At 41.1% G+C, this 115,343-nt stretch carries 124 protein-coding genes and 1 tRNA gene (2 of these 125 cut by a window edge); 69 read left to right on the top strand and 56 right to left on the bottom strand.

Annotation, left to right across the window (positions count from 1 at the left end):
- From ACOQON_RS06005 to ACOQON_RS05965, 9 genes are all read right to left on the bottom strand, one after another.
- Positions 1-181 carry the start of a MotA/TolQ/ExbB proton channel family protein gene (locus tag ACOQON_RS06005; RefSeq protein ID WP_420578020.1) on the bottom strand. The gene continues 647 nt to the left of window position 1, outside the view, so the window shows 181 of its 828 coding nt (coding positions 1-181); it begins with the start codon at positions 179-181; its stop codon lies off the left edge, out of view.
- Between the two features lie 140 nt (positions 182-321).
- Positions 322-409, bottom strand: a tRNA-Ser gene (locus ACOQON_RS06000).
- 91 nt (positions 410-500) lie between these two features.
- On the bottom strand, positions 501-1,565 hold the full coding sequence (locus ACOQON_RS05995; RefSeq protein ID WP_420578019.1) for an asparaginase: 1,065 nt from the start codon (positions 1,563-1,565) through the stop codon (positions 501-503).
- The gene (locus ACOQON_RS05990; protein ID WP_420578018.1) at positions 1,562-2,356 is read right to left on the bottom strand and encodes a TatD family hydrolase; all 795 of its coding nucleotides are present in this window, start codon (positions 2,354-2,356) and stop codon (positions 1,562-1,564) included. The genes ACOQON_RS05995 and ACOQON_RS05990 overlap by 4 nt, the downstream gene beginning before the upstream one ends.
- Before the next feature lie 59 nt (positions 2,357-2,415).
- On the bottom strand, positions 2,416-3,033 hold the full coding sequence (locus ACOQON_RS05985) for a polysaccharide deacetylase family protein (protein WP_420578017.1): 618 nt from the start codon (positions 3,031-3,033) through the stop codon (positions 2,416-2,418).
- Positions 3,030-4,217, bottom strand: coding sequence for a PP2C family protein-serine/threonine phosphatase (locus ACOQON_RS05980; protein ID WP_420578016.1), 1,188 nt, complete (start codon positions 4,215-4,217; stop codon positions 3,030-3,032). Before ACOQON_RS05980 ends, ACOQON_RS05985 begins: the two co-directional genes overlap by 4 nt.
- On the bottom strand, positions 4,214-4,468 hold the full coding sequence (locus ACOQON_RS05975; RefSeq protein ID WP_420578015.1) for a transporter: 255 nt from the start codon (positions 4,466-4,468) through the stop codon (positions 4,214-4,216). Before ACOQON_RS05975 ends, ACOQON_RS05980 begins: the two co-directional genes overlap by 4 nt.
- Positions 4,465-5,574: a glycosyltransferase gene (locus tag ACOQON_RS05970; protein ID WP_420578014.1), complete on the bottom strand. Its 1,110-nt coding sequence runs from the start codon at positions 5,572-5,574 to the stop codon at positions 4,465-4,467. The genes ACOQON_RS05975 and ACOQON_RS05970 overlap by 4 nt, the downstream gene beginning before the upstream one ends.
- Positions 5,571-6,476 (bottom strand): hypothetical protein, encoded by a 906-nt coding sequence (locus tag ACOQON_RS05965; RefSeq protein WP_420578013.1) that lies wholly within the window; start codon positions 6,474-6,476, stop codon positions 5,571-5,573. The genes ACOQON_RS05970 and ACOQON_RS05965 overlap by 4 nt, the downstream gene beginning before the upstream one ends.
- Before the next feature lie 53 nt (positions 6,477-6,529).
- On the opposite strand from ACOQON_RS05965, the gene ruvC reads away from it, so the two are divergent.
- From ruvC to ACOQON_RS05940, 5 genes are all read left to right on the top strand, one after another.
- Positions 6,530-7,033 (top strand): crossover junction endodeoxyribonuclease RuvC, encoded by a 504-nt coding sequence (gene ruvC / locus ACOQON_RS05960; RefSeq protein WP_420578681.1) that lies wholly within the window; start codon positions 6,530-6,532, stop codon positions 7,031-7,033.
- Positions 7,034-7,193: 160 nt separating this feature from the next.
- Complete coding sequence (locus ACOQON_RS05955) at positions 7,194-7,832, top strand: hypothetical protein (protein ID WP_420578012.1); 639 nt, start codon at positions 7,194-7,196, stop codon at positions 7,830-7,832.
- A complete protein-coding gene (locus ACOQON_RS05950) occupies positions 7,832-8,422 on the top strand; it encodes a hypothetical protein (protein ID WP_420578011.1) in 591 nt (196 codons plus the stop codon). Before ACOQON_RS05955 ends, ACOQON_RS05950 begins: the two co-directional genes overlap by 1 nt.
- Positions 8,419-9,252 carry a putative zinc-binding metallopeptidase gene (locus tag ACOQON_RS05945; protein WP_420578010.1) on the top strand — a complete coding sequence of 278 codons (834 nt, stop codon included), beginning with the start codon at positions 8,419-8,421 and terminating at the stop codon, positions 9,250-9,252. The genes ACOQON_RS05950 and ACOQON_RS05945 overlap by 4 nt, the downstream gene beginning before the upstream one ends.
- A gap of 68 nt (positions 9,253-9,320) precedes the next feature.
- Positions 9,321-9,521 carry a hypothetical protein gene (locus tag ACOQON_RS05940; RefSeq protein ID WP_420578009.1) on the top strand — a complete coding sequence of 67 codons (201 nt, stop codon included), beginning with the start codon at positions 9,321-9,323 and terminating at the stop codon, positions 9,519-9,521.
- A gap of 108 nt (positions 9,522-9,629) precedes the next feature.
- Here ACOQON_RS05940 and ACOQON_RS05935 read toward each other — a convergent pair whose 3' ends face one another.
- The 10 genes from ACOQON_RS05935 to rsmA all read right to left on the bottom strand — a co-directional run bounded on the left by ACOQON_RS05935 (position 9,630) and on the right by rsmA (position 17,447).
- Positions 9,630-10,160 (bottom strand): hypothetical protein, encoded by a 531-nt coding sequence (locus ACOQON_RS05935; RefSeq protein WP_420578008.1) that lies wholly within the window; start codon positions 10,158-10,160, stop codon positions 9,630-9,632.
- A 10-nt stretch (positions 10,161-10,170) separates the two neighbouring features.
- A complete protein-coding gene (locus ACOQON_RS05930) occupies positions 10,171-10,884 on the bottom strand; it encodes a hypothetical protein (protein ID WP_420578007.1) in 714 nt (237 codons plus the stop codon).
- A gap of 46 nt (positions 10,885-10,930) precedes the next feature.
- The gene (locus ACOQON_RS05925; RefSeq protein ID WP_420578006.1) at positions 10,931-12,247 is read right to left on the bottom strand and encodes a hypothetical protein; all 1,317 of its coding nucleotides are present in this window, start codon (positions 12,245-12,247) and stop codon (positions 10,931-10,933) included.
- A 201-nt stretch (positions 12,248-12,448) separates the two neighbouring features.
- Positions 12,449-12,847, bottom strand: a complete 399-nt coding sequence (locus tag ACOQON_RS05920; protein WP_420578005.1) for a hypothetical protein — start codon at positions 12,845-12,847, stop codon at positions 12,449-12,451.
- A 75-nt stretch (positions 12,848-12,922) separates the two neighbouring features.
- Positions 12,923-13,105: a hypothetical protein gene (locus ACOQON_RS05915; protein WP_420578004.1), complete on the bottom strand. Its 183-nt coding sequence runs from the start codon at positions 13,103-13,105 to the stop codon at positions 12,923-12,925.
- Positions 13,106-13,194: 89 nt separating this feature from the next.
- Complete coding sequence (locus ACOQON_RS05910; protein ID WP_420578003.1) at positions 13,195-13,596, bottom strand: HIT family protein; 402 nt, start codon at positions 13,594-13,596, stop codon at positions 13,195-13,197.
- Entirely contained in the window at positions 13,596-14,066 is a 471-nt protein-coding gene (greA, locus tag ACOQON_RS05905; protein WP_420578002.1) for a transcription elongation factor GreA, read from the bottom strand. The genes ACOQON_RS05910 and greA overlap by 1 nt, the downstream gene beginning before the upstream one ends.
- A gap of 318 nt (positions 14,067-14,384) precedes the next feature.
- On the bottom strand, positions 14,385-15,326 hold the full coding sequence (locus ACOQON_RS05900; RefSeq protein ID WP_420578001.1) for an NAD(P)-dependent oxidoreductase: 942 nt from the start codon (positions 15,324-15,326) through the stop codon (positions 14,385-14,387).
- A complete protein-coding gene (gene mgtE / locus ACOQON_RS05895; RefSeq protein WP_420578000.1) occupies positions 15,323-16,687 on the bottom strand; it encodes a magnesium transporter in 1,365 nt (454 codons plus the stop codon). Before mgtE ends, ACOQON_RS05900 begins: the two co-directional genes overlap by 4 nt.
- A gap of 1 nt (position 16,688) precedes the next feature.
- Positions 16,689-17,447 (bottom strand): 16S rRNA (adenine(1518)-N(6)/adenine(1519)-N(6))-dimethyltransferase RsmA, encoded by a 759-nt coding sequence (rsmA, locus tag ACOQON_RS05890; RefSeq protein WP_420577999.1) that lies wholly within the window; start codon positions 17,445-17,447, stop codon positions 16,689-16,691.
- 71 nt (positions 17,448-17,518) lie between these two features.
- Here rsmA and pdxA point away from each other — a divergent pair, with 71 nt between their 5' ends.
- The 7 genes from pdxA (at position 17,519) to accC (ending at position 22,862) form a co-directional block, all read left to right on the top strand.
- On the top strand, positions 17,519-18,562 hold the full coding sequence (gene pdxA / locus ACOQON_RS05885) for a 4-hydroxythreonine-4-phosphate dehydrogenase PdxA (protein WP_420577998.1): 1,044 nt from the start codon (positions 17,519-17,521) through the stop codon (positions 18,560-18,562).
- 67 nt (positions 18,563-18,629) lie between these two features.
- Positions 18,630-19,142, top strand: coding sequence for a YceD family protein (locus tag ACOQON_RS05880; protein ID WP_420577997.1), 513 nt, complete (start codon positions 18,630-18,632; stop codon positions 19,140-19,142).
- 24 nt (positions 19,143-19,166) lie between these two features.
- Positions 19,167-19,358, top strand: a complete 192-nt coding sequence (rpmF, locus tag ACOQON_RS05875; RefSeq protein ID WP_089356102.1) for a 50S ribosomal protein L32 — start codon at positions 19,167-19,169, stop codon at positions 19,356-19,358.
- A 10-nt stretch (positions 19,359-19,368) separates the two neighbouring features.
- A complete protein-coding gene (locus ACOQON_RS05870) occupies positions 19,369-20,367 on the top strand; it encodes a beta-ketoacyl-ACP synthase III (RefSeq protein ID WP_420577996.1) in 999 nt (332 codons plus the stop codon).
- A 23-nt stretch (positions 20,368-20,390) separates the two neighbouring features.
- Positions 20,391-20,954 (top strand): elongation factor P, encoded by a 564-nt coding sequence (gene efp / locus ACOQON_RS05865; protein WP_420577995.1) that lies wholly within the window; start codon positions 20,391-20,393, stop codon positions 20,952-20,954.
- Between the two features lie 64 nt (positions 20,955-21,018).
- A complete protein-coding gene (gene accB / locus ACOQON_RS05860) occupies positions 21,019-21,501 on the top strand; it encodes an acetyl-CoA carboxylase biotin carboxyl carrier protein (protein ID WP_420577994.1) in 483 nt (160 codons plus the stop codon).
- An 11-nt stretch (positions 21,502-21,512) separates the two neighbouring features.
- On the top strand, positions 21,513-22,862 hold the full coding sequence (accC, locus tag ACOQON_RS05855) for an acetyl-CoA carboxylase biotin carboxylase subunit (RefSeq protein WP_420577993.1): 1,350 nt from the start codon (positions 21,513-21,515) through the stop codon (positions 22,860-22,862).
- A gap of 114 nt (positions 22,863-22,976) precedes the next feature.
- On the opposite strand, the gene ACOQON_RS05850 is transcribed toward accC, so the two are convergent.
- Complete coding sequence (locus ACOQON_RS05850; protein ID WP_420577992.1) at positions 22,977-23,387, bottom strand: hypothetical protein; 411 nt, start codon at positions 23,385-23,387, stop codon at positions 22,977-22,979.
- A gap of 75 nt (positions 23,388-23,462) precedes the next feature.
- Here ACOQON_RS05850 and xerA point away from each other — a divergent pair, with 75 nt between their 5' ends.
- From xerA to ACOQON_RS05725, 25 genes are all read left to right on the top strand, one after another.
- Positions 23,463-24,353, top strand: coding sequence for a site-specific tyrosine recombinase/integron integrase (xerA, locus tag ACOQON_RS05845; protein ID WP_420577991.1), 891 nt, complete (start codon positions 23,463-23,465; stop codon positions 24,351-24,353).
- Between the two features lie 43 nt (positions 24,354-24,396).
- Positions 24,397-24,819: a hypothetical protein gene (locus tag ACOQON_RS05840; RefSeq protein ID WP_420577990.1), complete on the top strand. Its 423-nt coding sequence runs from the start codon at positions 24,397-24,399 to the stop codon at positions 24,817-24,819.
- A 33-nt stretch (positions 24,820-24,852) separates the two neighbouring features.
- A complete protein-coding gene (locus tag ACOQON_RS05835; RefSeq protein WP_420577989.1) occupies positions 24,853-25,602 on the top strand; it encodes a hypothetical protein in 750 nt (249 codons plus the stop codon).
- On the top strand, positions 25,589-26,086 hold the full coding sequence (locus ACOQON_RS05830) for a hypothetical protein (protein ID WP_420577988.1): 498 nt from the start codon (positions 25,589-25,591) through the stop codon (positions 26,084-26,086). The genes ACOQON_RS05835 and ACOQON_RS05830 overlap by 14 nt, the downstream gene beginning before the upstream one ends.
- A 237-nt stretch (positions 26,087-26,323) precedes the next feature.
- Positions 26,324-26,836, top strand: a complete 513-nt coding sequence (locus tag ACOQON_RS05825; protein ID WP_420577987.1) for a hypothetical protein — start codon at positions 26,324-26,326, stop codon at positions 26,834-26,836.
- Between the two features lie 804 nt (positions 26,837-27,640).
- Positions 27,641-28,045 carry a hypothetical protein gene (locus ACOQON_RS05820; RefSeq protein ID WP_420577986.1) on the top strand — a complete coding sequence of 135 codons (405 nt, stop codon included), beginning with the start codon at positions 27,641-27,643 and terminating at the stop codon, positions 28,043-28,045.
- 251 nt (positions 28,046-28,296) lie between these two features.
- Entirely contained in the window at positions 28,297-28,488 is a 192-nt protein-coding gene (locus tag ACOQON_RS05815; protein WP_420577985.1) for a hypothetical protein, read from the top strand.
- Positions 28,489-28,511: 23 nt separating this feature from the next.
- Positions 28,512-28,985, top strand: a complete 474-nt coding sequence (locus ACOQON_RS05810; protein ID WP_420577984.1) for a hypothetical protein — start codon at positions 28,512-28,514, stop codon at positions 28,983-28,985.
- 279 nt (positions 28,986-29,264) lie between these two features.
- A complete protein-coding gene (gene vap15 / locus ACOQON_RS05805) occupies positions 29,265-29,492 on the top strand; it encodes a type II toxin-antitoxin system VapB15 family antitoxin (protein WP_420577978.1) in 228 nt (75 codons plus the stop codon).
- Positions 29,470-29,895 (top strand): putative toxin-antitoxin system toxin component, PIN family, encoded by a 426-nt coding sequence (locus tag ACOQON_RS05800; RefSeq protein WP_420577977.1) that lies wholly within the window; start codon positions 29,470-29,472, stop codon positions 29,893-29,895. Before vap15 (ACOQON_RS05805) ends, ACOQON_RS05800 begins: the two co-directional genes overlap by 23 nt.
- A 243-nt stretch (positions 29,896-30,138) precedes the next feature.
- A complete protein-coding gene (locus tag ACOQON_RS05795) occupies positions 30,139-31,242 on the top strand; it encodes a hypothetical protein (protein ID WP_420577983.1) in 1,104 nt (367 codons plus the stop codon).
- Positions 31,243-31,508: 266 nt separating this feature from the next.
- On the top strand, positions 31,509-31,784 hold the full coding sequence (locus ACOQON_RS05790) for a hypothetical protein (RefSeq protein ID WP_420577982.1): 276 nt from the start codon (positions 31,509-31,511) through the stop codon (positions 31,782-31,784).
- Positions 31,785-31,796: 12 nt separating this feature from the next.
- On the top strand, positions 31,797-32,186 hold the full coding sequence (locus ACOQON_RS05785) for a hypothetical protein (RefSeq protein ID WP_420577981.1): 390 nt from the start codon (positions 31,797-31,799) through the stop codon (positions 32,184-32,186).
- Between the two features lie 152 nt (positions 32,187-32,338).
- The gene (locus tag ACOQON_RS05780) at positions 32,339-32,947 is read left to right on the top strand and encodes a carboxypeptidase-like regulatory domain-containing protein (RefSeq protein WP_420577980.1); all 609 of its coding nucleotides are present in this window, start codon (positions 32,339-32,341) and stop codon (positions 32,945-32,947) included.
- A gap of 417 nt (positions 32,948-33,364) precedes the next feature.
- Positions 33,365-33,730, top strand: coding sequence for a hypothetical protein (locus ACOQON_RS05775; RefSeq protein WP_420577979.1), 366 nt, complete (start codon positions 33,365-33,367; stop codon positions 33,728-33,730).
- Between the two features lie 279 nt (positions 33,731-34,009).
- Entirely contained in the window at positions 34,010-34,237 is a 228-nt protein-coding gene (vap15, locus tag ACOQON_RS05770; RefSeq protein ID WP_420577978.1) for a type II toxin-antitoxin system VapB15 family antitoxin, read from the top strand.
- The gene (locus tag ACOQON_RS05765; RefSeq protein WP_420577977.1) at positions 34,215-34,640 is read left to right on the top strand and encodes a putative toxin-antitoxin system toxin component, PIN family; all 426 of its coding nucleotides are present in this window, start codon (positions 34,215-34,217) and stop codon (positions 34,638-34,640) included. The genes vap15 (ACOQON_RS05770) and ACOQON_RS05765 overlap by 23 nt, the downstream gene beginning before the upstream one ends.
- Before the next feature lie 242 nt (positions 34,641-34,882).
- Positions 34,883-35,473: an ABC transporter permease gene (locus ACOQON_RS05760; protein ID WP_420577976.1), complete on the top strand. Its 591-nt coding sequence runs from the start codon at positions 34,883-34,885 to the stop codon at positions 35,471-35,473.
- Between the two features lie 257 nt (positions 35,474-35,730).
- Entirely contained in the window at positions 35,731-36,273 is a 543-nt protein-coding gene (locus tag ACOQON_RS05755; protein WP_420577975.1) for a hypothetical protein, read from the top strand.
- A gap of 270 nt (positions 36,274-36,543) precedes the next feature.
- Positions 36,544-38,409, top strand: a complete 1,866-nt coding sequence (locus tag ACOQON_RS05750; RefSeq protein WP_420577974.1) for a DUF4209 domain-containing protein — start codon at positions 36,544-36,546, stop codon at positions 38,407-38,409.
- Between the two features lie 133 nt (positions 38,410-38,542).
- Positions 38,543-40,423, top strand: coding sequence for a hypothetical protein (locus tag ACOQON_RS05745; protein ID WP_420577973.1), 1,881 nt, complete (start codon positions 38,543-38,545; stop codon positions 40,421-40,423).
- A 141-nt stretch (positions 40,424-40,564) separates the two neighbouring features.
- Positions 40,565-41,275 carry a hypothetical protein gene (locus ACOQON_RS05740; protein WP_420577972.1) on the top strand — a complete coding sequence of 237 codons (711 nt, stop codon included), beginning with the start codon at positions 40,565-40,567 and terminating at the stop codon, positions 41,273-41,275.
- Between the two features lie 305 nt (positions 41,276-41,580).
- The gene (locus tag ACOQON_RS05735; RefSeq protein WP_420577971.1) at positions 41,581-42,312 is read left to right on the top strand and encodes a hypothetical protein; all 732 of its coding nucleotides are present in this window, start codon (positions 41,581-41,583) and stop codon (positions 42,310-42,312) included.
- Positions 42,313-42,601: 289 nt separating this feature from the next.
- Positions 42,602-42,835 carry a hypothetical protein gene (locus ACOQON_RS05730; protein WP_420577970.1) on the top strand — a complete coding sequence of 78 codons (234 nt, stop codon included), beginning with the start codon at positions 42,602-42,604 and terminating at the stop codon, positions 42,833-42,835.
- Positions 42,832-43,053, top strand: a complete 222-nt coding sequence (locus ACOQON_RS05725) for a type II toxin-antitoxin system RelE/ParE family toxin (protein ID WP_420577969.1) — start codon at positions 42,832-42,834, stop codon at positions 43,051-43,053. Before ACOQON_RS05730 ends, ACOQON_RS05725 begins: the two co-directional genes overlap by 4 nt.
- Before the next feature lie 205 nt (positions 43,054-43,258).
- Here ACOQON_RS05725 and ACOQON_RS05720 read toward each other — a convergent pair whose 3' ends face one another.
- The 4 genes from ACOQON_RS05720 to ACOQON_RS05705 form a co-directional block, all read right to left on the bottom strand.
- Entirely contained in the window at positions 43,259-44,728 is a 1,470-nt protein-coding gene (locus ACOQON_RS05720) for an efflux transporter outer membrane subunit (protein ID WP_420577968.1), read from the bottom strand.
- Positions 44,715-47,945 (bottom strand): efflux RND transporter permease subunit, encoded by a 3,231-nt coding sequence (locus ACOQON_RS05715; RefSeq protein WP_420577967.1) that lies wholly within the window; start codon positions 47,943-47,945, stop codon positions 44,715-44,717. The genes ACOQON_RS05720 and ACOQON_RS05715 overlap by 14 nt, the downstream gene beginning before the upstream one ends.
- A gap of 23 nt (positions 47,946-47,968) precedes the next feature.
- Positions 47,969-49,114 carry an efflux RND transporter periplasmic adaptor subunit gene (locus ACOQON_RS05710; RefSeq protein ID WP_420577966.1) on the bottom strand — a complete coding sequence of 382 codons (1,146 nt, stop codon included), beginning with the start codon at positions 49,112-49,114 and terminating at the stop codon, positions 47,969-47,971.
- Between the two features lie 149 nt (positions 49,115-49,263).
- On the bottom strand, positions 49,264-49,824 hold the full coding sequence (locus ACOQON_RS05705; protein ID WP_420577965.1) for a DUF3109 family protein: 561 nt from the start codon (positions 49,822-49,824) through the stop codon (positions 49,264-49,266).
- A 116-nt stretch (positions 49,825-49,940) separates the two neighbouring features.
- On the opposite strand from ACOQON_RS05705, the gene ACOQON_RS05700 reads away from it, so the two are divergent.
- A complete protein-coding gene (locus tag ACOQON_RS05700) occupies positions 49,941-50,510 on the top strand; it encodes a YceI family protein (protein ID WP_420577964.1) in 570 nt (189 codons plus the stop codon).
- 100 nt (positions 50,511-50,610) lie between these two features.
- Here the strand turns inward: ACOQON_RS05700 and thiL are convergent, their stop codons facing one another.
- Positions 50,611-51,642 carry a thiamine-phosphate kinase gene (gene thiL / locus ACOQON_RS05695; protein WP_420577963.1) on the bottom strand — a complete coding sequence of 344 codons (1,032 nt, stop codon included), beginning with the start codon at positions 51,640-51,642 and terminating at the stop codon, positions 50,611-50,613.
- A 90-nt stretch (positions 51,643-51,732) separates the two neighbouring features.
- On the bottom strand, positions 51,733-52,134 hold the full coding sequence (mce, locus tag ACOQON_RS05690; RefSeq protein ID WP_420577962.1) for a methylmalonyl-CoA epimerase: 402 nt from the start codon (positions 52,132-52,134) through the stop codon (positions 51,733-51,735).
- Positions 52,135-52,346: 212 nt separating this feature from the next.
- On the opposite strand from mce, the gene ACOQON_RS05685 reads away from it, so the two are divergent.
- The 3 genes from ACOQON_RS05685 to ACOQON_RS05675 are packed head-to-tail and all read left to right on the top strand — an operon-like array spanning position 52,347 to position 53,645.
- Positions 52,347-52,754, top strand: coding sequence for a hypothetical protein (locus ACOQON_RS05685; RefSeq protein ID WP_420577961.1), 408 nt, complete (start codon positions 52,347-52,349; stop codon positions 52,752-52,754).
- Positions 52,754-53,080 carry a HesB/IscA family protein gene (locus tag ACOQON_RS05680; protein ID WP_420577960.1) on the top strand — a complete coding sequence of 109 codons (327 nt, stop codon included), beginning with the start codon at positions 52,754-52,756 and terminating at the stop codon, positions 53,078-53,080. The genes ACOQON_RS05685 and ACOQON_RS05680 overlap by 1 nt, the downstream gene beginning before the upstream one ends.
- Before the next feature lie 31 nt (positions 53,081-53,111).
- The gene (locus ACOQON_RS05675; protein WP_420577959.1) at positions 53,112-53,645 is read left to right on the top strand and encodes a hypothetical protein; all 534 of its coding nucleotides are present in this window, start codon (positions 53,112-53,114) and stop codon (positions 53,643-53,645) included.
- On the opposite strand, the gene ACOQON_RS05670 is transcribed toward ACOQON_RS05675, so the two are convergent.
- From ACOQON_RS05670 to ACOQON_RS05615, 12 genes are all read right to left on the bottom strand, one after another.
- Positions 53,646-54,062, bottom strand: coding sequence for a hypothetical protein (locus ACOQON_RS05670; protein WP_420577958.1), 417 nt, complete (start codon positions 54,060-54,062; stop codon positions 53,646-53,648).
- Positions 54,063-54,096: 34 nt separating this feature from the next.
- Positions 54,097-55,983 carry an amidophosphoribosyltransferase gene (locus ACOQON_RS05665; RefSeq protein WP_420577957.1) on the bottom strand — a complete coding sequence of 629 codons (1,887 nt, stop codon included), beginning with the start codon at positions 55,981-55,983 and terminating at the stop codon, positions 54,097-54,099.
- A complete protein-coding gene (locus tag ACOQON_RS05660) occupies positions 55,976-57,403 on the bottom strand; it encodes an NADH-quinone oxidoreductase subunit N (protein ID WP_420577956.1) in 1,428 nt (475 codons plus the stop codon). Before ACOQON_RS05660 ends, ACOQON_RS05665 begins: the two co-directional genes overlap by 8 nt.
- Positions 57,400-58,983 carry a complex I subunit 4 family protein gene (locus ACOQON_RS05655; protein WP_420577955.1) on the bottom strand — a complete coding sequence of 528 codons (1,584 nt, stop codon included), beginning with the start codon at positions 58,981-58,983 and terminating at the stop codon, positions 57,400-57,402. The genes ACOQON_RS05660 and ACOQON_RS05655 overlap by 4 nt, the downstream gene beginning before the upstream one ends.
- A gap of 6 nt (positions 58,984-58,989) precedes the next feature.
- The gene (locus tag ACOQON_RS05650; RefSeq protein ID WP_420577954.1) at positions 58,990-60,867 is read right to left on the bottom strand and encodes an NADH-quinone oxidoreductase subunit L; all 1,878 of its coding nucleotides are present in this window, start codon (positions 60,865-60,867) and stop codon (positions 58,990-58,992) included.
- Positions 60,864-61,175 (bottom strand): NADH-quinone oxidoreductase subunit NuoK, encoded by a 312-nt coding sequence (gene nuoK / locus ACOQON_RS05645; protein ID WP_420577953.1) that lies wholly within the window; start codon positions 61,173-61,175, stop codon positions 60,864-60,866. Before nuoK ends, ACOQON_RS05650 begins: the two co-directional genes overlap by 4 nt.
- Positions 61,168-61,659, bottom strand: a complete 492-nt coding sequence (locus tag ACOQON_RS05640) for an NADH-quinone oxidoreductase subunit J (RefSeq protein WP_420577952.1) — start codon at positions 61,657-61,659, stop codon at positions 61,168-61,170. Before ACOQON_RS05640 ends, nuoK begins: the two co-directional genes overlap by 8 nt.
- Positions 61,660-62,310, bottom strand: coding sequence for a 4Fe-4S dicluster domain-containing protein (locus ACOQON_RS05635; RefSeq protein ID WP_420577951.1), 651 nt, complete (start codon positions 62,308-62,310; stop codon positions 61,660-61,662).
- Positions 62,311-62,314: 4 nt separating this feature from the next.
- Positions 62,315-63,289: an NADH-quinone oxidoreductase subunit NuoH gene (gene nuoH, locus ACOQON_RS05630; RefSeq protein ID WP_420577950.1), complete on the bottom strand. Its 975-nt coding sequence runs from the start codon at positions 63,287-63,289 to the stop codon at positions 62,315-62,317.
- A gap of 47 nt (positions 63,290-63,336) precedes the next feature.
- Entirely contained in the window at positions 63,337-63,825 is a 489-nt protein-coding gene (locus tag ACOQON_RS05625) for a hypothetical protein (protein ID WP_420577949.1), read from the bottom strand.
- Between the two features lie 9 nt (positions 63,826-63,834).
- Positions 63,835-64,659 (bottom strand): glutamate racemase, encoded by an 825-nt coding sequence (gene murI / locus ACOQON_RS05620; protein WP_420577948.1) that lies wholly within the window; start codon positions 64,657-64,659, stop codon positions 63,835-63,837.
- 83 nt (positions 64,660-64,742) lie between these two features.
- Positions 64,743-66,116, bottom strand: coding sequence for a cystathionine beta-synthase (locus tag ACOQON_RS05615; protein WP_420577947.1), 1,374 nt, complete (start codon positions 66,114-66,116; stop codon positions 64,743-64,745).
- A gap of 152 nt (positions 66,117-66,268) precedes the next feature.
- Here ACOQON_RS05615 and ACOQON_RS05610 point away from each other — a divergent pair, with 152 nt between their 5' ends.
- Positions 66,269-67,432 (top strand): T9SS type A sorting domain-containing protein, encoded by a 1,164-nt coding sequence (locus ACOQON_RS05610; protein WP_420577946.1) that lies wholly within the window; start codon positions 66,269-66,271, stop codon positions 67,430-67,432.
- A 163-nt stretch (positions 67,433-67,595) separates the two neighbouring features.
- Here the strand turns inward: ACOQON_RS05610 and ACOQON_RS05605 are convergent, their stop codons facing one another.
- Both ACOQON_RS05605 and ACOQON_RS05600 read right to left on the bottom strand, forming a co-directional pair.
- Positions 67,596-69,359: a tetratricopeptide repeat protein gene (locus ACOQON_RS05605; RefSeq protein WP_420577945.1), complete on the bottom strand. Its 1,764-nt coding sequence runs from the start codon at positions 69,357-69,359 to the stop codon at positions 67,596-67,598.
- Positions 69,360-69,463: 104 nt separating this feature from the next.
- The gene (locus tag ACOQON_RS05600) at positions 69,464-71,140 is read right to left on the bottom strand and encodes a tetratricopeptide repeat protein (protein WP_420577944.1); all 1,677 of its coding nucleotides are present in this window, start codon (positions 71,138-71,140) and stop codon (positions 69,464-69,466) included.
- Positions 71,141-71,200: 60 nt separating this feature from the next.
- Here ACOQON_RS05600 and ACOQON_RS05595 point away from each other — a divergent pair, with 60 nt between their 5' ends.
- A complete protein-coding gene (locus ACOQON_RS05595; RefSeq protein ID WP_420577943.1) occupies positions 71,201-72,559 on the top strand; it encodes a M24 family metallopeptidase in 1,359 nt (452 codons plus the stop codon).
- A 53-nt stretch (positions 72,560-72,612) separates the two neighbouring features.
- Here the strand turns inward: ACOQON_RS05595 and ACOQON_RS05590 are convergent, their stop codons facing one another.
- Both ACOQON_RS05590 and ACOQON_RS05585 read right to left on the bottom strand, forming a co-directional pair.
- Complete coding sequence (locus ACOQON_RS05590; RefSeq protein ID WP_420577942.1) at positions 72,613-73,020, bottom strand: DUF1761 domain-containing protein; 408 nt, start codon at positions 73,018-73,020, stop codon at positions 72,613-72,615.
- 306 nt (positions 73,021-73,326) lie between these two features.
- On the bottom strand, positions 73,327-74,010 hold the full coding sequence (locus ACOQON_RS05585; protein WP_420577941.1) for a CPBP family intramembrane glutamic endopeptidase: 684 nt from the start codon (positions 74,008-74,010) through the stop codon (positions 73,327-73,329).
- An 80-nt stretch (positions 74,011-74,090) separates the two neighbouring features.
- On the opposite strand from ACOQON_RS05585, the gene ACOQON_RS05580 reads away from it, so the two are divergent.
- Together ACOQON_RS05580 and ACOQON_RS05575 are read left to right on the top strand one after the other, a co-directional pair.
- The gene (locus tag ACOQON_RS05580) at positions 74,091-76,361 is read left to right on the top strand and encodes an ATP-dependent helicase (protein ID WP_420577940.1); all 2,271 of its coding nucleotides are present in this window, start codon (positions 74,091-74,093) and stop codon (positions 76,359-76,361) included.
- Between the two features lie 239 nt (positions 76,362-76,600).
- Positions 76,601-79,192 (top strand): SIR2 family protein, encoded by a 2,592-nt coding sequence (locus ACOQON_RS05575; protein ID WP_420577939.1) that lies wholly within the window; start codon positions 76,601-76,603, stop codon positions 79,190-79,192.
- A gap of 57 nt (positions 79,193-79,249) precedes the next feature.
- Here the strand turns inward: ACOQON_RS05575 and ACOQON_RS05570 are convergent, their stop codons facing one another.
- Positions 79,250-79,969, bottom strand: coding sequence for a hypothetical protein (locus tag ACOQON_RS05570; protein WP_420577938.1), 720 nt, complete (start codon positions 79,967-79,969; stop codon positions 79,250-79,252).
- A 78-nt stretch (positions 79,970-80,047) separates the two neighbouring features.
- On the opposite strand from ACOQON_RS05570, the gene ACOQON_RS05565 reads away from it, so the two are divergent.
- Genes ACOQON_RS05565 through ACOQON_RS05555 form a run of 3 tightly spaced genes read left to right on the top strand, consistent with a single transcriptional unit; the run spans position 80,048 to position 84,397 of the window.
- A complete protein-coding gene (locus ACOQON_RS05565) occupies positions 80,048-81,661 on the top strand; it encodes a VRR-NUC domain-containing protein (protein ID WP_420577937.1) in 1,614 nt (537 codons plus the stop codon).
- A 30-nt stretch (positions 81,662-81,691) separates the two neighbouring features.
- Positions 81,692-82,816 carry an NAD(P)/FAD-dependent oxidoreductase gene (locus tag ACOQON_RS05560; RefSeq protein WP_420577936.1) on the top strand — a complete coding sequence of 375 codons (1,125 nt, stop codon included), beginning with the start codon at positions 81,692-81,694 and terminating at the stop codon, positions 82,814-82,816.
- Positions 82,817-84,397: a MutS-related protein gene (locus ACOQON_RS05555; protein ID WP_420577935.1), complete on the top strand. Its 1,581-nt coding sequence runs from the start codon at positions 82,817-82,819 to the stop codon at positions 84,395-84,397.
- On the opposite strand, the gene ACOQON_RS05550 is transcribed toward ACOQON_RS05555, so the two are convergent.
- The gene (locus ACOQON_RS05550; protein WP_420577934.1) at positions 84,398-86,191 is read right to left on the bottom strand and encodes an ATP-binding protein; all 1,794 of its coding nucleotides are present in this window, start codon (positions 86,189-86,191) and stop codon (positions 84,398-84,400) included.
- 132 nt (positions 86,192-86,323) lie between these two features.
- Between ACOQON_RS05550 and ACOQON_RS05545 the strand changes: the two genes are divergently transcribed.
- From ACOQON_RS05545 to ACOQON_RS05515, 7 genes are all read left to right on the top strand, one after another.
- Positions 86,324-86,980, top strand: coding sequence for a hypothetical protein (locus ACOQON_RS05545; RefSeq protein ID WP_420577933.1), 657 nt, complete (start codon positions 86,324-86,326; stop codon positions 86,978-86,980).
- The gene (locus ACOQON_RS05540) at positions 86,981-88,297 is read left to right on the top strand and encodes an ABC1 kinase family protein (RefSeq protein ID WP_420577932.1); all 1,317 of its coding nucleotides are present in this window, start codon (positions 86,981-86,983) and stop codon (positions 88,295-88,297) included.
- 39 nt (positions 88,298-88,336) lie between these two features.
- Positions 88,337-88,930, top strand: a complete 594-nt coding sequence (locus ACOQON_RS05535) for a YkgJ family cysteine cluster protein (protein WP_420577931.1) — start codon at positions 88,337-88,339, stop codon at positions 88,928-88,930.
- Between the two features lie 93 nt (positions 88,931-89,023).
- The gene (nhaC, locus tag ACOQON_RS05530; RefSeq protein WP_420577930.1) at positions 89,024-90,514 is read left to right on the top strand and encodes a Na+/H+ antiporter NhaC; all 1,491 of its coding nucleotides are present in this window, start codon (positions 89,024-89,026) and stop codon (positions 90,512-90,514) included.
- Complete coding sequence (locus ACOQON_RS05525) at positions 90,504-91,097, top strand: 3'-5' exonuclease (protein ID WP_420577929.1); 594 nt, start codon at positions 90,504-90,506, stop codon at positions 91,095-91,097. Before nhaC ends, ACOQON_RS05525 begins: the two co-directional genes overlap by 11 nt.
- Before the next feature lie 40 nt (positions 91,098-91,137).
- On the top strand, positions 91,138-91,602 hold the full coding sequence (locus ACOQON_RS05520; protein ID WP_420577928.1) for a YybH family protein: 465 nt from the start codon (positions 91,138-91,140) through the stop codon (positions 91,600-91,602).
- Positions 91,584-91,919 carry a cupin domain-containing protein gene (locus ACOQON_RS05515; RefSeq protein ID WP_420577927.1) on the top strand — a complete coding sequence of 112 codons (336 nt, stop codon included), beginning with the start codon at positions 91,584-91,586 and terminating at the stop codon, positions 91,917-91,919. Before ACOQON_RS05520 ends, ACOQON_RS05515 begins: the two co-directional genes overlap by 19 nt.
- Positions 91,920-91,972: 53 nt before the next feature.
- Here the strand turns inward: ACOQON_RS05515 and ACOQON_RS05510 are convergent, their stop codons facing one another.
- Positions 91,973-92,716: a hypothetical protein gene (locus ACOQON_RS05510; RefSeq protein ID WP_420577926.1), complete on the bottom strand. Its 744-nt coding sequence runs from the start codon at positions 92,714-92,716 to the stop codon at positions 91,973-91,975.
- A 91-nt stretch (positions 92,717-92,807) separates the two neighbouring features.
- Here ACOQON_RS05510 and ACOQON_RS05505 point away from each other — a divergent pair, with 91 nt between their 5' ends.
- The 6 genes from ACOQON_RS05505 (at position 92,808) to ACOQON_RS05480 (ending at position 97,161) form a co-directional block, all read left to right on the top strand.
- The gene (locus ACOQON_RS05505; RefSeq protein ID WP_420577925.1) at positions 92,808-92,972 is read left to right on the top strand and encodes a hypothetical protein; all 165 of its coding nucleotides are present in this window, start codon (positions 92,808-92,810) and stop codon (positions 92,970-92,972) included.
- Positions 92,962-93,684: an ATP-binding protein gene (locus tag ACOQON_RS05500; protein WP_420577924.1), complete on the top strand. Its 723-nt coding sequence runs from the start codon at positions 92,962-92,964 to the stop codon at positions 93,682-93,684. Before ACOQON_RS05505 ends, ACOQON_RS05500 begins: the two co-directional genes overlap by 11 nt.
- Before the next feature lie 118 nt (positions 93,685-93,802).
- Entirely contained in the window at positions 93,803-94,096 is a 294-nt protein-coding gene (locus ACOQON_RS05495; protein ID WP_420577923.1) for a GIY-YIG nuclease family protein, read from the top strand.
- 204 nt (positions 94,097-94,300) lie between these two features.
- The gene (locus tag ACOQON_RS05490; protein WP_420577922.1) at positions 94,301-96,040 is read left to right on the top strand and encodes an ABC transporter ATP-binding protein; all 1,740 of its coding nucleotides are present in this window, start codon (positions 94,301-94,303) and stop codon (positions 96,038-96,040) included.
- Between the two features lie 503 nt (positions 96,041-96,543).
- A complete protein-coding gene (locus ACOQON_RS05485) occupies positions 96,544-96,699 on the top strand; it encodes a hypothetical protein (RefSeq protein ID WP_420577921.1) in 156 nt (51 codons plus the stop codon).
- Positions 96,700-96,954: 255 nt separating this feature from the next.
- Complete coding sequence (locus ACOQON_RS05480; protein WP_420577920.1) at positions 96,955-97,161, top strand: YgaP family membrane protein; 207 nt, start codon at positions 96,955-96,957, stop codon at positions 97,159-97,161.
- A 66-nt stretch (positions 97,162-97,227) separates the two neighbouring features.
- Here ACOQON_RS05480 and ACOQON_RS05475 read toward each other — a convergent pair whose 3' ends face one another.
- Together ACOQON_RS05475 and ACOQON_RS05470 are read right to left on the bottom strand one after the other, a co-directional pair.
- Complete coding sequence (locus tag ACOQON_RS05475) at positions 97,228-99,822, bottom strand: ABC transporter permease (RefSeq protein WP_420577919.1); 2,595 nt, start codon at positions 99,820-99,822, stop codon at positions 97,228-97,230.
- Positions 99,815-100,153: a PadR family transcriptional regulator gene (locus ACOQON_RS05470; protein WP_420577918.1), complete on the bottom strand. Its 339-nt coding sequence runs from the start codon at positions 100,151-100,153 to the stop codon at positions 99,815-99,817. Before ACOQON_RS05470 ends, ACOQON_RS05475 begins: the two co-directional genes overlap by 8 nt.
- Positions 100,154-100,274: 121 nt before the next feature.
- Here ACOQON_RS05470 and ACOQON_RS05465 point away from each other — a divergent pair, with 121 nt between their 5' ends.
- The 3 genes from ACOQON_RS05465 to ACOQON_RS05455 all read left to right on the top strand — a co-directional run bounded on the left by ACOQON_RS05465 (position 100,275) and on the right by ACOQON_RS05455 (position 102,393).
- Positions 100,275-100,856 (top strand): redoxin domain-containing protein, encoded by a 582-nt coding sequence (locus ACOQON_RS05465; protein WP_420577917.1) that lies wholly within the window; start codon positions 100,275-100,277, stop codon positions 100,854-100,856.
- 8 nt (positions 100,857-100,864) lie between these two features.
- Positions 100,865-101,275, top strand: a complete 411-nt coding sequence (gene arfB / locus ACOQON_RS05460) for an alternative ribosome rescue aminoacyl-tRNA hydrolase ArfB (RefSeq protein ID WP_420577916.1) — start codon at positions 100,865-100,867, stop codon at positions 101,273-101,275.
- 257 nt (positions 101,276-101,532) lie between these two features.
- A complete protein-coding gene (locus tag ACOQON_RS05455; protein WP_420577915.1) occupies positions 101,533-102,393 on the top strand; it encodes a DUF6089 family protein in 861 nt (286 codons plus the stop codon).
- Here ACOQON_RS05455 and ACOQON_RS05450 read toward each other — a convergent pair.
- The gene (locus ACOQON_RS05450) at positions 102,384-103,457 is read right to left on the bottom strand and encodes an aminotransferase class I/II-fold pyridoxal phosphate-dependent enzyme (RefSeq protein ID WP_420577914.1); all 1,074 of its coding nucleotides are present in this window, start codon (positions 103,455-103,457) and stop codon (positions 102,384-102,386) included. The two genes, ACOQON_RS05455 and ACOQON_RS05450, sit on opposite strands and share 10 nt — an antisense overlap.
- A 32-nt stretch (positions 103,458-103,489) precedes the next feature.
- Positions 103,490-104,110 (bottom strand): sugar transferase, encoded by a 621-nt coding sequence (locus tag ACOQON_RS05445; RefSeq protein WP_420577913.1) that lies wholly within the window; start codon positions 104,108-104,110, stop codon positions 103,490-103,492.
- Between the two features lie 86 nt (positions 104,111-104,196).
- Between ACOQON_RS05445 and ACOQON_RS05440 the strand changes: the two genes are divergently transcribed.
- Both ACOQON_RS05440 and ACOQON_RS05435 read left to right on the top strand, forming a co-directional pair.
- On the top strand, positions 104,197-106,635 hold the full coding sequence (locus ACOQON_RS05440; protein ID WP_420577912.1) for a penicillin acylase family protein: 2,439 nt from the start codon (positions 104,197-104,199) through the stop codon (positions 106,633-106,635).
- Positions 106,635-107,006 carry a hypothetical protein gene (locus tag ACOQON_RS05435; protein ID WP_420577911.1) on the top strand — a complete coding sequence of 124 codons (372 nt, stop codon included), beginning with the start codon at positions 106,635-106,637 and terminating at the stop codon, positions 107,004-107,006. The genes ACOQON_RS05440 and ACOQON_RS05435 overlap by 1 nt, the downstream gene beginning before the upstream one ends.
- 12 nt (positions 107,007-107,018) lie before the next feature.
- Here the strand turns inward: ACOQON_RS05435 and ACOQON_RS05430 are convergent, their stop codons facing one another.
- Entirely contained in the window at positions 107,019-107,450 is a 432-nt protein-coding gene (locus ACOQON_RS05430; RefSeq protein WP_420577910.1) for a DUF4920 domain-containing protein, read from the bottom strand.
- A gap of 215 nt (positions 107,451-107,665) precedes the next feature.
- Here ACOQON_RS05430 and ACOQON_RS05425 point away from each other — a divergent pair, with 215 nt between their 5' ends.
- Positions 107,666-107,839 carry a hypothetical protein gene (locus ACOQON_RS05425; RefSeq protein WP_420577909.1) on the top strand — a complete coding sequence of 58 codons (174 nt, stop codon included), beginning with the start codon at positions 107,666-107,668 and terminating at the stop codon, positions 107,837-107,839.
- A 263-nt stretch (positions 107,840-108,102) separates the two neighbouring features.
- On the top strand, positions 108,103-109,227 hold the full coding sequence (locus ACOQON_RS05420) for a hypothetical protein (protein ID WP_420577908.1): 1,125 nt from the start codon (positions 108,103-108,105) through the stop codon (positions 109,225-109,227).
- Here ACOQON_RS05420 and ACOQON_RS05415 read toward each other — a convergent pair.
- The 4 genes from ACOQON_RS05415 to ACOQON_RS05400 all read right to left on the bottom strand — a co-directional run bounded on the left by ACOQON_RS05415 (position 109,224) and on the right by ACOQON_RS05400 (position 112,995).
- Positions 109,224-109,679, bottom strand: coding sequence for a hypothetical protein (locus tag ACOQON_RS05415; RefSeq protein ID WP_420577907.1), 456 nt, complete (start codon positions 109,677-109,679; stop codon positions 109,224-109,226). The two genes, ACOQON_RS05420 and ACOQON_RS05415, sit on opposite strands and share 4 nt — an antisense overlap.
- A gap of 216 nt (positions 109,680-109,895) precedes the next feature.
- Positions 109,896-110,903 (bottom strand): quinone oxidoreductase family protein, encoded by a 1,008-nt coding sequence (locus ACOQON_RS05410; RefSeq protein WP_420577906.1) that lies wholly within the window; start codon positions 110,901-110,903, stop codon positions 109,896-109,898.
- A gap of 174 nt (positions 110,904-111,077) precedes the next feature.
- Positions 111,078-111,773 carry a pentapeptide repeat-containing protein gene (locus tag ACOQON_RS05405; protein WP_420577905.1) on the bottom strand — a complete coding sequence of 232 codons (696 nt, stop codon included), beginning with the start codon at positions 111,771-111,773 and terminating at the stop codon, positions 111,078-111,080.
- A gap of 349 nt (positions 111,774-112,122) precedes the next feature.
- Positions 112,123-112,995: a DUF2070 family protein gene (locus ACOQON_RS05400; RefSeq protein ID WP_420577904.1), complete on the bottom strand. Its 873-nt coding sequence runs from the start codon at positions 112,993-112,995 to the stop codon at positions 112,123-112,125.
- Between the two features lie 580 nt (positions 112,996-113,575).
- Here ACOQON_RS05400 and ACOQON_RS05395 point away from each other — a divergent pair.
- The gene (locus ACOQON_RS05395; protein WP_420577903.1) at positions 113,576-113,896 is read left to right on the top strand and encodes an HPF/RaiA family ribosome-associated protein; all 321 of its coding nucleotides are present in this window, start codon (positions 113,576-113,578) and stop codon (positions 113,894-113,896) included.
- A 54-nt stretch (positions 113,897-113,950) separates the two neighbouring features.
- On the opposite strand, the gene ACOQON_RS05390 is transcribed toward ACOQON_RS05395, so the two are convergent.
- Both ACOQON_RS05390 and ACOQON_RS05385 read right to left on the bottom strand, forming a co-directional pair.
- Entirely contained in the window at positions 113,951-114,508 is a 558-nt protein-coding gene (locus tag ACOQON_RS05390; RefSeq protein WP_420577902.1) for a DUF4251 domain-containing protein, read from the bottom strand.
- 93 nt (positions 114,509-114,601) lie between these two features.
- Positions 114,602-115,343, bottom strand: the end of a protein-coding gene (locus ACOQON_RS05385) for a PD-(D/E)XK nuclease family protein (RefSeq protein WP_420577901.1). 2,123 nt of this gene lie beyond the right edge of the window; 742 of the gene's 2,865 nt are visible here — the last part of the coding sequence; the start codon falls outside the window, past its right edge; its stop codon occupies positions 114,602-114,604.

The raw sequence follows: 115,343 nt of genomic DNA, 5'->3' as shown, positions 1-115,343 counted from the left end.
CTTCTTCAGGAGCTACAATCTCAGCGATTTCTTCTACAGGCTCTTCGTATACTTCTTCTGCCTGTGCTGTGTCAACAGCTGCAGAATCTACTTCAGTAGAGTCAGAGTCAGAAAAACCCTGTGCAGTAGCACTGAAGGTGAATACACCTGCCAACATTAAGAGAGTCAATAACTTTTTCATAATTCAGTCTTGTAAGTTAAGTCTTCGGTTTAGTTAAATATTTAAGTTTTAGTAAATCCAAATTTGCATGTTCATTCCCACAAAATTCGCACCACTCATAAAAAATTGTCGAATTCCACAGAAATGTCTCTGCAAAATCGCAGAGAGGAAGGGATTCGAACCCTCGATACCCTTTTGGGGTATACACACTTTCCAGGCGTGCGCCTTCGACCACTCGGCCACCTCTCTGTAGACCGCCACTTTTTGACGGGCTACAAATAAATCATGAAAAATACCTTTATGCAAGTTTTATCCTAACATCAAGATCATTCCTACGATTTCATTCCCACACTGAATCCATTTCACCTGCCAGAGAATGAGTTAAAAGGTGCTTTAACCGATCTTTATCAGTCTCATGACCTAATAAAAACATCAATTTTGTAATTGCAGCCTCTGTAGTAATGTCTCCACCACTCAAAACCCCTATTCCATTAAGGTTTTTACTGGTCTCATACCTACCCTGTTCGACCTCACCACCGATGCATTGACTTACGTTCAAGATAATCTTCCCTTCTTCAATAGCCTTCTTTAAACAATTAGCAAACCAATCAAACTTCATTATGTTGCCAGATCCAAAAGACTCCAGCACCACCCCTTTCACTTTCGGATCACCAAGTATTGTTTGTACCACATGCTCGGTGATGCCGGGAAATATCTTTAAAATGATTACGTGTGGATCCAGTTGATTTCTAATCTTCAGCGATGACTTGGGGTCGTATGGCTTTAATGCGGCGTAATTAAATTCAATCTCTATTCCTGCCTCTGCCAGTATGGGATAATTCTCTGACTCAAACGCGGCAAAGGTGCTGCTTCTCAGTTTTTGTGAACGCGAGCCTCTAAGCAAGAGATGGTTGAAATAGACACAAACCTCACTTACAATAGGTCTTTCTTCATTGTGGGCTGAGGCTATTTCCAGTGCAGTAATCAGGTTTTCCCTTGCATCAGAACGAATAGAACCGATCGGCATTTGTGCTCCGGTGAAAATCACCGGCTTGTTTAGCCCTTCTAACATATAGCTCAGCATTGATGCCGAATACGCCATTGTGTCTGTTCCGTGTAAAACCACGAAAGCATCATACTGCTCATAGTTTTCCTCAATGATATAGGCCATGTCCTTCCAATCCTGAATCAGGATATTTGAAGAATCAATGGGTTCTGGGAAGGAGATCACAGTCAACCGAATGTCGAGCTGCCGAAGCTCGGGCACACGATCCACCACCTTACCAAAATTGAATGGCGTCAGAGACCCACTGGCATCCTGAACCATCCCGAAGGTTCCTCCGGTGTAGATAATCAGAACAGATCGATCTCCTGTTTCATTGATATTTACAATTTTATACTTCAATGCTGTGATTTTTGAGCTGGGAAAAATAAATCATTTGCATTAGCTGTAGTCAATTCACCCAGCTCTTCTTTTGTCATTTTCAGGTATTCCGCCACTTTGTCTGCAACCAATGAAACATAAGCTGGCTCATTCCGCTTTCCCCGGTATGGTGTAGGTGTAAGGTAAGGGCTGTCGGTTTCGAGAATGATTTTAGATCGATCCAGGTGAGGGATAACCTGATCCATGCCTCCGTTTTTAAAAGTACTGACGCCTCCAAGTCCAAGATAAAAGCCTTGATCAGTTATTTGCTTACCCTGGTTCACAGTACCTGTAAAGCAATGGAAAACACCTTTCAATCCTTTTCCCTGGTATTGACTCACAAGATCAATGGTCTCATCAATGGTCTCCCGACAATGAATAGCAATTGGAAGGTCATACTTCAAAGCGAGCTTACACTGGAAATGAAAAGCTTCTTTTTGTTGCTCCCAGTAAGACTTATCCCAATACAAATCTGTTCCCATCTCCCCTACAGCCAAAAAAGATCGTTTAGAAAACCAGTCCTCAACAAGCTGGAGTTCCTTTTCAAAATCTTCTTTAACCGAGCACGGATGAAGGCCCATCATTGGGTAGCAAACGTCAGGGTAGTTTTCCTCTAACTTCAGCATTGACTCAATCGATGAGCTATCGATATTGGGAAGTAAAATTTTCTCTATCCCGGCACCAAGTGCACGGTTTATCACTTCATTGATATCTTCTTCAAAATGCTCCAAGTAAATGTGCGCATGTGTATCAATCATCATCATAGAGGCCATGGGCCTTTTATTGAGAATTATTTGTATTTCATCTAAAAAGAAGACGCCAATAACCCATTCTAAGATATAGCCTCGAATTTGAAGCCTTTTGATTGAAAATGCGCAAGAATTTCAGGAAGAATCAATTTCAGGTTTTCAAAGGCCCTTTCACTATCATGAAAGACAAGTATACTCCCTGGCTTAGCGCACTTCAATTTTGAAATAGATTTCTCAACATTAAGGTTGGAATCAAAATCCCATGAAAGATGACTCCACATGATGAGCTTTTTACTGAACCTTTTGATTTGCCCCCTTTTAATTCGACCGTATGGCGGCCTGAATAACGTACTGTCCACTCCCTGTTCACGTATTACTTCCTCTCCTAGTCTTACATCTTCAAGGTAATTTGATGTGGTTGTTTTCCAGCCATTCAAATGGCTATACGTGTGATTCCCAATCTGATGACCTTCCTCAATGATTCGTTTACCTATCACCGTGTTTGCCTCCAGATTCTTCCCGATACAAAAGAAAGTAGCTCTGGCATTCACTTTTTTTAGCTCATCTAAAATCCATTCTGTGACTTTAGGTATTGGTCCGTCATCAAATGTGAGATAAATGGAATTTTGAGATTGAATGCTCCAAACAAGGTCCGGATACCACAGTCGGGTAAACCAAGGTGTTTTATAGAACCGAATCATTTGTTTTGAATGCGACAGGAAAGCATGGTGATATCGTCATGAAAAGGCTTCTCTCCTTTAAACTCTTTCAGTGCATTGAGTATTTGATTATGTAACTCTGAAAGATCAGCCGGACAGTCTTCTCTAATGATTTCAAGCAAACGATCGAACTCAAAAGCTTCATCATTTTCATTGAAAGTTTCCGTCAATCCATCGGTATACGTAAACAAGAAAAACTCATCCAATTTAGAAATCTTCTTTGTCTCGATGAACGGAAGTGGATCGAACATGCCAAGCACCGTCGTACCATCATTCAACAATTCAATATGGTCACTATTTTTTAGGATGATCTCATTGTGCCCACAGTTGATATACTCCAGCTCCTTCGTTTTGAAGTCATAAATTCCTGCAAAAAAGGTGATGAAGTTTTCTGCATTTCCACTCACAAACGTCGTATGGTTCAACTCTTCAATGATTTCCTTCAGATCTTTCGTCTGACGCACCAGGGCACGAAGAGAGGCTTGAAAGTTTGACATAAGCAAGGCGGCAGGCACCCCTTTGCCCGAAACATCTGCAATGCAGGCCAAAAACTTATTTTCGTTGATCTGGATATAATCGTAATAATCACCCCCAACATCATGATGCGGCAGGTAAAACGCCTCAATTTGTAACCGCTCGATCTTGGGAAGCTCTTTTGGAAAAAGGAAGTTCTGTACCTTTTTTGCGATCTCCAATTCTCTCCGGTACGCTTCCTGCTCCATTTGCTGACGAGCCAGCCGCTTGTTTTCGATGGCAACCAGAATGATGTTAGTCAGTGCATTCAAGAAGCGATTTTGAACACCCAACTCAGAATCTGACTCAATGAAAACAACCGCTAACAGTTTGCTTTTATGATAAACGGGGAATACAGCATCAAATTCATCAAATGAAGTCTCGGTCAATCCCATTTGATTTTTCAACGAGGTGTATTCTTTGGGCAGCTGGCTCTCAATCAGGTTATTCCGGGTTCCAAAATTTACCCGGCAAACCCACTGATCCTCTCGCTGGGTATAGAGTGCCAGCTTATTGATTTTTAAGTCTGCCAGCAAAGTAAACTTGTAGATCTTTAGCAGATCATCTTCCGGCAGATTGTTATTTACAGCCTGAGTAACCTCCAAAAGAGCATTTAGTTGTAAATCCTTTATGTCCAGTGAAGTTTCCTTCATTGAGTGTTGTGTTCAAATAGTCCTTTTTTGGATGCGAGATAAAAGAATGACTGAAAGTCTTTATCCATATCCAATTTATCTAATTCTGATTCCTCATCCACTGACTTGTATACTCTTACCCATCCCTTTTTCGCCATATGAACAAGGTTTTTCTTCAGTTGGGAATCAGAGAAATCGGTAGCCTCTTTCAGTTTTTCGTAAGCGGTAACGAAGTACAGCTCATCAATAATATCAAATTCCTCGTCGGTCATCCGTATTTTCTTCCTTTCCAGGTATAAGAACCAAAGATAGAATTCATACCCATGAATAGAACATGCAAAGGATAAATAATTTGAAAGACCAAAAGAGGAACCAAAGCGCCTTTCCCTGTCAAAAAACGATTAATAGGAGCTACAAATGCGAACTGGGAAATGAATCTGACAAACACAATTCCACCAATTAAAAGCGGATCAAACCAGCCTGAAACAGCACCTAATATAGCTACATAAAACAGCAAATAATCAAGAAAGAAGAGCACGGCACTTACTCGCACTTTCCCGTTTTTGTTGTGTTTCCACTTGCTTGTCCATCTTGTACGCTGATTAATGAATGCGCGCAGGCTAGTATGAGCAAGTGTACTTACGATGGCATCTCGCGTCTTCATGAATTTAGTGGAATGAGGAAATCGTCTCATAATATTGAAGAGCAGAAACTCATCATCCCCGGAAGGGGTAAATAGGTTATCCGTATAGCCCCCTACCTCTTCAAATGCCCGCTTACGAAAACCTAAATTGGCTCCACTACACATGCTGGGGTTCTCTTCAGTGATTGTTACTGCTCCGAAACCCATGAGCCCGGAAAACTCGACTTGCTGTAAACGGGCAAACAAACCCTTTCCCTGAATAGTAACTGGCCCTGCTACCATATTGGTTGTCTCATCAAACGTATCGTTATATGATCGAATCCATTGCTCTCCAAACCAGCAATCAGCATCTGTGGTGAGTATGGTCTCATGATCGGCCTCCTTTACCCCGGCCGTAAGTGCATGCTTCTTTCCCTGCTTACTTTTATCGTTCAATTGTACCAATCGAATATGTATGCTTAAAGCATCAATGGACTGAACAACCTGATCGACTGTCCCATCATCAGAGAAGTCATCTACCACAATTACTTCGAAAAGTTCTTTGGGGTAATCCTGTTTATCAAGGTGCCTAAGAATCTGACCGATTTTGTCCTCTTCATTGCGTGCAGGAATTATTACAGAAACAGGAATGAGGCCATCGTTTTTGTAAACATCAGGAATCCTTCTCCACCCGAATGCCAACCTCAGGTAGAATAGCACATGTAGAACAGCGAATGCGCCAATCAAATAGATCATTGCGCAATGTTAAACTTAAATTTGAAGACGAAAATTAATCCGACTAAAGAAGGCATTACGGTATTTATCACCCAGATAAAAAAAATAGGCACAATGATCAATTGAAGGTCTGACACATGAGGTTCAAAGAATAAAATTCCGGAGGCTTCACGCACTCCTACCCCTCCAAAAAACAAGGGTAGCACCGAACGAATCAGAAAAATCCAACCGATACCAGCCAATAGTAGCTCAGCTGATAAATCCGGCAAAAAGGCCGACAACAGCAAATAAAACTGGAAGACAAAAACGACATAGCGAAAGAGCGAAAGCAAGATGATTTTCAGTAATATCATTCGGCTCATATTCCTGAAGTAGGACAAAAACTGATCAAGCGATTTCTTAAATAGCCAGCGAATGATGGGATAGCTAAATATCAACAAAAAAGTGAACCATCCATTCACATTATATTCTATCGCCAGTTTACTCATTCCATAAAGGCCAAGAAGCAGCGTAAAGCACAGCATAACCCCCCTGTTGAGCATAGCCGCTGATGTAGCTTTATATTTATCCTGCTGCTGAGAGATGCGTACCAGCAAATCTCCTGAGGTAAATGGCAGTACCCAGTTTAGTGCCAGTCCGCCCAAAATAACCTGCCATGCATTTTTTATGCTAATTGCCTCGAAAGGTTGCAGAGATACTTTCCATCGCAATGCTTCCAGATACCAATTAAAAACCATCAACAACAGGACCAGACCAATGATAAACCCGAATGAAGCAGGCCATATAAGTTCGTTGAGGTTGATGGATTGATCCTGAAGTTTAGTGATGATGATATAGAGGCAGCCACCCAATACTAACAGCTTAATCATTCCAATGATCCAGGGGTTTTGAAGGTAGTTTGAATGGTTGTTCTTAATTTGCATCTGTGGCGATTAAAGAGCGAATCATTTTAGGTATCGACCCGGGTACGAATGTAATGGGATATGGACTGATCCACTGCAAAGGTGAGAAAATGAGTGTAATCCAGTTTGGAGTCATCCATCTAAGTAAGTACAAAAACCACGAAATCAAGCTAAAAAAAATCTTTGAACGAGTCACTGAGCTGTTAAAAGAATACCTTCCTGATGAGGTGGCACTGGAGGCTCCTTTCTTTGGAAAGAACGTGCAATCGATGCTGAAGCTGGGACGCGCACAGGGAGTAGCGATGGCAGCTGCGCTCAATCGGAACATGCCCATTCATGAATATGCACCTAAAAGAGTGAAGCAGTCCGTAACGGGAAACGGTAATGCCAGCAAAGAGCAAGTAGCCAACATGATTCAGACCCTATTAAAATTTGAGGATGCTCCTAAGTTGCTGGATGCCACTGATGCGCTTGCCGTGGCGATTTGTCATCATTACTCCTCTAAGTCAGGAATTCCAAACGCTGGCAAGAAAAGCTGGAAGTCGTTTATTGCAGATAATCCGGGGAGAGTGAAGTGAGGTTTAAGGATTGGTGAATTGGTAGTTAGTGATTGGTAATTCTGCTTTCATAGAAAAGGCGTGTCACCCTGAGGGACTCGAAGGGTGCGGGTATTAGAGTTATTAACTAATTTAGATAACACAAACTACCGACTAACCGAAATAAATCACGCCGAGATCAATGAAATACTTACTCATCTTATTTCTACCGCTAACGTTTTCTTTTACCCTCTCCGCTCAGAGTTTAGAAAAAGCCAATGCCAAAATCAAGGAAATGGGGTTGTCTGAGAGAGATATCGCTGACCTCTGTACTGCTGCTAAAGGAAAGGGTGTTTCCTTCTTTCCTGAATGGGGAGTCCACCCACTAATAGAGCTAGTATTTGACATAGAGCTAGATAATGACGGCAAAGCCTGGGACGAATATTCATCCCAAGAAGTAGCCAAAGCAGCTTTCGTGAAGCTTTGGGAAGAGAAGTACTCACACTGCTATTGTGATTTTGGGCCGGGCACTCGCGCAACGCTGGATGCAGTCTCGCTCTACCATGAGGGCGCAGATTGGGTGTTTAATATTTATCATCCCGAGCGCGATTGGGGAGCCAATATCAATAAAATCCGGTGGATCAGCTTTCAGCAAGAAATCGAAGGCACCATTCTCGATTATGTGGAATGGCTCCAAAATGAAAGTAATTCATATAAGGTTGAGGAAGACTCAGATTTCAAAACAAATGTACTCTCTGCATACATTTCTAAGCTTATTGGTTATGGCGCCAAACGCATGTCCGAGATGACCCCAGAAGAAATCGAACGAAACAGTCAGTGATGCGCGAATACCTGACAGGTCATCTCTATTCAAACCTGCTCATCTTATCCGTGGCTTATCTCTTGCCGTGTTTTTTACTTGCACAAAAAGCGATCAAAAACGTCAAACGAAAATCGCCGGAAGCGCAAAATTTACATTTCGCTTATGGCTGGTCCCGGGATGCTTATTGGATGCATTTTGGTTTTTCTACACTTTTCTTCGGATTTGCTATCCTGATGTATGGGTTTGACCTGGGGTGGTTAGTTGACATCATTTGTGTGATTGCTGCACTGATAGGGCTTGTCCTTTTTTTAGGTTTCTTGCAGGTAGAAAAGGTGTTTATAACAGGCACTGCCATTCATTTTATTCCGGCATTTGGGAAGTCGGAGGCTATGCCATTTTCCCAGGTTAGACGGGTGATTGTATCAAAAAGCCAGCGTGAATACCGCGATATGGTGCAGTATACGTATGAGGTCAATTTGCTAACTGACCAACTTCAACGTAGCATTTCCGAAGACACCCAGGATATCAAAGAAATGATCGTACATCTTGAAGAAAAGATCGGAAAGGAGAAGTTTGAAGTGGTAGACAAAACCCCAGAAGAGAATTGAGATTTGTATTCACGCTATTTGCTTTTTTTCTGGTCTCATACCTGGCTAGTAGCCAGTATCTGGAAAAGACCATTGAATCCTTCGAACAGCATTTTCAAATCGCTCTCTTCATTGATTCCATGGAAGTCATCAATCATGGGATCACCCCGGTTGAGAAAAGAAGCAAAATGGGCAATGTGACAGTAATCGTGGATGGAGATAGCTTTATTCCTCAGCGCAAAGACACGGTGCTGTATCAATACATCGACTTTCTCTCCGCTGAACTTTCGAAATATCCTGAGAAGTACCTGCAAAATATCGGACTGGAAGCCATTGCCCTCGGTGCTGAGTTGTTTGTGGGAAAAACGAAGCGTGGAGGTATCCCCAACCATCAGACAAACACCATCCTATATGAGGCTTCTTATGCCATGCTCTACGATGAAGCCTACATGGCCAATGTGATCCACCATGAGTTGCATCACTTTGCCGAGCAGACCCTGGAAAAACGAGAGCGCTATTTCAAGAAATGGGAAAAGATCAATCCACCAAAATTTAAGTATGGTTATGGTGGCATCATGCAATATGACCCCCGGTATCAAAATGTAGATTTCGCATCCTACAATCACCCAAAAGAGGGGTTTGTAAGCAACTATGCCATGACCGGTGCGGAAGAAGACCGTGCCATGATCGTATCGCTGATTATGAACGAACGTGAAAGAGCAGAACTTCTCAAGTGGCTGCCTTCAGATCAGCTACTTCAGAAAAAAGTAAAACTGGCTATCGAAATGTTGAATACGTTGAGTGGGACAAGTGAGAATTATTGGACGGAGGTGATGACCGGATATCAATGAGGAAGTGAGGCCTGTGGCTTGTTCAAAGTATTAAAATTCAAACGAAATTAGCGCGAAACTGCCAAAAAATGGGAAATAAACGTAAAGGTCAATTAACAACGGATTCAGAATGGCACAAGCATCTGAGGAAAATTGGGAAGAGGTTTTTCTGGAAAGGCGAACGTCTGGCAGAAAAGAAAATGATTGATGAAAATTTGACTGAAACAGAAACTGAAATAAAAAGCAGGCGAAACGCGTGCGACAGCAAAGGGCTTTCATCAGATCAATGACGTCAGAAAAAAGGTAAAACTGGCTAAAAAATCCTGAATGAAAAAGGTGGAACATCTAATAATTATTAGGCAGACGTTATGAGAGATTAACTCATAGTTGTGTGTCTGTCATCGAATCGTTTTAATTGATTCTATTATTACTTTTAGATAGTCATAACCAAGCCCTATTTTATCAGTTTCTAAATTCGCTATGTAAATAAACTCAGAACCTTGAAAGTAAATTGCGGCACATGTGTGATACACGTCTCTATATTTGTTAGTGCCAGCATATGTAGGGTCACCATCTGTAGTGAAATTCACTAACGATAAAATTTTTCCTCCTTGTGTATAAGATTTTGAATCAGGGTTATTGACATCATAGGGTAGCTCATCTAAATACATAGAAACAACATCGTCGAGATCTGATTCATTTGGGGATTCAAGCCCCATTTCTTCGTAAGAAAAATATATGATAGACACAGAGAGATTTCCATCTGAGGAATTATTTTCTAAATACCATTCGGATTCACCCGGTTCTGATGAAAGATCATGCTGGCTCTGAAGTGTCAAATTACCTGCTGACCATTTGTATGAGCTTTGTGCATTTACATTGCAAAAAAGAAAAGTTAACAGAACTGCTGTGAATAATTTGGAAGCCATAATTGTATATCTATTCGTAAGTAAATGATTGAATATAATCAGAAGAGCGCGTTGAATATATTGCTTCTATTATTTGAAACTTGTCATTCAAGATAAGCTCAATTCTTTCTAAACCCGAACCATATACCGCTTTATTGGAGCCTATTTCATGTTTAAAAAAGTCATTATCTCCCTTCATTATTGTATACAGAACACCTGCGGGAGAAGGATCTGGACTACTTGCTATTCCATGATTATATGACTTCCAATACCAATCCCCAAGTTTTTGATACTCACAACTCGTCCGTGTTTCATGTGTATAACCCTCAACATCCCTTTGCTTTAATCTGTAACTCACGGAAGAATTACTAAACTCAAACTTCGTTGGCATCTTATAAGTCCTATCGCATTTTGGATCAAAGGTTGAATTGCTTGTTCCTATCACAGTCTGACCTCTAAGGGAAGAGATGCACTTTCTAATAAACTCATCCTTTGCCATGTAGTCAGCTCCCCCTGTTTCTTTCCATAACCCCTCTTTTAAAATTTGATAACTATTATTGGATTCGTCTTTAACCGTAATCGGAAATCCCTTTACTTCACTATCAAATAATTCAACCCATTTTCCATCTTCCAAAAGATAGAAAGTGTAACCATTTCCTTTTGCTGAAATAGGATATTGAGCATAGCAATGGTTGGCTACCGTCAACCCAACTATTAGAAGCAGTGGCAATATTAAAGACTTCATAGGCTGGTGATTTGAGTGTATTAATTTACTTGATGGCTTCATTTATTTAAAAGTATTCATATTCATAGGTGGTAACCATATAAAATTTGGTCTTAAATGCCCTTCTGGCCTCAAATACTTTAATCTCAACAGGATTTCCATATGAATCATGTTTATATTCATACTCATAGTCCACCAATTGTGAAGAAACATTATATTGATTGGTTGCCTTTAAAAGGCGATCATTTTCATCATAATGGTATTCCCGAATCCTGACTTCATCATTTTTAATAAACTCTGAACTAACAATGATTCCTTTATCATTCCTGGTTTTGACTAAAGGCGGATCATCTACCCATGTTCTGATAGTATTCGTATCGTCAGACACTACAACAAAATCTCTTGATTCTGGATTAAATTTTGCAGTTTCTTGTGAAGCTGCCTCTACTAGAGCGGTTCTTTCATCATTGACGTATAATACATGCAGTAATGGATTCCCTATGAATGGTTCGAACGGAATTAATTCTTTCTTTGATTGAACAAAAAATGAGAATTTTTCAGCCACAAAATCCTCACCTTGTTTAAATGGGAATGATTTATAAAATCCGTTATTGGGATTTTCCAGAAAAAGATACCTGAAATCATCTTCAAGCAGGCTCAGAGTAATTGTATGTTGTTTTTCATAATCTTCAGAATATGCATAAAAGGTGTGATCACGTAAATGACCCGAATTATAAGGGTAAACGGAACCATTCCAGCTAAACCTTCTTTCCGAAATCAAATAACCATTTATATCGTATTGAAATAAATATAGGCTTTCAAGTATTTCAGAACCATCACAGCCTACCTCCATCTCATAAATTAAATTGCCATTTTCATAACCATATTCTTTTGGTTTAAACGAACAGGTTGAAGAAGACTTGCTAATTAAATTTGATTCTGAATCATATTTATAATATCGTATTTCAATCTTTTCATCCTCTTTGGTTGGAACCATATTCAACTCCCTATCTAGTTTGAAATACGTCTCAATTCTTTCCTCGATCAAGTTTCCTTGAAAATCATATTTCTTGAAAATCTTCTCAACCCTTTTCCCACTTTGATAGCTTGACTCTGATAAAATCTTATCATCAGAGTCATACTCGTAAATATTAGTAACATAGGGACCAAAGGTTGGTTGGTACCCCCGTTCTAAAACTCTTCCATTTGAATCGAAAACTTTATGACTCTTTTTTCCTCCTTTGGATTCTGGGGCAAATGAAGAATACTCCGTGTATGACTTTACATTTTTTAGTTCATAATCATAAATACTTGGATACTTGCTTCCTTGGTCTCCAAATTTATGTGAGATGAGTTGAGCCTCACAAAATGATATGTTTAACACAATCAGAATAGGAACCAATAGACAATACTTAATCATAACTACTATTTTATAATTATTAGTAGCCCCTATCAAATAAAAAGCTTCTAATTTGGTTTCTCAATAGTTATTAAAAATAGCTAAAAAAAATTAAGGTCATTTTGTATCCAATTATGTCTAGGAATTCAAAATCCTGAAAAGCATAAGGACAGGAAGGAGTAGTAACTAAAGGTTATCCTCAATTATTTGTTCTAAATCTTGCATTATTCCAAGCGTATTAAGTGTGCTGATAATACTCCCATTCTTAAAAACATGAAGACCCGGGACATAATCTATACGAAGGTCCTTATTGTATTCATAGTAGAGTTCATTGAGTTCATTATCAGACAGATCCATTGAATAGAAGTCAGCACCTTCGTACTTTTCAGTGATTTTTCTTGCTTTGGCTTCCGTACCAAGATGCATTACTCCTGATTCACTTCTATAAATCACAAGAACAGATACTACTGGATTATCCTCATCCAGGATTTTATCCAAATCTTGCTTAGAAAAACTACTTTGGGAATAAGTAAAGAAAGGTAGAATTAGAAGCACCAAACATGAACCAACGAAATTAATCTTCATATGAACTGATTTATAAGATGTAACAGAAACGCAATAAAAATAAACAAAAAAACCACCTTCCGGTGGTGTAATGAGCTACTCGTTCTTCATCCCTTTCACACGACCCTTGGCAATCTCAATGGTCATCTGATCAATCACTGGACGAAGGGTTTCCTCACAAGGATCAGCTTCGTACTTAGCAACTACTTTATCAAAGTCTTCCGGGTCGGTTAGAAGTGAACGAACCTCATCTATTTTCTTGATCATATCTGCATTCATAAAAGCAATTTAGTGTTTATACATAAACAAAAAACCCACCTTCCGGTGGGTCTAAAGTCTAGCTTCTAAAATCTAATATCTGAAAACCTTTACTTTTTCTCGTAAGCTTTTCTAATCTTCTTAGCCGTAGCTTCCATCTCTTCTTTGCTTGGAGAGAGCTTCATATTCGCAAAGTTCATATCGTCCATCGTTTGCATCGGGATGAGGTGCACGTGTGCGTGTGGCACTTCCAATCCCATCACGGTCAACCCAATTCGCTCACATGGGATCACAGACTCAATGGCTTTAGCTACTCCTTTTGAAAAGGAAAACAAGCCAGCTAATGTCTGATGATCCAGATCAAAAATGTAATCAACTTCCTTCTTCGGTATCACCAATGTATGTCCCTCTACCAATGGGTTGATGTCCAGAAATGCCAGGTAGTTGTCGTCCTCTGCTACAATGTGTGCAGGGATTTCCCTTTCGATGATCTTCGTGAAAATACTTGCCATTACACTGTAATGTCTAGTATTTCAAATTCCATATCACCTGCCGGTACTTTTATAACCGCCTTTTCACCTTTTTTCTTTCCTAAAAGTCCTTTGCCTATCGGCGACTGTACAGAGATTTTACCACTCTTCAGATCTGCTTCCTCCTCAGCTACCAACTGGTACGTCACCTCCATCTTATTCTTATTGTTTTTGATCTTCACCGTAGAAAGGATAGAAACCTTGGAGGTATCAATCGATGACTCATCAATTATACGTGCATCTCCAACCACCTTTTCCAGCTTGGAAATCTTCAGCTCCAAAAGTCCCTGAGCTTCTTTTGCTGCATCATATTCAGCATTTTCACTCAAGTCTCCTTTGTCTCGAGCCTCGGCTATTTGCTTTGCCATATCTGCTCTTCCCTTGGTCTTTAGTTCGTTTAACTCAGCTTTGAGCTTGTCAAGACCTTCTTTCGTGTAGTAATTAACTGCCATAATTGTCTTACCCCTTTAAACAAAAAATAACGGCCTCACAATGAAGCCGTTTTCCCGTGTTTTCTTATTTTGATATTGCAAATATATATAGAATTTGCCCCTCAAACACAAAATTCGAGTTAAACAAGAATTATTCAACAAGAAATCGAACTGGAGAAAATGGTCCAAAATGTTACCTTGATAATCTCCTCCCTGGAGGAGTAAGAGGTGGGTTCCCAAAAAGCAATCATTTTGGATCATTTTCCGATTCAAGAAAAAAGGTTTCAAGGTTTTTATAACCCACCCCTACCCTCCAAGGGAGGGGAGTAGTGGCTATTTTTATTGAAGCTCGTCTTTGATTTTCTGAGCAATCACTTCACTGATCCGCTGATACGACTCATACGTCCAACCTCCTACATGTGGAGTGATGACCACATTCGGAAAAGAATTTAATTTGTCGAGCTGTGCTTTTTCCATGGTAGAATAGTCGAAAAGCCTCTCATTTTCCAATACATCCAGTCCGGCAGCATAAAGGGTACCATCTTCCAGTAGCTTGATTAAGCCCGCCGTATTGAGAATCTCACCTCTGGCTGTGTTCAATAGAACCTTCATCTTCTTGAATTTGCGTAAATAGGTTTCATTAAATAGCTGTCGGGTCTCCGGGTAAAGTGGGATGTGCAAGCTCAGGATTTCTGATCGCTCCATCAATTCATCCAGTTCTACATTCTTAATAAATCCACCCTCAAACGCTCCCTTGTATTTATCAAACCCGATAACCTCACAATCAAGTCCCCGAAGTTTTCTTGCAAAAGACATTCCCATGTTACCCACTCCGTAAATACCGACAACCTTTCCTTTCAACTCAATTCCCCGGTTTCCTTCACGATCCCACTTATGAGTTTTAATCTCCTGGTGAGATGAGGATATTCGGTGCAAGAGTGACAAGAGCATTCCCAACGCATGCTCCCCTAGTGCATCCCGATTTCCTTCGGGCGCGTTGATTGCCTTAATTCCTTTCTCATTCAGGTAATCCTCATCCACCTTATCCATCCCTGCTCCTGCTCGGGCTACAAGCTTTAAGTTGATACCAGCGTCAATGAGTTCTTTATCTACTGCTGTCTTGCTTCGAATAATCAGTCCCTCAAAATCACTGATGATTTCCAAAATTCCCGCTCGATCTATAATAGGTAGATAAACCGGATCGTACCCATACTCTTTCAGCAAAGAGAGGATGCATTCATGCATATCGTCCGCAATGAGAATACGTTTTTTGGCACTCATAGATTATATAACAGGTGTGCTATCGAAAAATAGACAGCCAAACCCAATAAATCGTTCGTTGTGGTAATAAACGGACCGGAAGCCAAAGCCGGATTTACACCAAACCGATTGAGCAAAAGTGGCGTGATGGTTCCCATGAATGAGGCCAACAGAACCACAGAAAAGAGTGCAATAGCCACAGTAGCCGCCAGTGGTTGTTCACGCATGAATAAAATCACCGCTCCAAAAACCATCAGGGAAAGAATGGCTCCATTGACAATTGCAACTAAGAATACTTTTAACAAACGTTTCCACATACTATCGGCAAATACGTTGGGATTCGCCAAACTCTGCACGACAATGGATGAAGATTGAATACCCACATTACCTCCGGATGCGGTAATCAATGGAATAAAAAAAGCCAGAGCGGGCACGATGATGATTTCCTCTTTGAACAGCCCTAAAAACTGCGCACCTACCAGCCCACCGGCCATTCCGATGATCAGCCAGGGCAATCGTGCACGCGAAATCTTCCAGACGGTATCATCCTCCTCTACATCTGAGCTCATACCAGTCATCAACTGTCGTTCTTCATAAGCCATCTCCCTAATCACATCAATCACATCATCAATGGTGATCCTTCCTACCAGCCTACCACGGGCATTGACGACCGGTACCACCTCAAGGTCATATTTCTGCATGATGCTGGCGACTTCTTCCTCGGAGGTTGAAGTTTCCACGGAGACAATTTGATTGTCATAAATATCCGCCACCTTGGCTCCTCCTTTGGCCAAAATCAGGTTTTTAACGCCTACTTTACCCAGCAGATTTTCCTTGTTATCGACCACATACACCGAATAGATCTTCTGGACATTTTCTGCCTGAAGTCGAATTTCATCGATACACTGAGAGATGCTCCAGTTCAGGTTGGCTTTGATCAGCTCTTTTGCCATCAATCCTCCGGCTACATCTTCATCGTACTCCAGAAGCTCCATCAGGTTGGAGGCTTTCTCTTCATCTTCAATCTGCCGAATCACCTCATTTCGGTCGGCCACTCCCATCTCATACAGAATGTCCGTTCCGTCATCGGAATCCATCAAAGCAAGGAAAGAAGCCAGGTCCCTGGCTGAGAATTCCTTTATGAATTCTTCACGTACATCTTCTTCAAGATCTTCAAGGATTTTAGCTCCAACGTCCACCGGGAGCAGGTCAAACACATACTTACACTCCTGAGAATCAAATTCATCCAGTAGAGCAGAGATATCAGCAGGGTTGACACCTTCCAGGGTAGATTTAATGAAGCCGGTATCCTGCTCATCGAGGGCTTGCTGGAAACGGTCCTTAAATTCGACCGAAAGCTCAAACGTCATCACTGCTTCCATGTCAGGCGATTTTTTCTGTCAGCGAGATAAATTCTTGAACGGACAACTGCTCCGCCCTTTGATCCATGACCGGAAGAGCTTTTACAGCATCCGACAAATTTAGGTCTTTTAAGGCGTTGCGCAAGGTCTTCCTGCGCTTGCCGAACCCCGCTTTAACGACACGTTTAAATAACTGTTCATCACAGGGCAATTGTTTGATCTCATTACGCTTCAGACGGATGACGGCTGATTGTACTTTCGGTGGTGGGTTAAATACACCAGGCGGTACTTTGAAGAGGTATTCAATATCAAAAAAGGCCTGGAGCAGTACACTCAGAATGCCGTAGGTCTTATTTCCATGTTTCTCACAAATGCGGTCGGCCACCTCTTTCTGGATCATGCATACCACTTCATCCACCTGATTCCGATCATCCCATATCTTGAAAAAGAGCTGTGAGGAAATGTTGTAAGGAAAATTGCCTATGACATTGAAACGATCAAAAGAAACATTGTACTTCAGGTAATCCTGGTATAGAAAACGATCCGCATGTGAAGGGTACGCTGACTTTAAATATTCAATGGATTCGGTATCTACATCCAGCGCATAGAAATCAAGTCCATCTTTCTCTATGAGGTATTTCGTGAGCACACCTGTCCCCGGCCCAATCTCCAGGACAGGCAGGTTGTTTTCATTCTTCAAGGCTTCAACGATTTTCAAAGCAATGTTTTCATCCTTCAGGAAATGCTGTCCTAAATGTTTTTTTGGTTTTACGCTTGCCAACTTATTCGCTGTTTATATTATTGACCTGATTTTTTCGGGTTAACTTCAATTTTGATAAAAGTACACTGCAAATGGGTGAATCATCACGCAAAAAAAATAAACCTGTCATTGGAATCACCATCGGAGACATCAATGGGATTGGTCCGGAGGTGATCATAAAATCCCTGGAGGACAACCGCATCCTGAAGCAATTCACACCGGTCATCTACGGATCAGCTAAAGTGATCTCTTACTATCGTAAAGCGCTGGACAAGGAAAATTTCAACTATCAGCAAATCTCCAGCATTGACAAGATCGCTCACAAGAAAGTGAATGTGCTGAATGTCTGGGATGAAACCATCGAAATCAATCCCGGTCAGGCCAATGAAACCGGGGGGAAATATGCTGTACTCTCCCTTCAGCATGCAGTCAAAGACCTGAAAGATGAAAAGATCGACGCAATCACAACGGCTCCTTTAGCCAAAGATCTGGTGCAGTCAGATGAATTTAAATTTCCGGGTCATACCGAGTATTTAACCCAGGAAGCCGGAGAGTCAGACAGCCTGATGTTTTTAGTGCATGAATCACTGCGTGTAGGCGTGGTGACCGGACACATTCCACTGAATGAAGTGAGTGCGAAAGTGACCAAAGAAAAGATTGTCTTCAAGCTACAAAAAATGATTAAATCCCTGCAAAAGGATTTTGGAATCAAAAAGCCACGTGTGGCCGTACTGGGACTTAATCCTCATGCCGGGGAAAACGGGCTCTTGGGAGATGAAGAGCAAAAAGTGATCATACCGGCAATAGACGAGGTGAAAAAAGGTCATCATATTGTGATGGGTCCTTTCCCTGCCGACGGCTTTTTCGGAATGCGTACCTACAAGCAATATGATGGTATATTGGCCATGTACCACGACCAGGGACTGATTCCTTTTAAAAACATGGCTTTTGAAGAAGGGGTGAATTACACTGCTGGATTACCTTTTGTGCGTACCTCACCGGACCATGGAACCGCCTTCTCCATTGCCGGAAATGGACAGGCAGATGAGACCTCTTTTCGCAATGCCCTCTACCTCGCCAATGATATCATCCGTCAGCGAAAAGAAAACCACTTTGAAAGCGATGATGAAAAGTAGTTGATAACCTTTTCTAGTACTTGGATTCTATCTAAATTTGCGGGTCTTTACCGGGAAGTGGACGGAAATGAAGGATTTGAAAGCGTATAAGATTGAGATTTTTGGCCTGAGTAACAGCACTCACGACTTCAATTTCACGTTTGATGACGAATTCTTTTCCCATTTCGAAAACAGCCTGGTGAGCAAGGGCAAAGGCACTTGTGATGTGGTTTTGGCAAAAACAGATTCAATGATCACCGTTGATTTGACCATCAAAGGGATCATTGAGCTGGAATGTGACAGAAGTCTGGAACCCTTCGATTATCCGATCGCTGTAGAAAAAGAAATCATCTACAAATACGGAGACGAAGAGAAAGAGCTGAGTGAAGATGTTTTTGTGATCCTTAAAGGAGAGCAGGAAATCAACATTTCCACGTTTTTGTACGAATCCATTAGCCTGGAAGTACCGATGAAAAAATTGCATCCCAAATTCCAGGACGAATCAGATGATGATGAGATGATTTACATCTCTGACACTGACGAGCAATCACAGGAAGAAAGCACGGACCCAAGATGGGAAGCCCTGAAAAAACTGAAATAAGAAAACATTAGATAGAGAAAGAAGATGGCGCATCCAAAAAGAAAAATTTCTAAAACAAGAAGAGACAAAAGAAGAACGCATTACAAAGCGACTCCTAAGAGCTTTGTAATTTGTCCGACTACAGGCGAGGCACACCTTCCACACAGAGCCTTCTGGCATGAAGGTAAACTTTACTATAAAGGTAAAGTAGTGATGGAAAAAGAAGTACTAGCCTAAGTAAGTCCAGATGCCTAACATTCGAGCAGCGATTACCGGCGTTCAAGGTTATGTGCCGGAAGACGTCCTTACCAATAAGGATCTTGAAAAGATCGTGGACACCAATGATGAGTGGATCACTTCACGAACAGGCATCAAAAGACGACACATTTTAAAAGGTGAAAATCAGGGCACCTCAGTGATGGCCGTAAAGGCGCTTGAGGGACTGCTGAAAAAAACCAATACCAATCCGGAGGAGATCGATCTCATCATATGTGCGACGACTACTCCGGATTTAGTTTTTCCGGCCACTGCTAACATCATTGCCAATAAAGTAGGAGCTGTAAACTCCTTTGGATATGATGTACAGGCAGCTTGCTCCGGATTTCTTTATGCCTTATCCACCGGTTCTCAGTTCATAGAGACAGGCAAGTACAAAAAAGTGGTTGTCATAGGAGCGGATAAGATGTCTTCCATTATTGATTACCAGGACCGAGCTACATGCATCATCTTTGGAGATGGCGCGGGTGCTGTGATGCTGGAGCCAACAGAGGAAGATTGTGGCATCAAGGATTTTATCCTGAAGTCCGATGGTTCCGGGGAGCCATACCTTCATATGAAGGCCGGAGGTAGCCGTAGACCGGCAACAGAGGAAACGGTAAAAAATCGCGAGCACTTCGCTTACCAGGAAGGCTCAACAGTATTTAAGTTCGCTGTTAAAAACATGGCAGATGTAGCCGCACAGGTGATGGAGCGAAACAACCTCACTCCTGACGATGTGGCTTACCTGGTGCCTCACCAGGCCAACAAACGAATCATCGATGCAACCGCCAACCGCATGGGCGTGGGGGAAGAAAAGGTGATGCTCAACATCGAGGAGTATGGAAATACTACCAGCGGTACCATCCCACTTTGCTTATGGGATTACGAAAAGAAACTGAAAAAAGGTGACAACCTGATCCTGGCCGCTTTTGGTGGAGGATTTACCTGGGGCGCCATTTGGGTAAAATGGGCCTACGATCCAAAGTAATTAACTAACTAAGCTTAATATTCATGGCAACTACATCAGACATCAAAAACGGATTGGTGATAGAGTTTAACCACGATCTGTACAGTGTAGTGGAGTTTCAACACGTGAAGCCGGGCAAAGGTCCTGCTTTTGTGAGAACCAAGCTAAAAAGTATACGCACCGGCAAAGTGGTGGACAACACCTTTTCTGCCGGACATAAAATCACGACCGCTCGTGTAGAACGAAGACCTTATCAGTTCCTTTATAAGGATGACATGGGCTACCACTTCATGGATACCAGCACCTACGAGCAAATTGCCATCGAAGAAAAGCTGATCAATGCACCCAAATTCCTGAAAGACGGACAAGAGGTGGAGATCCTATTCCATGCGGAGGAAGAAAAAGTCCTTGGCTGTGAGCTCCCTCAGCATGTGATCATGACCGTAACACAGGCGGATCCCGGTGTGAAAGGAAACACGGCTACCAACGCAACCAAAAATGCGGTGGTAGAGACAGGTGCTACCATCCAGGTACCGATGTTCATCGAACAGGATGAAGTAATAAAAGTTAATACTGTGGATGGTACATATGTGGAGCGGGTAAAATAATTACCTGCCTCCCAAAGAAATTAACTACCTTAGTTTTTAAGATTTTTTAATCAACAATTAACCTATGAAGGCCAAAGAAATTCAAGAATTGATCAATTTCCTTTCTGAATCAGGATTGGAAGAAGTAAATATTGAAACCGATGATTTTAAGGTAAGCATCAAGCGTAGTGCTGAGCAACATGTGATTGCTTCTGCACCTCAAGCAGCCCCTGCTCCGGCACCAGCTGCTGCGCCTGCTCCGGCTCCTCAGGCGGCCCCTGCCCCTGCTGCTGACGGGGGAAGCGATGCACCTGCATCCGGTGGGAACCTGGTGGAGATCAAGTCACCGATGATTGGAACCTTCTACCGATCTGCAAATCCTGAATCACCTGCTTTTGTTGAGGTGGGGAGCTCCGTAAATGCCGGAGATACCGTTTGTATCATCGAAGCGATGAAGCTATTCAATGAGATAGAATCTGAAGTGTCTGGAAAAATCGTAAAAGTACTGGTTGACAATGCGCAACCTGTAGAGTATGACCAGCCACTTTTCCTTGTTGAACCTGCTTAAACATGTCCAAGATGTTTAATAAAATATTGATTGCCAACAGAGGCGAGATCGCCTTGCGTATTATTCGAACGTGTAAAGAAATGGGCATCAAGACGGTGGCAGTTTACTCCAAAGCTGATGCCGACAGTTTGCATGTTCGGTTTGCGGATGAGGCAGTATGTATTGGTCCTGCTTCCAGTAAGGATTCATACCTCAAGATCCCAAACATCATAGCTGCTGCGGAAGTAACAAACGCTGACGCTATCCATCCCGGATACGGCTTCCTTTCGGAAAACGCCGAGTTTTCTCGTGTGTGTGCCGAAAACAAAATCAAATTCATCGGGGCGAGCGAGGAGATGATCTCCAAAATGGGAGACAAAGCCACAGCGAAAGCAACGATGATTGCTGCTGGTGTTCCGGTGGTACCAGGGTCGGATGGACTACTGGAGTCGGCCGAGCAAGGTATGAGCCTGGCCAAAGAAATTGGCTACCCGGTGATGATCAAAGCCACTGCCGGCGGTGGTGGTAAGGGAATGCGACTCATCAAAGAGGAAAGTGAGTTCAAGAAGGCATGGGACAGTGCCAGACAAGAAGCCGCTGCATCGTTTGGCAATGACGGGATGTACATGGAGAAATTCGTGGAAGAGCCCCGTCACGTGGAAATCCAGATTGTAGGAGACAGCACTGGTAAAGCCTGCCATCTATCTGAAAGAGATTGCTCCATCCAGCGAAGGCACCAGAAGCTGATCGAGGAGACTCCTTCCCCTATTGTATCTCAGGAACTCAGAGAGAAGATGGGAGCTGCCGCGATCAAAGGTGCGGAAGCGATCAAATACGAAGGTGCCGGTACGGTGGAGTTCCTTGTAGACAAGCACGGCGAGTTCTACTTCATGGAGATGAACACACGTATCCAGGTGGAGCACCCGATCACTGAAGAAGTGACTGACTATGACCTGATCAAAGAGCAGATCAAAGTGGCAGCCGGTGAAAAGATTTCCGGACGAAACTACTACCCTCAGCTGCACTCCATCGAAGTGCGAATCAATGCGGAAGATCCGGCAAACGGTTTCCGACCAAGTCCGGGTAAGATCACGAACCTTCACTTCCCGGGTGGACATGGTGTGCGTATTGACAGCCACGTATATGCAGGCTATGTGATCCCTCCGTTCTACGACTCGATGATTGGTAAGCTGATCGTGAGTGCGCAGACCCGGGAGGAAGCGATCATTAAGATGAAGCGCGCACTGGAGGAGACGGTGATTGAAGGAATCAAGACAACCATTCCGTTCCACCTGGCCATGATGGACGACAAAGCGTTTAAGTCAGGTAACTTCACCACGAAGTATCTGGACACGTGGGACTTCAGTGTGTTGAAGAAGTAAAATGATTTTATAGATATTGAAAACCCCTCGCTGGAAACGGTGAGGGTTTTTTGTTTTATTTGGGACGCTCAACCCACGGTCCTTGCGCCCAGACCGGCACTGGCGGGTCGGGCGCTATAGCTTCTTCCAAATAGTCAATGTCAATCGATCCATGTAGTCCTGCCGTTGGATGATAAGGGCTTTTTCAATCCCCCGATCATCAATGACTGGTGAGAACCCATAATCATAGGCCAGGTAATATATTCCACTCTTTGATTTAAATATGCTGCTGAAGTAACGATAATCATAGCCCAGTTGATTCAACACTTCCTTTCTCACAGTGGCTTTTCCCTGCGGACACAAATCCCTCAAAATTCTTCGATTCTTTCTGATCCGTGAATTGACCTTCTGAATGTACTGCTCCTCCACGGCTTTATGCTGGTTGTTGTAGGAGTTCCTGCAGTAGGCATCACAAAACTTCTTATCTGTACGCCCTACCAAGGTTTTTCCGCATTTCAGACATTTATTTGGGGCTAAATTTTCCATTTATATAAGTACTTATAGTCGAATATAAATACTTATCTAATCAGTTACTGTTTTGATCCCGATGATTTTTACTTCATGAATCATGCGATAAGCGTATCCTGTCAACAGCAATACCGGTGGGCATTAGAGCAACTACGCATCAAACTGGCTGCCAGGAGGTATAGTAAATCCACTCAGCAAGTGTATTATCACTGTTTTCGTTCGTTTCTAGCTCATGTATATCCATTGCCACTTCACCAGGTAGGTCGGGAGCAGGTTTATGACTACCACCGGAAATTGATTGAGAAGCAAAACATTTCACGCTCTACTCAGAATCAAAGCATCAATGCGATCAAATTCTATTTGGAGCATGTGCTTGGCCAGGACCGTCAAAGCTTCAACCTGGAGCGGCCGAAAAAAGTCCAGAAGCTACCGGAGGTGCTTAGCGTAGAGGAAGTGGCCCGCATTTTAAAAGCTTCAGGCAACTTAAAACACAAGGCCATTCTGACGACTCTTTATTCTGCCGGATTGCGAATTGGAGAGCTACTTAGTCTGAAAACAGCAGATATCGATTCGGATCATATGCGTATATGGGTACGCGAAGGAAAGGGATGTAAGGATCGGCTGACTACCCTATCTCCTCATTTACTGAAGTTATTGAGAGCTTATTTTCGAAAGTACCGACCTTATGAATACCTTTTTGAAGGTCAGAATGGAGGGCCATATTCGTCCACCAGTATACGAAAGATTCTGGCCAAAGCTTGTCATCGAGCCGGTATTCACAAAAAAGTACGACCACACACCTTGAGGCATAGTTTTGCCACACATCTGCTGGAGCAAGGCACCAATCTTCGTTACATACAGTCTCTGCTTGGACACACCAGCGCCAAAACGACGGAGATCTATACGCATGTGAGCAGCAAAAACCTGGAGGAGATTAAAAGTCCGTTGGATGGTATGGTAGGCTCGGGTATATTTGAAAGGTAAATAAACGCCATACGGCGTTTACATTATAGTTAGGCATTATTGCATGGAGGCGAACTTCAAAATTTCAGAGAACATAGCGGTTGAACTAGATGGAAGGCACATTGACCTGCACAACAACTTCGACTTTGAACTGATTACGAAGACTTCAACTGGGTATCTTTTACAATTTGTTAGAAACTCTGGCAACTGGGTTAGAACGGATGAGTACCGCCGGTTAACTTTTGAACTGACTAACGTAAACTTTGAGCATTTTGAAGAGGGAGATCCTAAGGCAACAAAAGAAGATGCTAATTGCCTAGGTGAACTCACGTTTTTCCCATCTGAACTTCGCAAAATGAACGATAGCATCGCTCCGCAAACTGAACCCAAAAAAGATGATGACATTATTTTCATTTTTGAGGACGGCAAACTCTTCCGGTTCGGTTGTGAACGGATTGAACTTAATGCAACCGAAAACAATGCCTAACAATCACTATCGGTTATGTGCCAAACTGCCTCTTTGCCAGCTTCATCGGGACTTGCCCGCTCCAGCGCACCTTCTGAAACTTCATCGCTTTTGGAAAGGTCTGTGGTTCTGGATTTTTACTTCAGAACGCAGTGCCATTCGGAAACAGTTGTGCGTGTGGTGCACTTCCGCTACTTTTATGGCTACTTACCAACTGTGGGCACACAAACCGATAGTTTGGCGTTATCTCTCACTTACTGCATGACTAAATCAGAACTTCTCAATATTGTAATCAAGGTTTTTGGACTCTATTACTTTGTACTGTTTGCCCAACATTTAATGGAATTCATTTATATGATGGTAGCAAGTGGCCTCTATGATAATAGTCAATCTGATAGATGGATTATTCTTGGTGGAATTTTTATGACTTTTTTCGTTGACTTGGTCTTCGCCTATTTCGCACTATTTAAGACTGAACTCATCACTAATAGGATCTCACGGAATAACGAAGGAACGGTTGAACTGGGAACAACCAAAACTGACCTACTTGAAATTTCATTTGCAGTAGTAGCAATTGTAGCAATCCTAAACTCAATTCCGAATTTGCTAACTCAACAAGTGAACAGCATCTACTATCATGACCATAGGGAGCTTGAGTTCTGGACAACTAACTCGAAGAATGAACTCTTCCAAAATCTATTTATTCTCATTGCTGGAATTTTCTTACTGCTTAACTCTCGGAATTTTGCAAAGTGGATAACTAAACGAGGTGAACAAGACGATTCAAGAGATGAACAAAAATGAAGCTATCTTAAAAGATAAGGTCCTTGAATACCTCGCAACAACTAAAAAGAGTGCTGCCGATGGGGTCATTGCAAAAGCTATAGGATATAAAGATTTTGAAGTCGGTTACGCAGCAGAGCAATTAAAAAATGATGAGCTTGTTGAACTCATGAATATTACTTCTTTTGACTCCAATAGATCAAATGAGTACAACGTAACAATTCTAACTAAAGGACTATACTTCTTTGAGAACGACTCTTTCCAATCTCAATATAACAAGCTTAAAAAAACAAAGAGATTTAAAAACATCAGAACTATCGTTTTAGCCATCAATGCAATCTTAATTCTTTACTTTTCTTGGCTAAGCATTGAGAATAAAAGAGAAAACAAGGTACTCCAGAATCGGGTGAACGAACTGGAAACAGAACTCAAGGTTGCAACTGACTCTCTCAACTCCTTTAGTAAGGACTCGATCAACCAAAATGCGAGAGATAACAAGCACTAGCGCGAATATGCCTGAGTGCTTTCTGCAACTTTCATTGCAATTCGACCGCTTCACCGCCCATTCTGCTACTTTCATTTCCCTCCCTCCTTTTCGTCTTTCTGGATTTAGACTTGCAGAACGCAGCTCTTCGTAGATACCGTTGCAGGGGTTGGGCAGTTTCGCTAGTTTAGTGTTCTTTACAACTAGTGGGCATACTCTCGCTAGTTAGACGTTACATGTCAGTCGCACTTCGAACATATGAAACCAATACTTTCGAAAGAACTCTTTAAAAAGGAACCCAAGAAAATCATTCGAACGGTCGGACTATTCTACGCCGGAATTGGAGCCTGGTGCTTCTTCGGGTTAACTCTGATGAACTCAACTATGAGCAACTTTCCAAAGGACGAGGAGTTTGAAGGGTTCAACCGAACTTTTGAGATTCTCCAGAACATCTGGATGACCTACATGCCTTTGCTGATAATTATTGGGTTCGGTATGGTTGCATTTTCATACGCCCTTGAACGTCTTAACGAACAACGAATAGCCATCCAAACAGGAATTCTAATAGTGTGTACAATTTGGGTAATTGCTTATTCAATTGCTAGCATCCCCTATCTTGAGGCTTTCCTGTCAATCTCCCCTGAACAAGAGGCATTCAACGGACTAACTTACATTTTTGCATTATTCGGATTTGGTGCTGTGTTCGCACTTATGACGATCCCGAACTATAAAGTACTGAAGAAACTGAAGGCCGAAAATACCGACATGTAACATTGTGTATGGCCGCATGTGCGAACTGAGCATTTAGCCAGTTTCGGTAGAACTCGACCGTGAATCTGCCGCTGAGGGAACTTCTCTGCTTTCTGCCAAGCTCAGTTCGCAGGAGTTTTTAATCTTCTGAACGCACTGCCTCTTGGATACTTTGGAAGCACCGGCAGATTCACTATTTTAGTGCCACTAGCCAGTGGGGCGCACACAGCGCCATACACGGGCGTTAGGATTCACTTCTTTTCTTTTTCTCCTCTCCGCTTCTACTCTTAACCAAATAGCTACTGAAAGGTGGCGCTTAATTGTCCTATTCCGCTCGTCACACAAGGCCAGCGCACGGCTGATCCGATCCCCCCTCTCTGTCTTTTGGGACGGCGATATGGAGTCACGCCCCGACGGCCACCCTATCCTCCTTTCATCCCGCGCCATTCATCGCGCTCTTACCACCTTTTTGGTTTGCTTCGAGCCACGTTCATCTCGTTTTCGAGATAGCTGCTTTCACCTGGAAGTCGACTGACGTATTCCATCGAGAACAAACGAATCCTAACAAGCGATATAGACGCATGGCTTACGTAGTTCTTCGCCTCTGGCCTGCTATCCGCCCGCTCCATCTGCGCCGGAGCTCACGGGCTAGGAATTTGCCACGGCAAATCCCGGAGGGATTGACTTGTATTGCGTGTCTGAATAGACCCGTTGTGTGCTTCCGCAGATTTTCGCTAATTTCATCGCTTTGAAATGGATATAGCCACGCGCTATATCTTGATGTTATGTACCAGATACTGCAAGACGTATAACTTCTGAACGCTTATGAACGGAACATTAAAATCAATCGCAACCGGAGCATTGTTTTGCGTATCACAACGCATTGGCGAGTCAGTTTTAGGATTTATAATTACGGACATTAGGAAGGCAAGTGATGTGAATTTCGAAGGAGCAATTCAATTTGCGTTTATGGGGCTCTTTCTATCAATTGTACCCTATCTCATTATTTTCCCATTGGTGAAAACGCTAACTAAGAGTGGGCTCAACAACTCATATATTTCCGCAGGAATCAACTTGTTTGTCTTAACCTACTTCTATACATCTGGACTAATTCAGAAAGATCCAATTTCTTTCATAGTTGGCTCACTTATTATCAGCATTCTACTAATTGTTGTTGAACGAAGAATCAAACCAGCAGAACGAACGGCTAACGGAAAGACCGGTACATAACAGGCGATATGGCGAATGGCCAAACTGCCTATTTGAAACTTCTGTGCAAACCGCCCGTGAAGCTGCCCATTCTGCCAGCTTTTGTACTTCGTATAGCCTTTTGTGGTTCTAGCTATTATTTTCAGAACGCACTTCTTCGTTGATACTGTTGCGGTGGTTGGGCAGTTTCACTACATTAGTGCTTTTTACAAAGGGTATGGCCACTCGCCATATCTGATCGTTAGCGAGAATTCGAGCCACGGATCAACTCTATGGATTTAGAACACCTTCTGTACGGACTAATTGCATTTTTAATCGGATTGATTGCCAAGATTTCCGATAAGCCAAGATCGTGGAAAGAGAAAAAAACCAGACCTCTAGGTTTATCAGAAGCACGTTTTAAGGGAGGTTATTGGGCACTGATGTTAGCTGGAATTGTCATGATCTTAATTTCCGTATTTTGATAAGATATATAACTGCTTTTCTCTTGATAACGACACTATCATGCCAACCAGTAACTGATCGTGGCAATGAACAAACTCAAATTGACACCTTGACAATCAAAATCGGAGATCAACACCTAAAACCAACTCCAACTTCTGAAAAGCTAATCTCTCTCAAGAACTTAGATGGTGAACGAATTACAAGATTCTATTCTGACAGCACCTACCAACTAACTGTTGAACACAGTTTCGGAGTTAAGCTGACACTATACGAACGAACTGAAAATTTCACCTTACGAGCAACTGACTCGACTTACTTTTTAACAACTAACGAACTAGATTCTACTCTGACTGACAAACTGCAAGTCGGATTTCTGACAGATACAACATCGAACATTTTAGTTTATCACTACCGACTTCTGAACGAGAACGACTCAACTGAAGTGCTTGACTTCAAAAAGCAGATTGACACGGTTGGATATACTGAATTCAAACTCTACGGAAGAAAATCTCGCTAACAGTTGCTAGCACGAATGCGCCAACTGCCACTTTACAAGCTCCAGTGCGAACATCACCATGAATCAGCCGCTGGGAAAGGTTTGTGCTTTCTACATGGCGCATCTCGCAGGAGTTTTCATCTTTCTCAACGCAGCGGTTATATGATACTTTGGAAGCACCGGCAGATTCATTAGTTTTATTGGAACTTGCCAAGTTCGGGGCGCACTCCTGCTAGCTAGGCGTTACCTGTCAACTGCGCCATTATAACAGATGGTGCTATTTTTTCGTAACTTTATCTTATGGAAGCGAACATGAACCTTTCTTTCTCACAGATACTCGAACTGGTTAGGAACTTGCCAGGGGAACAGAAGATCAAGATTTCCCAAGAACTTGAGAAGGAAACTATTGGCTCCAAACTGACTGAACTTTTGACTGCTTTCCGAACTGACAAACTTTCTATGAACGAGATAACGTCAGAAGTTGAACAAGTCAGACAAGACCTTTATGACAAGCGAAAAGCGAACTAAGGTCATATTCGACACTAATATTTGGATCAGTTACCTCATTGGTCATCAACTTGGTGAGTTGACAGAACTTCTAACTTCTCAGAGAATTGAAATCATACTATCCGAACAACTTCGAACGGAGTTGACTGAAGTAACACGAAGGAAGAAATTTCAAAAATATTTCAGCAAAGAGAAGGTAGCCGAACTTCTGAAACTGATGAACTTCATCGGAACTGACTATGAGATCATAGAGTATCCGAACATTTGTAGAGATCCGAAAGACAACTTTTTGCTGGGATTGATCAGAGCTTCAAAGCCTAACTTTTTAGTAACGGGAGATCAGGACTTATTGGAACTGAATCCCTTTGAGGGAACGGAGATCATTGAACCTAATCAACTATTAGCTAAAATAGCCGACAGGTAACAGACGGTAAAAATGCATGTGGCTACTGCTTATCTACCACTTTTAGTGCTACTGAACCGCGATTTCTGGCTTTTGGAAAGAGCTGAGCTTTCTACTTCCCTTGGTGCCACTCGGAAAAATGCTTGTGGAACGTGCTGTATCTGAACCGTTGTGAGTTGGAGCCAGAATCGCTACTTTAGTGCCATTAACAAAGCTCGGGCCACACAGCATTTTACCTGAGCGTTAGACTCTATTTACCTCACCATGAACATTCATCGCTCATTATTGACATTAGTTTCACTTTTTTGCTTCTGGCATGCCAACTGTCAAACTCAGGAGGAATTTGATGCATTTGCACAGGAAGTGCTTGATGAAGCTGAACTTCTATTCAGATTGGCGAGAGCGACAGAACTGAATGCGATTTCGAACGAATCTGAACGATTAGCTTACAAACTTTCAAATGATGATATCAAGTCAATAAGTTGGCAATCTGACTCACCAAATCAAATATTAGCTTCTATTGTTTATAATCCAGAGTTGGAACCAGTAAGTCAAGAATCCAACCCCAGAGAACCGAACGCTGGTGAGAAAATATTGATCTCCGCCTATAACAAAACGCAAGAAATAATTGATTCCGGCGATTTGGACTTTGAAGGACGTATCACAATTTTGAAACCAATTTTCATTTTCCAAAATCAATTCGAGAATCCCGATATTGAGCATTCGAACACAGAACTAATTGTCTATTTGATTAGAGATGATGCAGACGACCAAGTCGTTCCAATGGGAGGAGATTTTTATCTAGAATTTGACGGAAATGGATTCCTAAATGACATCTACTCAATTGATGAAGATTATTTCCACCCCGAAGGGAGTAAAATTATTGAAGGTGAAGAAGTGATGGGAGTAATTCATGGACACAGTCGAACAGAAGATCCAATTATTTCCGCTACCGAAATATGTTCGATCTTACTTCATGAGGATATTATCACATGGGAAGATCTAACAGTTACAAGATCGTATACTGATAGCACGTTTACCAAGACCATCTATAATATCCCATCCAATACCTTAACCATTGAAGAACAACCTAATAAAGAATTCAATTACAACCCAACTTGGGCTGTCTTAATAAGATTTGGTGAACAGAAATATCTGGAATACTTTGATTCATCGGATGAGATATCAAGTGAAATTTTTGGTAGAATAGACGAATCCTGGCACAAAGGAATAGTCGTTTATGAACCTGAACAGGCACGAGCACAATACCCCGAATTAACAGTTGGTCGATTGGGCCTTATTGAAGTTCTGATGAAAAAGAGTAAAGTCAAATTACTTCCGGACGAAATAACTACCAAAATCAAATAAGAACAGAGTCTAACAGACACTATCGGTTATGTGCCAAACTGCCTCTTTACCGGCTTTATCGGAACTCGACCGCTCCAGTGCACCTTCTGAAACTTCATCGCTTTTAGAGACTTCTGTGGTTCTGGATTTTTACTTGCAGAACGCAGTGCCTCGTGGATATCGTTGTGCTTCTGGTGCACTTCCGCTATTTTAGTGCTATCTGCCAACTGTGGGCACACAAACCGATAGTTGAGCGTTGTGTGTCATATCTTCAGAACGTAGAGATCATGCCAATTAACATTTATGACGAAACCTTGAATGATAAGATTGATTGGCTTTGCGATGATTCTTGGAGTTTGCCTGAACAAATTGATGCTCTCGAATCCTGGTTAGTCGAAAAAGGTCGAAACTTGGAACCCGGAAAATATGTAGCAGATATTGGTTTCGATATTCGCAAGGATGCAACTGGTGGAGGTGGGGTTCTTGGATCGAATTCCATGAAAATAATGGGTGAACTTGGAATGGACATCTATCTTTCAGAATACCCTGGTCAATATGAATAGAGAAGCCAGTCTATGAGGGACACTAACGAACATATGATTGAACTTTTGGACACTTCTCGTACGAACAACGCATATTCAGCAACTGTTCAACTGGAAGTCGATGGAACACCTTACAAGGTGAAATTTGGTATTCAAATTCCTGACTACTCTAACTTGAAGAGAATACTAGAATATCGGCCCTTTGAGAACACTGGCGTTGCACCATATCGCTACTTTTTTGCTCTGTCCTATTCGAACGACTCCACGAACGAAGAACTAGCCAATATTGCAGTCAGGGTCGAGCAACTGGGACAGCATAAGCAATACGAATTTACAGTAACCAAGAAATTCATAGCCAATCTCCTTTGGTTTAACGAACTGGAGAACATCGAGCCAATTCACGAACTAATCATAACGGAATAACGACACACAACATTGTGTATGGACGCATGTGCGAACTGAGCATTTAGCTAGTTTCGGTGCAACTCGACCGTGAATCTGCCGCTGAAGATACTTTTCTTCTTCCTACAAATCTCAGTTCGCAGGAGTTTTTGATCTTCTGAACGCACTGCTACATGGATACTTTGGAAGCACCGGCAGATTTCACTATTTTGCTGCTATTAGCCAGTGGGGCGCACACAGCGCCATACACGGGCGTTATGGGTCATCGCTCTTCGAATCACATGAAGCACTTTCTTCTACTTTTTTCACTGACTATTCTGACTTTTAACTCTATCGCACAGAAGGTAACTGTTATTGGAACTGTTAGAGACTTTGAAACAAACGAACCATTAACTGGTGCCGTAGTTCTTGAGGATAAACTTGTGAACGGTGATGTAATAGATTCGCTTGGCAACTTTCAACTAACACTAGAGGGAACAAGCAACACAATTAAATGTAGCTGGATAGGGTATTATCAACTCATTATCAAGAACATCCCAACAAACATCGACACACTCGAACTACCTAACTTGAAAATGGTAACAAATTACTCTGCGCACCTGATTGTTGAATTTGGACCTGACGTTGAACCTGACAAGAAAAAATTCAGAGCTATCAAGAAACAAATTGAAGACCAATATCGCCTCAGCATTGACGGTCTAACTTACGAACCTGAAATTTTGAAATACGACATTGTGTTTGACTTGAGTAATCCAACTCAACTGGGTGAACAAGACCCATAACAAGCACTAGCAGGCATATGCCGGAGTGCTTTCTACCAGTTTCACTGCAACTTGACCGCTACACTGCCCATTCTGCTAGGCTGGTTTCCCCACCCTCCTTTTCGTCTTTCTGGATTTAGTCTTTCAGAACGCAGTGCTTCGTAGATACTGTTGTGGGGGTTGGTCAGTTTCGCTAGCTTAGTGCTCTTTACAACTTGTGGGCATACGCCCGCTAGTTGGACGTTAGGATTTATCTCTGCAGATCGAAAATTGGAATTCAAAACTTCATCATTTACACCAGCTCCTGAACAACAAGCATCCAACAGCTGGCTAATTTACTTGCTGCTGACCGTAATCTTTTTTTTAGTTTACTACCTCTTAACTGAATTCGGAATAACTGGATGGCCTGTCTTTTTATCAGCATTTTGCTTTTTCGGAATGGCTATATTGATGAGGTATCACAACTTCCTAAAAAAGGAGAATATCAAAGGACAGTTGGATAAGGAAATCGAACTAACTCCTGATCATTTCAGAGTTGACGACCTAACGATTAAGATCGACCGAATCAAGAAAATCGTTTTCAACATTGATAAGTATGAAGGTCAACTAAAAGCTGATAGCATTACCTATCCTGAACTAATGAAAAGTGATGGAGTATCTAACAGAATTACTGTTGTAACACATGAAGGATCTTACTCAGAGCTATTTAGACTCGGTAACCAACGACACTACCACGACCTAATACTAACAACTAGAGAACTCAAGAAGAACGGAATTGATATTGAAATAAATGACAAATCCTAACAGGCACTAACGCGAATATGCCTGTGTGCTTTCTACCTCCTTACGTGCAACTAGACCGCTTCACCGCCCATTCTGCTACTTTTATTTCCCTTCCATCCTTTTCGTCTTTCTGGATTAAGACTTGCGAAACGCAGTGCTTCGTAGATACTGTTGCGGAGGTTGGACAGTTTCGCTAGTTTAGTGCTTTTTACTACTAGTGGGCATACTCTCGCTAGTTAGACGTTACCTGTCAACTGCGCCATTATAACAGATGGTGCTATTTTTTCGTAACTTTATCTTATGGAAGCGAACATGAACCTTTCTTTCTCACAGATACTCGAACTGGTTAGGAACTTGCCAGGGGAACAGAAGATCAAGATTTCCCAAGAACTTGAGAAGGAAACTATTGGCTCCAAACTGACTGAACTTTTGACTGCTTTCCGAACTGACAAACTTTCTATGAACGAGATAACGTCAGAAGTTGAACAAGTCAGACAAGACCTTTATGACAAGCGAAAAGCGAACTAAGGTCATATTCGACACTAATATTTGGATCAGTTACCTCATTGGTCATCAACTTGGTGAGTTGACAGAACTTCTAACTTCTCAGAGAATTGAAATCATACTATCCGAACAACTTCGAACGGAGTTGACTGAAGTAACACGAAGGAAGAAATTTCAAAAATATTTCAGCAAAGAGAAGGTAGCCGAACTTCTGAAACTGATGAACTTCATCGGAACTGACTATGAGATCATAGAGTATCCGAACATTTGTAGAGATCCGAAAGACAACTTTTTGCTGGGATTGATCAGAGCTTCAAAGCCTAACTTTTTAGTAACGGGAGATCAGGACTTATTGGAACTGAATCCCTTTGAGGGAACGGAGATCATTGAACCTAATCAACTATTAGCTAAAATAGCCGACAGGTAACAGACGGTAAAAATGCATGTGGCTACTGCTTATCTACCACTTTTAGTGCTACTGAACCGCGATTTCTGGCTTTTGGAAAGAGCTGAGCTTTCTACTTCCCTTGGTGCCACTCGGAAAAATGCTTGTGGAACGTGCTGTATCTGAACCGTTGTGAGTTGGAGCCAGAATCGCTACTTTAGTGCCATTAACAAAGCTCGGGCCACACAGCATTTTACCTGAGCGTTACCCTCAATACCACACCGATGAAAAGACTTTTTCTAATAACATTAGTTATTTGGGGCTGCACAGAGAACAGACCAACATACAACTTAGAAACGCTTAACTCAGATCTTGTATCCTTTGGACAGGAGGAACAAATAGTACTTGTCAACTTTTCATCCGAATATGAAAAATCAAAGTCATTGAAAGACTCTATTTCAGGAGTTCCAGTAGTCCTTGTACCCAGTCTAACATATTCAGAAATTCTTGAATTCATAGAAGCGGAACAAACAAGACAATTTACACTTGACAGCTTGAACTATCTTAGAATCGTAGAGAATGCTCAAATTAACGGCAAAACTGAAATTAATGGCATTTCATTTCAACGATGGTTGATTGATGAAAACTTCTTAGAGCGAGCTGGATTAATGCTTACAGAAGGAAGAAACTTCTCAACTGCATTTGACGATGAGATGAAGATAATTATCAGTGAACCTCTTGCTAACAAACTGAACTTGGGAATTGGCGAGACAATTGAACTAGATAACACAAAGACAATTATTGGAATATTTGAAAATCTTGCTACTAACTACCCAACTCCTGAACATCTAATTGTAGCTGAACTGAAAAAATAAAGAGGGTAACAATATGTATAAGGCATGTGCTTGCGTGCTTTCTAAAAACTGCATCTGAACTTGACCGTTTCGCCTGCCTCCGATTTAAGATTTGCGCTGTTTGGATATTTCAGTTTGCGGGAGTTTTTCACTTCAGTCCGCAGTGCTTCCTACAAACTTTGGAAGCACCGGCAGACTTCACTATTTTAGTGCTGTCCACTAAGTGAGAGCACACGCCTCATACATGGGCGTTACCGGCAATTATCGCAACGAGCAAGATGCACTTCGAAAAACAAACTGAATCGATACTTAGAATTAAAAGTGCTGGTGGTTATCTACTGACTCGAACTTTCAACTTTTCAACTGAACAAACTAGCAACACTGACCAACAGGTAATTGATCAATTTATTAACTCTGAATTCCACCTTTGGCGAGGTGAGGAAGAGCCGAACGGACTTGAAATTTCATTTACTGAAGAAGGCAGAACATGGAAAGAATCGAGTGTCAAGGTTTTCGGGCCATTCAACAACGAACTGATTAACTCAAGTCATTACGCTCCAGTAACATTTAATGAGATAAGAGCCATACTTTTTAACTCTTTCAGCGAAGAAGCAGATTACGACCCAACATTTATTGACAAGGCAAAAACGGAGATTGAACAACTATTTAACACAAGGAACCAAGGTTTTTTCTTGACGGCAACTCGGGACAAGAACCCCGAACTCATTTCTCGATTTGACGTTTTTGATTTCTTTTTCTCTTTCATTCTCCTCAATTCCGGAACTAACACCTTAACACACATCGAGTTTGGGCTAGATTAAAAGCCGGTAACAATCGCTAGCACGAATGCGCCAACTGCCACTTTATAAGTTTCAGTGCGAACCTCACCATGAATCTGCCACTGGGAAAGGTCGGTGCTTTCTACTGAGAGCAGCTCGCAGGATTTTTCATCTTTCTGGACGCAGTGCCACTCTGATACTTTGTGAGAACCGGCAGATTCATTAGTTTTATCGGAACTTGCCAAGCTCGGGGCGCACTCCTGCTAGCTTGGCGTTAGCCGCAATCGCCAGAACCTAAAATATTCCCAAAATTTGAGAGCGAAAGAGATAGACATTGACGAATTTAATTCAATCGAAGACCTCTACGTCTTTATTGATAATAACGCCTTTGAACTAGAGAAGAATTGGGATTTGACCGACCTATGGGTAAAGTTCAGAAATAGCACATCTTCCGATACGGAAAAGGAAATGGCTCAATGGGAAATTGATTGTCATTTATTTGAGGTTAAGGGAGGACAAATATTCTCCCAAATCTATGGGAGCTCTGATGATGAATCAAGGATTACCACATTTCCTAATTTATCTGACCTTCAAGAACGTGTAATTAATTACGTAACGAATAGAGCCAAAAATTCAAACAACCCTTTATTGAAAGCCAAATACTTTCATTTGCTTTGGTGCGCACCTAAAGGGGTAAAAAACAATAGGTTCGCTAGCTCCGCCATCGAAAATTATATTTCTTCCATTGATCGCTACTGTCAAATTTTAAAATCCAAAAATGATGATGAAATACCAATCCAAATAGGAAAGTTGTATGAAAACACTTTGGCTATTTCAAACCAAATTAAAGTTGATAAACAAATTCTACAGACACTTACCAAGACACTGTTATTTGATATAGAGGGTATCAAATTTTACACGAAAGATGGAATATTGAATGACATGCTTGAATACCCGAAATTATTTAAAGCTTTGGATTTCGACAGAACTCTTGAATTGTATGAGGCAGAGTTAAAGGAATCTAAAGAAAAGAAGGACGACTTTCTGCTAGTTAACTATCACCTTCCTACCGCCATCAAAATTGCCACTAAAACAAAAAATGATGTAAAGAGATGGCATAATGAAATTGGATTGACCTATTTGAGAATGGCCGCCAATGAGACCCAGGAAGATAGATTCTGGATAAAGCAGGATTATCACTCGAAAGCCATTTCCGCCTTTAGACTAGCAGGTAACAAAACCATGAAACTGGAAGCAGAAAAGCTATATGCGGATTTGAAGCCTAAGGTCAGACTGTCAAATGTTAAAATAGATTTTGATGAAGAAACTCGAAATACGCTAAAGCTTTTTAACGATGGAATTAAGGAGTTAACAGAATCCATTTTAAAAAGTTCTTCTGAAAATATATACCGAACTATTTCGAGTGGATATTTCTTTCCAAAATATGGAGACGTGCTGGCTGCCTCTGAGGATAAGGAAAATGCGTTTTTGAATTTTGTAACTACCATACGATTTGACAAGAACCAAAATATCACTAAGAGCAAGGGTATTGAAGCGGAACAGGAACAGAAGCTATTAGAAACCTACTCTTATCAAGTAAGAATGGCTCTGCTGCCTTACCTACATTATATTATTGTCCCAGGAATTAAGTCTGGTCATTTGACCTTTGAAAACCTTATTTATCATTTAGCTAAGAACTCGTGGATAGGAAAAGACTATGCTCAATTTGATCTTGGCGGTGAAGAAAAGAACGTTAATTGGATTGCGCTTCTAACACCTTCAATTGTAGAGTTTTTCCTGCAAATACAAGGATGGGTTAGCAGCAAGTATTACCGGCCTAATTTTATTTTATGTGTTGATAGTACGACCTTAAAAATTGAAGGCCTTCTAAGAGAGTTTTGCAGAAGGTTAAATATTCCAACTAGTTCAATGGGGCCAAAGGGAATGCAGGAGATTTACCTTCATAACGTATTGGATAATGAAGAATTCAGAAAGTACTTCAACGAAGATGATATTCTATTCTTCAAGTATTTGTTCTCGAACGAAGGGGGACTAAATCTTAGAAATAATGTAGCTCACAGTTTTTATGACCATAACGAATATCATCCTGATCAAATGTTTTTACTCCTAGCTGCTCTTTTACGATTGGCTAAATACGACCTAAAACAGACGAATTAAAGCGGCTAACAAATACTATCATCCATAAGCTTACGGAGCTATTTGCAAAGGCTGGTGCGATAAGATACTTTTATAGAAATTTGAAAAGTCCAGCTTACGGATGATAGTTGGACGTTAGCAATAATTTATCTGCATGAATGATAATCTGAAAGTAGTTATCGAACAATACCTCAAGATTGAGTCAAATTATGCAGTCATAATAAACGGTCAGTATGGAATTGGCAAAACTCATTTTTTTAAGGAGCATCTAGCTCCGATGATTTCTAAAATGAGTTCACTGCAGGATGCTAGCAAGAAGCTTATTCCAGTCCATATTTCTCTTTTTGGTATTAGAAGTTTAGAGGATATTCAAACAGAGATATTTCTTTCAATTCATCCTTTTCTGAAAAATGGTGCGGTAAAATTGGCTGCTGGGGTTGGTAAATCAATTATTAGAGGTATCGCCCAGATAAATCAATTAGGGGACATTGATAAATACATTGCAGATGTTAATGTCACAAAGAATGATTGGATCAATTATGATCAACTGGTCCTTTGCTTTGATGACATTGACAGAAAAAGCGATAGCCTTAATATCAAAGAGGTTTTTGGTTTTATAAACACTCTTGTTGAAAATCAAGGAGCTAAAATCATTTTAATCGCCAATGTTCAGAAGCTTCTAGAAGATGAAGACTATCAAAGCGAACTTCAGGAAAAAGTAATTGGAGTTTCTGTAGAATTCAAACCAAATAGCGAGAAGGCATTTGAAGAAATCATTGACCAACGTTATAAGAGTCCTTTCAAACTATATCATAAGTTCCTCACTGAAAACAAATCTTCGATTGTCGAAGTAATCAAGAAGAATGAGGACAACCTCAGAAACCTTATTTTTTTTCTAGAGCATTTTAAGATCATATTTTACGGGCTGACCAACCTTTTTGAATCTGAAAAAGATTTTAAGATCAATGAGAAAGAGAAATTGGAAGCTGTTCTGAATTTCTCATTGGCTACATCATTTGAATACAAGTTGGGCAAGCTTAATTCGACCAATTTCAATGAAATAATGGAATACAAAGGGAATCTATCAGATATTAATTTTGATGAATTTTTAAGAAGTGGGTCAGATAAGGAAGAAGGTGAGAAGAAAAAAAGCTATTCACAAATCTTCAAAGAAGTATACTTCGAAAGTAAGAGGTATTATTATTTTCACTCAATACTTACATACATAACAGGTCAAAATGCCTTCATAGAGAAAAATCTAAAGGAAGAGTTAAATGGTTATTTCATTGTTGAGGATGGTAGTATACCGGACTATCAGAAAGTTTATAATCAACTCGGGTATTTCGATTGCCTTGATCTTTCTGATGAGTCGTACAAAAAATTAACCAATCAGATGATAGACTTTGCAGAACAAGGCAAATATCCTTTGAAGGATTACGCTACAGTTTTTCATTTTGCTTCAAGATTCAACAACGTCCTTAGATATAACTTAAATCGCTTAAAAAATAGAATAAAAAAGGGTGTCACTAGAGGAAAAGAAAATTTTAAACATGACTCTCACTTGAGGTTTCATCTATCAATAAGTGACGATACAGAATTTAAAGATGATGTAGTCGAAATAATGAAATACTGCCTTGAAATAAATAATCAAATTGCAGAAAATCACGAAATTGATAAAACGGAGGAACTTTTTCAAATGATGCAAACAGATTTTGAGAAGTTTGTTGAAGAGGCAAAAAGTCGAGAAAACATTTTCAGATTTCAACCCTTCTGGACAAAACTCTCATTTAATAAAGTTTATTCTACCATCTTAAATTTATCAAACAAGGAAATCATAGAAATAGCTTTCCTTTTTCAGGACAGATACAGGCAACATATTTATGAGAAGCTGTTTCCTGAAAAGGAGTTTTTGGAGAAATTGAAAAAGCGACTGAAGTCAAGAAAAAGCATGAGAACCAAGAATTTACGAAATTCCACCTGGCAATTTCTTCTCAAACATATTGATGAATCGCTGGCTAATTTTCCAACAAAATAGAATACTAAAAATATTGCTAACAAACACTAAAATGAATATGCGAACTGAGCTCTTTGAGATGACAATGCGAACCAGAAACCTCAGTGCTTCTAGCAACTGGGGCGCATACTCATTTTAGTTGAGCGTAGCAAAAACCCCGCAATGAAAAAAGTATTTCTGTTACTGATTCTCTCAATATTCATCATCCAAGATGGCAACTCTCAAACTAACATTGAAATAACCTTTGACTCGAGTAAATCACAGGGAGCTGAACTCCTCCAATCATTTAATTTAAGAGATTCTGGAGAGTTTGTTAACCTGTATTATAGACATTACGAGGTTTGTCAATTTTCGGATGTAATGGAATATATTGAACAACAAGCACTTAGAAAAGGCGGTAACTTGATTGTTCTCGAGGAGGTAATGTACCCCGGAAATGGAGCTAAAAGAATGTGCTATGGATTAAAAGGTGCAATTTTTAAATCTTCAGGATTAGGAAGTATTAGAGAAAGAAATAATTCCAGTCAGCTAGATTCAAATGAAAAAACACAAGTAGTTTTCTATAGACCTTCTAACAAGTTCCTGAGAATACATAAAGTCAAGATATATAACGAGCAGGATGAATTAATTCTTGAGGTCAAAGATGGCGAGGAAAAGGTACTCGATTTGGATAGGAATAGAATGTATGTCTTTCGAACCAAAAGAAATAAGAAGAACAAATTTCGTCTCGATTTGCGCAATACGGAGCTGAATAAAATCTATATAAGAGTGGGGATTATTGCCGGTGCAATTGGACCAGATGGAGATCTCTATCTTTCATCAGAACATTTGCGCAACTATGAAATGGAGCGGGTGCAAACCGCTGAACGATGATTTTTAAGCTTTTGCTAACAAGCACTAGCAGGCATATGCCGGAGTGCTTTCTATTTGGCTCAGTGTAATTTGTCCGCTACACTGCCCATTCTGATACTTTCATTTCCCTCCACCTTTTCGTCTTTCTGGCTTGAGACTTTCAAAACGCAGCTCTTCGTAGTTGACGTTTGTAGGGGTTGGCCAGTTTACTCATACCCACAGCCATGCACACCACCCCTCGTGAATCTAAAGATTTCGCTAGCTTAGTGCTCTTTACAACTTGTGGGCATACGCCCGCTAGTTAGACGTTACCTACCATCTCTCCCATGCGCATATTTCTATTACTGACACTAATTTATCTACTGACTTCCTGCCAAAAAGAAAAGGATGAACTAATTGGTCATTGGCATTCTATTCCACAAGAGGATGGATCATATCTAACTCTTGACATTACTGATACCACTACCGAAATAAATAAATATGGAGGAGAATGGTTTGGTGGTGAGTTCCTGCGATATCATGAAGATACCGGTGAAGAAACATTGGTTTTTGACTTTGAACAGTACACAGACTTTGAATTAACTAACGAAACACTTGTCCTTAACAATCAACTCAAGTTTTTTAAGGTTGAAGAGAAGCATCATTTAAATGATCGCTTCCCAAATTCATTAGTAAGACTCAACCTTCCCAAACCAACAAACAACCCACCAATTGAGCTCCCTCAATGGAAAAGCCTGATATCGCATATTTATATTGGTCCCCCAACCAAAGCGAATGTTTCTAGTGAACTAATAAACTCAGATTCTACCTGTTTCCAAACTTGGGATTTTATCGCAGGATACACCGACATAAAACAATTTGTTCAAGCTGAAAAAGATAAGGTTCATGACAAAGAAAAGATTTGGTTACTTATCCATGCAGATAGTACCACGTCAAGAACAACAATTGATAGTGTTCGCGCACTGGTCGAACCTCTTGGTATAACTAATGGATTCATAGTTTCTAGATACAATTATGATCAAGATCAAATGGTATACGAAGAATTAGACAGTAGGTAACACGCGCTAGTGATGCATATGTTTACTGAGATCTAGCTACTATCGCAGGACGGCCCGCTCTCCTTCCCTCCTGCCGGCAGGCAGGTCTGTCCTTTTCATCACTTTGCTGAACGCCTCGGCTTCTTGCGAATGTCCGGGGAACGCAGCACTCCGCAGATAGCGTTGTGCGTGTGGTTCAGGTTCGCTAGTTTTATCAGAAATTTCTCAGTTCGGGACATCCGCCCGCTGGCTGAGCGTTAGAGAGTATTTGACAGCTAACTTTCGCTAGAATTCTTCGTATCTTTGAATTATGAGTACGGTTGAACTTAAATCAAATCTTCATCAACTAATAGATGGCATTCAGAACACTAAACTTCTGGAATCGCTGCATGACCTCTTATCAGAAAGAAAGAATGCAAAAGCAAGAACACTTTGGAGCAGTCTATCAGAGAGTCAAAGAAAAGAAGTGATGGATGCCTATGAGGAATCTAATAATCCAGAAAATCTAACAGCTCACTCTGAAATTCTTAGAAAGTATAAATGAGAATATACTGGACGAAGAAGTCAGAAAATCGATTTCAAGAAATCTACACCTACATTCTAACTGAATTCGGAGATAAATCATCTAAAAAATTCAAAGACAAGGTATTCGACTTCTTAGAACTCTTAGAAAGATTTCCTGAACTCGGTACATGGAAGTCCGAGACAAAAACATTCACGGATTTCAAATATCAAAGCAGACAAGAATATTCTACCGGATAAACAAAGATCATATCAGTCTGTTAACTTTCTTCGACACTAGGCAAGACCCTAAGAAGAAGCCGAAATAACACTCTCTAACATACGCTAGTGATGCCTATGTCAGCCTGCTTCTAGCCACTATCGCAGGACGGCCCGCTCTCCTCCCTTCTGTACGTACGTATCAGTTTTACTGAGAACTTACCAGTTCAATAAGCGTAAGAAGTCACTAATCAGGCTCCTCCCAGCCTCCGCCAAGGCTTCTATATAATTCCACGTCTGCTGTGAATATCTGCATTTTGAGGTTCTCCAGATTTAGCTCACTATTCAGCGCTTCCGTCTGTGCAGTGATGACCTCCAGATAGTTGGCTAATCCACTTTTAAACAAGAAAGAGGCATCTTCCACGGCATTCTTGGCAGCAGCTACCCTCTCCTGGGCAATCACATATTCTTCCTTCAGCTTTTTGATGGATACCAGCGCGTTAGAAACTTCATTCATGGCCTGAAGAAACGTGTCTTTGAATTTCAGCTCAGCGATCTCCTTCTCTTTCATCGCCACTTCATAGTTGGTTCTTAGTTTCCGGTTCTGGAAAATTGGCTGAAAGACGGAGGCTCCCACCAGAAAGAAACCGGAACCGGTCGGATCTAGCAGTTTGCCCAGATCCATGGAGTTCAAACCAACCGTAGATCCCAGACTGACGGAAGGATAGCGCATGGCATTGGCAATACCCACTCGCTCGTAGGCCTCCTTGAGTTCGTATTCTGCAGCCGCCATATCCGGCCGGTTGCTCAGCAGCTCGATGGGTAGTCCTGCCACATACTCATCATCAATGATCGGCGACTCCAGGTCTTTCAGCTCTATGCTCCTCCCCGATCGTCCCAGCATGCGATTGAGCCTGTTTTCCTGACGAATGTACTCACGCTCCAGCTGAGGGATGAGAGATTGAGCCCTCAGCTTTTGAGACAGGGTTTGCTTCACTGCAAGGGAAGTCACCTCACCTGCCTCAAACTGCAGGTTCACGATTTTGAGGGTATTGGTGTTGAGTGCCAGGTTGTCTTTGTATACCGCAATCTGAGATTTAAGCAGTCCCAAAACGAAATAGGTTGAGGATATATCAGCAATTAAAGAGGTTTGCACGGCTTTACGAAACTCCATCGTCTGCATGTAGGCATTCTGTCTTGCACGCTTTAGGGAGCTGAGCTTGCCCCACACATCGAGCTCCCAGTTCAAGGCAACAGAAGCTTCATATTCCAATCGCTCGGTATAAAAGCTCGTCGGAACATCCGGCCCATGATTCCTCCTCGCCCGGTTCGAACCGTAGTTGTTGTAGTTCTCAGAGAATAGATCCTGCCGATACCTAAATGGCGAAGCATCTACCGATGGCAAGAAGTTGGCCTTTGCCTGCTTGAGTCTGGCTAGTCCAATTTCCACATAAGCATCTGCAATTTTCAGGTCGATATTGTTGGCAAGTGCCGTGTCGATCAACGAAACCAGCAGCGAGTCATTGAAAAACTCAGCCCAATAGGTGTTAACCGGATTAATGGCGCTTTCGGCTGTGCTGGCCCCATCTCCATAAAATGTATCAGGCTCATCTAAATCTGGTCTCTGATACGGCTTGTTCAGCCTACAGCCAGAGACTGTCAGTAGAATCGTTATCAATATGATGCCTTTGTGCTTCATGGACCTAATCTTCATCATTAAAGTTCATGTTAAATCTATCGTGAAGGCTTTGGAACAGATAGGCTAGCACCGGAATGATCAGGATACCAAGTATGATTCCGGACATCATTCCTCCGGCCGTTCCTATACTTACTGATTTGTTTCCCATTGCGGATGCTCCATGCGCAAACATCAATGGAATCAAACCAACCGTAAATGCGAGGGAAGTCATCACGATGGATCGAAGACGCAATGCACTGGCCTGAAGTACTGCATCCATGGCCGGCAGACCTGATTTTCGTTTCTGAGACGCAAACTCCACAATCAAAATAGCATTCTTGGCCAGAAGTCCAATCAGCATAATGATCCCAACCTGAACGTATACGTTATTATCAATCCCCGCGAGTTGGATCGAGACGAAAACACCAATGATGCCTGTTGGGATGGAAAGAATCACTGCAAATGGTAACCAGAAACTCTCATACTGAGCGGCCAGAATAAAATAGACGAGTACAATACTCATGATGAAGATAATGACTGTATCGCCTCCAGAGTTTTTCTCCTCCAAACTCATACTGGTCCATTCAAAACTCAAACTCGCTGGCAAGGCCCTGGCGGCCTCCACCTCGATGGCATTCATCACATCTCCCGTACTAAATCCTTTTGCCGGGGTGATGTTGATCTTGGCAGCATTATACAGGTTATATCGGTTCACTGTCTCTGGCCCAAAATCCTGTTCCAGCTTTACGATGGTATTGATGGGCACCATCTCGCCTGCTTTGTTCTTCACAAAGATGTTGTTAAAGTCCGATGGATTTTCCCGGAACTGGATATCCGCCTGCATGTATACACCATACTGTCGGCTGAATCGGTTGAAGTCTCCAGCCTGAGTACGCCCGAAATACGATTTGATTGTAAACATCAAATCCTTGACACTTACGCCCAGGCTCTTTGCTTTCTTATAATCAATACTAAGCTTCGTCTGCGGAAAGTTGGGATTGAAAGAGGTAAATGCATTTTGAATTTCCGGCAGACTGTTCAGATGCGCAATGAATTCATTGGCCAACTGTCCAAAACGACCCAAATCTCCGTCGGAACGATCCTGAAGCATGATCTGCACTCCATCGAAACTACCAAATCCCTGCACAGTAGGTCGTGGATAGATATTGATACTCGCACCGTCGATTAAGGCCATTTTTGAAGACAGATGCTTCATCACATCCTCCATCTTTCGAATTTTCCCTCGTTCCTTTCCATCTTTCAATTTAATGTAAGCCAGACCGGATGATGGACTATTTGCATTTACCACCACATTGAAACCGGATACGGTGTTCACCTTAGCTACTGATTCTTCCAACCTTAGGATCGAGTCTGCTTTTCTTAAAGCTTCATTGGTACGGAACAAAGAGGAGCCTTCCGGCATCCGAAGTGACAGGATCAGGAAGTTGTCATCCTCAGTTGGAATGAAACCACTCGGGGTACTTTTCATTAAAAGACCTGTGGTCACAAAGATGAGTATCAATCCAAAAATGGATAAAGCTGAGTGGTGAATCAACCACCGTATGATATGCACATATCTGTTAATGAATCGCTCAAACATATGATCGAATATCTTCAACCCCCTAGTCTTATGAGATTGGGCCTTTTTCACCAAAGAATGGCTGCCAATACTGCTAATGCGAGCCGTTCTGAAGAGACGCTTTACCTGCCCCCACATGAGGTAGCCAAAGGACTGATGCATTCCTTCGTTGCTATCCTCCTCTTTCTTTTTCTTGAACAAGAGTCTGGTCAGCACCGGACCAAGTGTCAGGGCATTAACTGCCGAAATCACCACAGCAAAAATGATTGTATAGGCAAACTCACGATAGAAAATTCCCACAGGGCCTTCTAAGAATCCGATCGGAAGGAATACCGCAGCGATCACCACCGTAATGGATATGATCGCACTGGTAATTTCGCTCATCGCTTCATTCACCGCATCTTTTGGAGATAGACCGTGACTCATCTTTTCATAAATAGCCTCCATTACCACGATGGCATTGTCCACCACGATACCAATCGAAAGGACAAGAGAGAACATACTTAGCACGTTCATTGAAACACCTACCAGGCCTAAAAAGAAGAAGGTACCTACCAATGAGATCGGAATGGAAATCGCAGTGATGAGGGTGACCCGAAAATTTTGCAGGAAGATGAATACGACCAGAAATACAAGAGCAAAGGCTTCCATCAATGTGCTGACTACCTGACTCATAGACTGATCAATCTGATCTCTTACACTGTAAGTGATTTCATAGTCAATTCCTTCGGGAAACAGTTTGGCTTGCTCTTCCAGAATTTTGCGCACCTGTTTATCGATCTCCACCGCATTCGCCCCACTCAACTGGACAATATCAATCGTTACTGCCGGCTTTCCATTCAGTCGGTTTTCACTGGTATAGTTGGAAGCTCCAAACTCTACCCTTGCTACGTCCCTAAGGTGCAAAAGAGAGCCTGTCTCATCTGACTTTACCACCAGATTCTCGTACTCTTCTTCCTCATCAAAGCGTCCTTCATGCTTGATCACAATTTCAAAGAGCTCGTCAGAGTTCTCTCCAAACTTCCCCGGAGCAGCTTCAAAGTTTTGATCTACAATCTGATCATAAATATCTCGTGGGCTTAGACCGTACTGAGCAAGCTTATTCGGATCTAACCATATCCGCATGGCATAATCCCTGGACCGAAGAATGCTGGCCTCTGCAAGCCCTTCGATCCTTTTTAGCTCCCTCCTGATGTTGATTCTGGTATAGGCATTAAGAAAGGTCTCATCATACATCCCCGTTTCGCTGAAGATGTTAATGGTCATGATACTACCCTTCATCCGTTTCATCACCTGAATGCCGGCTGCAGTTACTTCAGGAGGAATTCGCTCCGTCACGCTGGAAATTCGGTTTTGAATCTCCACTGCTGCTTTATCCGGATCGGTACCGGGTTTAAAATATACGGTAACTCTACCCCGTCCTGAGTTCGTGGCTGTAGAGTTAGCGTAAGTCATATTGGCGGTACCGTTAATAGACTCCTCAATTGGTAAGAGTACCGACTTAGCCACTGTCTCTGCATTACCGCCGGGATAATAGACCTGCACACTCACACTTGGAGGAGCGATTTCAGGAAAACGTTCCACCGGAAGGGTGGTGATACTGGTAGCTCCGGCCAAAACCAATAAGATGGAAATGACGAGCGTCAGTACAGGTTTTTTGATGATATTCTTCAGCATAGTAGATTCCTGATAGCAAAGCGTTAGTTATTGATCAGCAGCGTATTTCCTTCAATCGGTTTGATCTTCACACTATCAGATAGCTTATTCAGACCTGCGATGACAATTCGATCATTTTCAGACAAGCTATTGTTGCTAATGATGTAATTCTGCCCGGACCTTCCTTCGATCTCAATCTCTTTTCGAAAGGTGAGATCGTTTTCATCGAGCACAAAAACAAACTTCTTGTCCTGAATGGAGATAGCTGCACTCTGAGGAATCAGAAGGGCATTGGGATAGATTTGCTCCATCAGAACCTTCCCTGTGTTACCCGACCGTAAGAGGGTGTCAGGGTTCGTAAATACAGCACGAAGAGTAATAGAGCCGGTACTTCGATTGATCTGACCTGAGTTGGCATCTATATGCCCCACATGGTTGTACTCAAATCCATCTGCCAAGATCAGCTTTACATCCGGACTTATCCGTTTAGATGTAGAATCATCTTTCATCCGTTCGAAGTACAAATAATCAGATTCACTCATTGAGAAGTACACGTAGATATTGCTGACGTTCGACAGCACAGTTAGGGGTTCTGTGTCGGTTTTCTTCACCACATTCCCTACCGATTTGGTAAAGCGACCAATAAATCCACTAACCGGGGCGTGAATGGTGGTGAAACCAAGCTTAATCTGCATGTTGGCTTCTATAGATTGCGCCTTAGCCAGGGAAGCCAATGCTATTTCATAATCCGCCTCAGCTGTTTTCATCTGCACCTCAGAAATCACCTCGTTATCAATAAGCGGCTGCAAACGCTCAAGTTCCGTCTTTGCCTTTTTCACCATGGCCCGCTCGAGGGCAACTTCAGCCTGGGCGTTTTTCAAATCCTCAATGTATGGCTGTGCGTTGATTTTGAAAAGGGGCTGTCCTTTCTTTACAAAGTCCCCCTCATCCACAAAAATCTGCTCCAGAATACCATCCACCTGCGGACGAATTTCTACATTCTCAATCCCTTCCACAGAACCCAAATATTGAAAGGTGTTAGTTGCGCGTTGCGCTTTAAGTGTTTGCACGGGTAAAGGAAGGCCCGGATCCTCTTCTACTTTGGGTTGGCATCCACTCGCAATCAGGAATAGAAAAAACAAGAAATAAGGCACACTGAATGTGTGGCTGTAGTGTTGGCTGGTTTTCATTTTTGGCTCCAAAAAGTTTACAAAACGAAGTGTCTACCCTCCTTTTAAGATATAGACACCCGAATCAGGGGCAAAAGTTAATCAATGTATCTCGCTGATATTCATATTATCCAAAAAAACTGTCTTTTATTACAATTTAAGTGGAGATACTATTTATTCACCTTCTCCTCCAACTCTTCATACCACTCCACTCCATACTTCCGGATCAGTGCGTCTTTGAGAAATTTGTAGACAGGGACTTTCAGTTCTTTACCCAGGTCACAGGCCGGGGAGCATATCTGCCAGCGATCATAGTTTAGTGCTTCAAACTCAGGAAGCCTTGCCACACGTATGGGATAAAGGTGGCATGAGATGGGCTTTTTCCAGTCAGTTTTTCCCTCTTTATGAGCCTGCTCTATGCTGCACTTTAAAATACCTGCATCATCATAAAACGCAAAAGCACACTCCTTGCCGTTAATGGTAGTCGTAGAATAGTCCCCGTCCTCGTCCAGGATATACCCTCCCTCCTTTTCCAGGACATCAATTGCTTCTGGTGTGAGATAGGGTTTCACCAATTCAATGACTTTTTCTATTTCAGGCAATTCCTCTTTCAACAGAGGCGCACCCAAATCTCCTTCCACACAGCATGCACCTTTACACTTCGTCAGGTCACACACAAACTGCTCCTCTATCACATCATCAGACACCAATGTCTTACCTACCTCAATCATTTTTTAAATTTTTTTACAAAAGTAGGGAACAATTTTCGTCTTAATGCGTTACTTGACTATACATTATATGTACATACATTTAATTTACACAAAAAGAAAACTTAACACAAAAAACCATGATTAAAGCATTTATCATTTTAGCTGCATTACTAAGCGGAGAGGCTAAAGAAAAGTACAACGTAAAGACAGACGAAAGCACAGTAGAGTGGATCGGAAGAAAAGTAACTGGTCAACACAATGGCGTAATAGGTCTGAAGGGCGGAAGGTTGGAAATGGAAGACGGACAACTAGTGGGAGGTATTTTCACTATCGACATGACTACCATTGAAAACAGAGATCTGAGCGGTGACATGAAAGGCAAACTGGAAGGTCATTTGAAATCAGGTGATTTCTTTGGAGTAGAAAAATACCCAACAGCCACTTTTGTCATCACAAAAGCGGTACCTCAGGGGCCTGGAAAGTATAAAATCATCGGAAACATCACGATCAAAGAAAATACTGAAGAAATCCAATTTACAGCAGATGTAAAGGAAGAAGACGGTAAGATCATGGCAAACGCTGACATTACGATTGACCGATCTAAGTTTGACGTTCGATATGGATCAGGTAGCTTCTTCGACAACCTCGGAGACAAAACGATCTATGACAATTTTGATCTAAGTGTAAGCTTAGTTGCGAGTAAGTAATAGTAGTAGTGATTAGGTGATTAAGGCCGCTTGGAGTATTCCAGCGGCCTTTTTTTAGTCGAATACGGTCGGCTATCATCCAGCTGCTCGGATTGCTGCTTTAGAAATGCCTCCATCCCTGAGCCTGAAGCTCTACGACATTCTGACTCCTGGTTACAAAAGTTCTTCCTTTCTTCTTAGCCTGCATGTAGCCCACCGTATGGATATCTGCGTGATTTTTAATCTTTTCAAAATCATCCTGACCAATCGTAAAAAGTAGCTCATAGTCTTCCCCTCCGTTTAGAGCACAGGAGTTCGGGTCAATGCTAAATTCGGCTGCCGTTTCAAACGCTTCCTTTTCGATCGGAATTTTGTCTTCATAGATCGCAACTCCCAACCCTGATTGCTTACACAGATGGAAAGCCTCGGAAGCAAGTCCATCAGAAACATCAATCATCGATGTTGGCTGAATACCTAAATCTTTAAATTCATGAATGATATCCATTCGTGCTTTCGGTCGAAGCTGACGACCAACCACATACTCGTATTTGGATAGTTTTGGCTGCATATCAGGGTTGGCAAGGAATTCCTGCTTTTCTCGCTCTAAAACTTGTAAGCCAACGAAAGCACCTCCCAGATCACCGGTTACACAGAGAATATCATTTTCCATTGCACCATTTCGATATACGATCTTGTCCCGATCCACCTCTCCTAACGCCGTGACCGAAATGACCAATCCTGAAGCTGAAGACGTGGTATCTCCACCAACCAGGTCTACATTGTATTCGTCACATGCCGCTTTTATCCCTTCATAAATAGCTTCAACAGCCTCCACTGAAAATCGGTTACTTAGTCCAAGATTGACAGTAATTTGTGTGGGCGTGCCGTTCATTGCAGCTATATCGGAAATATTTACTGCAACAGCCTTGTAACCCAAATGTGGCAAAGGCATGTAGGAAAGGTCAAAATGAACTCCTTCCAACAGCATGTCTGTGGTAGTTAGGAGGTATTTATCACCCAAATCGAAAACAGCCGTGTCGTCACCAATCCCTTTGACGGTCTTTTCATTTTTAGGGTGAAATTTTTCGGCTATTCGGTCGATCAAACCAAATTCACCGATCTCTCCTATTTCTGTTCTTTTTTCGTCACTCATTATCTTTCATTGATGTCATCCTGAGTGCAGCTAAGGATCTCATCATTCCTATGAGATGCTTCCTTCGTCAGCATGACAGTTCTTAAATTGTCATTTAATTTCCTGACAAAGCTCCACCAATACGCCATTGGCAGTTTTCGGATGCACAAAGCACACCAGCTTATTATCAGCACCCTTTTTGGGTTCTTCATTCAAGATCTGAAATCCTTCCATTCTTAACCGTTCCATTTCAGAGTAGATATCTTCTACTTCAAAAGCGATGTGATGGATGCCTTCTCCCTTCTTTTCAATGAATTTTGCAATTGCGCTATCACTTCCACCTTCGAGAAGTTCGATTTTGGTTTCTCCCAATTGAAAAAATGAAGTGATCACTTTTTCTGACTCCACTTCTTCCTCTTTGTATGCCGGCTTGTTAAAAAGGGTCTCAAATAGTTTGTTCGAGTTATTCAGATCCTTGACAGCTATGCCAATATGCTCAACGTTTTTCCACATTTTACTTAATTCATTAAAAGCTAACCAGCTACCAAATGGTAGATTGTCAGCTATACACGTACAATTTAACCCAATAATTGGGTTGAGCCTGTCTGCCCTGCCTACCGGACAGGCAAGCGAAAAAGGAAGGCATCATGCTCTTTATTATTAAGTTTGCAAAAATGCAGGAACTTTCAGTCGATCTGAAAAGTTTACCGATTAATTGAAAGAAAATGGAGATACGTTCCGACATACACGTAGAATCTGCAAAGATTCAAAATGAGATCAAAAACTTCCTTGGATTGCGAAGTGATGAAGTCATATTTGAATTTTCAAATAATGAAGGTAAAGTCAAACTGGATTTGATCACCATCAACCCTCGTCATAATCAATCATTCCTATTTAAGTCAATCACCGGTTTTGATAAAACGGACGCACTCCACAAGATGCTGGATTACGTTCGTACACATAAAGACAAAGAGAGTTCTTTTACTATCCAATGGATGACTAAAGGGATGAATGAACTGCAGACCTCCTATTTTCGAGCAAAAAACATGTATGACGCCATGGATAAATTATACTATGGCCGAGACATGAATAACCTGACTGTATTTAGTATTGTATTAAACCCTGTGGCCTGATGATAAATGTGACTGATAGTGCGAAAGATGAGATTTTAACGCTTCTTAATAAAGAAGGAAAATCATTAGATCATAACATCCGTGTTTCTGTAAAAGGAGGCGGTTGTTCCGGACTCATGTATGATCTCTCATTTGATCCTGAAATCCAGGATGCTGACGAAGTGTTTGAGGACAAAGGCGTGAAAATATTAGTAGACAAAAAGAGCCTGCTTTATCTGCTTGGAACGACACTTGACTTCTCCGATGGATTAAACGGAAAGGGCTTTCAGTTCGTCAACCCGAATGCATCTCGAACCTGCGGATGCGGGGAAAGCTTTTCAGTTTAGCATATTATTCAGATGTGGCTATTTTAGCTGCATGAAAAAATGGAGCTCAGATCGATGGATTAGCATTGTTGCAATAGTTGCTTCTTTGGGGACTCTATTCACTATCATCTATCAAACCAATATTTTTAGAACACAACAGTATGCTTCCGTACTTCCTTATCTGGAACTATGGAATTCTCGAAACAACGACTCTTACCGACTGATTCTTATCAATAATGGTATAGGACCGGCATTCATAGAAGAGGTTAACATCATCTATAAAGACAGTATCTACAAGATGGACCCTGCGGTCTTTGTCCAGCGGGTAATTGACCCCATTGACACAATCACCAGAATGGGACACTCCAACATTGGGAAGGGCAGGTTAGTCCCTGCTGGCACACGTATTGATTTGGTTCAGGTTGAGAACGACAGTATCAATTCTTTGAAGTTGTGGTCCTGGTTTTCAGGTGGAGACCCCAATCGAATTGATTTACCAGAAATAGAAATCACCTATAAGTCAGTATATGGAGAGAAATGGATGATTCAAAAATACGGCACAGACCAGCCGGTTCAATTAGAGTGATTATTCCTCCTTCCGTTGCTTCATCGTCCTGGAGGTTTGTACATTAGACACACTATTAATGCCATCTTCCTTCATCAGTTCGTATTGGGAACCAATGAACTTCGCGTGATCATAATAAACAACAATGGGCGTTTTTAGCATTTTTAGATTAGATGTCAGATAATCCAGCATATCATGTCCGTCCAGATCCATCACTTCGCTAAAATGAGATTCATTGTCCACACGAATCAGTTCTTTAGCGGTTACTCCCAGCTTCTCTGATAGATTACTCAATTGAAGTTGTGTGATCGAATCATTTTGAACATCAAGTTCTTTTACCTCATAATGCCTTAGAGATTTAGCATAAGCTAGTCCTTCTCTCTGTTGCATATCAGAGGAATCATAAATAAAAAGGATCTCGTTTTTGCTAACCTTCATATCACAATAAGTGATTTAAAGGCAAAATTGTTTCCTAATAAGCCCGAACTTCTACACCTTTCATGAAATTAATAAAGGCTTTGTTTACAACTCGGTTACCTCCCGGGGTAGGATAGTTGCCGGTGAAGTACCAATCTCCCAAATGTTTCGGGCATGCCTTGTGTAGATTTTCAACCGTCTGATACACTACTTCGACCTCTGCTTTCATTCCCTCGGGCTTGACAATCTCAGTGATTTTTCTGGATATCTCTTCATCCGTGAATTGATGGTACAGCTCATTTACATGATTGACCGGGTCAGGATCAGATTGACTTGCCAGGCACTTATCAAAAACAATATCAAGCAATTCTTCCTTGTCATGGTCTTTTAATAGTCCCAAAACTGCCCTGAAAGCAAGGAACTCTTTCATCTTACTCATATCGATCCCGTAGCAATCAGGAAAACGAATCTGTGGAGCAGACGAGACAATAACTATTTTCTTAGGCTCAAGTCTGTCAAGGAGGGTTAAGATGCTCTTTTCCAGGGTGGTTCCCCTTACAATACTATCATCAATCACCACCAGCGTATCAGAGTGTTTATTGATGACTTCATACGTGGTGTCATACACGTGCGACACCAACTCATCTCTCCCCTTGTCGTCTGTAATGAAAGTTCTTAGCTTGGCATCTTTCAGTACCAGTTTCTCAACGCGAGGCTGAAAGTTCAGCATGTCCTCGATGGAATCAGCTGATGGTTTACCTTCAAGGATCACCTCTTTCCTCTTGGCGATCAGGTATTGCTCCACCCCTCTCATCAGCCCCAGAAAAGATGTTTCCGCTGTATTTGGAATGTAGGAAAATACCGTATTACGAAGGTCGAAGTTGATTGACTTTAGCACCTGGGGCACTAACAACTCTCCAAGTTTTCTTCGCTCGTTGTAAATATCCGGATCCGTTCCCCTGGAGAAATAAATTCGCTCAAAGGAGCATGACTTTCTTTCAAGTGGCTCAATAAACTGTTTTTGCTCATAGTCCCCTTCCTTTGATATGATGAGTGCATGACCGGGTTTGATCTCCTGAATCTCGGAGTATTCACATCCAAAGGCTGTCTTGATCGCTTGCTTCTCAGAAGTAACCACTACCACCTCATCGTCTGCATAATAGTATGCCGGTCTGATGCCTGCCGGATCTCTCGCAACAAAGGAAGCTCCAAAACCAATAATTCCAGCCATCGCATAGCCACCATCAAAATCCCGACATGACCGCTGCAGTACCCGTTGAAGGTCAATTTCCTCTTCTATCTTGTAAGTGATCTCCTCGTTGGTAAGCTCATCTTTGTATTTATCAAATATCCGCTGATTTTCTTCATCCAGAAAGTGACCGATTTTCTCCATCACTGTCACGGTATCAACTTTGTCTTTTGGAAACTGTCCCAATCCAACCAAGATATTGAAAAGCTCCTCCACGTTGGTCATATTGAAGTTTCCGGCCATGACCAGATTCCTGCTCCTCCAGTTATTTTGTCTCAGGAAGGGGTGGCAATTCTCAATGCTGTTTTTCCCATGTGTACCATACCGTAGATGCCCTAACCATGACTCTCCGGTGAATGCATAATTTTCCTTTAGCCACTGTGCATCTCTCTCATCTCCACTCGGATCCTTTTTAGCCTTCAGATATTTCTTACTTACCTTCCCGAATATCTCTTCGATGGGATTTGAGTTGATCGTTCGATAACGTGAGATGTACCTCAGACCTGGCGGAATATCGATTTTTATACTTGCAATACCAACGCCATCCTGCCCTCGATTGCTCTGCTTTTTCATTAGCAGATACATCTTCTTAGCCGCATAAGCGGGCGTGCCGTACTTGTCAATGTAATATTGTAGGGGTTTCCTGAGGCGGAGGTGGGCTATGCCACATTCGTGTTTTATCGGGTCACTCATGGACGTTGTTAAGCAATTGTTTCGCTTCCATTACCAACTGAGGTGCAAAGAACAACAATAACAACGCAATACAGAAAAGAGTTGCTAAAATTTTCGTCGAGAATTTAAAATTGATGGACTGGTCATCCGTTGACTCTCCCAAAAACAGCTGCTTGGGGATTTGCAGATAAAAAAACAACGAACCCACTGTAGCCAAAACTGCCACAATCAAATACCACATAATCAGGTTGTTTGACAAATCAAGGAAGGACTCCCAAAGATTGGCAAACAAGAAAAACTTAGCAGTAAAACCGGCCAAGGGCGGAATCCCCACCAGTGAAATGAGAATCAAGGTAAGCGTTACCCCTACCCAAACTGAAGCCTTTGCATTCACATAGTCTGCAGTGGTATTGACGCCTTGTTTTTCATATTCGTCCAAAAGATAAAAAACGGCAACATTCATCAATGCGTAAGTGACTGCATAATACCAAAAAGCATCTGAAGAAATATCCAGTATGGCGAAAGGCAATAAGAAACCTGAATGAGCTATCGCTCCAAAACTGATCATTCTTCGAGCGTTATGCTGTCGCAATGCACCCAGAGTACCGACGATGATCGTAGCAATACCCAACACAAGAATGAGCGAATAAACCCAATGACCGGGCGTAAATGCCTTCAAGGCAAAGATGTTTTTCAACAATACCAATCCAGCAAGCTTGGGAACAATGGACATAAATGCCGTCGCATCGGCCGGGGCAGTTTCGTACGTGGCAGGCACCCAGATGTGGGAAGGAACAATGGAAATCTTGAAGAAAATCCCAATCAGCATAAGCACAAACCCAACCTGAGGAAGCAAGTCACCATAAGTTGTAACATTCCATTCTGACAGAAAGAATGCACCGGTGGAGCCGTAGATCAGCCCTATCCCAAACAACATAATGGCTGAGCTTATCGCTCCAAATAACAGGTACTTGATTCCGGCCTCAAAGCCTTTCTTCCTGAAAGAAAAGTTGGTAAGAATGTAAGAGGAGAATGAAGCCAGTTCTATTGAGAGGTAAACAATCAACAAGCTGTTGGCTTTCATCATAAACAAGCTTCCTGCAAGCAGTGCCAGAATGAAGAAGTAAAATTCAACCAAATGCTCGGACTGACGCTGAAAGATAAGTAGCAGTATACCAACAAAAACAAAAAGAGTCCCAAAAATGAACGCATCAGATGTCAATCGAAGACCATCCTCAAGCAGCAACCCAGACACATCGTTTGACTGGTTAAGAAACAATGCGAATAGCAAAACGATAAGGAAACAGCCTTTAATTAACCATCTGTTTGAATTGATTAAGCCAGTGATTAGCAATAAAATAGCCCCGACGATCAGGGAAGTTTCTGTCCAGACTCCCTGAAGGTCATTCAGTATTCCATTTAGCTGGTCATTCAAACTCATGGATTGAAACGGCTAATCTGCTGAATGAAAAATTCGATGGTTTCGTTTGAGTAGTCGAGCATCAACCTTGGGTAAATACCTAAAACGATAACAACAGCTGCGAGCGGAATAAGCATCAGTTTTTCTCTGGCTGTCAAATCCAGCATACTACCCTCCCATGCTGATTCTCTTACGAAATATTTTCCATAAAACATGCGCTGAATGGTCCATAGAAAATAGGCTGCTGAAATCGCAATTCCCAGTGTTGATAGTATTCCTATCCAAAATGAGAAATGTGAACTACCGAAAGCTCCCATCAATACCATAAGCTCTCCAACGAACCCCGACAGTCCCGGTAGTCCAAGACCAGCAAAAAAGAAAACAGCCATAAAGAAGGTGTAAACGGGCATTTTGCTCGCCAGCCCGCTAAAATTCTCCATTTGTCGGTTGCCGGTCCGGTCATAGATCACTCCGGCTATCAGGAAGAGTGCGGGTGAAATAAGGCCATGTGAAACCATGTGAAAGAGCGACCCTGAAAATCCAATGGCAGTCAGAGACGCCAACCCAACCAATACAAAGCCCATATGCGAAACCGATGAATAGGCCACCATTCGTTTTAGATCTCTTTGAGCAAGGGCATTCATGCCTCCATAGAGAATGGAAAGAACTCCAATTACAGCTACAAACCCGGCATAATCAATAGATACATCCGGGAAAATACCATAGGCGATGCGTAGCAATCCATATGCTCCTACTTTCAACAACAACCCGGCAAGCACAACAGATATGGGCGTGGGTGCCTCCACGTGTGCATCCGGTAGCCAGGTATGCACCGGTACAGCTGGCAGCTTAATCCCAAACCCAATAATCAGAAAGATGAATGCAAGCACACGAGCCGAATATCCAAAAATCAATTGTGGGGATGCCGGATCAAGTATCGATCCTTCAGCATAATTCCCATCAAGCATTTTAATCAGGCTGAAAGTGTTGACCTCTCCATCTACCACACTTAGGTACAAGCCAATCATTACCACGAGAATAAACAGCGAGCCTAAAAGGGTATACAAGAAAAACTTGATAGAAGCATATGATCGCCGCTTGCCTCCCCAGATTCCAATGAGAAAGAACATCGGGAGCAGCATAAACTCGAAGCAGAGGTAGAAAAGGAAGAAATCAAGTGAAATAAAACACCCGATAATGCTTGAGCTCAGAATCAGGTACAGGATGAAATATCCTTTCGCCTTCTCCTGAATGTTCCATGAAGAGATTATCCCTATAAGTAAAACAAAAGATGAAAGCACGACCAGAGGCATACTGATCCCATCAACCCCGAGGAAATATTGTATTTGGATGGCTCCTACCGAACCCAGATCCATGCTTATCCAACTCACCTGCTCAACAAACTGGAACATTCCCTCCCAGCTATCGGCATTCATATTCTTGCTGAAATCCAACGCCATGGCAATGGAAAGAATCAATTGGATGGCAACTGCTGCAAAAGAGAGCCTACGGAATATCTTCCATCTCCCAGCGGGAATGAATAGCATTACAAACGCTATGAGGAGTGGAAACAGAAAAATGTAGGTTAGGATATTTTCCATGCGATGTTAAAAGAACAGAATCCAACTTAAAATTAAAAGTACCCCAACTAGCAGCCACGCCAGTTGCGTTTGCGTATCTTGCGAGCTCATCGCCGCAAACCTTCTTCCCACATAAGCTGATATACCAGCTACACCATTCACTGGTCCATCCACCACAAAGCGGTCAATCAAGGCCACCGCCTTCGACAACACCACTGTCCCGATTCCAAACAGATGGATCACCCCATCAATCACTTTTCGATCAATAGTGTCTATCCATTTAGCCAGCCCAGACAGAACCATTCCAAATTGCTCGTACACCTTTACCAGGTAAAAGCCATTCAAAGCTGCTGGAAATTTGTCAGATTGATTCGCATAGTTGTTTGAATATGCTGATTTTGGTTTGAAGAGCCCGAATGATAAAACCAATCCAGATCCTACCAAAAGGATCGATAAGAATGTTACAATCATGCTTCCGGCATGTGTTTCACCTTGAGTCCAAAAGGCATTCAACCAGCTCTCGTGAGCCAACGGATTCCAATTAAAGAGTACCCAAAGTGAACCCAAAGCAAGTACAATCAGCGGTAAACTCAGTTTATAACTTTCAGCAAATGAATTTTCGAATTTGGCGCGTTGCTCTCCATAGAAAACCAATAACACCATTCGCCCAACATAAAGCGCGGTTAAAAAGGCGGTGATCAATGCCAGATCCGGAATTAAATAGGCCCATGTCCCCAGTTGATCGGCCCAGTCCCAGGCAGAGAGAATAATCGCCTCTTTTGACATGAACCCGCTAAAGAACGGCAATCCGGCTAATGCCAATGCGCAAACCAAAAACGTTCTGAACGTCCATGGCAGCTTTTCCCTTAGTCCACCCATGTTTCTCATATCTTGAGCATCTTCTTTGGTGACCTGATGCATGAAATGAATGATTGCACCGGCACCAATGAAAAGGCCTGCCTTAAAAAAGGCATGAGTGAAAAGGTGAAAGATCGAGGCACTTGAACCTCCGACTCCTATGCCTAACACCATATATCCCAGCTGGGAAATGGTGGAATAGGCTAGCACTTTCTTAATGTCATGTTGAAACAATGCGGATACCGCTCCATAAAAGGCCGTAATCACACCTACAAATGCAATCACCATCAGAGTATCTGCATGTAGAAATGGAGCTACTCTGAAAAGCAAATAGACACCAGCAGCAACCATGGTTGCTGCATGAATCAATGCAGAAACCGGAGTAGGTCCCACCATTGCTTTGGTGAGCCAGCCCGAGAACGGAAGCTGAGCTGATTTCCCGAAGGCACCAACCGCAACCAAAACTGACGGCAAAAACAACCAGGTAGATTCCATCTCAGATATGGAAAGTGATCCGGTTGTATTGAGAAGTAAGATCCCCGCCAATAAAGCAACATCCGCGATTCGGTTGACCATAAATGCCAACCGTGCAGAAGCAGGCACACCTTCCTTTCGATACCAGAAACCAATCAGGAGATAAGAAGCCAATCCAACCAACTCCCAAAACACAAAAAGCAGGATAAGGTGATCAGCCATCAATAATCCAATCATGGAAAAGGTAAAGAATCCTAGCTTGGCGAAATACCTGTACTTTCCATCCTCCTCTCGCATGTATTCCAAAGAGAAAATATGAACAAGCAAGGAGATCATTAACACAAGACTGATGAGAATAGATGACGCTCTGTCAACGAATACAGCTAATTCGTATCCCGGAAGCCATTCTACAAACCAAACGAAAGGGATTTTTGAAAAACTCAAGAATATTGAGGACACTAATCCGGCTGAAACACCGACAATTGAGTAAACTTCCCGTTTGGTCCAAAAAGCTATCAACCCACCTATAAGTGGTAAAAACAAGGTTAATATGATAGCGAATGGCAAACTCACAGATTTCCAAGTTTGGTGAGTTCATCCAGGTTGGATGCTTTGGATTTTCTATAAATATTCAGGAGGATCGCCAACGCAATAGACACTTCACACACGGTAAGTACCACCGCAAAAATGGCCACTATTTGTCCCCTCAAATCAGTATCAAACTGAGAGAATGCAGCGAGTACCACGTTCGCCCCATTGAGCATGAGCTCCACGCCTATCAATACAAAAATGGCGCTTCGCTTAGTCAACACAACATAGGTACCTGCAGAAAACAGGAATGCCGCCAGATAAAGGTAATATGTTAATACCTGCTCACTCATTCGCTGCATTTTTTGCCAGGTAAGCTGCTCCCACCAGAGCGACCAATAAAATGAAAGCAATAAGTTCGAATGCGACAATGTGATCAGTCAAAAAGGAGATCCCTATCGATTCGATTTGATCAAGTTCTTTTACAGGCGGTGTATTAAAAGTAGCCGTGGAAATGAGATATGAAAGTCCCCCGAACAATCCGATCGCAAGTATTGCCCCTACAATTTGATTTCGAGATCCGGATAACACTTTCTCTCCCCGCAACCGGTTCGTCATCATCACACCAAACGCCAACAAAATCACTACCCCACCTGCATAGAGCATAACCTGAACGACCGCCAGCAATTCAGACATTAAGAGCACATATACCCCTGCTATTCCAATGAGTGCAAGACACAGTGAATATGCAGCATGAATGATGTTTCGTGTAAACAAGATAATGGATACGCCTGCCAACACAAGTAGTCCCATAAATATCTGGATGGCTACAATCATCTATTTTTTCTTAGGTATGCGAGGTTTGAAAACTGGTTTAGTGGTCGGTTTCTTCATCACATCCGCTTCTTTGTTCTCTACCGGAAGTTCAGGCTTGGCCTTCACCTTCTCCGCCTGATAATCTTCGAATTCCTTTTTCTTCTCTGCGATCTCCTGATCCGTCATTTTACTAAATGAGAAATTGTGATCAAGAATATCATTCGTGCTGAAGTCAAACTCCTTTGTCATGGTCAGGCACTCCGTTGGACATACTACCGTACATAGTCCGCAGAAACAGCATTTGGACATATCTATGTCAAACTTGGCCGCATGGATTCTGAGTGGGGTTCCATCAGAGGTATGACCAAACACTTCCGGTGATCTGACAGGTTCAATATCGATGCAGTCTACCGGACAAATTTTAGCACACTTATCACAGACAATACAATCGTCAATTTCATTGTGTAGCTGATAGCGCCCATTGTCCGGAATAGGTATCTCTTCATGAGGGTACTGCACGGTGAAAGTTCCATTCGCTTTTTCGAAGTAGTTGTCCTCTCCCACCCATTCCTTCTTTCGTCCAAACCTTGCCTGAAAGAAGTAGCGGATGGACAACATCATGCCTTTCCATGTCGTCTTCGCACCAATCGCTATGTTTCCGAAATAACTCACTTCATCAACTTATTATCCATAGTTTCCACAATGCACATGCAAACAACATCAAAATGGCCAGTGGGGTTAAATATTTCCATGACAAACTCATCAGCTGGTCCACTCTGAGGCGAGGCAATGTCCATCGCACCCACATTTGCACAAAGATCAAAAGCAATGCTTTGAACAACAACCAAAACGTCCCCCAAATAGGTCCATCCAGTAAGTTTGAAAATGGAGAGTTCCATCCACCAAAAAACAGGATTGCCCCAAGGATAGATAATAGCAGCATCATGCCATACTCGGACAGCATAAACATACCCCAGCGAAAGCCAGAATATTCCGTATGATACCCTCCTATCAACTCAGATTCTGACTCAGGTAGGTCGAATGGTGTTCGATTGGATTCTGCCAGCCCGGCAACAAAAAATATGATAAAGGGAACGATCAAAATGGGATATTTCAAAATATTCCAGGCCAGTATTCCTCCTTCCTGAAGCACGCTCATGGTTTGAAGACTCAGTGTTCCGGTGAGGATGATGACGCACAGAACACTCAGGCCTAAAGGCACCTCATAGGATACAATTTGCGCTACTGACCTCATCGCACCATATAAGCTGTATTTGTTATTGGATGCCCAGCCGGCCATTAGAATACCCAGGACATCCAGAGATACAATGGCTAATAAGAAAAACACTCCACTTGAGATAGAAGAGCCGGAAAGTTCGGCATTGATAGGAAGTACTGAGTAGCCAACAAAAACAGCAGCAAAAACAATAAATGGTGCTAAAAGAAAAGGAACGATATCAATTGCTTTCGCACGAATGTCTTCTTTCTGCAACATCTTCAGGAGATCGGCAACTGTCTGTAGTACTCCTTTCGGGCCTACCTCCATAGGACCTAATCGATTTTGGATGAATGCGGCAGTCTTCCGCTCTGCATACACTGCAAAGACCACAAAGATTAAAAGGAAACCCAGATAGAAGACGAATGAAATCACACTCGAATTTACCGCTCAGGTCATTCTAAGAAAATATTTTGATGAAATTATCCGGGTAACCATCCTACATTGACATCATCCAGTCGTAAATAGTCAATGGTTGACGTTTCGAACGTTACTTTCTGTAGAACTAAAGTGACTGTATATGGCTCCCCTTTTTCTTTTTTCTCTTGCTGCAACTCACCTACAATTACCTCCACAACTCCACCATCAGCAGATTCAGTCAGCACTTCTTCCGGCCTCTCACTCATCACATCATTACAAAGTGCAGTATGAATCGGTCCATTAAACTTCTTGCGGGTGACATTCACTACATCGGCTTTACCAATAGCATAGGCCTGTCGCTCCTCCAACTCAATGGAAGACATATCCACAACTATAGATATGTACTCTTTATTATCGTTAGTTAATTTATAAACAACGAAATCACCACAACCAATTGTATCACCATTATATGGGTGCATAGAATTCGTGCTTTTGTTTACTGTGCAGGCAGAGACTAAAACCACTACCAAGAGAATGAATTGTTTTTTCATATTGTAAAACTAACCTAATTCGTCCCAAATCGGGATTTGTTCCAGATGCACCTCTTCCCCAAAAAATGTCTTGGTTGTATGCTCGAATGATTCAGTGAAGTCAGAAACCAAAAATTGATCCGGGACCGTCTTTTCTTTATTTACAAGCTGATGATACTCCAAAAAGGACTTGAGTGCCAGCGCAACTGTCTCTGCGGAATCGATGATCTCAACCTCCTCATCCAATTCACGGTAATGATTTCGAATCTCCTCTTTTATAATCGGGTAATGCGTACAACCAAGTATGAGTGACTTAATTCCCTGAAGAGAAGAATCACTTAAATATTTTTCTATGATGTTCCGGCTGATCTCATCATGATAAATACCTTCTTCAATCATGGGAACCAGCAATGGTGTAGCCAGCGAGGTAAAGTCAATTTCCTGATCGAGCTCCTCAATTTTCCTTCTGTAAACCCCGGCTGAAACTGTTTGTTTTGTGCCAATCAACCCAACCTTCGAACTTTGATAGTTTTCGCGGATGAAGTCTACTGTGGGATTGATTACATCAAAGACCTTGGCTTTTTTTCCAACGTACTCGGTAACCAGATCATATGCAGCTGAAGATGCTGAGTTACAGGCAATCAGAATTACCTTACACTTCTTCCGGAGCAGCATTTCTGCTATTCGAACGGAATATGCCTGAATAGCTGCAGTTGATTTATCACCATAAGGAAGGTGAGCAGTATCTCCAAAATAAATGATGGATTCATTTGGCAGGGCTTTCTTTACTGCCCTTGCCACTGTGAGACCACCTATCCCACTATCAAAAATCCCAATTGGTTGGTTAGACTTCATGTATGAATCAAAAAATCCCGACGTGTTAGCGCCGGGACTGCAAGTAAAGAGTTAAAATTTAATTTGTGCTATTCCAAATTTAATTAATTCGTCATTGCTACCAAAAGATCACTTTGAGTAATGATATGCACCTTGTTATTATCATCTCTGATCATTAGTGCTTTCTTTTCCTTCCCGAGCATCGAGGACATCACATCAATAGGCTCTAGTGAGGAAATGAACTGAAAAGGAGCATCCATGATTTCCGAAACAGGTTTCTCTTTCAATTCAGGATTCTCTACCAGACTTTTAAGCAGCAAGCTATCAGAAACACTTCCTACAAATTCGTTACCGCTAACCACAGGAGCCTGATCAATACCTTTTTCATTCATTAGTTTAATTGCCTCACCGACTTTCATAGATTGATCTATTGTGACTAGGTCTGATGAACCATTTTTACTCATGATGATATCTTTTGCAGTAGCAAACTTTCTGTCTTCAAGAAAGCCATGATCCTTCATCCAATCGTCGTTGTAAACCTTGCCAAGGTATCGTGTTCCATGATCAGGCAAAATAATGACCATCACATCATCCTCTTTCAGATTTTCTTTTGCGTATTCCAATGCTCCATGCACTGCAGAACCACACGACCAACCCACAAAAAGTCCCTCCTCACGAGCCAGCCTCCTGGTCATTATCGCGGCATCTTTATCGGTTACTTTCACAATGTGATCCACCATATCAAAGTCCACATTTTTAGGCAGGATGTCCTCGCCAATTCCTTCTGTTAGGTATGGATAGATTTCCTTTTCATCAAATTCGCCAGTCTCCTTGTATTTCTTAAAGACGGATCCATAGGAATCCAAACCTATTGTGATGACATTCGGATTTTGCTCCTTCAAATATTTAGAGGTCCCGCTTATGGTACCACCTGTGCCCATTCCAGCTGCATAATGAGTGATTTTTCCATCAGTATCTCTCCATATTTCAGGACCCGTAGTTTCATAATGCGATAATGCATTGGCCGGATGATCATATTGATTCGGATAAAAAGAGTTCGGGATTTCCTTTTCCAGTTGCTTGGCAACAGAGTAGTATGACTTGGGATCGTAAGGTGCCACATTGGTCGGACAAACCACCACTTCAGCACCCATTGCTCGAAGTACATCCATCTTTTCTTTACTCTGCTTATCAGCAAGAGTGAAAATGCATTTATACCCTTTAGATATGGCTACTAAAGCCAAACCCATACCCGTATTTCCTGAAGTACCCTCTATAATCGTTCCGCCGGGTTTAAGAATTCCTTTTTCCTCGGCATCCTCAATCATTTTCAGCGCTATTCGATCCTTAATGGAATTTCCGGGATTGAAATATTCTACTTTGACTAAAATCGTTCCTTTAATGCCCTTATTAACACTATTCAGTTTCAAAAGTGGGGTATTTCCTATTCCCTCCGTTAGATTATTTAAGTACTTCATTCGTGAGTTTTTGAAATAAAATACAAAGGTAGAAAAACAGGCTTCAACATCCTATTTATGCGGTTCCATCGAATAGTTAAAAAAATCTTCAGAATGATGAATCTAATTGCATTAGCAACTACGTAAATTTGCAAGGTTTATCAAATGATAATATGAAACAAGGAGTATACCTATTGACCTTATTCTTTACATTGAGTTTGTTTGCTCAGGAGACCTCTCTCGATAATTATACCGGCAGCTGGGGTAATAATGCCTCATGGTCTGGCGGATGGACAGATGGCTCCCCGGCATTCCTAAACCTACCTGAAAGTGCCGGCGACATCACTGTTTTTGGGCAAATAAAAGTAGGCACTTCCGCCTCACCTCAAAATCTAACATTTGCCGCCAATAATGATGGACTGGATTTTACAGTCAATGATACATTGATCGTGAATGGGGACGTAACCTTCGCCAATAAAGCAATGAATCTAAACCTGGGTAATAATGCTGTGCTGATTATACTTGGTGATTTAGATATGAATAACAAAATCAATATCGCAAGTGGAGGAACACTAGTAGTAAGCGGAAACTTTAATAAAACTGGTTCTCAGGGCACTTATACCGGAGATGGAAATGTCTATGCGGGATCATTCAGTGGAGATGCCCAATCTACCATTGATGATGGAACAGGAGAAGACAGCTCATTTACCATCGATGACTTATCCAATGATGGATTTCCTGAAATAGAAGATTTCGTAAATGGTGGTGGCACTACTCCGCTACCTGTTGACTTGCTTTATTTCAAGGTAGATTCAGAGAGCGATATAACCCTTTCATGGGCAACAGCTACTGAAATCAATAACGACTACTTTTCTGTTGAGCGTTCTGAAGATGGGATAAATTTCTATGAAATAGGTCGGGTAGATGGAAACGGTGATAGCAATCAGGAAATAAAATACAGCTTCACAGATAAGTTCGTTTTAGCACCTATAGAGTACTACAGACTGAAACAAGTGGACTTTGACGGACAGTTTGAATATTTCCAGGTAAAGCGAGTAGAAACAGATCTTGAAAAAGAGCAGGTTCAAATCACGGCTTATCCAACAAGTGTTGAAACTGGCAAAGTAAGCCTAAGCTCAACACGTCCATTTCAGGTTCAGGAAATTACAGTTTACAGCTTAACCGGCGGAGAAACCAAAAACCTTAAGCAGCAGGTCATTCAGGAAAACCCATTGAACTACAGCATCAATGTTGACAATCTTCCTAAAGGGTTTTATCTATTGAAAGTCACTTCATCTGAAGGGCAGGATTTCTCCACCCGCTTAATGATTAAATAAAAAAGAAGGGCGCCTCTTTAGGCGCCCTCACCACCAAAAGTTACTCCGCCTTAGTAAGAGTAACATCTTCTTTTAATCAAGAACCTAATACTTACTTGTAAGAAGATTCGCAAATATTGGCTTTTAAAGCTCTGAAACCCACAAATACAGGTAGACAAATGGTCTACTTAGGTAAAATTCCACAGTAAACAGAAGCTAATCGGACCATTTCGGGTGGACTTTTTGAATCTAACCTAACCACAAGATTTGTTCGTGTTTTTTCATCTACTCGTGAATAATTCAACTTTGTATCTGCATACCCCCAGGCTTTTTTTAGCAAGGCATTAATTTCCTTTGCCTCCACGTGCTGTTCTTGTTCTACCAGGCTTTGATATAAGCCATTCAGGGCAAAACCATTTTTAGGAAAGTTTACCAGGTCTTCCCGATAAATCTTTTCAGCCATTTGAAATTTGCCTAACCCCATATACAACTCACCCAAAAGATGTCTCACTGAAAAAAACCAATCCGGTGGTTCATTGTAAGACATTTGATCCTCAATGCTGACTGCTTTCCTCAATAAGGTTTCTGCTTTTGAAGCATCGCCTGTTTTCCTGGCAATTTCTGACTCAAGTACATTCATTGCGATATTTACAACCATTTGTCCTGAGTTGATACCAAAAATCAGAAAGTCCTCAAATCCGGCTCCAGCTTGAACTTCTTTTAATGCGCTAAGTTGTTCATGGGCTTTGGTTAACTGGCTAAGATTAGCATGAGCCATACCACGAGCATAATGCCAAATGGCTACCATATATGGATATTTTGGATCGGGTTTGCCTAGTGCCAATATTTTCTCCCATTGAGCAAACTTCACAAGTACATTGTATGGGATAGTCATGAAATGCTGGGTTGTTTCAAACCCAGGCTTATCCAATAGAGATTTATCTATTGTTGTTGTCATCTTGAAAGATGATTCGATTGCAAGCGCACCTCTTCCTTCCAGCGCCGCGCAAGCAGCCAGAAAATGATAATTATGATAATAATATAAGGGAAACATTCCCTGAGCAGTACACTGAGCTGAATAAATGCTGTCCGCTCTTACAGCATCAATGTTTACCTCCGTTCCTGTATGATAATCACCCGTATTAATATAAATATGTGAGGGCATATGTACCAGGTGACCTGCTCCCGGAATTATGGTCTCGTGCAATGCCCTGGCCTCATCAGCTGCTTCATCAGGCCTATCACTGGCTTCCATAGCATGAATGTATAAATGCTTGGCCAAGGGGTGATCAGCGTCCACATTAAGTGTATTTTCTAAAACGCTTACAATTTCAGGAGTCCAGGATTTAGCCGGTCCGCCTTTGTAATCATATAAGTCCCATGGATGTTGAAGCATTAAAGCCTCGGCATAAAAAGTTCCAATATCCGGATTCGCTGGGTTGCTTTCCCAAAGAGCTTTCATGCTTTTTGCAAAAGCATCTAAATCAACGTCATCTGATTGAAATGAATATTTAGCTTTTGATGCCTCTATGAGTCCTCTCTCCCACTCATTTACAGTATTCTTAAGCGCTAAAGCCTTAGCTACAGCCCAGGTGATTTCCTTCTTATCAGATGGATCCAATGGGGCGTTATAGTTGGGACCCAAGGTATATGCAAGCCCCCAATAAGCCATAGCAAAAGAGCTATCTAACCGGATAGCCTCTCGAAATGATCTCGCAGCTTCCCCATGATTAAAACCATAGGTAAAGATCATGCCCTGATCGAAGAATTGTTTAGCATCCTTGGATTGATGGGTCACATTCATTCGATAATCACCAATATTTTCAAATAGTGGTGCCTGAAAATCACTTCCTGTATTACATGATGACAACAGCAGCAGGATTGCAACTAAAACGCCAATGGTCATCACAAACCTTTTTAATAACGACAAATTGATTGATTCTCTCATTCTTTTCGATTTTGAATTTTAGAATGCAAAAATCAAAAATGTAATTGCCAATGGGCCTATTTAATAGTGTACCATTAGTAACCAATGGGTAGACAAAAAGTCAACTATCCAATGGTATTCAAGAAGTCATTCACGGTAGTTTCGGCTGGAAGATTCAACTTCTTCTTTAGCCGGTATCTTGCTGTCTTTACACTCTCTGTAGAGATACCCATCATATCTGCCGTTTCCTTTATGGAAAAGTTCATCTTTACCAGAGCGCATAATTTCAAATCATTGCCCGTGAGTGATGGTTGGTGTTTCAGCAATGAATCAAAAAACCCGGAGTGTAAGTTTTCGAATCTAAGCTTAAAATCCTCCCAATCTTTATCCACCTGCAGATGCTTTTTTACTGTGCGTTCCATTGAGATCAAATCCTTTCTCACATCAGAAGAGGATCGCTTTTTCAAATCAGCAATGAGTTCAGTCAACTCCTCGAATAATTGATTCTTTTGGAGAAAGTTGACCGTATATGATACTAATTCCCGGTTTTTGAACTCAAGTTCCTGTCTGGTTTTGTCAGCTTCTTTCCGGGCTTTATCAGCATTTCTCTGAACAATTAGCTGTCTGTTTCTGATGATCAAAACACCAACGATCACCAGAGCAATAACAATAACAATTAGAATAATAAATCTTGTTTTCTGTATTTCCGCATCCTGCTCTAGAATCACGATCTCCTGTTCCTTTGCCTCAAGCTGTCTCTTTTGCTCTGTAGTGGCCAGCTCTGTTTCCAGTCGGGTAATATTATTCAATGTTTGTTCATTTAAGATGCTATCTTTTTCCTGAATGTATCTGTCATAGTATTCTATGGCTTGCGACAAATTGCCTTTGGTTCTTGCAGTTAATTGAAGTCCCTGATAAATATCTTTTAACCATTTATGTGAATGAGTTCTCCGCGCATATTCAAGACCACTCAGTAAAATATCCTCTGCTTTATCAATGTTTCCAATTTCGATATAAACATCTGCTAGCTCTGTATGAGACTTGGCTATCCCATTGAAATCATCAATTTGTTTTCCGAGAGAAATTGATTTTTCGAAATAATAGATGGCACTATCGTAGTTTTCTATGCTGAAATGCAACAACCCATACCGATTGAGGACTTCTACTTGTCCGTAAATAAACTTTTGTTGAGAGTGAGTAGCATTTGCCCTGCTCAAAAAATCATTCGCTGCTCCAAGTTTTCCTTCATCAATAAATATGGTTGCTAGCTTGGTGTAGGTGGTCGCTGCCCTATTATCCGCGTTTACAGCATCAAACATTTTCAATGCCTCAAAATAGTATTTGGTTGCTGCATCATAATCCATTCTATCGGCATAGATCAACCCAACGTTCATGAGACAATTTCCCATACCCAACGTATCTCCTCTGCTTTCATATATCGTCAGGCCATCCAGCAAAAATCGCAAACCATGATCATAACTTCCTCTTGCCCAGTGAGCAACTCCAATGACACGATTAGCAAAAGCAAGCCCTGAACTATCATTTAGGATTTCAGCAAGAACTTTAGCCTGCTGACCATAAATGATTGACTGCACTGGATTAACTATCCAGTACTCATAGCCGAGATTGTTTAGGATATCTACTTTGATAGTATCTTCCCCTCGATAGTTAATCAGTTCATGCTTCAGGCTATCAATGCGCTGAGATACTGATGCACAGATCGTTACAAGAAAAAAAACAACCGTAAGGAAATACTTCATTGGGAAGGACGTAGTGACAGACAAAGACTTTAATACGATCATTATCTGTTTGTGTTTAACCTTTTCGCTTATATTAGATAATCACATCATAAATGCGAACCAATGGCAAAAATCTATACTTTTTTTCTACTTCTTATTTCTTCAGAACTAATAGCTCAAAATCCCTACTTTCCAAAAGTGCTCTCCATGCGCGAGCGCGCGGAAGTAATAGATAATTGGCTGGAAGAACGCGTTCAAACCGTTCTTCCTGCGGTGATGCGCAGATCGGAAATAGACATGTGGGTTATCATCGCTCGTGAATACAATGAGGATCCGGTAATAAAAACCATGCTGCCGGCCACCTGGCAATCCGCTCGTAGAACGACCATGCTCATCGCCAATGATCCGGGAGAAGGAAAATCAATTGAAACATTCGGGATGTCGAGATACAATACGGGAGAGTTATTCAAAACTGTATGGAATAAAGAAGAACAACCGGACCAGTGGCAAGCACTTGCTGATATGATTGTATCAAAAGACCCGAAAAAAATCGGTATAAACAAGTCAGAAACATTTGCATTAGCAGATGGGATTTCATCCACGCATTATGATATGCTGATGGACGTCCTTCCAAAAAAATATCAGGATCGGGTAGTGAATGCTGAGAACGTTGCAATTGGTTGGCTGGAAACCAGAACTAACAGTGAAATGCTGGTTTACCAGAATATCGTGCGAATGGCTCATCAAATCATTGCAGAGGGGTTTTCAGAAAAAGTCATTCAACCGGGCATAACTACCACGGATGATGTGGTTTGGTGGTATCGTGATCGAATCAGGGAATTAGGTTTTACAGCTTGGTTCCATCCTTCTGTTTCCATTCAGCGTGCTGATCCAGAATCGTTTGATCATTTGCGTTCATTTTCAGAAAGACCGGACCAACAGGTCATTTATCCAGGAGACCTCCTGCATGTTGATTTTGGGATTACTTATCTCAGACTGAATACAGACACTCAACAACATGCATACGTATTGAAGCCTGGTGAAGAGGAAGCACCTGACTTTCTTAAGGAAGCATTTAAAAAAGGAAACCGTGTTCAGGATATTCTTACTTCCAACTTCAAGTCAGGCAGAACCGGAAATGAAATACTCAAAGCCACACTGGACCAATGTAACTCTGAAGGGCTAAAAGGAGTGATCTATACTCACCCGATCGGTTTTCATGGGCACGCTGCAGGCCCAACCATCGGGCTGTGGGATCAGCAAGGGGGTGTGCCGGGCAAAGGGGATTATCCACTCTATCCCAATACCGCTCATTCAATTGAATTGAACGCCGGTGTATTTATAGAAGCCTGGGGCAAAGAAATTCGGATCATGCTGGAAGAGGATGCCTTCTTTGACGGAGAGAACGTACGATACATTGATGGTAGAGCCACGGAGATCATGACGATTCCTCGAACACTCGAACCGAACTCGAGATATTAACAACCCCCTCTCCCCCTTTATTAAGGGGGAATTTTGTGGAGGTTAATCTAAAATCACATCACGGTCAAAATCACACCCATCAATGTGAGCAAGATCACGAAGTAGAAGGCATTAATAAACCAAAGCTTTAATGACGACCTGGAAAACAAAGCATTGACTCCCATAGCGGCTGCTATAAAAAAAAGTCCGATGTGCAATCCATAAGTAGCGCCCTGACCCACTGTCGGTTCTGTGCCACCGTGTCCCAGAAAGAATGCGAGCTGCAGTGCAATGATAAACTCCAGCACGAATGCCGTTCCATAAATCTTAGCCATATTAGCATCTTTTAGGTCATCCTCAGTAAACCCCATTTCCGCCATCCAGGCTTTCCCGAAAATGGGTCCATACCAAAGGCCGCCAACAATGAATGCTGAAACAGTAGCCACGAGTACTGCCAGCCAGTTGATTGATGAAAAATCCATAATAGTGTTGTTAAGTTAGTTTCGTTAAGAACAAGTTAGGAATTTCCCACCATTAAAGGAAAATGTGATAAACCTGTAAGTGGTAGTGTAAAGAGTCAGAAAAGGACTTCCGTATTTTAGCACCAGATGTTAACCTTGCAGAAACATTTATTTAATGTTCATTATTTTTATCAATTGCAAAAACTAAAACAGCGCTTCTATCACAAACGTGAAAAAACCATTCTTCAAAGCGAACAACTTCATCCTCATCCTTGAGGTCGTTTTATTCCTGGCATTTCTCGGCTTTATCGTGCTAAATAAGTTTTTTCAATTTGTTGGATGATGCCTCATCCGTAGGTAGATGAAAACAATCAATGGCAATCCCAGCCATTGCAGCGCGAATACTGCCAATGAAATCAAATCAGTTAGCGGTTCACCTCCCACCCCGATCAGCAGTTGATCACCGATAGTGCCCTGAGAGAACACAATCAAATTGACAGCATTCCATCCGAGGTGCAGGGCGATGGGAAGTAACATGGATTGTGTTTTTGCATAGGCATATGCAAACATCAACCCCCAGGTTCCGGTAAGCAGGAAGACAAAAAACATCTGCGTCGGATTTCCAATAATTCCATAGGAAAACCAATGATAGATACCAAAGGCCAACGCTGAAATCCAGCAAGCCTTGCTCATACCTATTCTGGAGATCAGGATATAGAGGATCGCTCCCCTGAAAATGAACTCTTCAAATAAGACCGACTTTGTCACCCACCATAGGCTCATCCCAAAATCCGGCCATCCAAAGGATTCATTTAGCTTCCAGTATCCACCGGATAGGTGCATCTGCAAATGGAAGTAGAGCAGGCAAATGGTAACAGAACTGGCTAGGCCAAAAACAAAGGCCAAACCTGTTTTCCTATTGGGAACTAAACCCAGTACATTCAGATTCTTTCGTTCAATGAAATGAAGGATTAGCCAGGAAAGGGCTACTTCGACGATTATTCCAATCATAGCTGTGCAAGATGTATAATTTCAGAATCATGTTTCCGCTCAGATCAGAAATTATTACCCAAATCAAATAGATTTGCCGCATGGCTGAAGCGCAGGAAGATTATCTGGAACAACTCAATCCCCCCCAACGAGAAGGTGTCGTAAATGTAGAAGGTCCGTGCATGATTATAGCAGGCGCAGGATCAGGTAAAACACGGGTACTTACCTACCGAATTGCTCACCTCATCAAAGCGCATAATGTTGACCCTTTCAACATCATGGCACTCACGTTTACCAACAAGGCTGCACGCGAAATGCAGCGAAGAATCGAGGAAATGGTGGGCGCGGATGCCAAGAACCTTTGGATGGGGACCTTTCACTCGGTGTTTGCCCGAATACTGCGAGCGGAGGCACCTAATATTGGCTATCCCAGCAATTTCACTATTTATGATACGGACGACTCCAAGTCGCTGATCAAATTGATAGTTAAAGAATTTAACCTCGACGATAAAGTCTATAAGCCAAACATTGTCTACAGTCGGATTTCAGGTGCAAAAAACCGGCTGGTCTCATGGAGAGAATACCTCAATAACCCGATATACCTGGAAGATGATACTCAGAATATGCGACCTGAGATGGGACGCATCTACCGAACGTACTGCGAGCGATGCTTCGCCGCAGATGCGATGGATTTTGATGATCTCCTCTTCAATACCAACATCCTGTTCCAGGAGCATCCTGATGTGCTGAATAAATACCAGCAGCGCTTTCATTATGTGATGATCGATGAGTTTCAGGATACCAACCTTTCACAGTACCTGATCGCAAAAAGGCTGGCGGCAGTAAGACAAAACATCTGCGTGGTGGGTGACGATGCACAAAGTATCTACGCCTTCCGAGGAGCAGACATTCAAAACATACTGAATTTTGAGCGGGATTATCCGGACCTGAAAACGATCCGGCTGGAACAAAATTATCGGTCCACCAAGACGATCGTCAATGCGGCAAATTCAGTCATCGGAAAGAATACCGCCCAGCTGAAGAAAAACGTCTGGACCGCCAATCAGGAAGGTGATCTCATTGAGCTGATCAAGTCTACTTCGGACAATGAAGAAGGCAAGCTGGTGGCCTCTGCCATCTTTGAAACCAAGATGCAGAACCACTGCTCAGAGAAAGAGTTTGCGGTTCTATACCGCACAAACAGCCAGTCGAGAGCAATAGAAGAAGCGCTGCGGCGAAACAACATCAAATACCGGATTGTGGGTGGAGTTTCTTTCTATCAGCGAAAGGAAATCAAGGACCTCCTCGCCTACTTCAGGTATACGGTCAACCCGAATGATGAAGCAGCGATGCGACGAATCATCAATTTACCCAAGCGAGGCATTGGCCCTACGACCATTGACAAAATGGTAGTGGCTGCTAATGAAGAAGGCAAAGAGCTATGGGACATCATGGAAAAAGCCTCTTCTTATGTTGGGAACAGAGGTGGAACCCAGGTGGAAAATTTTGCTACGTTGATCAAGTCGTTTCGGCTGACCAACGAAAAGAAGGATGCGTATGATACGGCTGCTCACATAGCAAAAACTTCCGGTCTGTTGAAGGAGCTCTATGAGGATAAGACCATCGAGGGGATGAACCGCTATGAGAATACGCAGGAGCTTTTGAATGCCATTAAGGAGTTTACGGACGATCCTGAAAGAGAGGATAAAAGTCTTGGGGCATTTCTTCAAGACGTAGCGTTGCTCACTGATGAGGATCGTAACCAGAAAAATCAGGATGCCGTGACGCTCATGACCATCCACATGGCCAAAGGACTGGAGTTCCCTTATGTATTCATAGTCGGTTTGGAAGAAGAATTATTCCCTTCTCAGATGATGCTGAGTAGCCGTGCAGACCTGGAAGAAGAAAGACGACTTTTTTACGTGGCAATCACCCGTGCAGAGAAAAAGCTATACATGAGCTATGCACTCAATCGCTATCGGTTTGGCCGACTGAAGACTTGCGAACCGAGTCGCTTCCTGGAAGAAGTAGACCCTGCTTTCATCAAAGTAAATCGGAAGTTTTCATCCAAAGACCCGGTATCTCCAGGCGTCAATTACGTGACAAAGAACTTTGTCTCTAACATCAAAAAAGAGAATACTACCAAGCGTTTTGCTACGAAAGTCAATCACACACCCAGTGCTGACTTTGAGCCAAGTGACACGACCAACCTGGCTGAAGGCATGAAAGTGGAACATCCGAAGTTTGGGTTTGGAGTGGTGACAAACATTGATGAGCAAGGTGCCAATAAAAAGGCAAAAGTAGATTTCGAAAAGGCCGGAGAGAAAACCTTGCTTTTGAGCTTTGCCAAACTGCGAATTCTGGATAATTAGCATCTGTCTCATTTCTCAAAATTCCAAAACAGGTATATTTGAAAGTGACTTATATTTTTTAGAGTGCGTGTTATATCCGTGCCTTTGCCTGCAGGCAGGCGACAACAAGCGCTTACAAGCGACTAAAAATTGGGTTTATAGCTAGTTATCAGCTTGTTAGGAATAAAACAAATAAAAAAGATATAAGGTGGATATATTGCACTTTGTGCAACATACACGGATGTTGTGCCTAATGTAAAATGATACGCAGTAACAAAATAAAGTCAATTGAATTTCTGATTAACAAATTCAGAGAATCCAATGGGGATTTCAAGGAACTTCCAAAGTGTTCATTTTTGTTTGGCGCAGGTTGTTCAAGGAGTTCAAATATTCCGACAGGCTTTGGGATTATTGAGCACCTAAAAAAACTTTGGTACATAAAGAATTACACTGATAGCTCTAAATACCTTGATAGCGAATATGAGATTGATGAACAGGCTTTTGACGATATTCAAGATGACTTTGAAACAAAATGTATCGAAGCGGAAACGGAATTGAAAGAAAAAGCTCTTTACAGTTTTGAAAAGTTAAGAGAATCTCCTCCGAAATATTTAAAAACAATCCTAGAAAAAACTGATAAACAAGAAATAGTAGACTATTTATTAGATGATTTACAATATGGATTTTGGTTTGAACAATACTCTGAAAATCCCAGAGAACGACAGAAATTTATTGAATATCATATTGACACTAAAGAGCCTTCTGCTCCCTATCTCCTTTTAGCCCATTTAATTGCTAATCGAAAAATCACTAATCTCTTCACTACAAATTTTGATGACCTCATTTATGATGCTGTAATTAGATACACAGACATTAAACCTAAAACATACTCACACAATGAAGTCGCTCAATACATTAATCCTTTAAGCGTTCGACCAAACATTATCAAACTTCATGGCGATTTTCTTTTTGAGAACATTAAAAACACCAAGCCAGAGACAGAACTTCTTTGGAACAACATGCAAGTGAAATTTGAAGAATGCCTCAAGTCGTTTGATTTAGTTGTTGTCGGCTATAATGGTGCAGATGAATCTATCATGAATGTGCTTTCAGAGTTAAAAAGCACTAAATACGGACTACTTTGGTGTGGAAGAAACCCTGAAAAACTAAATTGGCGCGTAAAGGAATTAATTAATCATTCTGAAAATTCCTTCTTTGTTGAAATTGAGAGCTTTGAGCACCTTGTAATAAAACTATATGAAGTTTTTAAAGACGAAATTGACATTCCGGATTTCCGAAAAAATGCAGAACAAAAAGAAATAGAGTTAAATGAATATATCTCGGATTTACAAACCGAATTAAGCGAGAACCCACAATATTCAGAAACTCAAAAAGAAGAAATCACTAAAACTTTAGATGTAATTCTCGATAGAAACAGCTTTTACAGAGTAGCCGAATTACCTATAAATGAACAGCTCGACTTTCTCAGAAAACTACGGATTGACGGGATAAGCAGAACTATAAAGAATATTCACACTAACACGAAAGAAGGTTGGGAAAACGCTGACTATTTGTTCAAGGAATTAGACATAGATAACTTTTTTCAGGACAAGCTAAATGAAGCAACCATTCAACATATCTCAAATGCCCTGTCTAACCTTAAAAAAGTAAATTTTGATAGGACAAAGAGCATACTTGACAAGATGGATAATGCCGTGCTGCTATCAAAGATAGAAGTGGCGAGTCCCGCTGATTTATATTCGGCAATCAACGAATTAAGAGCAATTTCAAAAGAAAAGATTGACCATGTTGTAACACAACGTGAAGTAGGTGAAGAAAATTTAAAAGTTGAGAACCTTTCTTTAAGGCAAATCACATATCAAATTAAAACACTCAGTCAGAAAGATGGACTTGACCTTCTCATTTCTAAAAATGATTTGATTCAAGAAAAAATTAAAGCAGAAGACATAAAAGAGTCAACATTGTTTTTAGACAACATTTCTAATGTCTTCTTCAAAGAATGTCAGAACTTATTCATTCAGTTAGATACCTCACTTCTTATATCTAAGATGAATGAGCAAAGCATTTCACTGTTGAGTAGTTCTCTCAAAATTTTCAATAGACTAGACAAGAGAAAAACTAAAACCTTAATTGAAAACCTTGATTTCGGAATAATTGAATCTAAGTTAAATGAAACCAACCTTCATTCTTTTAAGTCTTTACTTTTCACACTCAAAGACGTTGATTTTAGCCTCTCTAAGAAATTATTAGCCATTACAGATGATACAGAGTTAAATAAAAAGATTGAAAAGGCTGACTTGTTATCAATAGCTGAAGCGTTAGAATATTTAAGCAAAATTGATTTTGACAGGATGTCAAATGTTGCCAATAATTTGCAGGAAGGTTTTGTGACAGCTAAGATTGACAGCAATGAATTTACCTACCAACAATTCGGAACTGCCATGGCTAAATTATTGGTGTTTAATCATGATAAATTCTGCCGAGAAGCTAGAAGTGCTGATTCTAATCGACTTACAGAAATGATTTCGGAATCTCTTAATAAAACAGGTGAACAGGTATTTCTTCACTTTGTACCTACTTATTTCAAGGTGGATAAATTCTTGTTCGAGAAAATCATTTCAAAGGCTTCTCAAGGATACATTGATGCAATATTGAAGTGGCCGAAAATTGATTTGTACACTGTAAATTTACCCTATCTGAAACGAATTTTTGACCAATTAAAACTTGATAAGGAATCAAAATACTTGGAATATATAATTGGACAAAACCAAAACAGGTTTACCAAAAAGAAAAGAAAAAAACGGAAAAACACTAGGCACAACAATGGCTAAAAAATCATAGCTGCCCTGCGGGACAGCAACGCTTTTTAGCCTCAACGTTGCATCTAGTCACCCCCCAGCTAAATCTAACAACCGGTTATACTCTTTTACCCGCTCGGCATCATCCAATCTCCTGGCCAGCTCCAAGATCGTCCGAATCACGCCTTTATTAAAGGGATCATCATAGCGTGCCAGCTCCAGATATCTGATCGCCTCATTATAATACGCTCCGGCCCTTTGCATTTCCTGCACTTTGCGAGTGCTTTCAAAGATGAGATCCCCTGCCTGCTTGTTGGTCTCCCCCAGATACAGATGTGCCAGCGTGGACACCCCCAACTCTTCAATCAACTTGAGGTACTCAATGCGTTTATCCAGTAACTCGAGTTTCAATGGAAGTTCATCGGCTTTCTTTTCCTGCTTGAGAAAATCGTCTGCCTCTTCCATCAACAACCCACTCAAATCTCTGTAAGCATCATTGATTTGTGCCTCCATATCCTGATCCATCGAAAGCACTTTTGTGAGGTCATCGTAAGCCTGCATCAGTGGATCTTGCTCTGCATTTCCCCTGGATTTTTCCGCACGCTTCAGCCATATCAATCCTCGGTAATAATAGATTTTGGCTTTGGCCGTTTCAGTCAGCATGGCCTGGATACCAATCGCATCTTCAAAGTCGTCCATCGCTTCATCATATTCACCCACATTGAAGTGTCGAATGCCGGAATCGACGTAACTTTGAGAAAACGCGCATGAGGCCGTTATAAGAAAAAATACAAATAGGACAGGCTTCATGATGATTGTTGACGGTTAACTATCAGTATAATACTAAAAAGACACATTCTGTAACCAAAAAAGATGTTAGGATTATAAATGTCTAAAAATGATCCAATCATACTACCTGAAAAGTACTATTTAGACTACTTCAATTACGTGCTGGAGTTTGTGGAACGACAATATGAGCATGTACTGGATAGGCCGGAATACCTCTTTTATCAGTCGTTCAGAGACCTGTCGGAACAGGCGCAGTGCCTATATCTGCGTTTTTCAAATCGTCGTGGCGACTACTTCCGATTAAACAAGATCTCATACCCTGAAATACCCAATGTAATCGATGCAAAAGATGAATTGAGTAGTCACGGTTTCATCCGGATAAATGAGAGTGATGATCCTTATCAGTTTCGATTGTTTACCAAGCAAGAGTTGGTTTCGTTTTACGACTTTCTTCACCCTGCACAAAAGAAGTCAGAAATACTAATGGAGCTGTCTGAAGTTGATCTTCCTGTCATTCATGAAACTGAAGAGATTGCTGAGGTACTTAAAAATGAAGAAGTTGATTTTATCAAATTGCTATTCTTTGGTCACCGGGGTGGTCAAATGACCGACTTTGTGATCCGTGATGTGGGCAATGTGAAGATTGAGAAGCTGGATGAAACAAAGTTCAAACCATGGTTCCAATCACGCGAAGAAGCCTTATCGGTCATGCATATCTCCCAGCTGAAACGGATGATCTATGAAATACAGGAAGCCGGTCTTCCGCTGGAGGACTACCTGGACGAGATGCCATGGGACACCTGGCTCTCCTACCCCCGATCTGCCAAAACGGCTGAGAAACTCCTTCTCAAAATCGCGTACTATTTCGAACAAGTAGCACAACCTGAAATCGCACTCACCTACTATTCCTATACAAATAAACCGCCAGCTCGAGAGCGTAAAGTACGATTACTGGACAAAACAGATCAAAAGGAAGCTGCACTGGCAATCGCCAATGAAATACTGGATAACCCCACTAACGCATCCGAACTGACCTTTGCCACGGACTTCTTGAATCGGAAAGGCATTCGCATCGATCGCAGTATGACGAAGCGTCTCAAGGATGCACCCTCCATAGAGATACCACGCCCTGATACTACAGTTGAAAAAGGAGTCCTGGCACACTTTGAAAGTGAAGGCTGGGATGGTTTGCATGCGGAAAATTTCTTGTGGAGAGGTCTGTTTGGACTGGTATTCTGGAAGGTAATCTTCGATGAAAGCCACGGCTCCTTTCATCATCCGTTGCAACGACAGCCTTCTGACCTGAACGACTCGATTTTCTTCGAATCACGCCAGCAATTATTAGAGAATCAATTAGCTAAACTGAGAACCAGAAAACAACTCGTCAAGCATATATCCGATATTCATAACGAGAAAAATGGAATTGCCAATCGATTTGTCTACTGGCATGATTCTTTGCTCCCATCGCTGGAAGTCATGGTGGAAAGACTTCCTTTAAACGGGCTTAAGAAAGTATTGCTGGAAATGTCCAAAAACATGAAGGAGAACAGCGCGGGCTTTCCGGATCTTTTCCTTTGGAAGGAAGATGATTATCAGTTTTACGAAGTGAAGTCTCCCAATGATCACCTCTCTGCGCAGCAGCTATTCTGGCTGGATTTTCTGGCATCTGCCAAAATCAATGTGGATGTGTTGAGGGTCAACTACCTGGATTAGTTAATTTCGAATTCAATCAAATGATCACACGTGTTTAGTCTTTGGGAAAAACAATCGTTTCTGGAAACAGATGTCATCGTCATTGGAGCCGGCATCACCGGTTTGTCTGCGGCAGCCACTTTAAAAGAGCAGTCTCCTGAACTGAAAGTCACCGTCCTGGAACGAGGAATCCTACCGACCGGTGCAAGTACCAAAAATGCGGGATTTGCATGCTTTGGAAGTGTTTCAGAATTACTTAATGATGTAGAGACACTCGGTGCTGAGGGAATGACATCACTGGTAGAAAAGCGATGGGACGGACTACAAAAAACCTGTCAGCGACTCGGCAGAAGCATGATCGATATCCAGGTGAAAAGTGGGTATGAACTGATTTTTGATGAACAATCAGAAGCAGTAGACAAAGTTGGATCAATCAACGAATTGCTCAGAGATTTCTTTCAGGAAGATGTATTTAAACTCGCCAACGAAAAGATCAGCCCGTTCGGTTTTGGAAAAACGCATCACCTGATCGAAAATCACCTGGAAGGACAGCTCGATACGGGGAAGCTCATCTCCGCACTTTGGAAATACTGCGCTGAAATTGGAGTGCAAATTCACACCGGCTGTGAAGTCCGGGAGATACACGAGGAATCTTCTACTGTTAGAATTGCATGCAAAGACGCTGAATTTTCGGCCAAAAAGGTAGCGGTTTGCACCAATGCTTTTACTAATAAATTGCTTGGGAAAGAGCTGGAGGTGGCTCCCGGTCGTGGGATTGTCATGAGCATCATTCCCGATAACGAACTAAAATTCCAAGGGACCTTTCATTACGAGGAGGGCTACTACTACTTCAGGGATTATTATGGTAAACTTCTTTTTGGAGGCGGACGAAACCTCGCTTTGGAAGAAGAAACAACCACCGATTTTGGGATCAATCAAAAAATCAAAGAAAAACTTGTCGCAGACCTGGATTCCATTATTCTACCGAATCAATCGTATAAGATTGAAATGGAATGGACGGGGATCATGGCGTTTGGAAAAACAAAAGCTCCCATTGTAGAAAAAATATCCGATCGTATCGCTATAGGTGTTCGCTTAGGAGGTATGGGTGTCGCCATAGGAAGCCTTGTAGGTGAGGAAGTGGCTGAGATGATTTTAAAACATGGATTGATCTAAATGACCCTATCTAAGAAAAAAATCAGGAGAGAGCTTGTTTCTTCTTATCAAAAAATCAAAGAAAGCACATTTGATTTTGATCGTATTAGTCAATACTTCAAGAACAAGTCTCATCAAGATATAAGCAAGGTAGTATCAGATCGTACATTTCAAGACCTGGATCTTGATGAGTTTTTTATGCTCGCTGATAGAACAACTTCACGGGTCGGACAACAAGTATTATATAACAAAATTCGATCTATCAATTTTAACACTGACATTTCGAAACAGGAACGTTTGATTGACTTCTATAAAATGAATGAGAAGGAAAGGTTAGACTCACAAATTCTTCTTCACAAGCTTTCCAAACCCACTGCTTTCTATATTTCAAATCTTTTTCAAGACGCACACGTCTCAAGGCCGAAGTGGTATGGCATAATCAAGCCACTTTCAATTATTAGCCTATTATTTACGGTTCTAATTCCGTTTTACCCAGTCTTTGCTTTGCTCTTGCTCACAGTAGTCACTATTAATGCTGTGATTCATTTCGTCAATAAAAGCAACCTAATGGTTTATTTGAAATCGCTTCCTGAACTGATAAAACTCATTTATGTTTCCGAAGCTCTTGGGAAGAGAAAAGAATGTAAAGCTTATTATCAACCAGTCAAAGGAGATTTAGAAAGCATTAAAAAGATCAAGTATAAGATTTCTTTCTTTCAAGAGCACGGAGGCATTGCGAATGATCTGACAGCAATTTCAACAGCGTTATTAGAAATCATAAAAATGATGTATTTGCTTGAGCCAATTTTCTTTTTCTCAGCATTAAAAACACTAGAAACCAAACGAAAAGAAATTGAGAACATATTCAATTTTGTTGGCCAAATTGATTGCTGTATTTCTCTAGCTGGTTTCAGAGAATCCATTGATGGGGACTGGAGTCATCCTCAATTTAAGACGGAGCATCAAGGTATTACAGCCAAGGAAATCTACCATCCATTGATTCACAATCCAACAGCCAATTCAATTGAGGTAACTTCAAAGTCTGTTCTTCTCACCGGATCGAACATGTCAGGAAAAACTACTTTCATCCGAACCATAGGTATCAATTTCATCGCATCAGCTACATTAAATACCTGCTTTGCCAAAGAATTTAAACTTAGACCCCTTAAAGTTTTTACAGCAGTACGAATCAGTGACGATCTACTAAATGACAAAAGCTACTACCAGGAAGAGGTGTTAACCATTAAGGAAATGTTAGAGGCTTCTAGAAATGGAGATGGTTTATTTCTCCTTGATGAAGTATTCAAAGGAACGAACACAATTGAAAGGGTGGCAGCTGGAAAAGCGGTACTAAATCATTTAAGTAAAAACGACAACATTGTTTTTGTATCCACTCATGATGTGGAGCTCTCAAACTTGTTATCAGATTATTTTGACTCATATCATTTTTGCGAGTTGATTAATAAAAGCAATGTTAGCTTTGACTATCTACTTAAGAAAGGTAAGCTAAAGGAAGGAAATGCGATTAAAATTCTTGAAGCCAATGGGTATCCAAACGTTGTTATAGACGATGCAAAAAGGGTTGTAGATTCGTTATCCTGATCAAACCGTCAGTTTCACAAAGAAAGTACTTCCCTTTCCTTCCACTGATTCCACCCAGACTTTGCCACCCAGATCCTGAACATATTTCTTCACGATAGATAATCCAAGCCCGGTTGACACTTCACCTCCGGTCGGTTTGGCACTGAGCTTTTGAAAGCGATTGAATAGCTTCTTTTTATCTTCCTCGGAAAACCCAGGCCCTTCATCTGACACCTTAAATGTCACGCTATCATATGTGCACTCCGAGCGTAACTCCACGGAAGTATTGGGTTCTGAAAACTTCACCGCATTGGATACTAAATTTTCCAATACCAGCAACAGGAGTAAATGATCTGTTCGTATCATGTTGTGATTTTCACAGAACTCAACAGAAAACTCAATGTTTTTCTTGGCCGCTACCGGACGATACCGCTGAGAAATATCTTTCATCACATCCCGAATATCCACCCGTTCATTCATGACTTTAATACGGGTATCCTCAAGACCATCCACATCCAAAATTTTCGTTACCATTTGATTGATCCGTTCAGCACTGGAAGTGACTTGATTCAGTAACTTTCCTTCAGCATCTGAGAGCGTTTTGCTCATCTTTTGATTCACAATGTCTATGACCATCATGATTTGACTCAGCGGCGAGCGAATGTCATGAGCCAATATTCTAACCAGATTGTTCTTCTCTTCATTTAGCGCAACTAGCTGGGCGTTTCGGTTAATGAGCTGCTCATTTTTTTGATAAATATCTACCTGCTGTTCTTCTATCTGCTCTTTCTGCCCCATGAGCAAACGGGTGTTTTTTTGGTTGTTGTAAAACAAATAAGCGATGATCACAAAAAGTAGAAATGTGACTATAATTCCTAATAACATCAACCGTTGAAAGGACTTCTCCTGTTCCAGTTTCAAATTAGCATTTTTGATCTGAGCCAATTGCAGTTCCTTTTCTTTCGTAAGAATCGAAGTTCCCAACTGATCATTGTTGTACAGATTGCCGATAAAATTATACAGCTCCTCTCCAAGATATTTTGAAATAATACCAGCTATAGCCTTTTTAATTTCCGGATCCGAGATGAACTCATCTAAGTCCTCTTTCCAGGCGCTGTTTTTAGGAAGTATAAATGCATAACCATCACCGACTGTAGTAAAGAAGTTTTGCCTTGTAACCTGGGCACCCTCTTTCATCTGCATCAGGTAAATAGGTAAGTCAATAAAACCGAACCTGTTTGACTTATTAATGACTGCTTCTAAAATATTTTGATCACTGCTAATAAACTCTGTCTCAAACTCCACTCCCGTTTCGTTTTTTAAATCGCTCAAAAGCGCTTCATATTTGGTTCCTTTGATGGTGACGGCTTTTAAATCATTTATCATTTCCACCTTTTCCTCGAACGTTTTCACGATCGGGGTTCCACCACTCGAAACCAAAACGGTAATATCAGGAAGGTAGGTCTCGGTAAATTGCGCATACTGAAGTCGCTCCTCAGTGATTGACAAAGCAGAGACACCTGTGACCTGTGGATTGTTATTTTTCCTGACTACATCCAGAATATTCATGAAATCCCTGGACTTTTTAAAAGAGACATTGATTGACTCTCCTTTAACATCCTTCATGTATTTCTTGAACAGCATGAAAATCTCTGGCTCAATTCCTATCAACTCACCTTCCTCATTTTCATAAATGAAAGGCTTAGAGGTATACCAAACAACTTCTAATTCATTGGAAAACTTCGGATGCGAGAATCCAAAAAGTGATAAATATGGCGGTAAAAGAAAGGCGAAAACTAATAAAAGGCGGTGCATGGTTTAAATATGATCAATTTGAATCTGACTAAAAATTCGCACTTTACGTTTTAATAAATAAAAGAAAATATTAAAAAGCAAAACCATAGTAGGGAGTTAAGTGTTTACCTATTCGAATAAACTTTCACTATCATGGCAAAAAAATCTGTTTCAAAATCTTCAATTCAGAAAGGGTACATGGACTACCTGCTCGAGGAAGGCAAAAAACCGGATACCGTTCGGATTTTCACCAAGCACATGAAAATCTCTGACGATGATTTTTATAAGCACTTTGGGTCACTAAAAAACATAGAAAAGTCTATTTGGGAAAGTTATTACACCCAAACATTCAAGGTAATCCAAAACGATCCGGAATTTGAAGAGATGGATGCCAGGGAAAAACATCTTTCTTTTCTTTATACTTTTCTTGAGATCATCAAACCTGACAGGTCATACATCTTATTCAAACTTGAAGGAAAAAAGCCTCATGAGTTGCCTGCGGAGTTAAAACAAACACAAAAAATAGTGTCTCAGTCTGAGATTGAGTGGGCAAAAACATTCGATTTCCTACCAGATAAGGCTAAAAACTCTACCCAAACCGCCTATCGGCAAGTGCTGTGGTCCCATACCATTGCCACATTGTTCTTCTGGGTGAAAGATGATTCCGCTGGTGGTGCTGACACAGATATTTTTATAGAAAAATCCACGCGCACGGCCTTTGATATCGGTGAGCTACCTGCACTTGACTCTATTGTGGACCTAAGTAAATTTTTCCTTCAAAAAATGGGCTTTTCAAAAGCCACTGCATAAATGGCAAAAGAACTCGATCGAATTCCTATTGGAAAGGTAAAGCGAGCCAGTAAGTTCGTAACTACCGGAGCTAAAGTTGGGGCAAACTACGTAAAAGCATACAGCAAAGCAGCTATCAAAGGAAAGCTGGATAAAGACGCGCTGGACACAGATAATGCCCGTGATATCTATGATTCACTAAGTGAGCTCAAAGGAAGTGCTCTTAAAATGGCACAGCTATTAAGTATGGATCAAAATGTATTGCCAAAGGCCTATTCAGATAAGTTTGCTATGGCTCAATACAGCGCTCCTCCCCTTTCCTATCCACTGGTAAAAAAGACCTTCGTTCAAAACCTGGGTAAAGAGCCAAACGAAATATTCGACACTTTCGGCAAGAGTGCAAGCAACGCTGCATCCATGGGACAGGTACACAAAGCAGAACTCAATGGGGAAAAGCTGGCAGTCAAAGTGCAATACCCGGGTGTTGCAGAAAGTATCAAAAGCGACCTCAAACTTGCCAAACCTTTTGCATTGAAGCTTATGAATGTAAAAGGAAAAGACGTAGAGCCATATATGAAAGAGGTGGAAGGCAAGCTTCTGGAGGAAGCAGATTACGGTTTAGAGCTTCAGCAATCCATGGACTTTGCCAAAAAGTGTGAGCAAGTTGATGGCGTGTTTTTCCCAAAATATTATCCCGAGTTATCCGCCCCACAGATTCTGACCATGAGCTGGCTGGAAGGTGAGCCGATCGGTTCATGGATGAAGCGTGAACAAAAGCAGGAAGACAGAAACAAGCTTGGCCAGATACTATGGAATTTCTATATGTATCAAATGCATACTATGCGAATGATGCATGCGGATCCTCACCCGGGAAACTTCATCATTGATGAAAAAAATGATCTTGGAGTGATTGATTTTGGATGCATAAAGCATATCCCAGATGATTTCTACCAGGCGTATTTTGAGTTAGCCAATCATGAAGTTTTGCGTAATCCTGAGCGAGTCGATACGCTTTTCAGACAATTGGAGATTATTCGTCCGAGTGATCCTGACAAAGATGTGAAGATCGTGACTGCCATGTTTACTGATCTAATTCGTCTCTTATCCAGACCATTTAATCAGGGCATATTTGATTTCAGCGATGATAAATATTTCTCTGAAATTTATCTAAAGGGAGAGGCCATTTCAAAAGATCCGGAAATGAATCGTTTGCAAGCGAGAGGTTCAAGACACTTTATATATTTCAACCGTACCTTCTTTGGACTTTACAATATCCTCCATGCAATGAAGGCTAAGGTAGATTGTTCTAAAGTGGATTTTTTGAAAGTAGCAAGCTGATTTATATGCAATCTGCTGCTATATTCGCGCAGATTTTCTATGTCCATTTATCGGAAAGTCCAGGCAGTGGAACGGTTATACCACAACCTGGAAAAGGATGTAGCCACCTTTCAGAAAGCTACGGATCTCAAATGCAAGTCAGGTTGCGGTATGTGCTGCCTGAAGCCAGATATTGCGGCCAGTCCACTCGAGTTTCTTCCACTTGCATATCACCTCTTTAAAAATGGACAAGCATTAGAATGGCTGGAGAAAGCAGAAAAAAGCAATAGCAAAATCTGCATAAACCTCAACTCCTTAATCGCTGAGGAAAATGGAGGATTTTGTAACCTTTATACCCAAAGGGGGCTGATCTGTCGTTTATTTGGTTTCTCAGCAATGTTGGGCAAAGACAGGAAGCCTCAATTGGTCACTTGCAAAACCATCAAAGAAATATTTCCCGAAGCTGTCGATAAAGCAAATCAGCACATCAAGGAAAGAAAATTCACACCGGTCATCAGCCATTATTATCAGCAGTTGAGATCAATAGATGCAGAACTTGGACAAAACTCGTTACCCATTAATAAAGCCATTGCTCAGGCGATACGAACGGTGTTGGCGTACTACGCTTATCGAAATCCCAGAAGAGCAGGATAAGAAAAAATAAAGGGTCATAGGCATTTATTCGCGGATGGTTGTTTCAAATACTCTTAAAAGCCCTATTTTCGAGAGTTTGAGAAACAATCCACAATGACAACAAAGCGAGAACCCACTTTATTCGAATCCTTAATCCCCATCATCTTTCTCATTCTGCTCCTGGTTATCAACGTAGGAATATTTGGAAGCGAAGCACTGGGAGGCTCCAATCAAATAGTCCTCATCCTTTCAGCAGGAGTTGCAGCCATAGTCGCGATACGAATTGGTTTCAAGTGGGACGACATTCAGGACGGGATCGTAAAAAGCATCAGTTCGGCAATGGCTTCCATCCTAATTTTACTACTCATCGGGTCTCTCGCAGGCACGTGGATGCTTAGTGGAGTGGTTCCGGCCATGATTTATTACGGACTACAGATCCTGAACCCTACCATCTTTTTGGTGGCGGCCTGTATTGTATGTTCGATCGTTTCCATCGCTACCGGTAGCTCCTGGACCACTGCAGCAACCGTTGGTATTGCATTAATTGGCATAGGCCAGGCACTCGGAATTTCAGAAGGGCTTGTTGCCGGAGCTATCTTATCAGGTGCATACTTTGGAGATAAAATGTCTCCGCTATCTGATACTACCAACCTGGCACCAGCCATGGCAGGTACCGATCTTTTTACCCATATCAGATACATGACCATCACGACAGTTCCGTCAATCATTCTCGCACTGATCATCTTTCTCGTAATCGGATTGACTAATTCCTCTGAGGGAGTTATTGAAGGCAAGAAAGCTATTTTGGCTGCAATTGATGGCACCTTTAACATATCGGGATGGTTGTTTATTGTCCCGGTGGTTGTTGTGGTACTGATTGTAAAAAAGATGCCGGCCCTACCGGCTCTTTTAATTGGAACCCTACTGGGAGCGGTTTTCGCATTCCTATTCCAGCCAGAATTGGTGGCTCAGGTAGCTGCCTCCTCAAGTTTCGATGGCAAACTGTACGATGAGTTTTTCGGCCTCTCTCCTGTTCTGACGAACGGATTTATTGGTACCATGCAAGCCATGTTTGGTGACATTTCGTTTACAACAGGTAATGCTGTCCTAGATGATGAAGGTTTGCTAAGCAGTTCAGGAATGGCAGGAATGCTTAGCACCATCTGGCTTATTCTTTCTGCCATGATTTTTGGTGGAGTAATGGAAGGCGCAGGCATGCTGAAACGAATTGCTTCTGCCATCATTTCTAAGGTAAACTCGGTTGGCTCATTAATATCAAGTACCGTAGGAACCTGTGTGTTCTTTAACCTTACTGCCTCCGATCAATACCTGGCCATCGTGGTTCCGGGTAGAATGTACGCCGACACCTACCGCGAAAAAGGATTGGCCCCTGAAAACCTGAGTAGAACCCTGGAAGACTCAGGAACCGTAACCTCAGTCTTAATTCCATGGAATACATGTGGTGCTTACCATTCTACCGTTTTGGGAGTAGGCACATTGACCTATCTACCTTATTGTTTCTTCAATCTGATCAGTCCCATCATGACTATGATTATGGGCTATACCGGATATAAAATCAAAAAGCTTCTGAAAAATGGTGAATAGGCGTTTTGCCGAACATATCACCAAAGAAGACATGCGAGAACTTCCTCTGCTCGCGTTTGAGGAGAACATCCATGTGGTGGAGACCGAAAAAGCGTGCAACGAAGCAGTAAAAAAACTTAGGAATTTCGATGTTTTGGGTTTTGATACAGAGAAAAAACCCACCTTTAATAAAGGTGAATATAACCATACAGCCATGGTGCAGCTCTCCACGATGGAAGATGCTTACCTATTCCGTTTAAATGTGATGGGATACCCATCCTCACTATTCGAATTGATGTCTAATTCCTCTATTTTAAAATTGGGTATCAGCATAGATGATGATCTTAAGGACTTAAAAAAAGCCCGAAAGTTTAAACCGAAAAACTTCACTGACCTCAATGATGTGGTTCGGGATTTAGGAGTAAAGCACATGGGCGTCAAAAAGCTTGCTGCGGTTGTCCTTGGCGCAAGAATCTCCAAAAACCAACAAGTAACTAATTGGGAGGCTAAAACGCTCACAGAAGCACAGCAAAAATACGCTGCAACCGACGCATGGATTTGCCTGGCTATTCATGAGGAACTCGTACAGAAAGGATACGTATAAAAACCTTGTGTCAATCCTCAAGCCGTAATCACAAGGAAAAATGAAGTATTCAATCGTACTACTCGTAGCATTCATTGCATGTTCGCCTTCTCCTTCAGCCGAATTCCCCAAAGAGGATCAGGAAGCCGTTAATCAGATAAGAAAGGATTACGTAAACGGTTGGCTAGTAAACGATAGTGAAACAGTTCTCAACCTTTTCCATTCGAATGCTAATATCATTCCAAGTGGTATGGCTCCTATTATGGGTATTGATGAAATTGAAGAATACTGGTTTCCCAATGATAGTTCGGTTACCACTATTCATTCGTATGAAGTGGAATTACTTGAACTCCAAGGTTCGGGTTCAATGGCCTTTTCGCTTGAAAAAGGAGATTTGAATTTCACTTATAAAAAAGGTGATTTTGTTATGACAAAAACATCAACTTCGCATGCTACCACTGTTTACTCAAAGCAAAAAGATGGTAGCTGGAAAATAATTTCTCGCATGTGGACACAATTACAATGAGCTATAAAAAACTAAATCAAATTCACCCGAAAGAAATACTTCCCGGCTATACCGTCCGATTCATCCATACTGATCGAATGACCTTTGCCTACTGGGATGTGAAGAAAGGAAGCCCTCTACCTGAACATGCACATGAACACGAACAAGTGGCCAATGTGCTGGAAGGAGAATATGAACTGACCATTGATGGTGAAACACAAAGGCTGAAGCCGGGAGATGTGGCCGTCATTCCATCTAATGTTTTGCATTCGGGAGTAGCCATTACAGATTGCAGACTGATGGATGTATTTGCCCCAGTAAGAGAGGATTATTTATAGCATAAAAAAAAGGCACTCGTAGAGTGCCTTTTGTTGTGCCTTAATTCTAAATTTTAACTAGTCCAAGTTCCAGATTCACCACTGTTATGATTGGTGTATGTCCCAGCTGTTCCTGTAGCATTCCAGGTAGCTTCGTAATATAGAGTTCCATCTATCACATACGAAAGGTCTCCTGAATTATCCTCATTTACATTGATCGTATAAAGGTAAGATTCTTCAGAATCGGTAATAGTAAACGTGAATGAATTATCAGCATTTTTCTCCCAGGCATATATTATCACTGGTTGAGTTTCTGCAAAACCCAGCCCAGATCCGTATACATTCATATATCCTTGATCACCGGATTTTGATTGTTCGGCATAGATAAATAACTGAGGAGTTGAGCCGTTCTCAGAATAGAACATCTGAAATGAATATACATCCCCTTCATCACATATCTGATAGGAGATGGTATATGTACCATTCCCGCTATCTGTACTATAAGTATAAACTACAGCATCTCCACCACACGTACCTATGGGAGTGCTGGTTTTTGTTGCTCCTTGTTGCTGTTGAAAAAAAGCGGACCAACCGGTAAATGCATTTATAGTAGCCAAGTTAGAACCTACTTCCTGAGCATTCGGGTCACTTGAGCTAGTCATAGTTGTAATAATACTTGGACTTACAGGGGGATTTGATGAATCAAACGCTATTTCCACCTCACTTAAGTCAGGTCCGGCATCATCATCTCCACAAGAAATACTGAAGAGAAGCGCAAATACGGCTAAAAGCAATGTGATTTTTCTAAGGTGTTTCATATCTGGTCTTTTAATAGTTTAAATTTTTATTACTATAATCCTAAATTAAGTAATATATCCCTCCAGACAGCATTTTTGGCTACTTTCGGGCATGGAAGTCGATGAAATACGTAAAAAGATCGAAGAGGAAATCAGTAAAACCACACAGCCGATCAATGACTATAGAGAACAGTCAAAACCCATCACTTTAATCAATTCTCTTGGCAGAATTCTGTTGATGCCGGAGAGCAATAAATGTGTGTATTGTGCCCGATAAGAAAAAGACCGTATTTCATTGGAGTTCAGGGAAAGATTCTGCTTTGGCCCTTCATTATTTGCTTAAAAGAGCTGATGTTCAGATAAGCCATTTGGTGACTACCATCAACCAATCCCTCCGGCGAGTGACCATGCATGGAACACCTATTAGTTTAGTGAAAGCTCAGCTTGGATCAATCGGGTTGCCCCATTCATTCATTGAGCTGCCGGAATCACCTTCCATGAAGGTTTATGAAAAATGTATGGAGGACAAGCTTTTAAAACTGAAAGATCAGGGAATGACTCATGCGGCATTTGGTGATATTTTTCTGGAAGACCTGAAGAAGTATCGAGAGGAAGAAATGAAAAAGGTACATCTTGAATGTCTCTTTCCTATTTGGAAAAAGGACACCACCCAGCTGATCCATGAATTTATTGAGCAAGGATTTAAAGCGGTTACCGTTTGTGTGAATGATCAGCTAGGTGAAGACTTTCTCGGTCGTGAGATCGATGACGAATTCCTTAAGGATCTCCCACCGTCCATTGACCCATGCGGTGAAAATGGTGAGTTTCATACGTTCTGCTATGACGGTCCTGTTTTCAAACAACCAATAGACTTTAAACTGGGCGAAAAAGTCAAACGCTCCTACCCGAATCCATCCAGGGATGGTGAGGTCTATTTTTGGTTTATCGATTTGCTGAACGTTAATAATGGACAAAGCGTGTCACCCTGAGGTTCTCGAAGGGTGTGGATAAGGGAGGGCAATATTAATAATCCTTTAATGCCGCTTTCGAGAGCCTCAAGCTGACATCAACGATTCTAATTCAATACAAGCTTGTTAAATTACTTCAATGAATAAATATACGGTTTACATCCTTAAGTGTTCAGATAATTCATATTATGTAGGAGTCACTAATGATATTGAGGCAAGAATTATTCAACATAATCAGGGAATGAACCGAAAAGCCTATACTTATTCCAGAAGACCTGTTACCCTTGTTTTCGAAGAGCACTTCCTAGACATCAATCAAGCAATAGCATTCGAAAAACAAATAAAAGGTTGGAGACGAGAAAAGAAAGATGCTTTAATTAAAAGGGATTGGACAAAACTTCCTGAATTAAGCATTGCTCATAAAGACAAATAGTTTAAAATGAACGCTTTTCAAGCGTGTCACCCTGAGGTTCTCGAAGGGTGTGGATTTAGGGTGGAGTTATCGACTGCCCTAATGTAGTCTTTGAGAGTTTCAGACTGACAAAGGAGAAACTAAACTTAAAAAAAGTGATAAATAAAATTCACTCAGTAACTGTCATCAAGAACCATTTCTCAAAAAGTCAGGTTTAGCACTTCAATGAGCAAAAACAAAAATGTCACCTTCGCCTGGGCCTTTCGTCAAATCATCTGGCCAAGAAGAAAAACCCTGATGCTTGGTCTTTTTCTAATCATCTTAAGTCGGCTGGCAAGCCTGGTGCTACCGGGAGCCAGTAAATATCTGGTGGATGATGTGATTCAAAATTCGGATCTTGAAATGCTGAAAACATTATTGATTGTGGTGGTTATAGCTATTACTGTTCAGGCCATCACTTCCTTTTTGCTGACACGGATACTCAGCGTGGAAGCGCAGCACCTCATCTCACAACTTCGAACCAAGGTTCAAAAAAAGGTACTCTCACTACCTATCAGCTACTTCGATAATACGAAATCCGGCGAATTGGTTTCTCGAATTATGACAGACGTTGAAGGAGTTCGAAACCTCGTAGGAACAGGGCTTGTGCAAATGGTTGGTGGAACGATCACAGCTGTTATTTCACTATTTCTACTCATAAATATTAGTGCATCGATGACCTTGTTTGTCCTGGTGCCTGTATCCATTTTTGCATTTGTCGCAATGAAAGCGTTCGGAAAGATTCGCCCAATATTTCGCACCAGAGGTAAGATCAACGCAGAGGTTACCGGACGATTGACCGAAACACTTAATGGCGTAAGGGTAATCAAGGGGTTTAATGCCGAAGAACAGGAGAATACGATCTTTGAACAAGGGGTTTTAAAGCTTTACAACAATATCAAATCAAGTTTGACTGCTACTGCCTTTGTGACAAGCTCGGGCACATTTTTACTTGGCTTGGCTTCAGTAGGAATTATGGGAATCGGCGGCTACTACATTATAAATGGAGATATGACGATTGGTGACTTTCTTGCTTTCACTCTTTATCTCGGCTTTATGATTGCTCCTATCGTACAGATGAGTAATATCGGTAGCCAACTCACGGAAGCATTTGCCGGGCTGGATCGAACAGAAGAAATCATGAAAATGGATCCGGAAAATATGCCGGATGAGCGCCCTGTTATTTTGGAGTCACTCTATGGAGATATTGAATTTAAAGATGTCTCCTTTGCCTATGAAGAAGGGAAAGATGTGCTTCATGACATTAACTTCAAAGCTCCTCCAGGATCAGTCACCGCATTGGTTGGCAGCTCCGGCTCAGGTAAATCAACCACTGCTAGTCTGGCAGCTTCATTCCTGACACCTCAAAAAGGACAAGTCACCATAGACGGGCACGACCTGAGCAAGGTGAACCTGGAAAGCTATCGAAGAAATCTGGGTGTCGTTCTTCAGGATGATTTTCTCTTTGAAGGTACTATTCGTGAGAACATCATCTTCCCACGACCGAATGCAACCGAAGAAGAAATTCAGGATGCTGTGAAAGGAGCATATGTGGATGAGTTTACCGATCGATTTGAAGATGGACTTGAAACCCTAATTGGAGAACGAGGCGTAAAGCTATCCGGCGGTCAGCAGCAACGTATTTCCATTGCGAGGGCATTACTCGCTAACCCCAAAGTGATCATTCTGGATGAAGCCACTTCCAACCTGGATACGGAGAGTGAGATGTATATTCAGAAGAGTTTGAACATACTCATGAAAGATCGCACCACCTTTGTGATCGCCCACCGCCTCAGCACCATCCGGCAGGCCGATCAGATTTTGGTGATCGAAGATGGACAGATCGTGGAGCGTGGCACGCATGATGAACTGATTGCCAAGGAAGGACGCTACTTTGAGTTGTATACCTATCAGAGCAGGATTTAAATTGAGCTCAACGATTTTGCTTAAATTTCATTAATGGAATCAAGGCAACAAAAGTATGATAGATATATAAGTAACCTAGGTGAACATATTAGCCGAACTAGAGAGTCTGCTCGATATTCTTCTGATAGATTAGATATATTGATCATTTCACTGGCAACTACATCATTGGTCTTTTCAATAGGTTTTGTAAAGGATTTCATACCTGACATAAAATGTATTGACACCACTACTCTTAAGTTATCGTGGATTTTTCTTATTAGTTCCCTAATTTCAAATCTAATATCACAATCTACTGGTTTGTATTCCCATACTTATGAAATCAAAGTTTCAAATAATCTTATAAGAAAGAAAAGAGGAAAGAAGCTTAAAGGAAAGCAGAATTTAAATCTTTTCCTATCGGAAAAATTAGGGTGGCTAACCTCTATTCTGAATTGGATTAGTTTAATTTTACTTATAGCGGGAATGATTATCTTATTGAATTTCTTTTCAAAAAACATATAACTATGAGTGATGAACAAGATCGATTAAGAAAGCTCGAGGAAGCTAGAAGAAGACGTGAGGAAGAACTTCGAAGAATTCAGGAAGAACAAGAAAGACAAAAAAGAATTGATGAGCAAAAGGGTCGACCAAGAGATGAACGACCTGATGAAGATGATTAAATTTCTATCCTCGGTTAGTTACCACACGAACCGCCAGGCATGCTTGGTTTGTGAAGACACATATCAGGGCTAAAGTAGGATATAGCAGCTCAGGGGCTGACATAAATCAGATTTTTTCAAGCTTGAATGTTCTTAATTTGATTTTATGATCAAGGGTAAAATAGCCAGACTCGTAGGTGCTTGTATATTATGCGTCTTGATAGTGTATGGAATTGTGCTCATTATCGAATTTGTTTCGTACTAAACCTTTATAAAATGAAAAAGAATATGGGATCAGCGGACCGAGTTATCAGAGTGATGCTTGCTGCAATAATTGCGTACTTATACTTTACTAATGTAGTCACAGGAACACTTGGCTTAGTGTTGATTATACTGGCAGGCGTTTTTGTATTGACCAGTTTTATCAGCTTTTGTCCGTTGTACGCTCCTTTTGGCATTAAAACGTGTAAGACGAAATCATAAGATAAAGAGATGTTCGTATAAAGAAGCAGTCCCAAAAGGGACTGCTAACTACTATGATAACCTCTCCTACTCATTCCTGATACTCTCTGTCGGATCTGATATGGCCGCTTTGTACGTTTTGATTGAGACAGTAATAAGTGCAATGACGACTGTAACAATTCCTCCGGTTACAAACACGTACCAGTGACTCCAGAGGTCAAGCTGGTAGGCATAGTCTTTCAGCCAGTTGCTGATGAAATACCACGCTGCAGGAATAGCCAGAATAGTAGCAACCACCACCAACAGCACAAACTCTTTTGATATCAGACCTATGATCTGTTGTACGGTCGCACCAAGTACTTTTCTAATTCCAAGTTCCTTTTGTCTCTGCTGAGCAGAATAAGCTGCCAGTCCAAAAATGCCCAGACAAGCTAGAAATATAGAAATCCCTGAAAAAGCACTAAACATCTGAGCCTGCTTTTGTTCCTCTTCATACAATCGCTCCAGACTGTCATCCAGAAAATCGTACTGCAAAGGGAACCCCGGCGACAACTCCCGATAAGTCTCATCAATGGCAATCATGGCCTCCTTCAAATTGCCACTATTTATTTTTATCACTACTCGCCCACCAAAGTTCTGGCTTGCTATGATCCCCACTGGTTCCACTTCATCTTTGAGCGAGTTGAAATGATAATCAGGCACCACTCCAATAATTGTGCGCTGTGTGTCATTCCAGCTAGGAAGGCTCACTTTTTTCCCAATAATTTCATCCGCAGAAAGACCAGTTTCAGCCAATGCCTTTTCATTGATCAACATTGCATCCGTGGCATCTGTTACTAGTTTCGGAGAAAAAGATCTTCCGGCCAAGACGTCAATACCTAAAACGCTCAGGTATGCAGTATCTGTAAATACCGTTCGAAAACGAAGGTCTTCGTTCACTCCTGCGACCTTAAAGACAGTCACATCGTGAAAGCCCCCCGGCTCTCCTGACATGTTGGATACGGCTTTTACAGACGGCAACAAGCGGAGGTTCTTCATAAACGTCTCCTTATTGTTTCGAATCTCCTCATTATACAGTCGCACCACCACTACGGCCTCCTTGTCAAAGCCCAGGTCTTTGTTATTCATATAAGCATTCTGCCTTGAAATAAGAACAGTTGCCACAATTAGGAAAATAGAGATGGCAAACTGCACCACCACAAGCCCCTTTCTCAACCCTACATTTTTTCCCGTGCCAAGGTTGCCTTTCATAATGGCGGTTGGCTTGAAGGAAGAAAGTAATAGCGCAGGGTAAAGACCTGAAGTAATCAACACTAACACAATAAGAGAAGCAAAAAAAGTAAGTACATTAAAGTCCGTCCAGTTCAGGTCCAGTTCAATTCCAAACGTTTGATTGAAAAGTGGATAAAGCAACTGACACAAAGCGATAGACAATAGAATAGAGAACAATAGTATCATGAATGATTCACCCAAAAACTGAAGCACCAACCGTTCTTTATGTACACCCAACACTTTTCTCACTCCTACCTCTTTAGCTCGCATATAAGATTGAGCGATGGAAAGATTGACATAATTGAAGCAGGCAATGAAAAGAATCGCAATGGAGACCGCACCCAAAATGTAAATCGATTGGAGGTTTCCATGAAGTGCCGAATCATACCTTGTTTGATTATTGAAATAGATTTCTTCCATCGGCTCAAGAGTTAAGTCGATCCTTCGTCCGAACTTCTGAAAATCCTCACCAAAGTATTTATCCATGAAGCCAGGAAGCTGTGCTTTCACATTTTCAGCCACCCGTGGTGAGGGTATTTTCACATAAGTCATAAGGCCATTGCTCCACCAGTTACGGAACCAATCGAACTGATTATACAACTCAATGGAAGCCACAAAATCAAATGGAATATGCGTTTTTGCAGGCAATTCATTCATTACTCCGGTAACAATAAATGTGAACATATTGTCTGCCTTTATCTCCTTACCGATCGGATTTTCATCGCCAAAGTACTTCTTGGCCATCTGTCTCGAGAGAACCACTGAGTTGGGTTTATCCAAAACCGTTTTCGGATCACCTGCTGAAAGTGGGTATGAGAAAAAGTTGAAGAAATTCGCATCAGCCATCAGGATACGATCTTCATAGAACTTCCGCTCACCGGCCGATACCAGGCCTGATTCGGTCATCACTCGTGTGACATCCGTAATGCTTTCAGGGAAATCATTGGCGAGTGCTCCGGCAAAGGGCCCGGAAGTAACCCCTATATTGTATGGGGTTCCGTTCACCTCTGATTGACGAATGGCTCGATAGATCTTGTCCCCATCTTCGTGAAATGCATCTACAGTGAGTTCGCTGTGAATATAGAAGTATAGAAAAATAGTGGCCACCAGTCCAAACGTGAAGCCGAAAATACTGATCAGCGAAGTGGATCTGTGACGATTGAGATTCCTCAATGTGAGGATAGGATTGAATACAAACATAGGTCCGGATTTTTGAGTTTTGACAGATTTTAGTGTTGAGGGACGGAGGTATTTGACTACCTGAATCCAATAGTTTAGTCCTTTTAATTGGCCACCGTTTTCAGCATAATATTGACAAAGGTCTCCTTGCAACTCCTCAATTAGTTCTTCTCTACAAAACCAATCAATGAGCTTTAAAGACAACTTCGGTGGCTGATTTACTTTAGCCATTTGAAAATTTCAGTTCGAATGAAGGCACCTGATTCCAAAGGCTAGCTCGCATTTCTTTGACTTCATTGAGTGCTGCTTTACCATCCGCTGTTAATTCATAGATACGCTTCCGTCTCCCTCCTCGCTCCTGAGTAGCTCCACCAAGTTCAGACTTTAAAAAATCCTTTTGTTCCAATCGACTTAGCGTTGTATGCAATGCACCCATGGATATCGATCGGTTCACCTGATTTTTGATCTCATCTTTGATACGGAGCATGTATGCTTCGTCCTGAAGTATTAAAACTACGAGCAATAACAGCTCCTCAAATTCACCAAGGTTAGTACCCTTCATTATTATTAGTTTCTATTTTGCAGACTAATATACGAGGGGTTAATTTATTTGTTTCGATAAAGTAGAAAGAAATACTAAGTGGAATGAAAATCTTAACTTGTTAATGTATAACTCAATTGTCATGAAACCATTTATTCTAACATTCATAAATACTATCCTGTTTTCCTTTACTGTCTCCGCTCAAGGATCTTTTCCATACAGCGCCACGCTAACAGATATCCAGGGAAATGAAATAAACAGTAACACATTTACCAATCAAGGAAAGCCATTAATTATTGACTTTTGGGGAGCATTTTGCAAGCCATGTATTGTTAAGTACCATTCTATGGCAGAAGTATATAAACAATGGCAAAAAGATACAAGAGTAAAAATCATAATAATTTCCATCGATCATGAGAAAATGCAAAGCAAGTCAAAAGAAATGATCGAGAAATATGATTGGCCCTTCGAAGCATATTTTGATCCGAACCAGGAGCTATTGGAACAATTGTCAAGTACTAGTTCCGTTCCTCAAACATTTATCTATGATGGAGATTTCAATTTGATAAAGAAAAAAAAGGGAGCGAGAATTATCCCAAAAGACCCTTCGGTAGATCAAAGTAAAATCATGGAAATCATGCATGAAAGCGGATCCCTTGAATCTCTGACTTGCGATCTGACGGAATATCGAGAAGCGGTGAAGCTGGCAGCCAAAGAGGAATAAGAACATCTATGCCTGATCGCGTTACTGTAAGTCAAATTCGGAAAGAAATTGAGGTAACTACTACAAGAAGTGGTGGTCCCGGAGGACAGCATGTAAATAAGGTTGAAACAAAAGTCATTCTCCGATTTAATGTGCTTCACTCCCAGGTGCTGAACGAAGACCAGAAATCAGTTCTCAAAGAAAAACTGTCAACTAAACTGACAAAAGAAGGTGAATTGATTCTTAGCTCAGATAGTGCAAGATCACAAATCAAGAATAAAGAGCTTGCTTTCAAAAAACTGGACCGGATGCTTGCAAAAGCATTCACCAAGAAGAAAAAAAGAAAGCCCACCCAGCCGACCAAGGCATCTAAAAGAAAGCGCCTGGAATCAAAGAAAAAACAGGGCGAGAAGAAGAAATGGAGGCAAAAACCTATTTAACATGTTAAACTAAGCATAATGCTTAAATAATTATAAGATTTTACCCTAGCAAAACAGGCTATAGGGATGCCGTAATATTGTACAAGTATTTGCTAGTTATGGCGATATTAATTTTCTCATAAAAAATTAAGCGACCATGTTTAAGAGCAACTAAAACATGGATTCTCGCAAAAAATAACGATTAGGGTGATTATTTGTAGAAATTGTTTTCCGGCCGATAGTGGTCGGAAACTTTTCTGCAATATTTTTGAACCTTAATGAGATCAACCCTCACGATACTTTTACTTCTCTTTTGTTTTGCCACTTCGGCTCAAAACTTTCTTTCCTGGCAATACAACGATCGCTACTTTTCATTTTCGATCGGAACTGGAACTTCAACCTATTTCGGAGAGCTGAATGAAAAGAATAGCATCAGCGATGATCTCTCTCAACTCAGTTTTGGAATAGAAGCAAGATTGCTTAATCGTATTGGCGCACGTTTAGATGGCACGATATTTACCCTCTCCGGTGACGACAAAAATGCGCCGGACAGCTCTTTTCAAAGACAAAGAAACCTTTCGTTTCAGTCAAGGAACCTCCATTTTCAATTTCATGCTATCTATTACCTGAAACCTTATCAAGGTGATTATTACAAAAGGTGGACGTTTAACCCGTATCTATTTACTGGTGTAGGGTATATGAAATTCACACCTACTGCCGAGCTGGGTGGCGAACGATATAAACTCAGAGAAGCCCGTACCGAGGGAGTGGATTATAAGAAGTGGGTAACAACTATTCCAGTGGGCATAGGTGGTAAATTCAAGGTCAACGAATTTTTGAACGTCAACCTGGAAATATCCTATCATTATGCGTTTACTGACTACCTGGATGATGTCTCTGATACCTATGCATTGGAGTATCCAAACACTACCGCTGAGTTACTGGGCGATAGAAAGGATGAAATAGGTGTAGTAAATCCAGAATATTACGATCAGATTCAGCCGGGTGCCGAGCGTGGAAATCCTGACAACAGGGATAGCTTTTTACAGATCAGCCTGAAAGCTGAGATTTACCTTCCACCCGATCTCTTCTCCAGAAAAAATAAAGCCATCCTGAAAAAACCTTCGGCTTACGATTGAAACCAGGTCTTGATGCTTTTAATCACATACTCTTGCTGATCATTGATTAAGCCAGTCCCCGAAGGAAGGCATATCCCCTTATTGAAAATCTCCTCACAAACTCCATTTCCATGAAAGCTGAAATCCCTATAAGCCTGATGTAAATGAAGTGGTTTCCAGACTCTACGGGTCTCAATATTTTGTTTGTCCAAAAACTGTATCAAAGCCATAATCTCCCTCCTCTCTTCTTTTAAGGTACAGGTAGTTAACCATCTGTTTGAAAAGAAGTCAGTCGGTTCCTCTAGAAAATCAAAATAATCATTCAGTTCGCCTTTATACCGATCAAAAATCTGTCTTTTCTTATCAACGAAAGACTCAAGCCTATTGAGCTGAGCAATTCCTAATCCTGCCAATACATTACTCATTCGGTAATTATATCCCACCTCATGATGATCATATTCATTCTTGCCGCTATTTGCCTGCGTTGCAAGATGAATGGCTCGAGATTTCTCCTCTATTGTACAGATCAGGCTACCTCCTCCGCTTGTGGTTATGATCTTATTGCCGTTAAACGAAAGAATACCAAAGTCTCCTATTTGGCCGATATCCTTCTCATTAATTTTTGCTCCAAGCGCTTCTGCAGCATCCTCGATTACGATCACATTATATGCTTTAGCAACCTTAACGATCTCATCCATTTTGGCTGGCATACCGAACAGGTGAGTCACGATTATAGCCTTGGGCAACTGATCGCAATCAGCCAGATAATCGGACAATATTTTAGAATCCAGATTCCAGGTATCACCTTCAGAATCGATAAAAATAGGAATTGCTCCTTGGTAGCACACCACATTGGCACAGGCTGCAAAAGTGAAAGAGCTGACCAATACATGATCTCCACGTTCCACTCCTGACATAATCAAAGCAAGATGCAATGCGGACGTACCGGAGTTAAGAGTGACTACCTCCCTGCTTTCATACCTCCTAGCCAGATTCTCCTCAAACTCATCGATGGATGGACCAGCAGGAGCCACCCATCCACTTGCCAGTGTTTGTTGCACCTTTTTTTGTTCTTCCTCGCTCACATTGGGTGGCGATAAATATATGCGTTGGTTCTTCACCTCTTTGATGCGTATTCGCTAAAGGTAACAGTCTTTTCGTCTTTGTATGAAGTCAAGTCCCTTCTAAAAACTTCACGAATTGTCATTAGCAAGATTTTTATGTCAAAAAGGAGAGATATATTTTCCACATATTGAATATCATAATTCATGCGTTTTTCCCAATCGATTGCATTTCTACCATTTACCTGTGCCCACCCGGTGATGCCGGGCTGCACCTCATGTCTTCTTTTTTCTATCTCGTTGTAGTACTTAAGATATTCAACTAAAAGTGGCCTGGGGCCCACAAAAGACATATCCCCTTTCAGAACATTTATCAGCTGAGGAAGCTCATCCAATGAAAAAGAACGGATAAACTTTCCAAGATCAGATGTAGACGTTTCATCAAAATCAACCTCCATTGTTCTGAATTTAATCAAAGAGAAAACACGCTCATTCTGCCCTGCTCTCCGATGAATAAAAAATGGAGATTTCTTAAAATGAATGGATAAAATCACCGCGATAATGAACTGAAATGGCAGTGATGTAATCAATAAGATGAAGGCAAAAAGACGATCAAAAACCGGCTTGAATACACTCACATAAAAATTACGCCCCCACATAGTGCTAAAAATAGGCATTACCCTATTTATTTGATATTTTTCACCTTAAATAGTTTTTTAAGAAATCAATCAGCATAAATAGCCGAAGAGGCTCAACCGGTTCCATGAAAACATTTCGTTTTGTTATCTCCTTTAGTATCGCATTGGCATTAGGAATCGCCTTAAACACCAAGATAGGTTCCATTCCTCCATTGGGTAAATTCCTCAGCCCCTTTCATGGATTTTGGCAAAATGCGGAGAATGATTCCATTGATATTGAATCAGAATCCATAGAAGGAATCACAGATAGTGTAAATGTTTATTTTGATGAGTTGCTGATTCCTCACGTTTTTGCAAGTAATGAAAAAGACCTGCTCTTTACACAAGGCTATGTCACTGCCTATCACCGATTGTGGCAAATGGAGTTTCAGCTTTATTCTGCAGCAGGCAGATTAGCAGAAATCCTGGGACCTAAAATTGGGAATACAAGCCTCATAGATGTGGATAGACAAATGCGTCGTATTGGCCTGATGCACGGGGCGAGAAAATCGGAAGAGCTTTTCAAAAAAGAAGAACCCGAGATTTATGAGTTGCTTGAATCTTATAGTGCGGGCGTAAACGCTTACATTGAGTCTTTGTCGTACGCAGACTATCCAATCGAGTATAAGCTGTTGGATTACGAACCGGAAGAGTGGACTCCATTGAAATGTTTTCTTCTTATCGCCAATATGAACAATATGCTTTCACGGGGCGAACGTGATCTGGAACATACAAATGCGTTGAAAAAATGGGGACGTGAAGTCTTCGAGGTGCTCTATCCGGAAAGACCAGATGTGGTGGATCCTGTAATTCCGGTTGGAACTACGTTTGATTTTGAACCTATCAAGGTTGAAAAACCTGACGTTACTTTTCCTCTCTACTTCACAGATCCGACGATCGAAAACCCAGACCCGGATAACGGCAGTAACAGTTTTGTAGTAAATGGAGAAAAAACAGCAAATGGACGAGTCATCCTGACAAATGAACCGGATTTAAGTCTGAATCTTCCCAGCATCTGGTATATCATGCAGCTAAAATGCCCAACACTCAATGTCATGGGTGCCACCTTGCCCGGTGGTCCCGGAGTAACCATAGGTTTTAATGATTCTATCGCATGGGGGAACACAAACGCCAAAAGGGATCTGGTTGATTGGTATTACATTCAATTTAAGGATGAAACCAGGGAAGAATACTTGTACAATGGAAATTGGGTGCCCACTAAAAAAGTAATCGAGGAAATTAAAGCACGCGGATCATTCAGCTATTATGATACCATTATTTATACGCATCACGGACCTGTTGTATACGATCGGAATTTCACCAATAACAGGAGTGAAATTACCAACCTGGCAATGCGATGGACGGCTCATGATGCCAGCAAGGAAATCAAAGCATTATACCTGGGAAATAAAGCAGAAAATTATGATGATTTTGTTGAGGCATTTAGCTATTTCAGTGGTCCTCCACAAAACTATTCCTTTGCCTCCGTCAATGGGGATATCGCCCTTTGGATAAACGGTAAATTCCCAGTTAAGTGGGAAGAGCAGGGAAAGTTCTTAATGGATGGAAGTGATATCAATCAGGAATGGCAGGCTTTCATGCCTCAATCACACAATCTGCACGTGAAGAATCCACCACAAAACTTTGTTAGCTCGGCTAATCAACACGCGGCAGATACGCTCTACCCCTATTATCAATATGATTATAACTATGAATATTACAGGGGAAGACGCATCAATGATCGGTTGAGAGTGATGGATAACATTACTGTGAAAGACATGATGAGCCTTCAGCATGACAACTTCAACTATAATGCCTCTGAAGCCTTGCCCATGATGCTTGACAGTCTGGATTCAGCTTCATTTACAGATTTGGAATGGGATTACTACAATAAACTTGTCGGCTGGGATTACTTCAACAACCCGGATAGACAGGCGCCAACCATTTATGAAGAATGGTGGGGAAAACTGAACAGTAAACTCTGGGATGAAATAGACAGCAGTGAGGTTGCTGTCTATCGACCAAACTGGTACAATACAGTTGAAATACTTGAGAACAAGCCGGATTTTTTCATGATCGACAACCAGTCCACATCGGTTAAAGAATCCAGCGGTGATCTTTATCGGCAAACATTCAAGGAAACGATAGCAAGCCTGGAAGAGTACCTGGAAAAAGAAGGAAACTCTTTATTATGGTATCAATACAAAAACACAACCATTCGTCACCTTTTAAGAATTAGTCCATTCAGTGAAGGCAAAGTAAAAGTTGGTGGTAATCGATCCATTGTAAATGCTGCCTCTAGTTCCCATGGCCCTTCATGGCGCATGGTGGTGGAATTAGGAAGTGGAGAAGTCAATGCCTGGGGGGTCTATCCCGGAAGTCAATCAGGAAATCCTGGTAACCCTACATATGGGCATATGATTGACGACTGGGCAAGCGGAGAATACTACAAACTCCTTTTTGAAACATCACTTTCATCAAATCATTCAAAAATAAAGCACAGCATTACACTTAATTCAAAATAATGAAGCTAATAATCAGACTAATTGTAATAGGAGCTCTTACTTATTTTCTTTCCCCATTCTTTACATGGTGGACAGCCATGGTGGTAGCTTTTCTGGTATGTTATATATCGCCATCCTCCGGGTTAAATGCATTTGTTGCCGGGTTCCTTGGAGTAGGTCTTATTTGGATGGGACATGCCTGGAACATCGACGTGCTCAATGAGTCAGCTTTTAGCTTAAAAGTAGCTGAAATCATGCAGGTAAGTGACCCGATTCTGCTGGTTTTTGCAACAGGTCTAATTGGTGGTTTGGCCGGAGGTTTTGCTTCACTCTCCGGCACTAGCTTTCGATCTTTGTTTATAAAACCTAAACAAAGAAGTCTTTATAGTTGAATTTGACTACAATCAACTTTCCTTAACGAGAACACCATTAGCGACAAAGGAGATGGAGTTTCTCATGGAATCGTCATATTCTTTGCCTCCGTCTTCGGCATAGTGTCTGGCTACATCTTCATCTAGCACTTCCTTTTTTGCAACTCCTTCAATTATCACTTCACTTCCGCTGATATCCTTTGGAACAAAGAAACCATAATCCTTAAAGGTTACACGAACATTAGCTCCCTGATCATTCCTGAGGGTCATCCAACATCCTTTCATTTGACAAACCTCTTCGATCGTTCCCCTAACTTTAAAGTCCCTTTCTTCCTCTCCCACCTCAGCAAGAAATGAATCAATTGATAACGCATTCTCAGAGTTAATCTCAGCTCCATGATTAGCAAACTTTTCTGATGGTGCTGAACATTCAAAAGCAAGTAGAGCAATTAGTAGATACCTCATATTTAAGCATTTATTGTCGCGAAGATAATGCACCCATTAATGATGACATATTTCATAGAGAAATTTAGAATGATTATAAAAATTATTTTACATATAACTGTCTTATTACCAATAAGTTATATCTACAAAAATAATTTTTAAAAAAAATATTTTAGTTATGTGTAAAATAAATTTTTTTTCTATATTTGAACCATCATTAAAAACCTTATAGAGTTATGAAAAGAAAATTATTTACAGCCCTTGTAATTGCCGGTGCATTATCATTTACAGCATGTTCTGAAGATGCAGCTATGGAAGAACTAATTCAAGATACTGAGCTAGATGGCTCAATAGAAGGAAATGGAAATGGCGATGGGGACGATGATAAAGATGGACCTGGTGGAAATTAAACTCATCAGCGAACCTCTTTTAAAGACTTATTTATGATATAGAACAGGAGAATTTACATTCTCATCCAAAAAAAGACACCATTAGTTATTATAATGGTGTTTTTTTTTATCTTGCACCATTAAGAAACAGTTATTTTGGAATGAGGATTCTTGTTCTTGTTTTTATATTCATTTCTTATTTAGGAAATGCTTCAGCGGAAGGCCTTCAAAAAAGGATTGATGCTATCGTACAACTGAGTAAAACAGATTTTGAAGGGTCAATTTTGCTTGCTGATGATTTCCTGAATGACGCTATTTCAAAAGGTTCAGATGAAGAAATAGTGCAAGCTAATTTTACAATGGCCTATATCCTCGATGAAAATGGTGAATACGGCAAAGCAATAATTTACTATCTTGAATCCATTCGACATGCTGAGCAAGCTAGTTATGACGGGGTAAAGAAGTCATTGATTTCATTGCACAAAAACTGTGGGGTAATATTTAGAAAATTTAAGGCATTCAATTTAGCTAAAGAATATTATAGAAAAGGTTTAGAACTAGCCCACCAAGAATCGGATGAAAAACAAATTATTAGTATCAATTATAACCTCTCGGGTATTTTATTAGATGAATCCGATTATAATGGTGCTGTTACTATATTAGAACAATTGTTAAAAAGGGATGTAGAAAACTCTAAGTACTTTGATATTCTTAATAGACTTTCATATGCTTACATTCAAAATCTGGACTTTGTTTCAGCTAGATCTAAGCTTGATGAGATTGTGCTAAGAAAGGATGAGAGTCCAATCAAACTTCTTGCCTACGCATATCAAAACCTTGGTACAATAGAAAGTCTGGAGGGTAATTTTCAAAAAGCAGACGACTACTTCAATAAAGCAATCGAAAATATTACTCAATCTTCTGATCCTTTGCCTTCATCTGTTTTTAAGATTTACTTTGACAAGGCTAAAAACTTTAGTGACTGGTCAAAGCCTGGCTTAGCTATTGAAACATATGCTAAAGCAGAGAATTTAATTGGACAGATATCCCAACATCCAGAGTATTTTGAGATTTATAAAGCAATTGCAAATATTCATTTTGATTTAGAAAATTTTCAAAAATCGAAAACATATGAAGACCTCTACTCGAAAAGTGTAAATACCTATCTGTTACAGCAGGAAGAAATTCAACAAAGCGATAAACAATACAACATGGATCTCATCACAAAACGCTACTTTGATGAGGTCGCCAAACAGGAACGAATTGCGTCGATCCTTTTCTATTCAAAATTGATCTCAGGTTCTTTGCTCGCTCTTCTGCTAATGTCAGTAGGATTTAACTGGTATCAGAAAGTAAGATTAAGAAGGAGTATCGTTAGAGAGCTTATCGACTTGAAGATTTTGGATTAAACCTTCAACTTAAGTTTTTCCTTCAGAACGTTTAGCATGCCCTCTTGTCTTTCATGCAAGAGTATCAATTTGTTCTTCTGCTCTGAAGCTTCATCAATTAAAAATGACACGAGTTCTTCAAGCTCTAAGACTTCATGAGAATCAGGCTGCTCTAAACGCATTTTTATAAAAAGTTCCCTGATTCGTGCCTGGAGATTTACATGAGTTGGTGCGAACTCCTTTGATGTCACGATATCATCATTCCACATCGACCCATCACCTTTGATAAGCCAATCTGCATTTAGCTTATCATACGTTTTTAGGATATTAAGAATGAGATCAAAGCTTGGCTTGCTTCTTCTCCCCTTGATGATATTGAATATGACCGTAACGCTTACTTCTAAACTTTCTGAGAAAGAAGTAGGATTCATATCTAGAACCCTGATCAGCTTGTGGATACGATCATTTATCATGTGATAAAATTAATAAATTGTTTTAAATCATAAAAAAAAGAAGGGTGCCCTTTTGGGACCCTTCATCATTAAGAACCAGCTATGGAAAATAGATACTCACTATCTATACTCGAATTTATATGCTTTTAATTACCTAACAAAGGTTTTTTAATTTTTTTTTATCATTTGATAATACAAAAGCGGTATTGGGAATTATCCCTAATTTCCGACGAAACATTATAACTTAACGACTAACTTCCCTACGGACTCTCTGGATTCCATAAATGCATGTGCCTCAGGTAGATTTTCGAATTGAAAAGTTTTCCCAACCACTGGCTTTAGATTATGCTTATTTACGAAATCATACAACTCATCCCAGATATCTGCAGTCAATTTTTCATTTTCGGTTAAATAGCCAATATGAGATGCATAAACTCCTTTGCTCTCCATAGCCATCTTCATCATGTTCACTTTTGGTGCATCCAGGTGGGTTTTCACCCATGAAAAAGGATTCCATATTTTGAGGTTCATACTTGCAAAACCGATAACAACTAAGCGCCCGAATGAATCCAGCAGCCTCATACTCTTTTTGAAGACGTCTCCACCAACAGTTTCTAAAACACAGTTTACCTTTCCTCCGTCATTTATTATCTCCTGATAAAAATCCTTTTCTCGATAATTTATTGGTGTACCTCCTAATTCCTTTATTAAATCCAACTTGTATCCCCGACTCGCAGTACCATATACTTTGCAGCCCAGAGCCTTACCTATTTGTACCGCTGCAGTACCCACACCACCAGCCGCCGCTTGAATCAAAATGCGCTCACCCGATTCCACTCTGCATAGCTTTTTAAGTGCCACCCAGGCAGTCATAAAATTTACGAGAAAAGCAGCGTTTTCTTCCTCCGTATAGTTCTCAAAGGCAGGAAAACACAAGTGCTCAGGGGCACAAACATATTCAGCATAAGAACCATACTGCTGCCCAACAATTACCTTATCTCCAACCTTAAATTTAGATGAATCCTGGCCCAACGCTACAACCTCACCACAACATTCCATCCCCATCACATATGGCTTCTTTGGAGCCCAGCTATACTGACCTTTCCGGGACAATATTTCAGCGTAGTTAATGCCAATGGTTGACACTTTAATCTTGATTTGGTTTGACCCAGGGGATGGTTCGGGTATATTTCCCATTTTTAATACCTGTGGTTTACCTGTTTTTCTTAATTGATAGGCTTTCATTGCTCAATTCAGTTCGTCTTAATTTGTAGGCAATTTAAACCTTAGGATTCACGTCTCGAAAAAGCTTTGGCTATTTGCTGTCAAGAAACAATAATCAAAAAAGCCCACCTCATAAAAACGAGACAGGCTATAGTAGAGTCACGAGTTGGTATCGTGATATATATGAAGAGAAAATTAGTTTCTGTTATTAACCAGATACTTAGTAAAGCTATTCCCATTGATACTGGTGTACTTCGCATCAATATCATCTCTAACCTCCAGACCCGCTATATCAAAATCACCACGGGCCTTCATGTATTTAATGTTCCATGATTCTTCAAATACCGCATTTTTAAAGCTTACACCTTCATCAAACTGTGCGTATTTAAATGTGGCATCATCATCAAATCGTGTATTTGAAAAGTCAGCACTTTCATCGAATTCGGCATACTTAAAAGTTGTTTCTCGTTGAAAATCAGATCCGGAAAAATTCACCTTTCCATCAAAATCTGAGTACTTGAACATGGCATTTTCATTGAACTTGCAACCGGAAAAAATCACATTCTTATCAAAATCGGCAACAAACGTATAGCCGGAAGGGTCATCATGAATATACGCGAGCACATCATCTCTAAATGTGCAGTTCTTAAATGAAATCGAAACATCAATGGATTCCTCCACTGTATTTGAGTTCCCGTTATTCCACCATTTTGATTTCTTGGGTAGATCCGGCAGCTTTTCGGACATGTATGTAAAATCTAGTTCCCCTACAATTGTCGTGTTCTCATAGCTAATGTCCTTACCTTCTCTAATATCCTCCATGATTTGAGTTGCGTCAACAGTTTGTTGAGCAAAACCTCTTAATAGAAAAAGACTAAAAAGAATCAGCATTGCGATTCTTATTTTGGTTGATTGTGAAGCTGAAAGTTCCATGTCGTTTTACCAGGTGTTTGAATATATGATGCAGTGCATTTGAAAAAGTTGCATCGTCAATAATAATACTCGGAAAGGAAGAGATGGTTACTCTAAACCAGAGATCGGTTAATAACAGTTCTAAATGGAGGCTATATAAATCCAAAAGGCGAGGGACACTCGCCTTTGGGTTGGTGTGGCCTGTACAATCCATAAATCGCAAGGTCCAAGCTAACCACCTGATGGACTTAGCTGTTTGCTAAACCCATATTTAAGTTAGTCTTTTATCGGGTAGAATCAAAGAGAAAATAACATTGTTTATGCTTTACTACACCCGTTCTTGTTCATCCAGAGATTTACCAATTTCTTTTATTACATCATCAAGACTGGTAGCAGATACCTTTACAATATCCATCAATTCCCCTGCCGTAATCTGGTCAGTTTTATCTTCCAAATGCTGAATAGCTCCCAAAATATTGGCAAGTGGAGCTCTTACCATATGAGAGTTCATGAAAGCGTACTTTTTAAGCTTCTTATTTCTTTCCTCGATATCTCTCGTGCGCTCTTCCACTACCTTTTCCAACGATCCATTCATTGCCTTTAGCTGACTAATCAATTCAACTACCTCTCTGTTTTTAGATCTAAGCCTACTATATGACCTGCCCAGAAGATTATACAATAAAGAAAAACAAGCGACCAGGGTGATGGTAAAAATGATACCAGCAAATGCATATGGTAAATAAGGTATACTCGCCTCATACGAGCTTCCAACAGATTGTGTACCATAAACCGTATCAATACAAATAGTAGCCAATATCACCACTAGCCATATATGGGACGTGCGTAAGTTGCCAAAAATGAACGCTAATAATGGTATAGAAACCATCCAGTAAATAAAGACATGAAACACCCCCGGCAACATGAAAAAGCTGACCTGAAACATCAAATACAAAACGGCTAACTGGAGATTACCGATTAGTCTTGTATTCACACCTCTTTTTGCCAATATCAAGAGAAGAATATTCACAACGAGTAATGGAATAATGAGCGGCATGGAGGTGGCCTTCAAATCCACTATGTATTCACCCAAAGCCAAAAGTCCCGTTAGAATGGTGAGTATTAAAATAGTGATGAATTGGACTCCTTCAGATTTTGGAACTTTATAATCCTTCAGAAGCCAGTCCTTAAGTCTTTCTTGCATATTTCACATAGCTGATGGAATCAACCAATATATAGAGAATATTAAAAAGTCCCTAAAAAGAATCTGATAAGAAATGAAATAAAAAGTCCGCACCGTACTGGTGCGGACTTAGTCTATGTAAATAAGTATGAAGAGATTTTTAGCGTGTAATCAAATTGATCACATGCAATATTTTAAGATTAAAGGAGGGTTTCTGCATATGCTCTAAGGATGAACATACCTATCAGAATAAGCATCCCAATCCGGATTTTTACTGAAGAAGATTTAGATAATTCCATGGCGGTGGATCGTTTTTGTATGTGATTACAATGCAAAGATGAACTACATAACGGAAAAGTTGCAAGCCTGTTTCTAATATTCATAAATTCTTAATAAAGATTGAATCACAAAATATTAATTTAACAAGTTGTTAATAATCACCAATACACAATATTTTATTCTTTAAAATAATTTCTCATTCATCTCGTTTGGCAGTGTCCTTTGAAGGCAGAATTAAATATTCTTACACTTTCCTTTTTAAGAGTGAATGAATATTCAATATTATTTTGAACACTTCGACCAAACCATGAATTATATAGATATGAATATTCAAGTAACACCAGTAAACTTTAATGCTAGTCAGGATTTAATCTCGCACATGAGCAATCATTTTGAAAAACTCTCCAGGTATAATGATCAAATCACTTCTATGGATGTGTATCTGGAATCTATTCAGGATGAGAAAGCGGATAAATTAGTAAAGCTGAAAATATTAACTCCGGGGCATGAGCTTTACATTCAAAGCAACAGCTCCGATTTTGTATCGGCAGCACAGGACGTCTACGAGCGAATGAAGCGACAGCTAGTGGATCAAAAAGAAATAGATAAAGACTACAGGCAAAAAAGGCCTGATAAAGCCTAATAAAAAAGCCCTTGCTAAAGCAAGGGCCAACTCAAAATACCACTCTACTATGAACTAAAACTGTGGCATGCCTTCAAACTGCCTTACATCATTGATGGCAACTATATCTCCTATAAAAGTGGCTCGTAATCCAAAATTGCCATTAATATAAGCAGTGGCATTTCCTATACTATTGACAGATAAATTAATATTAACGGTGCCTAGAGCAAAGGTAGAAACCGTCATAATGACTGAGGTATTATTCTTTGCCTCTGTCACATCATAGCTAATCATTTGACCTCTGACAGTCACTCCTCCCATTCCATTACGACCGATTCTACTGGCATTTGCCGTCTGAATGATCACTTCATCTCCATCTACTTTGATGAAATTATTATCCTGCAGAACATTATAGGTTTGATATCGATCACGAATCATGCTTGCTTCTAAAGCGAAAGCTTTCTGATTGATCATCTTGGTAAGGGAATCAAGATTTTGAGCGAGCATTTCCTTTCTCTCATTCTTCTTGTCCACTTTAATTTCCTTTCTATCCTGTTCATTGTCATTTTTCACTTCCTGAGCATGTACACCCAAAGCACATAACACAACAAATAAAATTCCTAACTTCTTCATTTTCAATCTCCTTTCCTTTGTTTTAATAACAAATGAAGGACAATAAAAATGCCAATAAATCTAAAAAAACGTTAAAAATAGTGTATACCGAATCTACCTGTCACAGATACCCTTAAAATCACAGAATTTGCAACGACTTTCATCCTCAGTTTGATCGAATGGCTTGGTGATGTCAAATATTTCAGAAATCAACTCTTTGAGCTTAGCTTCAAACATCTCCAGATAAGGACGTGCATCCGTAAGCGGATCACCACCCAGTGTCAAACGGTAATCAAAATCCGGCTGAAAAAGCTCCTGCATGTTTAGCAAGCCGGGAATCACCGCATGGTCATTGCCATGATTTGATGTATAAAGCATGGCATAAAACAATGTTTGAAAACCTGCCTTATTCCTTCCATCCTTCCAGCTTGTCCCGGGTGTCGGGTCGAATACTTTATCCAGGCTTTCAATCTCCCTGGCGTCTTTTCCGCTCTTATAATCAATCACTCTAACAGCCTGCTCTTTCCGGTCTACCCGATCGATATCTGCTCCTAGTTGGACATTATAGGTTTGCCCATTTGCTTGAACAGGGAAATTTTGATGATATTTTTTCTCCAGGCCGACAATCGAAAACGGTGCATAAGCCTCATCCATATCGATGATCTTGTTTACAAACTTCCGTATGAGGTCGGCCATCACCACGTTTCGATCTTTCAACTCAAACTTTCGCTTCTCTCCCATCCCGAAGTGCTTTCTAAATGCTTTCTCAATCGCACCATCCACCGAGCTTCGAATTTTGAAAAAGTCATTTTCCGTAATTGTGCTCTCCGCTTTACCCTCTATCGCATCCTGATAG

Origin of the sequence: Ekhidna sp., from assembly GCF_965221965.1 — a bacterium.
Lineage (GTDB): Bacteria > Bacteroidota > Bacteroidia > Cytophagales > Cyclobacteriaceae > Ekhidna.
This window is presented reverse-complemented; position numbering and strand designations above follow the sequence as displayed.

Bases quoted from the DNA above. Each gene is read 5' to 3' on its own strand.
- ACOQON_RS05390 (WP_420577902.1), bottom strand. From the start codon at position 114,508: ATGAAGAAGTTAGGAATTTTATTTGTTGTGTTATGTGCTTTGGGTGTA.
- nuoK (WP_420577953.1), bottom strand. From the start codon at position 61,175: ATGAGTGAGCAGGTATTAACATATTACCTTTATCTGGCGGCATTCCTG.
- ACOQON_RS05780 (WP_420577980.1), top strand. From the start codon at position 32,339: ATGGATACTTTGGAAGCACCGGCAGATTTCACTATTTTGCTGCTATTA.
- ACOQON_RS05495 (WP_420577923.1), top strand. From the start codon at position 93,803: ATGAATAAATATACGGTTTACATCCTTAAGTGTTCAGATAATTCATAT.
- ACOQON_RS05490 (WP_420577922.1), top strand. From the start codon at position 94,301: ATGAGCAAAAACAAAAATGTCACCTTCGCCTGGGCCTTTCGTCAAATC.
- ACOQON_RS05575 (WP_420577939.1), top strand. From the start codon at position 76,601: ATGATACGCAGTAACAAAATAAAGTCAATTGAATTTCTGATTAACAAA.
- mgtE (WP_420578000.1), bottom strand. From the start codon at position 16,687: ATGGAAGCAGTGATGACGTTTGAGCTTTCGGTCGAATTTAAGGACCGT.
- ACOQON_RS05555 (WP_420577935.1), top strand. From the start codon at position 82,817: ATGACCCTATCTAAGAAAAAAATCAGGAGAGAGCTTGTTTCTTCTTAT.
- ACOQON_RS05950 (WP_420578011.1), top strand. From the start codon at position 7,832: ATGCGCGAATACCTGACAGGTCATCTCTATTCAAACCTGCTCATCTTA.
- rpmF (WP_089356102.1), top strand. From the start codon at position 19,167: ATGGCGCATCCAAAAAGAAAAATTTCTAAAACAAGAAGAGACAAAAGA.
- ACOQON_RS05670 (WP_420577958.1), bottom strand. From the start codon at position 54,062: ATGAAGGTTAGCAAAAACGAGATCCTTTTTATTTATGATTCCTCTGAT.
- ACOQON_RS05590 (WP_420577942.1), bottom strand. From the start codon at position 73,020: ATGGATTTTTCATCAATCAACTGGCTGGCAGTACTCGTGGCTACTGTT.
- ACOQON_RS05605 (WP_420577945.1), bottom strand. From the start codon at position 69,359: ATGAGAGAATCAATCAATTTGTCGTTATTAAAAAGGTTTGTGATGACC.
- ACOQON_RS05735 (WP_420577971.1), top strand. From the start codon at position 41,581: ATGCGCATATTTCTATTACTGACACTAATTTATCTACTGACTTCCTGC.
- ACOQON_RS05700 (WP_420577964.1), top strand. From the start codon at position 49,941: ATGATTAAAGCATTTATCATTTTAGCTGCATTACTAAGCGGAGAGGCT.
- ACOQON_RS05660 (WP_420577956.1), bottom strand. From the start codon at position 57,403: ATGAGTTTGAATGACCAGCTAAATGGAATACTGAATGACCTTCAGGGA.
- xerA (WP_420577991.1), top strand. From the start codon at position 23,463: ATGAATCATGCGATAAGCGTATCCTGTCAACAGCAATACCGGTGGGCA.
- ACOQON_RS05535 (WP_420577931.1), top strand. From the start codon at position 88,337: ATGTCCATTTATCGGAAAGTCCAGGCAGTGGAACGGTTATACCACAAC.
- arfB (WP_420577916.1), top strand. From the start codon at position 100,865: ATGCCTGATCGCGTTACTGTAAGTCAAATTCGGAAAGAAATTGAGGTA.
- nhaC (WP_420577930.1), top strand. From the start codon at position 89,024: ATGACAACAAAGCGAGAACCCACTTTATTCGAATCCTTAATCCCCATC.
- ACOQON_RS05545 (WP_420577933.1), top strand. From the start codon at position 86,324: ATGGCAAAAAAATCTGTTTCAAAATCTTCAATTCAGAAAGGGTACATG.
- ACOQON_RS05900 (WP_420578001.1), bottom strand. From the start codon at position 15,326: ATGAGTGCCAAAAAACGTATTCTCATTGCGGACGATATGCATGAATGC.
- ACOQON_RS05395 (WP_420577903.1), top strand. From the start codon at position 113,576: ATGAATATTCAAGTAACACCAGTAAACTTTAATGCTAGTCAGGATTTA.
- murI (WP_420577948.1), bottom strand. From the start codon at position 64,659: ATGAAGTCTAACCAACCAATTGGGATTTTTGATAGTGGGATAGGTGGT.
- ACOQON_RS05445 (WP_420577913.1), bottom strand. From the start codon at position 104,110: ATGCCTATTTTTAGCACTATGTGGGGGCGTAATTTTTATGTGAGTGTA.
- ACOQON_RS05975 (WP_420578015.1), bottom strand. From the start codon at position 4,468: ATGACCGACGAGGAATTTGATATTATTGATGAGCTGTACTTCGTTACC.
- vap15 (WP_420577978.1), top strand. From the start codon at position 34,010: ATGGAAGCGAACATGAACCTTTCTTTCTCACAGATACTCGAACTGGTT.
- ACOQON_RS05980 (WP_420578016.1), bottom strand. From the start codon at position 4,217: ATGAAGGAAACTTCACTGGACATAAAGGATTTACAACTAAATGCTCTT.
- ACOQON_RS05720 (WP_420577968.1), bottom strand. From the start codon at position 44,728: ATGATGAAGATTAGGTCCATGAAGCACAAAGGCATCATATTGATAACG.
- ACOQON_RS05595 (WP_420577943.1), top strand. From the start codon at position 71,201: ATGGCAAAAATCTATACTTTTTTTCTACTTCTTATTTCTTCAGAACTA.
- ACOQON_RS05825 (WP_420577987.1), top strand. From the start codon at position 26,324: ATGAAACCAATACTTTCGAAAGAACTCTTTAAAAAGGAACCCAAGAAA.
- ACOQON_RS05510 (WP_420577926.1), bottom strand. From the start codon at position 92,716: ATGAAACACCTTAGAAAAATCACATTGCTTTTAGCCGTATTTGCGCTT.
- ACOQON_RS05870 (WP_420577996.1), top strand. From the start codon at position 19,369: ATGCCTAACATTCGAGCAGCGATTACCGGCGTTCAAGGTTATGTGCCG.
- ACOQON_RS05940 (WP_420578009.1), top strand. From the start codon at position 9,321: ATGGGAAATAAACGTAAAGGTCAATTAACAACGGATTCAGAATGGCAC.
- ACOQON_RS05815 (WP_420577985.1), top strand. From the start codon at position 28,297: ATGGATTTAGAACACCTTCTGTACGGACTAATTGCATTTTTAATCGGA.
- ACOQON_RS05565 (WP_420577937.1), top strand. From the start codon at position 80,048: ATGTCTAAAAATGATCCAATCATACTACCTGAAAAGTACTATTTAGAC.
- ACOQON_RS05585 (WP_420577941.1), bottom strand. From the start codon at position 74,010: ATGATTGGAATAATCGTCGAAGTAGCCCTTTCCTGGCTAATCCTTCAT.
- ACOQON_RS05485 (WP_420577921.1), top strand. From the start codon at position 96,544: ATGAGTGATGAACAAGATCGATTAAGAAAGCTCGAGGAAGCTAGAAGA.
- ACOQON_RS05830 (WP_420577988.1), top strand. From the start codon at position 25,589: ATGAACAAAAATGAAGCTATCTTAAAAGATAAGGTCCTTGAATACCTC.
- ACOQON_RS05955 (WP_420578012.1), top strand. From the start codon at position 7,194: ATGAAATACTTACTCATCTTATTTCTACCGCTAACGTTTTCTTTTACC.
- ACOQON_RS05775 (WP_420577979.1), top strand. From the start codon at position 33,365: ATGGCTATATTGATGAGGTATCACAACTTCCTAAAAAAGGAGAATATC.
- ACOQON_RS05640 (WP_420577952.1), bottom strand. From the start codon at position 61,659: ATGATTGTAGCCATCCAGATATTTATGGGACTACTTGTGTTGGCAGGC.
- ACOQON_RS05610 (WP_420577946.1), top strand. From the start codon at position 66,269: ATGAAACAAGGAGTATACCTATTGACCTTATTCTTTACATTGAGTTTG.
- ACOQON_RS05480 (WP_420577920.1), top strand. From the start codon at position 96,955: ATGAAAAAGAATATGGGATCAGCGGACCGAGTTATCAGAGTGATGCTT.
- pdxA (WP_420577998.1), top strand. From the start codon at position 17,519: ATGGGTGAATCATCACGCAAAAAAAATAAACCTGTCATTGGAATCACC.
- ACOQON_RS05715 (WP_420577967.1), bottom strand. From the start codon at position 47,945: ATGCTGAAGAATATCATCAAAAAACCTGTACTGACGCTCGTCATTTCC.
- greA (WP_420578002.1), bottom strand. From the start codon at position 14,066: ATGGCAGTTAATTACTACACGAAAGAAGGTCTTGACAAGCTCAAAGCT.
- ACOQON_RS05820 (WP_420577986.1), top strand. From the start codon at position 27,641: ATGAACGGAACATTAAAATCAATCGCAACCGGAGCATTGTTTTGCGTA.
- ACOQON_RS05405 (WP_420577905.1), bottom strand. From the start codon at position 111,773: ATGCTGATTCTTTTTAGTCTTTTTCTATTAAGAGGTTTTGCTCAACAA.
- ACOQON_RS05655 (WP_420577955.1), bottom strand. From the start codon at position 58,983: ATGGAAAATATCCTAACCTACATTTTTCTGTTTCCACTCCTCATAGCG.
- ACOQON_RS05550 (WP_420577934.1), bottom strand. From the start codon at position 86,191: ATGCACCGCCTTTTATTAGTTTTCGCCTTTCTTTTACCGCCATATTTA.
- accC (WP_420577993.1), top strand. From the start codon at position 21,513: ATGTTTAATAAAATATTGATTGCCAACAGAGGCGAGATCGCCTTGCGT.
- ACOQON_RS05665 (WP_420577957.1), bottom strand. From the start codon at position 55,983: ATGAGTGACCCGATAAAACACGAATGTGGCATAGCCCACCTCCGCCTC.
- vap15 (WP_420577978.1), top strand. From the start codon at position 29,265: ATGGAAGCGAACATGAACCTTTCTTTCTCACAGATACTCGAACTGGTT.
- ruvC (WP_420578681.1), top strand. From the start codon at position 6,530: ATGGGATATGGACTGATCCACTGCAAAGGTGAGAAAATGAGTGTAATC.
- ACOQON_RS05615 (WP_420577947.1), bottom strand. From the start codon at position 66,116: ATGAAGTACTTAAATAATCTAACGGAGGGAATAGGAAATACCCCACTT.
- ACOQON_RS05600 (WP_420577944.1), bottom strand. From the start codon at position 71,140: ATGATCGTATTAAAGTCTTTGTCTGTCACTACGTCCTTCCCAATGAAG.
- ACOQON_RS05415 (WP_420577907.1), bottom strand. From the start codon at position 109,679: ATGATAAATGATCGTATCCACAAGCTGATCAGGGTTCTAGATATGAAT.
- ACOQON_RS05525 (WP_420577929.1), top strand. From the start codon at position 90,504: ATGGTGAATAGGCGTTTTGCCGAACATATCACCAAAGAAGACATGCGA.
- ACOQON_RS05505 (WP_420577925.1), top strand. From the start codon at position 92,808: ATGGAAGTCGATGAAATACGTAAAAAGATCGAAGAGGAAATCAGTAAA.
- ACOQON_RS05965 (WP_420578013.1), bottom strand. From the start codon at position 6,476: ATGCAAATTAAGAACAACCATTCAAACTACCTTCAAAACCCCTGGATC.
- ACOQON_RS05850 (WP_420577992.1), bottom strand. From the start codon at position 23,387: ATGGAAAATTTAGCCCCAAATAAATGTCTGAAATGCGGAAAAACCTTG.
- ACOQON_RS05625 (WP_420577949.1), bottom strand. From the start codon at position 63,825: ATGAAAAAACAATTCATTCTCTTGGTAGTGGTTTTAGTCTCTGCCTGC.
- ACOQON_RS05680 (WP_420577960.1), top strand. From the start codon at position 52,754: ATGATAAATGTGACTGATAGTGCGAAAGATGAGATTTTAACGCTTCTT.
- ACOQON_RS05685 (WP_420577961.1), top strand. From the start codon at position 52,347: ATGGAGATACGTTCCGACATACACGTAGAATCTGCAAAGATTCAAAAT.
- ACOQON_RS05425 (WP_420577909.1), top strand. From the start codon at position 107,666: ATGAAAAGAAAATTATTTACAGCCCTTGTAATTGCCGGTGCATTATCA.
- ACOQON_RS05520 (WP_420577928.1), top strand. From the start codon at position 91,138: ATGAAGTATTCAATCGTACTACTCGTAGCATTCATTGCATGTTCGCCT.
- ACOQON_RS05990 (WP_420578018.1), bottom strand. From the start codon at position 2,356: ATGGCCTCTATGATGATGATTGATACACATGCGCACATTTACTTGGAG.
- ACOQON_RS05745 (WP_420577973.1), top strand. From the start codon at position 38,543: ATGAATGATAATCTGAAAGTAGTTATCGAACAATACCTCAAGATTGAG.
- ACOQON_RS05710 (WP_420577966.1), bottom strand. From the start codon at position 49,114: ATGAAAACCAGCCAACACTACAGCCACACATTCAGTGTGCCTTATTTC.
- ACOQON_RS05800 (WP_420577977.1), top strand. From the start codon at position 29,470: ATGACAAGCGAAAAGCGAACTAAGGTCATATTCGACACTAATATTTGG.
- ACOQON_RS05410 (WP_420577906.1), bottom strand. From the start codon at position 110,903: ATGAAAGCCTATCAATTAAGAAAAACAGGTAAACCACAGGTATTAAAA.
- ACOQON_RS05580 (WP_420577940.1), top strand. From the start codon at position 74,091: ATGGCTGAAGCGCAGGAAGATTATCTGGAACAACTCAATCCCCCCCAA.
- thiL (WP_420577963.1), bottom strand. From the start codon at position 51,642: ATGAGTGACGAAAAAAGAACAGAAATAGGAGAGATCGGTGAATTTGGT.
- ACOQON_RS05400 (WP_420577904.1), bottom strand. From the start codon at position 112,995: ATGCAAGAAAGACTTAAGGACTGGCTTCTGAAGGATTATAAAGTTCCA.
- ACOQON_RS05540 (WP_420577932.1), top strand. From the start codon at position 86,981: ATGGCAAAAGAACTCGATCGAATTCCTATTGGAAAGGTAAAGCGAGCC.
- ACOQON_RS05465 (WP_420577917.1), top strand. From the start codon at position 100,275: ATGAAACCATTTATTCTAACATTCATAAATACTATCCTGTTTTCCTTT.
- ACOQON_RS05455 (WP_420577915.1), top strand. From the start codon at position 101,533: ATGAGATCAACCCTCACGATACTTTTACTTCTCTTTTGTTTTGCCACT.
- ACOQON_RS05440 (WP_420577912.1), top strand. From the start codon at position 104,197: ATGAAAACATTTCGTTTTGTTATCTCCTTTAGTATCGCATTGGCATTA.
- ACOQON_RS05435 (WP_420577911.1), top strand. From the start codon at position 106,635: ATGAAGCTAATAATCAGACTAATTGTAATAGGAGCTCTTACTTATTTT.
- ACOQON_RS05570 (WP_420577938.1), bottom strand. From the start codon at position 79,969: ATGAAGCCTGTCCTATTTGTATTTTTTCTTATAACGGCCTCATGCGCG.
- ACOQON_RS05920 (WP_420578005.1), bottom strand. From the start codon at position 12,847: ATGAAGATTAATTTCGTTGGTTCATGTTTGGTGCTTCTAATTCTACCT.
- ACOQON_RS05475 (WP_420577919.1), bottom strand. From the start codon at position 99,822: ATGGCTAAAGTAAATCAGCCACCGAAGTTGTCTTTAAAGCTCATTGAT.
- ACOQON_RS05930 (WP_420578007.1), bottom strand. From the start codon at position 10,884: ATGAAGTCTTTAATATTGCCACTGCTTCTAATAGTTGGGTTGACGGTA.
- ACOQON_RS05430 (WP_420577910.1), bottom strand. From the start codon at position 107,450: ATGAGGTATCTACTAATTGCTCTACTTGCTTTTGAATGTTCAGCACCA.
- ACOQON_RS05755 (WP_420577975.1), top strand. From the start codon at position 35,731: ATGCACTTCGAAAAACAAACTGAATCGATACTTAGAATTAAAAGTGCT.
- ACOQON_RS05880 (WP_420577997.1), top strand. From the start codon at position 18,630: ATGAAGGATTTGAAAGCGTATAAGATTGAGATTTTTGGCCTGAGTAAC.
- ACOQON_RS05935 (WP_420578008.1), bottom strand. From the start codon at position 10,160: ATGGCTTCCAAATTATTCACAGCAGTTCTGTTAACTTTTCTTTTTTGC.
- ACOQON_RS05740 (WP_420577972.1), top strand. From the start codon at position 40,565: ATGAAAAAAGTATTTCTGTTACTGATTCTCTCAATATTCATCATCCAA.
- ACOQON_RS05730 (WP_420577970.1), top strand. From the start codon at position 42,602: ATGAGTACGGTTGAACTTAAATCAAATCTTCATCAACTAATAGATGGC.
- ACOQON_RS05705 (WP_420577965.1), bottom strand. From the start codon at position 49,824: ATGATTGAGGTAGGTAAGACATTGGTGTCTGATGATGTGATAGAGGAG.
- ACOQON_RS05725 (WP_420577969.1), top strand. From the start codon at position 42,832: ATGAGAATATACTGGACGAAGAAGTCAGAAAATCGATTTCAAGAAATC.
- ACOQON_RS05915 (WP_420578004.1), bottom strand. From the start codon at position 13,105: ATGAATGCAGATATGATCAAGAAAATAGATGAGGTTCGTTCACTTCTA.
- ACOQON_RS05970 (WP_420578014.1), bottom strand. From the start codon at position 5,574: ATGATCTATTTGATTGGCGCATTCGCTGTTCTACATGTGCTATTCTAC.
- accB (WP_420577994.1), top strand. From the start codon at position 21,019: ATGAAGGCCAAAGAAATTCAAGAATTGATCAATTTCCTTTCTGAATCA.
- ACOQON_RS05790 (WP_420577982.1), top strand. From the start codon at position 31,509: ATGCCAATTAACATTTATGACGAAACCTTGAATGATAAGATTGATTGG.
- ACOQON_RS05765 (WP_420577977.1), top strand. From the start codon at position 34,215: ATGACAAGCGAAAAGCGAACTAAGGTCATATTCGACACTAATATTTGG.
- ACOQON_RS05840 (WP_420577990.1), top strand. From the start codon at position 24,397: ATGGAGGCGAACTTCAAAATTTCAGAGAACATAGCGGTTGAACTAGAT.
- mce (WP_420577962.1), bottom strand. From the start codon at position 52,134: ATGTGGAAAAACGTTGAGCATATTGGCATAGCTGTCAAGGATCTGAAT.
- ACOQON_RS05985 (WP_420578017.1), bottom strand. From the start codon at position 3,033: ATGATTCGGTTCTATAAAACACCTTGGTTTACCCGACTGTGGTATCCG.
- ACOQON_RS05675 (WP_420577959.1), top strand. From the start codon at position 53,112: ATGAAAAAATGGAGCTCAGATCGATGGATTAGCATTGTTGCAATAGTT.
- ACOQON_RS05910 (WP_420578003.1), bottom strand. From the start codon at position 13,596: ATGGCAAGTATTTTCACGAAGATCATCGAAAGGGAAATCCCTGCACAC.
- ACOQON_RS05795 (WP_420577983.1), top strand. From the start codon at position 30,139: ATGAACATTCATCGCTCATTATTGACATTAGTTTCACTTTTTTGCTTC.
- efp (WP_420577995.1), top strand. From the start codon at position 20,391: ATGGCAACTACATCAGACATCAAAAACGGATTGGTGATAGAGTTTAAC.
- ACOQON_RS05760 (WP_420577976.1), top strand. From the start codon at position 34,883: ATGAAAAGACTTTTTCTAATAACATTAGTTATTTGGGGCTGCACAGAG.
- ACOQON_RS05470 (WP_420577918.1), bottom strand. From the start codon at position 100,153: ATGAAGGGTACTAACCTTGGTGAATTTGAGGAGCTGTTATTGCTCGTA.
- ACOQON_RS05785 (WP_420577981.1), top strand. From the start codon at position 31,797: ATGAGGGACACTAACGAACATATGATTGAACTTTTGGACACTTCTCGT.